Here is a 115,343-nt window from a genome sequence, read left to right as displayed (position 1 = left end):
CGAAATGGCCATCACCTGGTTCCAAGTCTGACTTGCACTGTTCCTCGCAGACCAAGAGGTTCGTGGGTCGCGGCCAGTGTCAATCCTCCGCCTTCGAGATGGCTGGCGACGATAGTCTTCAGCAAGGCGCGCGCGTGCCGGTCGAGCGCTGTTAGCGGTTCGTCGAGTAACCATAGAGGGCGATCGACGATTAAGAGCCGGGCCAATGCGACACGGCGACGCTGCCCCGCGGAAAGATAGCCGACAGGCAGATCGAGAACGTGGGCCAACTCCATGCGGTCCAGCGCCTCTAACGGGGTTCGGCGGTCTCGCCCCAAAAATCCCAGGCCGATGTCGAGGTTCTCGCGGGCGGTCAACGACGATTTCAGCCCGTCGAGATGGCCCACGTAGTGGAGGCGTTCTGCCAGGGGCGCCGGATCCGTGGCTTCGGACTCCACCCATGACATGCGGCCGGATCCTAGTGGAAAAAAGCCGGCGATCGCCCGCAAGAGTGTAGATTTGCCCACTCCGTTGGGACCGGTCACTTCGGCGATTTGGCCCGCGCTTAGTCGCAAAGACATCCCGTCGAGCAGGATGCGCTCGCCGCGCGCCACGGACAGATCTTCGATCAGCAGATGGGATCGCTGCCTAATATCCATGTTCAGTCCTCGTTGTCCTGTTTCGTTGTGATCGTTTTCAACGAACCCTCATTTGGAGGGCTTATCGAAATGAACGACGGTTCGGGACAAACGTGTTCGAGCGGCGACGGAGAACAGCCCAGGAGGCCGAGGAGGTTCGCTCTTCGGGGCTGCCCATTAAACGGATGCGAGCCAGATTGTGAACGCTGACGGCAGGATGTGCCACGCGATCGCCCCTACAAAGGTGAAAGCGATGTTGCATTGCCCAGCTTGCTGCCTCGGCTGCACCACCGGGAACGCCCGACGTCCTTCCCTTGTAGGTTAGCCGACGCCCTGCCGACGAAGCCGCAGGCGGTCGCGGGAGCGTTCCCAATCACGGCTCTCAGTAAAGAGAAAGGGCCTCCCAGGTCTCAGTGAGCGCAGCTGCGAGTTCAGCTATATGGGTATCCGCGTGGTATGGCGACGGCGTGATGCGCAGCCGCTCTGTCCCACGCGGGACCGTCGGATAGTTGATCGGCTGGATATAGATGGCGTGGCGCTGTAGAAGGCGATCGGCTGCCGCCTTGCACAATTCCGCATCGCCGACGATCACAGGCACGATGTGGGTTCCGGTCCGGAGAACGGGAAGCCCGGCGGCTTGGAGCGCCTCTTTCGTGGCAGCGGCCTGTCGTTGGTGTGCTTCGCGCTCGGCAGACGAGTGTTTCAGGTAGCGAACAGATGCACGCGCTGCGGCGGCAATCGGTGGAGGGAGGGCGGTCGTGAAGATGAATCCAGGCGCGAAGCTGCGCACCGCATCGCAAATAGATCGCGACGCCGAGATATAACCGCCAATGCAGCCAAATCCCTTGGCGAGAGTACCCTCGATCACCGTCAAGCGGTGCATCACGCCTTCGCGCTCGCTAATTCCGCCGCCGCGAGCGCCATAGAGGCCGACGGCGTGAACCTCATCAAGGTAGGTCATCGCCCCATACTGCTCGGCCAGGTTGCAGATTGCGCCGATCGGCGCCACATCCCCGTCCATTGAGTAGACGGATTCGAATACGACGAGCTTGGGGCGGCTTCCCGCCTCGCGCAGCAAGGCCTCAAGGTGGCCAAGATCGTTGTGGCGGAAAATCCGCTTTTCGCAACCTGATTGACGGATGCCTTCGATAATCGAATTGTGGTTGAATGCATCAGAAAAGATTACGCACTCTGGGATCAGCTTACCGATTGTGGAGATGCTGGCCTGGTTCGATACGTAGCCGGAGGTGAAGACGAGACTGGCCTCCTTGCCGTGCAGATCAGCAAGTTCGCCCTCTAAATCAACCAAGGGCGAACTATTTCCCGCGATGTTGCGAGTTCCACCTGCTCCTGCACCGCAGCGGTGTGCCGTCGCGGTAAGCGCGCCCACGACCTCCGGATGTTGTCCCATGCCCAGATAATCATTCGAGCACCAAACCGTGATTTCAGCAACGGATCCGTCAGTGCGGCGCCATTTGGCGGTTGGGAAGCGACCGGAGACGCGTTCGATGTTAGCGAAGACGCGATAACGTTGTTCCCCGCGCAGGCGCTCAAGAGAGTCGTGGAAATGCTGTTCGTATGTTTCGGCCGCACAATTGACGGCGCCCCTAGCGAACGTCGCTGCGGGCCTCGTCAACGCTCGTTTCCTGCACAATATGTCCGCACACGAGTGTGTGTCCGTACAGGAATGTCCATTACCAGAGCTTCCGCGCGCTGGATGCTTCGCTTGACGCTCAGCCGATATGTCCAGATCTTCCATGTCAACCTTCCCTATCCGTCGCTCGAGCATGGGTCGACCATAGCCCATCACGCAGAGCGCTTCGCACTCGTCTCAGTTATGATTTTAAAATCCTCCGGTTATGATCGAGCGCCGCCGCCTGAGGCAGCTCAGACCGAGCTTAAGCCCCTGTCTTTTTTTCATGATGCGTACGCCGCCCGGACGCAAAATCCCTAAGGTCGCGACTTGGCCCCGGAAGCTAAGTCAGCTGTACGACCAGATCAGCAAGATCAGCGAGATCGTTCGTCGCTCACCGCACTCGAAGATGCCGCCCAGATCATAGTCCAATACGCTCGATGGCTGTTCACCAGTGAAGAGCTGGGCGATCCGGATCGGCAGCCGGGCCGAAGTAAACAAAGCCGAGGCGAAGCTCTCCTGCCGACTGGTAGTGTCACACTCCCAATGTTTGACGTAGAAGGCCTCTTCCAACGCTAGCGCGGTGCGGTGTCGACAGTCGAGACACTATGCCTTCTCGAAGAGAAGTGCCTTCACCAAACACGATGGACAAGAGCTCGTAAGCTGCGCTGACACGGCGATCGCTCGGAATAGGCGAGGCAAGCCGCGAGCGAGTTGACGACGCTAAGAGAGATTGAATGATCAGGGCTCGGTGTCGGTCGGGAGATTGCATCGGCCCTTTCGTGGGATCGCGTACGACATTTGGAACAGCAAGCCCAATCTTCAGATGAGCAAAGAGTGTCGCTCATCAGCAAGGACTGGAACATGTCCATTGGCCGCAATTCAGGGCGTTGCGTTGCGAGCAAACAGAAAGAGCCGATGATCAAACATTGATAGTCCGAGAGCGTCATTTCCATCGGGCATTGATTTCATGCCCCTTTGTTGCTTTCGCACTTTTGCATCGACGCCTACTCTGATCTGCGCGCAGTTAATGAGACCACCCGCGCAAGAATGCAGTCATTGCCTCATCGGCAATATCGAGCTGTCAAAGGAGAGAGATTATGAGACGCACCGTACTGGCACTTTCCGCGGTCCTTGGCGTTGGCGCTCTAGCAACCGCAGCCTTCGCGCAGCAACCACAGCTTCCACCACCGGACGATTGGCACGCCACCGGCCGCTATCTTCCTGAATACACGAAAGATGGTGACCTTGTTCTGCCAAAGAACTTTCACGAATGGGTTTACGTTGGCTCGCCGACAACGCCCAATTTTTTAAACCCGCCTCAAGCAAATTTCCCTGAATTTCATAACGTATATATCGAACCAGGTTCTTACGAGATCTACAAGAAGACGGGCGTCTTCCCTGAAGGCACAATCTTTGTGAAGGAACTGCAGCTCCTGCAGCCCGCCACTAATCCGGACGGTTCGAGAACGGAGCCTTCGGGTAAGGGGTTCTTTCCGGGTGCCTTCAACGGAGCGGATGTGACCGTCAAGGACACCGAGAGATATAAGGCAAGCCACGGCTGGGGCTATTACAACTTCAACCACCATGAACCCAAGGCGGCTACCGCTAAAGTCCGACCGGTTGAGGAATGCGGCTACTGCCACATCGCAAACGCGAAACGGGACGACGTATGGACGCAGTTCTATGCGTTGCTTGACCAGGTGCCGCTACCGCCAGGCCCGAAACCCTCCAAGTAAAGCCGCCCAGCGAGAACCCGTCTATCAAAAAGTAGGGAGAACTGTGATGAAAATTCCCGGAAGCGCGGCCTTGGCGTCCGCATCGTTGATCGCTGTGACCGTTGGGTGCTTTGTCTCACACCCTGTAGCTAGCCAGGCCGCACCTGCGCAGGAACAACTCGTCGATGGGGCAGGCAACATGCATGTCCCGAAGAACTACCAAACGGCCTACGAATTCTTTGGGAGCTGGTCTGTTGCAGGTGACAAAGGTGCCAAGGAGATGCACGTGGTCTACGCTTCGCCCGGAACTGCGGCGGCCTATCGCGCGACTGGCAAATTTCCCGAAGGTTCGGTCCTTGTGAAAGAAGTTTACGGCACGGCCACGTCGGATATGACGACTGGGACCGTCAGCCATCAAGACATTCTCAAAGGATGGTTCATGATGGTGAAGGACAGCAAGAACAGCCACCCCGATAATAAGCTCTGGGGCAATGGTTGGGGCTGGTCCTGGTTTGATGCGGGTGATCCGATGAAAACGACCTCAACGAACTTTCGCTCAGATTGTCTAGGTTGTCACATCCCTGCCAAAGCGACCGACTGGATCTATGTTCAGGGCTATCCCGGGCTCAAAAAGTAACAGGCCGTCGGCGAACTATCAGTATCACCTGTGCAAAACCAGACTGGATGCAAAGAAGGTAACCTCATGAAGCCCAGCGGAAAGCTCGTCAGATGCGTTTGCGGATCGATGGTGATGTTTGTGGTGTCGTTTTCGATACCTCATGTAAGTCTCGCGGCCGATCCAACCGCTGGCAAAAAGATCACGAAGCAATTTCTTACGTCGGGCCAGGTGGACCTAGTACGAGAGGTGGTGACGCTACCGCTCCATCGGGGCCGTCTTGCGTCGGGAGAGACCGTTTGGTTCGTGCTCACCGACGTAAGCGATTACGCTACTTCAAAAGAGATGGGGCTTACGTGGGCGCCGAGTCTCGCTGATGCCAAGGACCTGAAGAGCACACGGGTTGCGGAAATGGACGACACGGGTAACTTCACGTTTGAATCGGGGCGGGTCGATTTCTCGCCTTCGCAGAAGTTGGTCGGAGGGGACGCGCCCAAGTTTTTTCCTCCTAAGACAGCCCGGGCCGGTTCTATTGGGGATGCGCACTACAGCCCGCTGGTGCGGGTAGCCAATCGTATGAATATTGTTTTCAATGCACCGATCATCGCGTTCGATGTCGGGCCGGATAAAATCTCATTCTGCAAGGGTAGCCCTGATTACTCCCTCGTGACGGACTCCGTAGCAAGTATTTGTCCTGATAAGGGCATTGTCGACTTGAAACTTCGGTTTGGGTTCGCGAACGGAAAACACCTGCGTTATCTTAGTTTTGACGCAAATTCCGAGGAATCGGCGACCCTTGAGTCGTCCACCTTTGCGCCTGCGGAAAGCGACATTCTACAGAGCGGCGCGATTGAGGTGATCTACACGATTGTGAATGGCACCATGGGTGCGAACGATCCGAATCGCCAGGGACTCAACAGTGCGATCAAGGGAGAGGGGCCCTCGCTCGACATCCTCGCGCACTTCACGGAGATCAGCGCCGGATACTCTCCGATGTGGGACGTGCGGCTAGCCGAGTGGACCAAGGAAGCTATCGTAAAGGATCAAAGGAAACTGATCACTGACGGCGACGATCTTGAAGCCAAAAGCGCGGCGGGCTTACTGGTGAGTCCTGCGGGAGGGCCGGTGAAGACGACGGGCAATCTAGTGAATTGTCCGGTTGTGGGCTTTACCAATGAATAATCTCCTTGCCACATAGCCGCGCTTCCCTCGTTCATGCGGGAAGCGCAATCGGTCTCTCAACCACCGACGCTTCCCTCTCACGTCGATGCGAATTTGATGAGCACGCGCTAGGACCCGACGCTTGTGATTGTAGGCCTTGATAATCTGCCGGGCGTTTCCCTGCTCCGCTTCTGCGCGCGGCGGTGTATCAGGAACCTCAATTCTGCATCAGGACCATCCGTACCCCAGTCTGCGACCAAGCCCTTCATCGATGTGCTCTCTGGCCAGCGGCAAACCATCCCGCCTTTGTGGATGATGCGGCAGGCCGGCCGCTATCTGCCTGAATATCGCGAGGTGCGCGCCAAGGCCGGCGGCTTCCTCGATCTCTGCTTCAATCCGGAGCTTGCCGCCGAAGTCACGCTGCAGCCGATCCGCCGGTTCGGCTTCGATGCGGCGATCATCTTCTCCGACATCCTGGTGATCCCCCATGCGCTTGGCCGCGCGGTGCGGTTCGAGGTCGGCGAAGGGCCGCGGCTCGAGCCGCTCGATGATCCTGCCAAGGTCGGAGCGCTCGCCGCGCAGGCCGACTTCGGCACTCTCCAGCCGGTGTTCGAGGCGCTCAGGATGGTGCGCGGCGCGCTCGACCCAAAGGTGGCGCTGATCGGCTTCTGCGGCGCGCCGTGGACGGTTGCGACCTACATGGTCGCGGGCCACGGCACGCCCGACCAGGCGCCGGCGCGGATGATGGCCTACCGTCATCCCGAGGCGTTTGCGAAGATCATCGACGTCCTCGTCGAGAACTCGATCCACTATTTGCTGGCGCAACTCGAGGCCGGCGCCAACGCCTTGCAGATCTTCGACACCTGGGCCGGCGTGCTGCCGCCGGCCGAGTTCGCGCGCTGGTCGACCGAGCCGACGCGGCGCATCGTCGAAGGCGTGCGCGCCAAGGTGCCTGATGCCAAGATCATCGGCTTCCCCCGCGGCTCGGGCGCGCAACTGCCTGGCTATGTCGAGGCGACCGGCGTCAATGCGGTCAGCATGGACTGGACCGCCGAGCCCGCCTTTATCCGCGAGCGCGTGCAGAGCCGCGTCGCTGTGCAGGGCAATCTCGATCCGCTGGTGCTGATCACGGGCGGCGCGGCACTCGACCGCGCCGTCGACAACGTGCTGGCAAATTTTTCGCAAGGGCGCTTCATCTTCAATCTCGGCCACGGCATCCAGCCGGAGACGCCGATCGCCCATGTCGAGCAGATGATCAAACGCGTACGTGGCTAGCGAGCGATCCTTCCCGACAGGCCCAACATCGGTGAAGCGGTCGGCGTGCTTCCTCTCCGCGATCGACTCCCTGCGCCAAGCCTTGACCGTTTCAGCAGGCCCCAGATGTCCAAGAACCGGTAGTGCAGCCAGTATGGTTTATGGCGGTGAGCTCGTGACGCAGTCCCCTGTTAAGATACTCGATGACTCTGGGGTCGCCTGTATGATGAACTCCAAGACTTGAGATCGGGCCTTCGCCTTTCTTAGTTTGGAACGCTTCTGAGGAAAAACAAGCAAGCATCCCAGAGACGAAACTGAGAGGCACCTACCGAGAAAAACCAAGAAAGTTGGTCGGTGCGGGTCCAACTCTGGGCTCATCCTGCGCGTCATCCTTGATCCGGCGATGCGGACAGTCGGCCTGACAGGCTAGCGCACATTCCCTATACGCCTCGTCGATGATCGTCTTGATGGTGCGCGCGCAGCGGCCGCACTCGGCGCTGCAGCCGAGACAGTCATAGATATGTTTGGCATTGCGCAGCGCATCCTCGGCCGTGTTCACGGCGTGGCGAACATCGCGGTCGGTGAGGACATTGCAGGAGCAAACGATCATGAAACCCTGAAGGGACGTTTCAGCAAGGCAGTTGAGATCGGTATGGGACGGCGGTCGGGCGCGTAGAATGTTCCAAAGAACATGGGAGATGATTGAGCGGGGACCCCCCCTTGGAAGTGTTCCTTGACCCTTGTTCCTTGCAGATCAGCAGAACTTTGTATGTTCACTCGCTGCGACCCCTAGCCGCAAATCCGACCGAGGACACGGGAACGCCGCTCCGTTCCGCCCAAACATCCACACTGTCGGTTAGCGTGGATGACACAACTGGAGTCTGCTGGCCCTGAGTTGCAGTCACCACTGCATTTTGGGTATTGTTGAAGACGTCCTCTATCCCCCTCGAAGAATCCATCTGCGTAAGAAGAGCGGTCATCAGCCGGCTATGTAGTTCATCAGGGTCTTCGACGATTACACCAGGCGCGGCTGAGCTCAGGATCAGCGCATTCTCACCTCCTTGAATGGGTGCAAGCCCATGTGAATAAGTCCTGAAGCGTCGCTCGTAAGGGTTGCGGCGCGAAGCCTCAATAACTAGGAGCCTGACGCGTGCTCCGGAGGTCTGGAGTTGCGAGAGGAGATGGTCAATGCTTAACCCTTGTAGACGGATATCTTCTTCACTCCAAATCTTCGCATCGACTGGGATTAGATAATTGTGTCCGTCACACTGGATTCCGTAACCTCCGAAATAGACTAACACAGTGGAGTTCGAATGTACTCTTGCCGTTAGATCATCGATTGCGTGTGTCATGTCCGAGCCCGTGGCATTTTCAATGGCATCGACCAGAAAGCCGTGCTCGCGAAGAGCATTTGTCAGGCCTTCAGCGTCGCGTGTCATTATGGGAAGAGGAGAGTCAGCATCGGGATAGGCCGAATTGCCAATCACCAGCGCCAGTCGACTAGTGTCGAGAGGCGCGGATTTGCCGGACCAGATGGGATCGCTGATGGGCCGAGGCGTCTCCCGCTGCCTTGTCCCGTCGAGACTGGTTGAGAGCAAGCTGAGTGAGACTGCAATGCCGACTAGTCTTGGAGATCTCATTCCATTACGGTCTCCGACGAAACACGCCTTTCCGCTTGCTCGTCAATTCCGTCGCGCCGTCCAGTAGCCTGAACAGCGCGCTGATCCTGAGTGGCCGCTCCAGGTCCCTCGACCGGCCGTCGCAAACAGTTTGCCCGCGCCCGCGGCATATTTGTCTTGGACGGTCACGGAAGCGCGAACCGCGCCCGTTTTTGCAACGTATCCTCGAAACTTCACGAGATTGGGATGCGTGACAATTCCGTTGGTCACATCGACAGTGAAGCTGTAAGTGGAATCGCAGGTTCCTCTTTGCGTCGCGAAGACGAGGTCCCAGGAGCCGTCGTAGGGCGATGAATCGTATGCTGTCGGCGCAGAGTGGTGACTCCGCCGCGCCAATAAGTGCACGTCTGTCGTCAAATCTGGTATCGTCGCCCTGATCGACGTACCATTGATCGGCGAGGCTGACGATTTGGCCGTGGCGGCGATCGCGATAGGAACAGCAATTGCGAGCGCACTCGCCAGCTTGCAGACCTGAATCTTCATGGAAGCTCCTGTTCGCTTTAAACCACGCAACGAGAATGACCTTGCAACTCGGTCGAGGGAAATCACCTCTCGCCATGGAGTCGATAGACGACCATTATTGCCGCTTTGCTGGGCGAGACTACAGTGAGGAGGCCCATCATCGGGTAGTTCAAGGGCGACGGCGAGTTAGGAGCCTCTGCGGACGTGGCGAGCAGACAATCATGTAACCACCCACGGCGCGGCGAACTCATGGGCTAGAGCGTGATGGCACCAACTTCGAGCGATATGCATTCGAAGAACCAAAATTTTCCGTCGTGGTAAATGACGCCGGTGGACGACGGGCTGTTGTGGCCGAAGGGACCCCGGCGCCATAGCGACGCTGGTTTTGCGCGGATTGACGGTGGATAGCCTCGAACCCGGTCGGGACGGCCGCGCCCCCGACGTCCTCCGTGCGCGGAGCTTGCTTAAATCGACGCCTCGAGTGTTGGAAATCCGTGCGAGTGGCGGACACCGCACCAGGGTAGAAAGCGCAAAGCCATGTCGGGCCGTGTGCCTTCAGAGCGGCAGGCGATTCTTCTCTCCTCAGATGCGGTGGGCGACTACTTTTGAGCTGTTCCGATAACGGTTGGCTATCGACTTCATGGCGAGAGGTGATTTTCTTTTTCACCGTCGCTGACCCAATCTTAATCAGTCATCGCCCGCTCGCGGCTGTGGCCGAAGTCGGCCTTCCGTTGGACGATCATAAGAGGTCCGACATGCGCGTCGAAGAGACGGCCCGCATTTGCTTGCCCCGCTCTGTCGAACACCGGCCGTTGGAGAATGCCGTGGTGCTCGTGGTGGCGGCGAGTGTTGCGAACGGATTGGAGCGTACGTTCAGCACAAGTGTGAGTTGCGTGTGCGATGACGATACCGGCTGCATTGCGTCGAGATGTATGGAGATCCCAGTCGTCGGGTCCAACGGCGAGGTGTCGGGCGACTTGTGCCATACCAATCTGTTCGATGCGCGAACCGCGGTCGCTGCTGGCGAGCGGCCGCCTGTGAGAATGGCGCGCGAACACTTGGGCTCCGTTCAGCGATGAAGCTTATGATCCCGCCCGGCCGCCTCGATCGTGCAGTCGATCACAAGACAGAGCACGTGCTCGGCCCCGCCGATGCCGAGATCTCGCTGGTTGAGTACGGCAGCTACGCCTGTCCGCACTGCAGGGCTGCCAACGAGCGCATCGCGCAGGCGCGCGATCAACTTGGCGACCGCGTTTGCTATGCCTTCCGCCATAGGCCGCTCACTGACAACAGTCTTTCCTTCCGTGCTGCGGAGCTCGCTGAGCTTGCTCAGACGCCAGAGGCGTTTTGGTCGGCGCATATCAAGCTGATGACAAGGTCGATGCAGCTCACAGAGGACGATCTTTCAGCGGTGGCTGCTGACCTAGGTGTGCATGCCAACCCCACGCTTCGCGATAACGACGCGGTTCGCCGCGCGAAGGCGAGGGTGGAGTCTGACATCGCGAGTGCACGCGCGAGCGGCGTGAGATTCACGCCGACATTTTACATCAACCGCCGGCGCTACGACGGACCCTGGGACGAAAGTTCTCTCGTTGATGCAATGCTTGGCACGCTTGGACACCGCGTCCGTACGGCTGCTCTAGACTTCGCGAGCTGGGGCCCGTCCGCCGGCACTTTGCTCGTCGTCGCGACCGTGGCGGCGATTGTCTTGACGAACTCGCCGATCGGATCGGCGTTCGAGGCGCTCTGGCGCTGGGAGTTCGGCGTGAGCTTGGGCAGCACAGCCTTTCGGATGTCCATCCTCCATTGGGTTAACGACGGGCTGTTGACGCTGTTCTTCCTCGTTGTAGGATTGGAAGTGAAGCGCGAAATGACAGTCGGACACCTCGCAAGCCGTCGCTCCGCAGCGCTTCCGATCGCGGCCGCGCTCGGCGGCATGGTTGTGCCGGCCTGTCTGTATTCGCTGGTTCTCCCCGCGGGGCCGTGGTCGTACGGGTGGGGCGTGCCGATGGCGACGGACACTGCGTTCCCGATTGCCTTGATTGCAGTGATGGGCTCCCGCGTCCCCGTTGAGCTGCGCATCTTCCTCACCGCGGCGGCCATCGTTGACGACATCGGTGCGATCGTCGTCGTCGCTGCGTTTTACTCCGGCGAAATCCATCTGGCCTACCTTGCTGCGGCGGCGATGGTTGTAGTTGCGCTAGTGCTGCTGAGCCGGTCTGGGGTGTATCATCTCTCGCCCTACATCCTGATGGGCGCTGCGCTGTGGGCCCTCGTATACGCGGGCGGTCTCCACGCCACATTGGCCGGCGTGTTACTTGCCTTGTTCATTCCGACGCGACCGCCAGCCAATCTGGCAGCCCTGATGACGCAGGCGAGCGCCATTATCGCGTCCGAGGCTCGGCATGAGGGCGAAGTTCTCAGGCGCGGCCCCTCCACGCCAGCCCTGCAGGCGCTCGACGTAATCTACGATAGAATTGAATCGCCCGCCGATCGACTGCTACGACACGCCGGTGCGCGATCGAGCTACGCTGTCCTCCCAATCTTCGCATTGGCGAATGCCGGAGTGACGATCAACCCAGGCGTCCTCGCTGGCCATGGCCGTCTCACGGCTGCGATCGTCGCTAGTCTCGCTATAGGAAAACCGCTCGGCGTCTTCCTCGCGGCCGCAGCGGCAGTGCGCACAGGCATAGCCGTCAAGCCGGCCGAATACACGTGGCGGCAGCTGGGCGGGGCAGGAGCCCTCGCTGGCATTGGCTTCACGATGTCGCTTTTCATCGCCGGACAGGCTTTTCCAAGTGCCACCGACTTCTCGGCCGCAAAAATCGCTGTGTTCGCCGCCTCTAGTCTTTCCGCCGTCGTCGGGACCGGCCTGCTCTGGGGAGCTTCGCGTCAGGAGCTTATCCGAGATGCGCCGCAGAGCGCCGGCATGAAATCATCATAGCTTGCCGCCACTTATGCCTGACCGTGAAAAGGAGATGATTCCACCTGAGAGGCAGTCCGCCTGTTCCACATCGCAGGCGTGAAACTTAGGGGCACCTCGTCGAGATCTCCTGGTATCCCGCCGCCGAGGACACCAGCAACGCAGAGTTATCGTGACAAACCGTCGCATTTGAAGGAGTCGAAATGACGCACGTATATTTCCACTGCGCGAACACCAAGAAGGTTTTCGTCGATCGCCGCGGCGCCGTCGTGGATGACCTTGCTGAAGCGCGGGATCATGCGAACCGCATCGTGGAGTCCCTGACAAAAGAGCGCAGCTTCGAGGATTGGCGTGACTGGGTTCTGCATGTCAGCGATGATCAGGGCGATGAGCTCTTCGTCGTGCCCTTCACTTTCGTGCTCGGGGAGCCGAATTGAGGTCGGCGTGTTCCAAGCGATCCTTTGGGCCGACGCGCATATGTCCCACTTGAAAAGCAGACTGGCTGGTGCCCTAACGAAGGCTATCTTCACCGTCAGCGCCGCAAGGTGAAGATCGACTCGATGCGCCGACACGAATTGCGGAGCGCGCGCTGGGCAGCAGCAAACGCGGCCGCGAGCCTTTCGTTTCGGTGGTGGACCAGGTTTCAGGCTTTGCAGCTGGTCGCGCCGAAATCGCATGCGGTGTCCAAAGACCCGAAGTCCTTCCTCACGCCAGGTATCGAATTCAGATTGTCCTTTGCTCTTCCATGATGCGAGGCACAGCCTTCAATATCTCCTCCGCACCTCGCTGAAGAAGTTTGTCCCCTAGACGTGTGCCTATTGCGTCGGCTTGATCGGCGGTGCCAGCGCATTCATCAGTAATCTTCGTGTGGCCGTCTGGATGAGTCACTTGTCCTCGAAGCGTTAATGTCCCGGCGACCCATTCGACAGAAACCCCGAGCGGTAAGCTGCAACCCGCATCGAGACTTCTCATCAATGCGCGCTCTGCGTCTACTTCGGTGCGCGATTTCCGATCTTCAATCTTTTGAAGCAGTGCTATGAGTGCCGTATCTTCTTCGCGAGCTTCGACCGCGAGGGCGCCTTGGCCGACCGCATAAGGGAAAACATTCGAGTCTAGAATCTGTGAGGCCTCATGAAGCAATCCTAGCCGTGACAACCCCGCCGCTGCCAATAGAGTAGCGTCTATTCCCTCTCGGTTCTTGGCCTTGCAAAGCCTTGGAAAAACGTTTCCACGGATAGGTCGAACGTCCAGGCCACTGCAAAGAGCGAGAAGTTGCGCTTTGCGCCGAATTGATCCAGTGCCGACGCGCAACCTCGGTCGTAGCTGATCTAGTGTAACGCCACAAATTGTGTCGCGAGGATCCGCTCTTTTGGGAACGGCCGCCAATACCAAACCCGGCTGCAATCTGGTCGGAAGATCCTTGAGAGAGTGAACGACCAGGTCAACTTCTTTTTGCATAAGCGCGTCTTCGCTCTCCTTCGTGAATGCTCCGATGCCGCCAAACTGTTGAAAGGACGACCGTCGATCTCTATCGCCAACCGAACTCGTGAAGACGAGTCGTACCTCGGCGGTTGGCTCGACGCCATGAATAAGAGCGGCGACGTGACTGGCTTGCCAGCGGGCCAAATCACTTCGTCTGGTGCCGAGGCGAATTTCCATGATCAAGGCTCTGATTGTTCAGCGCGTCGACTTCTAGCGCTGCGCAAGTAGCAATAAGTGCGGAACCTGCTCGTTTTAGCCGCACGACAGAACTCTGGTGCGTGAGCATCTTTCCGCGGTCCATATTTCATCAATTCACGCCGCCCGAAACGCATAACAGCCTAGGTCGCAACTTCGAAAGTTGCTGGACCAAGTCGAAAATGAAGATGCCGGTTCGACGAGAATGGAATTTGAGCTTTTAGATACGAGTGCATCGATTGAGTCCCTGCATCTTTTCAAGTCGAAGGGATCGACCTGTAAGGCTTCATGAGGGCTGCCGTCACTTGTGTTCATAACGATGCGATTAAGGTAGGACGGTGATCGAAACATCCTGGCCATTATGCTGAGCCAGTGGGGAACCTCCATGATCAAGCGCCGAAGCCGCTCGATTGGATCGCGTCGCGTTTTGATCGCCTCCACGCACTGTGTCGTGAACGCGCATATTCGCTCGGAGTCGCGGATGGGTCGGCGGCGCCGGGGTGGTCCCTTCGGGCAGGATGCTCACCGGTAATCCTTCGACGATAGGGGCGATGACTTTTCAGCCCTCATTCGCTGATACTCCGCAGCGGCTTCCTCGGCCGTCGCGAAGTCTTTGCTATAGATGAAGTTTTCGCAACCATTGCTGATGCGGGCGTAGTAGGGTTTTCGCCGGCTAGCACAGTCCGACCGCTTCCTGACGCCCGGAAAGCCGTGCTTGTTGATTATGGTGCGTGGCATGTGAGCTTGATACCTGATGCTGGGGCGAGGCCCCTCATTGTTAAGCTCGCCTGTCTGGCGGAGCGCTATTTGAATGGGTTCATTGACGTGGAATAGGTCGGTGTTTTGGCGTAGTTTGCGGGAACGTTCCAAAGTGTCGCGACATACCAGGCGGTCCAAGCAACGATCAGCAGGCTTAGCACCCAAACCCAAACAGGGATTGGCGAGGGCGATTCTGCCCGGTGCGGCTCGAATGGTTCTTCGGCTCCAAACGCGTTGACCATGAAGCGCAGCGTACCGTGAACGACGGCCCCATCACCGAGCCCGCTCAGTGTGATCCCGGGCCCATTGCGGACCTGGAACCGAAGGCGTCGGACGCCGACTTGGCCGGTGGCGTCCTGGGCTTCGATGCGCAGGCCGTGTTCGCCGTCGGAAAGGCTCTTGGTGTCGAGCGCTATCTGCGCCGGTGGCCGCTGGTCGGTGACGGGATCGGCTGCTTCGTCGAGATAGATGCGGATGCGCGGATCGGACACGTGGTGCATTCCTCTAACGGTCGGCATTCAGGATGCGATATTTCGGATGATTGGGATCCCGTTCGCCGGGGGCGACCAGCATCCGCACCGCCGCCACGATGCAGCTAAGCGTCACGAGCCCGGCCCCGCCCGCTACCAGCGCGTTGCCGAGTAGTGGTCCGGTAAGACTAGGGCCGCCACCAGCGATCGAGGGCGCAGTGCAGAGGTAGCCAAGCGCCGAGAGAATCCAAGCGGTAATCGTATCGGTCATGGTCGGCCTCCTATTTTTCAGCGCGGAGCTTCGTGATCTCGGCGGGCGTCACCAACGGCCCGTGGTTACCCCATGACGTGCGCTCGTGATTGATGATATCGGCGATCTGCTGATCAGACAGTCGGTCAGCGAAAGGTGGCATCTCTACTTCGTACTTCCGGCCGTCGATTGCCTTACCGCTAAGGCCGCGCAGCATGGTGGTGATGTGTTCGGCAGGGTCAGTGGCATTAACGACCGGATCGCCTGCAAGCGGCGGAAATGTGCCAGGAACACCTTTGCCCTCGGCGCCGTGACAGACGCCGCAGTTGTCGGCGAAGAGCTTCGATCCTTCCGCAGCATCGAACATCGGCGCCGGGGGCGATACCGGCGAGACCTGCTTCGGCGTCGTTGCCTGCTTCTGCAATGGTTCGTTGGCGCGAGCCGCGACGACATCAGCCGCACTGATTAAGGCACCACGATTGCCCCATGAGGATCGCTCGTAATCGATGATGTTAGCAATCTGCTGATCAGACAATTGATCGGCAAATGCCGGCATTTGCGCTTCATAGCTCTGGCCATTGATTACCCGCCCGCCAAGTCCGTGCAGCACAGCGCCAATATGTGCCGTGGGATCGGCGTCGTTTACCACCGGATCTCCGGCGAGCGGCGGAAACGTTCCCGGCACACCCTTGCCTTCCGCGCCATGGCAGGATGCGCAGTTTTCGGCGAACAATGCGGCACCCTTGGTGGCGTCAAACCTCAGGGACCCGCTCGAAGGACTCTCAGTCGCGGCGCGGGACTGCGTCGGAACGAGCGGGGGCTGCTTCAGCGACAACAAATAGGCTACGAGCGCCTTGCCGTCGTCGTTGGCGATGACGGTACCGCCTGGCGCGAACTGGGGCGGCAATGGCACCGCTTTCTCTCCTGGCGGTAACTTGTCCACAATCCTGAACAGCCAAGGGAACGCCGGCATGATCGATTGCGGCACAACTGCACGCGGTTGATAGAGATGGATGTACTGCCATATGCTACTCGACTGCCGCGCGCCGATATTGCTCAAGTCTGGACCAGTGCGCTCCGAACCTAGTAATTCCGTAGTCTGGTAGGCATAATCGCCTGGCGCAGACGGGCGGCCAAACGGCTTATCTCCGGAGAGCGGGCGTACTTGCTGGGTATGGCAATAGAAGCAGCCTTCGGAGACATAGACATCTCGACCCCGCGCCTCAATCGAGGTTAGTGGCTTAAGGCCCGGCGTCGGTGGCACCTTCGACAGCCAGATCCCCGGCAGCACGCCCATAAGAATCGCTAGTCCAGTGTAGATCAGCGTTGAGCCGCCAGAAATGGACAATGTCCTGTTCATGCCGCCACCGTCTTGGCTGCCGCAAGTTCGGTGCATGACCTACCGTAGGTCATTGTCCAGACGTTGAAAGCGAAGACAAGATGGCCGGCGAACATCAGCGAGCCGCCTACGGAGCGCCACAGCCAGTATGGCGCGGCATCTTCGACCGACTGGATGAAGGTGAGTCCTCGAAGCCAATCGAGCCCCTGAATGGTGCCGGCGGCCGAAAGCGCCGCAACGTATATGACAACGCCGACGGCGGACAGCCAGAAATGTATACCCATGGTCAGGTTGTAGGGATACTTGCCGGTGGCGCGCGGCAACAGCGCATAGACGCCGCCCCAGATCGCGAAAGTCACGAAGCCATACATCGTCAGGTGCGAGTGTCCCACCGTGTAATTGGTCAGATGCCAAAGCTGCTGCAGCGAGCGAAACGCCTCGAATGTGCCTTGTATCGAGCCCAGCAGATAGCCGTAGACACCGACGAGGATGAAAACCGCGGGCGAGCGATATATCCATTCGTGGGTCCCCCGGAAGGTGAGAAGAAAGTTTGCGGTGCCGCTCAGCACTGGAACCAGCATGGCCACACTGAAGACGATGGCCGTAGTCTGCAGCCACCATGGTAGTGGACTGAATTCAAAATGATGAGCGCCGATGATTGGATAAAAGATGAGATTGGTCCAGAATGCAAAGACGCCGAGAGAATATGAATAGATCGGCCGGTTCAGGAGCTTCGGCAGCGCATAGTAGGACACACCAAGCGATAGAGGCGTGAACCATAGTCCGACCGCGTTATGCATGAAGAAGGCCTGTACCGCGACCTGGCCCAGTCCGTGCTGATACCAGGGCAACATCGACACTACGACCATAACGATCGTCCACAGCGTGCCCCCGATAGTATACCAATTAGAAATATAGATATGCTCGCCATCCCGGCGCTCGACAGTGGCGATCATATTCCAGACCGCGGTGATCAGGCCGAGACCAAGGATTACGCGAATCCACCACAGCCATTCGCGATACTCCTGGCCGTAGGTGAAGCCGAGATCGAGTGTGACGGTGCCCAGCACGGCGGCGAGATTGAGGAGCGCAAGACTGATCCATGCGAGGCGCTCGCTGTAGAGCCTTGCGCCAGAACTGCGCGCGGCGACAAACAGCGCAAGCCCAATCAGCGCCTGGCTCGCCCAGGCATAAAATGTTCCGCTGGTGTGTATCGCGCGCAGCCGACCGAACGAGAGCGCCGGCGTGGTCGCGAAATCTGGGTAAGCGAATTTGAAGCTGACGAAGAGCCCCACGGCCGTGGCGAATACAAGCCAGATTGTTGCCGACGCCACGTACGCCGCGAGCACTCGCGCCAAAACACGGTCATCCGGAGGGAGCGCGCGAAGTGGAATGGCTGCAGCGCTATCGGACATCATCCGTCTCCTCGACGACGTTGTTCAGCGTTGCCCTGAGGCGCGCCAAAAGCGTGACGTCAGCGGCATTGCAACCGGGCCGGCTTTATCGGGAGAATCCGGCGCGATCACGTTGTGCTTATTTTTCCAGCTGAGCTGGTCGGAAACATGGATCGTTTCGCCAATCCTGTACGCCGTTACGTACCGGTAGCCATCTTCCCATGGTTCGCCGAAATCGGCGGCTTTACCACTTACTGAAGCCGGGTTTACGCCGTTGCTTTGCATATCGAGCCTCCTGGCTTCTCGATCTGATCGCCTGTTGGTGACGTCATTTGAAAGCTGCGGTATGACGACGCGTTGGAGAATGAGCTTGCAAGGCCGCCAAGGGAAATCACCTTTCGATATAGAGTCGATATACGATCGTTATCGCCGACCAACAGCGTCGTAGTGAGGAATGCCACCCGTCGCATCTCGAGAGAGCTGATCGCCTAGGTTGAGACAAGGGTAAGCGGGCGTCGCTATGGAACGAGCAAAACTCGATTTGTCCAAAGGCGCGAGCGCCAGTCGCTTGGATATGCGCCTGCAGGCATTCCACGCTATGGCGTCGTCACACCGCGGAGGCGGCAATAACGATCGTCTATCGACTCTATGGCGAAAGGTGATTTCACTCGGCGCAGTTGCAGGGTCATTCTTCAACCGTCGTCATTCAAATACTAAATGCCGCCACGAGACGCGACCAGCGTGAAAGGCAACGAGGGTCGATATGAAAGACAACAGTTTGAGGTCGGTGATGCGATCCATGTCTCTGGCCAACTCAGCCGGCAAGAAAATGGCAACCTGATAGCGCCTGCTTCTCGATGAATTCGGCCGGCTCGCGGAGGTTTCGATGATGGAACGACAGATGCGAGCGACCGACGCCAATGCCGTCAAGAGTTCAGCGCGCTTCGGAGCAACGCTGAACACCGCCGTCCAGGAGAGGCTTTGTGTCCTCGTCGTCGCCGCATTCGCCGCGGCGGGCAACGTGCGCAGGGAGGCCGGCGGCACGCCTCGGTGCGCCAGCAACCTGATCGGTGTGGCGAGACTGGCCTTTCCTGAACAGCTCGTCGAAATCACCTTCAGGGTGACGCTGCCCGGAGTCAGAGGCGAAGCCGCGGTGGTTAATTTCCAAGTTAGGTAATCGCTTTGCGCAGCACTTCTTCTCGCTACGGCGCCGGCGCCCGATTGTTCCATTGGCTGACGGTCATGCTGGTTCTTGTCGCTTATGTGCTGAGCAGTGGCGATGGCTACTCGCTCTATTCCGCCTCCGCGGACGGGCTCCGGAGGATTCACGAGACGCTCGGGGTTCTTGTTTTCAGTGTCGCCGTACTGCGGTTGGTATGGAGGCTGATCGACAGCGCGCCAGCGAAGCAGCCGAAGCCGCGATGGATGACCCTGGTCGCGCGGCTCGTCCACTTCGTGCTTTATGTGTTCCTCATAGCGATTCCAACAACGGCCGTGCTTGGTACCTGGCTTGAGGGGATTCCCGTCACTCTTCCCGGATTCGACATTGCTCCGCAGATCACGAAAGCGCATGGTCTGGGTCATCTGATGATGGAAATACATGCCACGCTAGGTAACACCATCCTCTGGGTTGCCGGCGTGCATACAGCCGCGGCCCTCTTCCACTACTTTTATCTGCGTGATGAAGTGTTTCAGTCGATGATTCCCGGCGCATGAATGATCAGTCCGAGCACCGCGGAGAGCCGTATTCCCTCTGAAATTGGCGGTGTTTGCTTGCAAAATTCACTGAATCTCATGCGCTGCGCTCCAACTGACGGGAGTTCGTCGCGACAGCGCACTGACACAAATACGGTAGATGATGCCAAAGTCCGTGCCTCCTGCAGGAAGCCGAGGTCACCCTCGACCGCCGTTGTTAGCTGGTGCAATTTGAGTCGCCGAATTGCCGATTACCCAATCAAGCCTAGCGACATTGAGGCTCGTTTGTTCGACGTTGCGCAAGTAGTTTGCGCATTCGTAGCGCGTGAAGATCTGCGTTGGGGTTGCCGATCCTGCCGCAAACAGCCTCGACGGCGCGGGCAGTTGGCTTGTCCTAGAATGTGCTAGCGAGCGTGGCTAAGACCCGTTCGATGCGGTGCAGGCCCGGCGAACCGAGTGAACGCATTGTACTCGTCTATCGTTAGCTCCTTGAGGACGTTCGTTGCTCACTGCGTCTGAAGCGTCAGTTGGTAGGAGTGGTGAGCGGGCTGTCATTGGTGTCAAGGACGAACAGGGCGAGCAGCTTCGCCGGCTCGGTCTTGCTCGCGTTGCGACTGATCGAGTGGAGCGAACCCGGAGATTCAGACCAGCTCTCGCCGGCCCGATAGATGCGCGTCTCGCTATCATTTACCTTCGACTCGATCGCGCCAGAGATCACATATGCATAGATAAAAGCAGAGTTCGCGTGGGTGTGGGGCGGAGAGGCCGCGCCCGGTGCGTAATCGACTTCCACAGCAATCAGCGACTTGCCAGGAATATTGGGAATAGCCGCCTCGAAGTTCTTCGTGACGGTTTCCGCCCCGCTATCATGGGCGCAAATAGGGCCGGTCATCGAGAAGGCGAGAGCGGCGCTGAGGACGATAATGGTTTGGATCTTCATGGGCTTTGTCCTTTTGAGCAACAAGTCGGAAAGATGATGATCCTCGATAAGAAAATCACGATCGTATCCGTTATAACGGGCGGGAAGAGGTCGTCACGAGACTGGCTATTTCAAATGTTATCTGAAACTCGTGGTGGAACGTTGGGCTCGCTTGAGCGATGCTAAGCTGACGTCACCTCACGGGAAAATGTCTGACTGTTATAGTTTCCATTCCAACGCGTCCATTGTGCTGATGAGGTCCGACGCGAGAGGAGCCCGCGTGCCGCATGCACCTGGAGAATTAAGTGTGCCACGTCAACGCTACACATGACGTCATTGGCGCCATGCAATGTCAGTCCAGGAGGGGATAGGCGGCCGTTTGCCGCAAGCTGGGACGTTGATCGATTGCCGAGGCGGCGGTTTTCTGCAGACGCGGCCACTGGCATCTGGCTCGGGGGCGCACTGCGCGAGTGACTATAACTATCGTTTATTGATTTTATGGCGACAATCAATTTTGCGTTGCCGACGTCCTTTGGTCAATCTCCGAGCTAACGTCGTATAATTCGATCCTGCGACCGACATACAATGTCGGCTTGAGAAGCTAGGCAGCTCGATAATGCGAAGCAACGACCTCATCGAATCGGCGCGCCTTCCGGAGATGGGATCAGCGAAGAGACATGGTCACCGGATGCGGGGCCGTTCTTGAGGAAGCCGCGGGCGATTTGAGCGCCTTGCGGTTCAAACAGTGAGGCCGATTATGATGCTGCAAAACGGCGACACCTTTCCATCTCTTACCTTCGCTCGCGTCGGGGGCGGAAAAATCAGCCTGCCTGCCGATCTTGCAGGTTGGTTCGGCGTGGTTTTATTCCATCGTGGCTCCTGGTGCCCGTACTGCAACGCTCAGCTCGCTGCTTTCGCGCGAGCGGCAGACAAATTCGTCGGTGAAGGCATCAAGGTCGTCTCGGTATCGGTAGACGACCGGGAAAAGTCGGAAATGCTCGTCGAAAAGCACAAAATCGGTTTCCCTGTCGCTTACGGTGCTGACGCGCGAGCGGTTTCCGCGGTGACCGGCGCCTTCGTTAATGACGATCCCGTCTGTCTCCAGGCAACCGGCTTCGTCCTGAACCCGGAAGGCCAAGTGGTGACGGCCGTCTATTCGACCCGCGCGATCGGCCGTCTGATGCCTGACGATGTGCTCGGTTTTGTCCGCCACCTCAAATCATTGGCAAAAATTGAACGCAGCAAAGCAGCGGGGGATTAGCTGGGAGATCGATGGATGGCGCACGTGTCTGGATGGCGCGTGGTTGGTTAGGGTTCCGCCACGACGTCTGCAGCGGCTCACCTAGTCAGATAACGGCAACACTTTCGACGAAGTGCTGGCATTCCGGTTTTGGAAGCTATCTAAGTTGGCGAACGTTGCTCTAGCAGGTACCATCAGAGCGAAGGTCATTCCTGCAACCAAACAAAAAGATCGTGCTATGATCTCGGCCTAGCTAGTCCGAAGAGCAAGAATAGCTTTTGCGATCGATCAACTCTCGGTCGGGCGTTCAATCTCGCGCGTCGCGCCAGATGTCGGTGTCAGCAGCGTTGCCGCGTTCTCGTTTGCCTTCCGACAGTTAATGAAAATGCCACCGACCGCTGTTCTTCACCATCCTCCGAAGCGGGTAGTCGCGGCAGTAGGAGAATGCGATAGCACGCCTTAGATTGGTTATAGGGTAGCTGCAGCACCGCAAGCGCCGATGACCTGGGCGATGGAGCGTAAACGGAGGCGGGTCGGGACTTCTCCGTCAGGTCCCATCGGCGATCGCCGGATCGTAGTCATAGCTTGGCAGCGCCACAAGATGAGACGTATGGTTTCCACGGGCCTCGCTGAAAAAGGTGTATGCCAGGCGATTTTGTGGTCGAAACTCACGAAGCGAATGCACCGATTCTGATTCCAGACATTCCGGCGATTATCGCTGATGCTACGACGGCGCTTATAGCGATGCAGACACCCCAAAGTCGACCGGCAGTACGTTGATCGACACCGTGTGCGATCAGCACCACCCTTAATCCTGAAGCGAGGTGGCTCAAGACAAAGAAGACGCCGAGCGCGTAGTGAGGGAGCAGACGGATGTTCCAAGCGTCATGAATGAGCCCAGTCGGAGCTCCGATCGCGAAGTTCCAATCCGTGGGTATGCCGAGAAAACTTCGTGCGTAGACGAAGACCGAATTCATGTGGCCGAGAATGAAGACTGAGAGATAGGCGCCCGAAGCGACCTGATAGGTCCTCTGGAAGTCATGCGCCGAGGCGCTCCACCGCCACGTCAGAAGGAGGCCGGTCCCTATCTGGAAAAGCATGGTTGCAACCAACAAGGGTTCACCTACGGCAGAGCGATAAACCACGCGTCCGATCTTCATCACTGCGGCGTGCGCATCAGGACCTATCAAGCCGAACAGATGGTTCGCTAGATGAAACACCACATATAGGCTCAGGACCACGGCCGTTGCTCCATGGATAACCCGCCAACCTCCGACAACAGGGTCAGCTGATTCGACCGGACCTCGTGCAGACCGCGACCATTTCGCGATTGCGATCCATATCGCGCACCAGATGACCTCATCGGGAATAGGGCTCTTGATTAGGGCTTGCACAACGCCGAGAAAAACATAGAGCGTCGGCGACACAACGCTCGCATAGGCGAGGCGCCTTGAACCGGGATCGGACGTTGGTCGACAAGCTAGAGCGATCCCGAGGAACGGCACCACGAATGCAACGACCAAAACACAGGTCGCGCAGGCGATTGCGACGGGTGGCAGGCTTGCGGCTTGCGTGCCGACGATAGCATGGAAAGCATTGAGCAGAAATGGATAACAAATTGCCGCCGCCGCCGGCGCAAGAGCGACGTAGCCATCGCGCTTCTCGAGACGCTTACTGCGATTTTGCCCGTGAACAATTGCGTCCATCATCAAACCTACAAAGTCACGGTTAAGAAACCGGGTACGAGACGACTTCCGAGATAGGCGGGCCTTCGAGTATTGTCTGCGTGCGCATCGGTGTTCCGGTCAATCGTTCATTGCTGGGCGGAGTGTCTATTTCGATCAATCACCGTCTTCATTGTGCTTTTGGATGTTCGACCGGCGTCCATAGCAGGAGCGGAATTTAGCGTCAGTCGAAGCTTCCGCCGAAGGCAAGTAGTGTCCTGATCGAACGGCGGATCTTAGCACACAAGATGCCAAGTTTGCTGATGAGCCGATAGCCGGCTAATATGTATTTGAGTTATCCATGCGCATCATGAATGGCTCACCTTTACTGTTCGTAGTGCGTGTCGCTCGCGGAGGTTACTGATGAGCGTCTCTTCTAGCTCGGGACCTAAGTCGCGGCAACGGTCTGCGTGTCATGACGCCGTTCATACCCTCAACCCGGCTCAAGAGTCTCTGCTGAAACAAAGTGCCGGGCTCAGTGTGCGATGTGGTCGTGCATTCCGACTACATAATCCTGCTAATCGGAGAGCACCAATAACCGTCGTTTATCAAGTCCATGTCGAATTGTAATTTCCCTTCGTCGTGCTGCAGGGGCACTCTCTAAAGCATCTTCGTGTCGTAACTTTCAACGCTGAACCGACACGCGGAACACGATGCTATCGGAGAGTCGACATGCAATGCAGCGGCGCAATTCAGGCTGTCGCGTCTCTTGGCGGTGCCGTCAGCCAAGTTATCTACTTCCAAGACATTGCTGCCGTTCGTGCGGTAATTGCCTTTGTGTCGATCGAACATGACCGCAAACTTCGCAAGGCCGCAAGATACCTGTCTCAGTCAATGCAGCGTTCTAGCTCGTTTGGGAGAGCCGGAAGTGAGCGCAGCTGACAGAATGGCTTTGGCGAGCCAGTTCATCCGACGTCCGTTTCGTCGCTTTCGCCGATGCGTGGGCGCATCGATCTGCATGCTATTTGCGCTTGCGCTCGCGGGCTGCAACGAGAAGGCGCAATCGCAGGTGACTGCGCCTCCGCCGTCCGTTACGGTGGCGCAACCGGTCAAACGCACCGTCACCGACTGGGACGAGTTCACCGGCCGGTTCGAAGCGATCCAGGAGGTGCAAGTCCGTGCCCGCGTCGGCGGCTTTGTCACCAGTGTCGAGTTCAAAGACGGCGACATGGTGCACGCCGGCGATCTGCTCTACATTATTGACCCGCGCCCGTTCGAGGCCGTGGCGACTCAAGCGGACGGTCAGCTTGCCGATGCGCGCGCCAAGACAGAGCTGGCCAAGCGCGAGCTTGAGCGCGGGCTCACACTCGTAAAGACCAGTGCTGTCTCCGAGCAAGTCGTCGACCAGCGTCGCGAGGCCTTGGAGGCCGCTCACGCCGCTGAGACTATCGCCGAAGGCGCGCTAAAGGCCGCCCAGCTTAATGTCGAATTCACGCATGTGGTGGCACCGATAAACGGCCGCGTCAGCCGCCATCTCGTGAGCGTCGGCAACCTCGTGCAGGGGAGCGATAATGGCGGCTCGACGCTACTTACCACGATCGTGTCAATGGACCCGGTGTACATATATTTCGACGCCGACGAGACGACTTATCTTAAGAACAACAAACTGTGGTTCGAGGGTAAGCGGCCGAGTTCACGCGATACGCCTAATCCAGTGCAGGTGGCGCTGACCGGCGAAGCCAAACCATCGCATGAAGGCCATATGGATTTTATCGACAACCGGCTCGATGTCTCCACCGGCACGCTGCGCAGCCGCGCGATCATCCCAAACCACGATCTATCCATCCTACCCGGCCAGTTCGGCCGAGTCCGGCTGATTGGCTCTTCGCCCTATGAGGCGCTTCTTTTGCCAGATAGTGCGATCGCGATCGATCAGTCACGCAAGATCGTGTTCGTGGTCAAGGATGACAACACTGTGGAAGCGCGTGCGGTCGAACTCGGTCCGTTGGATCAGGGGCTGCGCGTTGTTCGTACAGGCCTGAAGCCGGAGGATCGTGTCATCATCGACGGCCTACAGCGAGCACGCGTTGGCGCTAAGGTGAGCCCGCGCAGCGTCGAGATCAGCGGCAGTAAGTCATGAATCTCGGTCGTCTTTCCGTAAATCAGCCCATTCTGGCGATGGTGCTGTCGATCGTGCTATTGATTGTGGGCGCGATCGCGTACCAGACGCTGCCCGTCTCTGAATATCCGCAGGTAGTGCCGCCTACGGTTACGGTCACCACGCAATACCCTGGCGCCTCGGCACAGACTGTGTCCGACACGGTCGCAGCTCCCATCGAGCAGGAGATCAATGGGGTCGAGGACATGCTGTACTTGTACAGCCAGGCGACCTCCAACGGCCAGCTCACGATAACTGTGACTTTCAAGCTTGGCACAGATCTCGATAAGGCCCAAGTCCTGGTGCAGAACCGCGTCGCAATCGCGCAGCCGCGGTTGCCGGAGGAGGTGCAGCGCAACGGAGTAGTCACTCGCAAGAACTCACCCGACATCCTGATGGTCGTGTTCATGCTGTCGCCCGACGATAGCTTCGACCAGCTCTACATCTCAAATTACACGCTGTTGCAAGTGCGCGATCAGCTGCTGCGACTCGACGGCATCGGCGACATCCAGATGTTTGGTGCGCGCGACTACTCGATGCGACTATGGCTCGACCCCGACAAGATTGCCAGTCTTGGCATGACATCGAGCGACGTCATTGCCGCGGCCCGCGCTCAGAACCTGCAGATCGCCGGCGGGCAGATCGCGGAGCCGCCGATCGCCGATCGCGCATTCCAGCCGAACCTAGTCTTCACTGGGCGTCTCAAGGATATCAGGCAATTCGACGACATAGTGGTGAAGGCTGGTTCCGACGGCCGTACCGTACGGCTGCGCGACGTTGCGCGGATCGAGCTTGGCGCGCTCGCCTACACTACCAACAGCTTCATACTACGAAAGTCAGCCGTTGCAATGGTGGTGACGCAGCGGCCCGGATCGAATGCGCTGGCCACCGCGAAGCATATTTCCGAGACGATGGTGAAGCTCAAGGCGAGCTTCCCAAAAGGGCTCGATTACAACATCGGCTACAATCCGACCGAATTCATCGCCCAGTCGGTTCATGAGCTGATCAAGACGATTTACGAGGCGATGGCGCTCGTCGTCATCGTGGTACTGGCGTTCCTTCAAGGTTGGCGGCCTGCGATCATCCCAATTGTCGCGATCCCGGTGTCGCTGGTCGGCACATTTGCAGCGATGGCTGTGCTCGGCTTCGGCATCAATAACCTTACGCTGTTCGGCCTCGTACTTGCGGTCGGCATCGTGGTAGACGACGCCATCGTGGTTGTGGAGAATGTCGAGCGACATCTCCAGGCAGATATGAGCCGGCGCGAGGCGGCTCTCAAGACGATGGAGGAGGTTGGCGGCGCGCTGGTCTCGATCGCCCTAGTGCTCTGCGCGGTGTTTGTGCCGACCGCGTTCCTGGGCGGCATTTCCGGGCGATTCTTCCAGCAATTCGCCGTCACGATCGCGGTTGCGACCGCGATTTCTTGCTTCTGTTCGCTAACGCTGTCGCCAGCACTGGCCTCCCGGATTCTTACTCCGCATGAGCAGAAACGTCCAACCGCGCGCTGGAACATCGTTGCACGTGGTTGGGATGGCTTCACCGCGCTTTTCAATTGCATCTTCGATCGCCTAGCGGATGGCTACGCGGCCGCCGCCACGTTTGTGATCCGACACACGGCGGTGATGCTGGCAATTTACCTCGCGCTGATCGGCGGTGCTGGCTGGCTGCTCTCCACCACGTCTCAAGGCTTCATCCCGGCGCAGGATCGTGGTTACCTGATCATATCGGTGCAATTGCCGGGCGCCGCGTCGCTGGTGCGGACCACCGCGGTAGTGCGGGAAATCGAGCGAATTGCGCTGGATACACCAGGGATCATCCGTGTCGCGGCGTTTGCTGGCTTCTCCGGCGCGACCCGCACGCAGGCGAGCAACGCCGCGGCACTCTTCCCCGTCTTCGACGACCCCGAGGCGCGAGTTAGGAAGGGCTTGACTGCCAGCGTGATCACTGCGGATCTGCGAAAGCGGCTGTCGGCGATCGAGGGCGCCTTCATCATCGTCATTCCACCGCCTGCCGTGCCAGGCATCGGCACCGGCGGCGGCTTCGCCATCCGCATCCAGGATCGCCAGGGGCGCGGTCCCGAGCTGCTCGGAGCTGCCACGGACGAGCTCGTGGCCGCCGCGCGGAAGTCGCCAAACCTAACGTCGGTGTTCTCGCCGTTCACGGCGAATACGCCGCAGCTATTCGTCGACATCGATCGTGTGAGGGCGCAGAAGCTTGGTGTTCCCATCGCCAGCATTAACGATACGATCCAAACCTACTTCGGTTCGACCTATGTCAACGATTTCAACCTGTTTGGGCGCACCTATCATGTCACCGCGCAGGCCGATCTGCCATTCCGAAGAGAGGCGTCTGATTTGGCGCGGCTGCGTACCCGCAACGCGGCCGGTGACATGGTCATGCTGGGGAGCGTAGTGGACTTCAAGGATATCTCTGGGCCCGATCGTGTCGCGCGCTACAATCTCTACTCGGCATCCGAGCTGCAGGGCGAGCCGGGCGCCGGCGTGAGCTCGAAGACAGCGCTCAACACCATCAAGCAATTGGCCGACAAGACATTGCCGAGCGGGTTTTCTTTCGAATGGACCGATCTGTCCTATCAACAGGTGACGGGTGGCAATGCTGGACTGTATGTGTTCCCGATCTGCGTGCTGTTCGTCTATCTGGTCCTCGCGGCACAGTATGGTAGCTGGACCCTGCCGCTCGCGGTGATCCTGATCGTGCCGATGTGCCTTTTCGCGGCCACCATCGGCGTGCGCATCATGGGCGAGGACATTAACATCCTGACCCAGATCGGCTTCGTGGTGCTGGTGGGACTTGCAGCCAAAAACGCGATCCTGATCGTCGAGTTCGCGCGGGACATCGAGCTTGAGGGCAAACCGCGCGTGGAGGCGGTGATCGAGGCCTGCCGGTTGCGACTGCGGCCGATCCTAATGACCTCGTTTGCCTTCATCCTCGGCGTGCTGCCGCTCGTCGTCTCCACCGGTCCCGGATCGGAGATGCGCCAGGCCGTCGGCGTCGCCGTATTCTTCGGCATGCTCGGAGTTACGCTGTTCGGCCTGATCTTCACGCCGATCTTCTACATGGTCGTGCGAAATCTCGCGGAAGGAAAGGATGAGGGCAAGCCGACTCAAGCGATGGCGGCCGCGGCGGAGTGAGTTGCGGTCACGCCGATCGAGATGAAGCCAGAACGGCCACCGCCGAAGAGGCAAATGACCGAGGAGATAATTCCCATGAAGGCGATCATTGTGACGGACCGGGCTGCGGGCACGGCCGGGATGAAGCTCGTGGAGCAGCCCGAGCCGCAGGCAGCGATAAACGACGTCGTCGTTCAGGTTCATGCGTCGGGGTTCACGTGGGATGAGCTGACGTGGCCTCCGACCTGGACCGATCGCCTCGATCGTGACCGAACACCGTCGATCCCTGGGCACGAGTTGGCCGGAGTGGTCACAGCGCTCGGCTATGGCACGACGGGGCTGTCGGTGGGACAGCGCGTGTTCGGCCTCACGGACTGGTATCGCGACGGCACACTGGCTGAGTATGTGGCAGTGGAGGCACGCAATCTCGCACCGCTGCCGGGCGATGTCGATTTCACAGTGGGCGCGAGCCTGCCGATGCCGGGCCTGACTGCTTGGCAGGGACTGTTCGAGCACGGCCGCCTTCAGGCGGGGCAGAGCGTCCTGGCGCACGGCGCGGCTGGCGTGGTCGGTTCGATGGTGACCCAGCTCGCGCGAGAGGCCGGCGCCTACGTCATCGGCACCGGACGCGCTGCCGACCGTCAGAAGGTGCTCGACTTCGGCGCTCAGGAGTTCGTCGACCTCGAGAACGATGTTTTGGAAGACGTCGGCCAAATCGATCTGGTTTTCGATGTCTTCGGCGGCAACATCGGAAAGCGGTCGGCGCGGCTGGTTCGAGCCGGAGGAACCCTTGTTTCAATCGTCGGGCCAAGCGAGGAACGGCCCGCCAACGGCTTGGCAGTCGATTTCGTCGTCGAGTCCGATCGTGCCCAACTGCGTGAGATCGTCCAGCGAGTACGGGACGGCCGACTGCGGACGAACATTGGCAACATCGCGACCCTCGACGATGCCGTCGCTTCTTTCAACCGGACCGAGCGACGCAAGGGGAAGACTATCATCCGCGTTCGTCCGTAGGGACCCGTGCCCCTTGATGCATGCAGTCGGTCGGCGCGGTCCGGGTCGCCCGCCTCCGTCTAATCAGCCCTAGCCACCACGAGGCATCCATGGTTTTCACGTTAAAGATCAACGGCAAACCCCATGAGGTCGATGTCGACGGCGACACCCCACTGCTGTGGGTGCTCCGCGATTGCTCGGTATGACCGGGACCAAGTTCGGCTGCGGCCAGGCGCTGTGCGGCGCCTGCACCGTGCATGTCGACGGCAAGCCGGTCCGCTCCTGCCAAACACTGGTCGACAGCATTGGCGATAGCGCGGTCACCACGATCGAGGCGATCGGCCAGGCGCCGCAGGGTGCAGCCTTACAGAAGGCATGGCTGGAGCTGGAGGTGGCACAGTGCGGCTACTGTCAGTCGTCCCAGATCATGTCGGCGGCTGCGCGGCTCCCTTCCCACGTTCGCTCATCAGACACGCGATCAGGCAATTCGGATGCCTGCGCAGACGAGGCGGCAGTAAAAGATGCTTAGACGTTAACTGGGCCGTGCCCTGCCAAAGTCTCGCCCAATGATCCGCTACTTCAACGTCGCAAGATAGGCATCGAGGTCAGCCCGGTCCGTCGGGTTCTTCAGCCCTGCGTAGGGCATCTTGTTTCCGGGAACTACCTTCTGGGGCGATTCCAAATACGCATCGAGGATCTTCGTATCCCAGACAATATCGGACTTCTTCATCGCGTCACTGTAGGGGAACCCGGGAGCCGTACCCGCCTTTCGGCCGACGATTCCTCCCAGGCCAGGCCCCACACGATTGGCCTGATCCGTAGCGTGGCACGTTGCGCAAGTTTGGAAGATGGTCTTTCCGTGCGCGGCGTCCTGCGCGTGGCCTGGATTGGCGGCGGCTCCCGCAAACAAGAGCGCCGCGAGAATCGCACGAAGTGTTCCTGCGCTGTTCATTACGAACATCCTTTTTTTTATCGGGATCAGAGGTGGCGCGGCTGCGTGAAATCGTTGAGATCGTCTCCGAGTCGAGGCGAGTGGCGCCGAGCAGACCAGATCCGCACGGCTACAGCCGGGCCCTACATTGGTACTTTCATCGCGCATCCTTCGCTGGCCGCGCGCGTCACGGCGAATCGCGCGTTAGTTTCAGTCCTTAACGGGACGGCCGCGTGCGCTCGACCGCCGCCACACCGAAAGATCGGATACAGGGGACAAAATGAGAAATTCCTTTTGGACATGCATTCGATAGTCGTGAGATATCGTCCAAGAGGCCTGGGCGTGGCGTAGGACGACACAAAAAGGGCAACTCGCGACCACTCTTTCCCGTTGGGTTGCTTCGAAACGTCATGCGCGAGCACTCCTTCCAGCTCGAGTCTGGATCCCGCTCCTGCGCTTCGCGGGGAAACAAGTAGGGAAGCACCAAATCGGCCCGATTGACTTCGGCGTGACGATCGCGACCGAAACGACGAGATCGCGACAAGTGCGCGGCTTGAATCGAGGTAATACTCACCTGCGCGCGGCTTTTGATCTGGAACGTGCCCATCCTGCCCGCCTCACGATTCGTCGCATACGAGTTGCTAGGGAGGCGAGCAGTCCGCGGTCACATCACGACCTGCGGGTCCGACATCCGTGCGTACGATCGGTCCGTGACGAAGCCAGCTGTTGCGATGGCGGCTCGGGGCTTCCTGACGCGCGTCGGCGTGCGTTCCCGCGAATTCATAAAGTTCCCAAGTCGTTGAGACGCTCAGGGCTCATTCATGTTACAGCTGAATATATCTAATTCGGCTGTCACCCCTACTGGGTCAGCCGCAAGTGGCTATTTGTCCTGCGTGTTTAGTCGGAGGCAACCGAAGACCGAACCAATCAAAATCCCAGATCAAGTTAAGGCGCGGAAGGACCCTTCGCTCGGTTGCGAGATTGGCTGCTTGCGAGATGCGTCCTCTCGCCGCCCGCGCTGAGCTCATGAACCTGAGTAACATAGAGGCGTTTTGGACGTGGCAGGTGAGCCATTCTGGCGTATATCGCGACAAGACCTCGACAAGTTGATGACCACGTTGGACGTCACCTTCGTCAGACTATCGCAATGCGTGCTTGCGACGGGGGCTCACCTGGCCGTCGCCTGCGCAGATGCCACCACCATCCACTACTGTCTTCGAGGCGTCGGGTTCATTCTCCTGGAGGGTGAAACGCCCATCCGCCTGACGCCGCATACACTGGTGATAGTCCCGCCTGGACGAGCAATGACAATTGTCGCCACGGAGCGCCCGACCGCTCTACGGAAGGTCGGCAAGGGCGGCGACTGCCTCTTCGTGCCCGGCTCGAAGTACTGGCACACCATCGGCGATGGCGAGCCGACACTGGTGCTTGCGTGCGGCATCTTTCGAGCCACCTACGGCCCAGCACTGGACTTGTTCGCGTCCCTTGCAACGCCCATTGTCGAGACGTTTGACGTACATGACCAACTTGACCAAGTGATAGCCTGCGCAATAGCCGAGCTCGCGGCCCAGGACGTTGGTGTGGGGCCAATGTCGGCGGCGCTGCTGAAGCTCGTGTTGCTCGCGCTGCTTCGACGTTGCCTAGTCTCGACGAAAGCGTGGGTCGAGCGCTTCGCGATCTTAAGCGACCCGCCGATCGCACGAGCTTTCGCCGAGATGGCCTCGCGCCCATCCTTTCCGCACACCGTACAAAGTCTATCCCAGGCCGTCGGTCTCAGCCGCTCAGCTTTCATGGCGCGCTTCTCAACTGCCTTCGGTGAGGCGCCCATGTCTCTCCTGCGCCGCCTTAGGATGCGCCTCGCTGCTGACCTGCTCTCAGCCAACGCGCTATCGATCGACCAAGTCGCCCTAAACGTCGGCTACCAGAGCCGGAGCAGCTTTACGCGCAGTTTTCGTCGGTACTACGGCAGCGACCCTTCAGAATACCGCTCCAAAGCGCAGAGCGCACGGTCCGCAAGGGCTGTTCCAACTGAGGATGCGATCGAGCAATCCGATGCCGCGTGAGAATTTCGTCCGCGCGAGCGTTGGCGCCGCCGCCGGCGAGCTCATTGCGGCCTTGTGATGACACCCGAGCTCGATCAACTCAGTGCCCTCTCGGGTCGGGGCGCGGGCTAAGCGTCGACATCTCAGGCGGCGCGCTGCTCGTGGAGCTGGCTCCGGCATCTCGTAGAACGAATTCTGCGGAATCCCGCCCTTCAACGAGTTGACGCCACGGCTGCATCGCGCATCCAGTCGAGGCTCGGTGCGGATTCAGGCGAGCGTCTTAGCTCGTTTGCACCGCGTAAGCCCTCGGGCGGTGAGATCGATGCGCTGGAGGCCGCTCGCCCTCTGCGTGCTCTCCGGCGCGGGCGCGCTCGCCATCTCCGGGAGCCTTTCGTGCGGCATTTGCTTCTGGGGGGCTTCGATCGACCAGTCTCGAAACCGCGCGACTTTGATAAAAGCGTCCAGCGCCGGCGAGTAGCGGCGCCCCTGCACGGCCAGCAGCCGCACCTCCCGCGAAATCGGGTCACCTTCGAGCGGAATAGTCTTGAGCGTCGGAAGGCATGGCATGTGCTCGGGCGCGAGTACCACGCCGAAGCCAGCGGCGGCCAGGTACTGGAGGTGCAAGTCGTGACCGCTGCCGTGGCCCAGATGCGGCGGTTCCTTGGGGAAATACGACCGTTGAATCTTTGGAGCGACGTCGCATCCGACGCGCTCCAGCAAGACGGTCTCGCGGAGGTCGTCAATTCCGATCGAGGGGCGATTTGCGAGCTGGTGTGTCGGCGCTAGAACCGCGACGTAGCGCTCTTCAAAGAGCAACCAGTCGTCGATGCGGGCGGGTATGTCCTGCACGTCCCCGACGATTGCGGCGCTGATCTCCCCCTCAAGCAGCAGGTCGATGAGCTTCTCCGCCGTGTCCTCGCGCAGCTCGACATTAAGTCCTGCGACGAACTTTGCAATCTCAGTGATCAGATCGACAATGAGCGAAGCCGAGATAGAAGGGGCGAGGCCGATCTTGAGTGGCGCGATCTCCTTGCGTTGAAATTCTTTAGCTCTGCGACGTGCTGTTTCTGCCGAGGCCAGCGTGCGCGCCAGTATCGGAAGAACCTCCTTCCCGAGGTCGGTGAGTTGGGTCAGCTGGCGCTCACGATAAATTAACGGGCCCCCAAGTGCCTGCTCCAGCTTCTGGATCCCCTTGGTCAAAGCGGGCTGTGTTACATTGCACTGCTCGGCCGCGCGGGTGAAGTTAAGCGTGGACGCGACCGCAAGGAAATAGCGAACTTGATGAAGCTCCATGGGTCTCCGATAACTTGCTCCTGTCTATGCACTTGACGCCGTGACGGGGGGCCGCCGAAATGACGGCATATGGATGCCACTTGCATGCACACGTTGGAACGGCTCAGTCTATCGGTTTGGACGCACGGACACGCTTTCTGGAGGCTCTGAGAGCCGGGCTAGTGCGCAGCGAGGTGGGCGGAGCTCCTTGACGAGGAAATCGGCAAACCCCTCACGAAAAGCGCATTCAGTTCTATCGAGCCGAAATCCCATTTAGGCAGCACCCGCACGAGCTGCCCAGTCTCCAGTTCTGCCCGCACGCTGATTTCGCCCGACGCGGCAATCCGTAGCCCGGCGACGGCGCTTGCTGTGGCTCCTTCGCTGGTGGTGATCGCGAGCTGACCCTCAACGCGCTCGGAGCAGATACGGCCGTCTTTGCGTAAGGAGAAGGTCGGCGATGAGTGCGCCGGACTGGCGATTACCGAGTGGTGCGCGAGGTCCGAGAGCGTGTCGGCGCGCCGTGCTCACGTAGGTAGTCCGGAGGGGCCACAGTACCCTCGAAAGCTGTATGATTGGCCCTTCTTCATTTTAGCAAGAATGAGGGATTGCCTGCCATACCCACCACGGCGACCGCAGCTCAAGGCGAAAATCCGCGTCACGAATCTGATCCGAAAGTTCCGTCGAGCCGATCCTCATCGACGAGTGCGCTCTCTCGCCGCGGCAAGGCGAGCCTCAGCGCTCCCAGCGACGGTCTGGGCAACTTCAAGACGAAATATAGTTTTCGGTCAACCGGCCTCATCGAAAATATGGAACCTAGGATCGCCCGCTCATCGTGTACGGGCCGAAATCGGTTTCGCGCGAAGGTGCGAGCCTGATTGCGAAGCAAATCCCGCATGGATTGTTGGGCGTCGGCCGGTTCGAAGCGGACGAACTCTACGATTTGTTCGAGTGCATTAAACCTTCGGATCGTCGTCCCGCGCCCTTTTGGGTGCCCGAGCCCAACCGGCGCTCAATTGAGGTGCTCGTGACAATCGCCTTAGCCTCGGCGCAACGGAGATCAAAGAAAGACCTGGATGCGTTATCGCCCGGCCGAAATGTAAGTCCCTCGCAACACCTGCCATTCTGGAGCCTGATCATGGGAAGAATCACTGTTCTCGTCGCCTCGGCTCTGATCATTGCATCTACTAATGCCGGGCCTGCCGCAGAGTCCAACTTAAACAAGGATGTCAACGCCGCTCGCGCGGCCTTGGCGACGGTGCGCAGCAAACCCGCCAATGCGGCCGACAAAGACGAGGCTTGCCGCATCTACCTCGCCTCATTCTATCAGTCCGCGATGCTGCGGCAAGCCGCTGCTGGCGGCGTCGACGGCGCGAGGGTGTTAACTGCGCTCGATTCCGTGATCGATATTTTCAACGATCTGTTGGCGCCGAAATGCGTCGGTTGACCCTCACTGTTCTCAGCCAAAGGCAATGGGCGCGGGGCCGCAGATGATCGTATTCCCGTTTACAACCACCTGGATATGGTTTGAGACCGCCATGGCAGTTCACTCAATCTCCAACACTACACTCCACAATTTGGTCGCAGGTCCCACGATATTTATCTGCGACGAGTGCGTCGAGCTCTACAGGGACGTTATCCGCGAGGAGAACAAGTCCTCGCTGGTCAAGTCGCGCGACGGCATTCCGACGCCGAAGGAAATCTGCAAGGTGCTTGATGACTACGTCATCGGGCAGAGCCATGCGAAGAAGGTCCTGTCGGTTGCGGTGCACAACCACTACAAGCGCCTCAACCACCAGACCAAGCACAACGACGTCGAGCTCGCGAAGTCGAACATCCTGCTGATCGGTCCGACCGGTTCGGGCAAGACGCTGCTTGCGCAGACGCTCGCCCGCATCCTGGACGTGCCGTTCACCATGGCGGATGCGACGACGCTGACCGAGGCCGGCTATGTCGGTGAGGACGTCGAGAACATCATCCTCAAGCTGCTCCAGGCCGCCGACTACAATGTCGAGCGGGCCCAGCGCGGCATCGTCTACATCGACGAAATCGACAAGATCAGCCGCAAGTCCGACAATCCCTCGATCACGCGCGATGTGTCGGGCGAGGGCGTGCAGCAGGCGCTGCTCAAGATCATGGAGGGCACGGTGGCTTCGGTCCCGCCGCAGGGCGGCCGCAAGCATCCCCAGCAGGAGTTCCTGCAGGTGGATACCACCAACATCCTGTTCATCTGCGGCGGCGCGTTCGCCGGCCTGGAGAAGATCATCTCCGCGCGCGGGCGGTCGACCTCGATCGGTTTCGCCGCCCAGGTGATGGCGCCGGAAGACCGCCGGACCGGCGAGATCTTCCGCCACGTCGAGCCTGAGGACCTCCTGAAGTACGGTCTCATCCCCGAGTTCGTCGGCCGTCTGCCGGTCGTGGCGACGCTCGAGGACCTCGACGAGACCTCGCTGAAGAAGATCCTCACCGAGCCGAAGAACGCGCTGGTGAAACAGTACCAGCGGCTGTTCGAAATGGAGAACATCGAGCTGACGTTCGCCGACGAGGCGCTTGGCGCGGTCGCCCGCAAGGCGATCGAGCGCAAGACCGGCGCGCGCGGCCTGCGTTCGATCCTCGAAGCGATCCTGCTCGAGACCATGTTCGACCTGCCGGGCCTGGAAGGTGTGGAAGAAGTCGTGATTTCCCGCGAAGTCGTGGAAGGCACGGCGCGTCCGCTCTACATCTATGCCGATCGGTCCGATCGTGCCGTCGAGAATGCCAGCGCCTGACCGACGGCGCTGGAACGCTCCGATTGTACCTTCAAGTTGGGCTGCGGAAGTGTATCTCCGCAGCCGGTGTTGCGTCGCTTGCCGCTATGCGTAAGCGCCTGATGGCGCGCGTTTTTCAATGACTTGACACCCCCCGGGTCGATAGCCACCTAATGTCGGCGGCGAGCAAAAATTCTCTTCCAGATTCGCCTCAGTTCCGATCCGGCGAGCCGGTCCAACTCGTAGAGGACCGACCGGCCTTGCGGATCACCTCGGCACCTTGTGGCGGTTGCGCATAAGCATGGCGGGCTGCGTGCAAGGGGGCAAAGCAAAAGGAAAAGGCCATGACTAATACAAAACCCCGGCCAACCATCGTCCATGGCGAAACGCACGCCTATCCTGTGCTGCCGCTGCGCGACATCGTCGTCTTCCCGCACATGATCGTTCCGCTCTTTGTCGGCCGCGAGAAGTCGATCCGCGCGCTCGAAGAGGTGATGAAGAACGATGCGCTGATCATGCTCGCGACGCAGAAGAACGCGTCCGACGATGATCCGGCGGCCGATGCCATTTACGAGACCGGTACGCTCGCCAGCGTGCTGCAGCTCTTGAAGCTTCCCGACGGCACGGTGAAGGTGCTGGTCGAAGGGCTCGAGCGTGCGCGCGTGTCGAAATACACCGATCGCGCCGACTATTACGAGGCCACCGCCGTCGCGCTCGCCGACACCGATGCGAAGTCGGTCGAGGCGGAAGCGCTGGCGCGCTCGGTCGTGTCCGACTTCGAGAGCTATGTGAAGCTCAACAAGAAGATCTCGGCCGAGGTCGTCGGCGTCGTGCAGGCGATCACCGATTTCGCCAAACTCGCCGACACCGTCGCCTCGCATCTCGCGGTCAAGATCGCCGATCGCCAGGGCATCCTGGAGACGCTGTCGGTCACCACGCGCCTTGAGAAGGTGCTGGGCCTGATGGAGAGCGAGATCTCGGTGCTGCAGGTCGAGAAGCGGATTCGTTCTCGCGTCAAACGGCAGATGGAGAAGACCCAGCGCGAGTATTATCTCAACGAGCAGATGAAGGCGATCCAGAAGGAACTCGGCGACGACGACGGTCGCGACGAGCTCGCCGATCTCGAAGAGAAGATCTCCAAGACCAAGCTCTCCAAGGAAGCGCGCGAGAAGGCGCAGCATGAATTGAAGAAGCTGCGCCAGATGTCGCCGATGTCCGCGGAAGCGACCGTCGTGCGCAACTATCTGGATTGGCTGCTGTCGATTCCGTGGAACAAGAAGTCCAAGGTGAAGAAGGACCTGGAGCAGGCGCAAGCCATCCTGGATTCCGATCACTACGGGCTCGAGAAGGTCAAGGAACGCATCGTCGAGTATCTCGCGGTGCAGTCGCGCGCCAACAAGCTGACGGGCCCGATCCTGTGCCTCGTCGGTCCCCCCGGCGTCGGCAAGACCTCGCTCGGCAAGTCGATCGCGAAGGCGACGGGGCGCGAATTCGTGCGCGTCTCGCTCGGCGGCGTACGCGACGAGGCCGAGATCCGCGGTCACCGCCGCACCTATATCGGCTCGATGCCGGGCAAGATCATCCAGTCGATGCGGAAGGCGAAGTCGTCCAACCCGCTGTTCCTCTTGGACGAGATCGACAAGATGGGCGCCGATTTCCGCGGCGATCCGTCCTCCGCCTTGCTCGAGGTTCTCGACCCCGAGCAGAACGGGACGTTCAACGACCACTATCTCGAGGTCGACTACGATCTGTCCAACGTGATGTTCATCACGACCGCGAATACGCTCAATATTCCCGGCCCGCTGATGGATCGCATGGAGATCATCCGGATCGCGGGCTACACCGAGAACGAGAAGGTCGAGATCGCGCGCAAGCACCTGATCCCGAACGCGGTGTCCAAGCATGGCCTGGACTCCAAGGAGTTCTCGATCGACGACGACGCGCTGCTGCTGTTGATCCGCCGCTACACCCGCGAAGCGGGCGTGCGTAACTTGGAGCGTGAGCTCTCCACACTCGCCCGCAAGGCGGTGAAGGAGCTGATGATCTCAAAGAAGAAGTCGGTCAAGGTCACCGAGAAGACTCTGGGAGAGTTGCTCGGCGTGCCGAAGTACCGTTTCGGCGAGATCGAGAGCGAGCCGCAGGTCGGTATCGTCACCGGCCTTGCCTGGACCGATGTCGGCGGCGAGTTGCTGACGATCGAAGGCGTCATGATGCCCGGCAAGGGCAAGATGACGGTCACGGGCAATCTGCGCGACGTGATGAAGGAGTCGATCTCGGCAGCGGCGTCCTACGTCCGCTCGCGCGCGATCAACTACGGCATCGAGCCGCCGATGTTCGACCGCCGCGACATCCACGTGCACGTGCCGGAAGGCGCGACGCCGAAGGACGGCCCGTCGGCGGGCGTCGCCATGGCCACCGCGATCATCTCGGTGATGACCGGCATCCCGGTCCGCCACGATGTCGCGATGACCGGCGAGATCACGCTGCGCGGGCGCGTGCTGCCGATCGGCGGCCTGAAGGAGAAGCTGCTGGCTGCGGCCCGCGGCGGTATCAAGATGGTGCTGATCCCCGAGGACAACGCCAAGGATCTCACGGAGATTTCCGATGCGATCAAGGGGGGCATGGAGATCATCCCGGTCTCCCGCCTCGACGACGTTGTCGCCAAGGCATTGGTGAAGAAGCCGACGCCGATCGTCTGGGAAGAGGACACCAAGGTGACGGTGAAGCCTGACGGCGACGAGGCCGCCGGCGGCCTGACCGCTCACTAGGCCATCGCGAAAGATGATAAAACGGCGCCTTCGGGCGCCGTTTTTGTTGGGGAGAGCGATGCGGATCGACGGGCAATGCCATTGCGGGCGGATCACCTATGAGGCCGAGATCGATCCTGAGGCGGTGTCGGTCTGCCACTGCACCGATTGCCAGACCCTGACCGGCTCGCCATTCCGGGTGACCGCGATCTGCACCAAGGCCGACGTCCGCTTGACCGCCGGCACGCCAAAAATCTACGGTAAGCGCGGCGATAACGGCCGGATGCGCTTCCAGCACTTCTGTGCCGATTGTGGTTCCCCGCTATTCACCAGCGGCGAGGGCGATCAGGCCGACGATTGGGGCATCCGCTGGGGTTCGATCCGCCAGCGTGACAAGCTGCGGCCCATCAGGCAGATCTGGTGCCAGTCGGCCGCGGTGTGGATCGACGCGGTGCCGCTGCTGCCGGGGCGGCCGAAGGATTGAGGGCTGAGATTGCGAGGCGTACTTCGCCGCGAAAAGCCCGCCTTCGCCCGATGGGCTTCGGCGCGGCAGCCTTCGCTCGCTTCGCGCTGATGACCTGCTGTGCTGGCCTGCCGAGCCGTAGCTCGCGAAGGCTGGTGGGCGGTCACGGATTCGAACCGCGGACCCTCTCGGTGTAAACGAGATGCTCTAACCAGCTGAGCTAACCGCCCAAGTGCGCCTCTTTAGCGCCCCGGTGGGTGCCGAAGCAAGAGCCCAGCGCGCCGCGCCTTGGCTCCAATTCGCGGCCAGGCCGGGGGCTTTTACGCCGAACGCGAGCGGCCCTGCAGCAGGCGCGCTGCAGGGCAACCGTGTTTCGCCTCGAAACGGCCCGCCTGGTGTTAGGCTGTCTTGGTGAACATCGTCAGGACACCGTCGGCGATGTTGATCGCGACGACTTGCGACGAGCTCAAGCCCTTGGCCTTGAGCACGGAGGCTGCCTGCGGTGTGGCGTCGATCGACTGCCGAAGCGATTGGATGTCCTTGTCGCTTGTGTGCGCCACGAGTTCATCGACTTTCGCGCGCACCGCCGGCTGCAATTCCTTGACGTCGACGACCTGGATGCTCCGGATCTCCGTGCTGGACTGCGTGGACGGCTGTTCCTCGCCGGGTTGTGACGATGCGCCCTGTGCCTGCACGAGAGCCGGTGTTCCGAGGGAGAGAGCCGCAACGATGACGGACGCGGTGAATCTGCGCATGGGCATGCCTTTTCCAGTTTGAGGAACGGCGAAACCTATCGCCGAAATCTGGTTGGCATCTGATTCCGATGTGGCCGTTCGGTGAAACCAATGCGGCCGCAATGCGCACACGCGCGACACGCTGCGCCAGGCGCGCGAGAGGTTGGCTCAGCTGGTTGGCACATCTCGTTTACACCGAGAGGGTCCGCGGTTCGAAGCCGTGACCGCCCACCAGCCTGCCGGTCAGTGCGCTTGCGATTCAGCGCGGATCGGATCTACCCGACCGGCTCCTGGCGCGCGACGTCTCCGCTGGGCGCGGCGGCTTGATACCGGCTTCCCGCCGCTGACGGCTGCGATCGACGAACCCAGGCGAGCGGGTTGGCCAGCAATGCTGTCAACGGTTTGATCGCGGGTCTCTCGACAAGTGCAAAGACCAGCCAGGCCATGGCGGCGAGGAAACCCGGCAGCACGACGGCTCGAACGAACAGGGCCGAATTATAGTCGCGGCCAATGTGAGCCCAGTGCAGGATCATATTCCCGATGTCCTGATGAAGCAGGTAGAGCGGATAGCTGATGACGCCAATGAAGGCCAAGGGGACGGCCACGGCGCGAAGCGATCGAAGCAGGACGTGGTCGTACCGCGCGGCAAGATAGACGGCCGCCGTGCCGGACCATAGTAGCAGCGAGCGGTACATCTCGATCGCGACCGACGGCTGCTTGACGTTGAAATTCAGATGATAGAGTTCGACCGAGAACGCCACGGCGATCCCAATGATCGCCTCCCTGCTGCGCCCCCTGACGAGAGCTGCAACGCTCATGCCGGTAATGAAGAACGGAAAGAAATCGTTTGAGGTGTAGAAGTCCGTGCTGGTGGTCAGGGTCCGGAAGATGGTCACCACGCAGAGCAGCGCCAAGAGACGTTGCTTGAGGCCCAGCGCCATCATCAGGAAGCAGAAGAGGTAGAACTGAAATTCAATCTGCAATGACCAATAGGCGCCGTCGGGCAAATGATGATCGACGCGGAGGACGTTGAGAGTCGGAAGAGATATCAACGTGTAGACGTAGTCGAACCAAGTCACTCCACGGCCGGGCTCGACCAGATCGGGCATCACATTCTTGAACAGCGTGGTCAGCAGTCCGCAGACGATCAGCGCCGGCAGCAGGCGGCCGAGCCTCTTGGCGTAGAAGTGCCAGGCCGATTGCGAGGTCTCAACGCTGAACGCGATGCAATAGCCGCTGATGATGAAGAACAGCAGCACGCCGAACGTGCCCCGATTGAAGATCTGAAGCGGGACAAAGTGGTAGAGCAGCACCCAGATGATCGAGATGGCGCGCAGGCAATCGATGCCGACTGATCGTTCGGATTTCAAAGGGTTTCCCCATGTTTCCCGAGTTAGAACAGTGGGTCCCGATTGTGTCAACTCTGGACCCCGTCGCTCACGTCGCTCCCGTACCTTTCCGCTCGCCACTGTGGCTGCCGTCAGATACCTCGCCGGAATCGGTCTTGCGTCCGGGAACTGCATGCGGATAAGCGTCTGTCGGCGGGGCGGACAGCCGGCGCGATCCGAAGGAGAATGCGATGCAACAGCCTAGCCACGAGCAGAACGCCGACCAGATCGCCTATTGGAACGGCCCGAGCGGCCAGCGCTGGGCCGATCGCCACGCGGCCCAGGAGAGCCTTCTCGGACCCATTGCGGACGTGCTGATCGACCGCGCCCGCCCGATGCCCGGTGAGCGTGTCCTCGACGTCGGCTGCGGCTCCGGTGCGACGACGTTCGCGTTCGCCAAGGCGGTAGCGCCTGACGGATTTGCGCTCGGCCTCGACGTGTCCGAGCCGATGCTGGCGCAGGCGCGCGCGTTTGCGCCAAAGGGCCTGCCGCTCGATTTCGTGCTGGCGGATGCAACGGTCCATCCGTTCGAGCCGGCCAGCTTCGATCTGCTCGTCTCGCGCTTCGGCGTGATGTTCTTCGCCGACCCCGTCGCCTCCTTCACCAATCTGCGGCGCGCGCTGAAGCCGACCGGCCGGCTCGCCTTCGCCTGCTGGCGCGAGCCGAAGGAGAATCCGTGGATGATGGCGCCCCTGATGGCGGTCTACAAACATGTGCCGAAGATGCCGCCGGTCGGGCCGGAGGAGCCGGGTCCATTCGCCTTCGCCTCGGAAGAGCGCGTGATGCGCATCCTGAAGGGGGCGGGCTTCGTCGACCCGGCGATGGAGCCGCACAATCTGCCGATGGACGTCGCCATCGGCGGCGGCCTCGATGCGGCCGTCGAAGGCGCGCTCCAGATCGGCCCGGCCAGCCGCGCCCTGCAGGGCCATCCGCCGGAGACCTATGAGGCCGCCAAGGCGTCGATCCGCGAGATGCTCGCGCCATTCCAGAAGGGCCAGCGCGTTGAGTTGCAGGGCGCGATCTGGATCGTGACGGCGAAGGCGGAGTGAGCGCGAGCTGTCGTTGCGGCTTGCGTCTCTGTCAGACCCGTCATCCTGAGGTGCGAGTGGCGCGATGCTTAGCATCGCGCCGGGAGCCTCGAAGGATGAACGGCCTCGATGCAGCCGGGCCGTCGCCCTTCGAGGGCCGCTGAAGAAGCGGCCACCTCGGGGTGACGGTGAGAGACGCGCATCGCCCCAATCGGTGCGCACCACCGCAGCAACCCCTCACACCACATCATCCGGCGCCAGCGCGCAGCCGTTGTCGGGATGGGTCTCGACCTGAAGCGTGGTGTGGCCGATGCGGAATGATGTCTTCAGGAGCTGGGTCGTCTCCATCAGGAATGCATCGCCCGTGCCCGCGGGCATGACGAGGTGGCAGGTCAACGCCGTCTCGGTCGTCGAGATCGGCCAGACATGGAGGTCGTGAATCCCGGAGACGCCCGGCCGCGCCAGCAGGAACGCCCGGATCGCAGCGAGGTCGGTGCCCTTGGGCGCTGCGGCCATCGACATGTCGATCGAGCCGCGCAAGAGGCTGGTGGTGCTCCAGAGGATCGTCGCGCAGATGACGAGGCTGGTGACGGGATCGAGCCAGAGCCAGCCGGTCCAGATGATCAGCGCCGCCGAGATCATGACGCCGAGCGAGACCGCGGCGTCCGCTGCCATGTGCAGGTACGCGCCCTCGATGTTGATGTCGTCCTTACGTCCGCTGGCGAACAGCATCGCGGTAAATCCGTTGATGAGGATGCCGATGCCGGCGACCACCATCACGGTGAGGCCCGCGACCGGCTCCGGCTCGCGCAGGCGCAGGATTGCCTCCCAGCCGATCGCGCCTGTCGCAACCAGCAGGAACATTGCATTGGCCAGCGCAGCCAGGATGGTGGAGGCGCGCAGGCCATAGGTGAAGCGGCCGCTCGGCGCACGCCGCGCCGCGACCGAAGCGCCCCAGGCCACGACCAGGCCGAGCACGTCGGACAGGTTATGGCCGGCATCGGCGAGCAGGGCGGTGGAGTTGCCGACATAGCCGTAAGTTGCCTCGGCCACGACCAGCGCGGTGTTGAGCGTAATGCCGACTGCGAACGCCTTGCCGAAATTGGCGGGCGCATGGACATGGCCGTGTCCAGGGCCATGATCGTGGCCATGATCATGCGAATGACCTGCATCATCATGGTGGTGATGACCGTGGTGGTCGTGGCTGCCCAATTCTAGCGCTCCCCGGACGTCGCCAAATCAGGCGCCATTGTAGGCGTTTCGACTGCCACGTCACGGCGGAACAGCACGTAGAGCGCCGGCAGCACCAGCAGCGTCAGGATGGTCGAGGAGATAATGCCACCGATGACCACGGTTGCCAGCGGCCGCTGCACCTCCGCGCCGGCGCCGGTGGCGAGCGCCATCGGCACGAAGCCGAGCGAGGCGACGAGGGCCGTCATCAGCACAGGGCGCAGCCGCGTCAGCGCGCCCTCGCGCACGGCCTCGGCGATGGGGCGCTCCTCGCCGCGAAGCCGTTCGATGAAGGCGATGATGACGAGGCCGTTGAGCACGGCGACGCCCGACAGCGCGATGAAGCCGACACCGGCGCTGATGGAGAGTGGAATGCCGCGTAGCAACAGCGCCGCAACGCCGCCGGTCAGCGCCAGCGGCACGCCGGAGAACACCAGCGCCGCATCCGCCGCCGATCCCATGCCCATGAACAGCAGCAGGAACACCAGCAGCAGCGCCACTGGCACCACGATCGTCAGCCGCTTGGCGGCGGAGACGAGCTGCTCGAACTGGCCGCCCCAGCCGATCCAGTAGCCCGGCGGCAGCTTGACCTTCTCGGCGATCACCGCCTGCGCCTCGGCCACGAAGGAGCGCAGGTCGCGCCCCCTGACATTGGCCGTCACCACCACGCGCCGCTTGCCGTTCTCGCGGCTGATCTGGTTGGGGCCGGGCGCGATCTCGATGGCCGCAACGGAGGACAAAGGTACGTAGCGCGGCGGAGGGCTCGATGCGCTTGCGAAGGCCGATCTGGTCGCGGCGGCATCCTGGACCTGCGGCAGTGGAATCGGCAGCGACTTGATGGTCGCGGGATTGGCCCGCAGGCTTTCCGGCAGCCGCACTACGATGTCGAAGCGGCGATCCCCCTCGAACAGTTTTCCGACCGGCTTGCCGCCGATCGCGATCTCAACCAGATTCTGCACCTCGCTGAGACTGAGGCCGTAGCGCGACAGTGCCTGGCGGTCGAGCTTGACAGTGAGGATGGGCAGGCCCGCGATCTGCTCGGTCTTGACGTCGGCGGCGCCGTCGATGCCGCGGATCGCGGCATTGACCTGAGCGGCAACGCCGGCGAGCAGGTCGAGATCGTCGCCGAAGATCTTGACGCCGACATCGCTGCGGATCCCGGCGATCAGTTCGTTGAACCGCATCTGGATCGGTTGGGTCATGCCGTAGGCCGAACCGGGCAGGGTGTCCGCGGCGCGCTCGATGTCTTCGACCACCTCCTGTTTGGACTTGTCGGGATCGGGCCATTGCTCGCGCGGTTTCAGGGTCACGAAGGTGTCGGCGGCGTTCGGCGGCATCGGATCGTTGGCGATCTCGGCGGTACCCATCTTGGAGAAGACCAACGCCACTTCCGGGACCTGCTTGATCGTCGTCTCGAGCCGGACCTGCATGTCGGCACTTTGCGTCAGGCTGGTGCCGGGAATTCGGATCGTCTCGATGGTGAGATCGCCTTCATCGAGGCTCGGGATGAACTCGCCACCCATGCGCGTTGCAGCGAACAGGCTAGCCGCGACGATCACGACGGCGGCCGAGGCGACGCTGCCGCGGTAGCGAATGGCACGGTCGAGCAGCGGCACATAGAACCGCGTCGCCGCGCGCATGAAGATGTTCTCCTTCTCCGAGATCTTGCCGGAGACGAAGATCGCCACCGCAGCCGGAACGAAAGTGACCGACAGCAGCGCCGCGCCGGTGAGCGCCATCAGCACGGTGAGCGCCATGGGGGTGAACATCTTGCCCTCCGTCCCCGTCAGGGTCAGGATCGGCAGGTAGACGACGGCGATGATCAGCATGCCGAACAGGCTCGGCTTGATCACCTCGCTGCTTGCCGTAAGGATGGTTCGGAGCCGTTCCTCCCGAGTCAGCAGCCGGCTGCGGCGGTGCTGCTCGGCGGCGAGCAGCCGCAGGCAGTTCTCGACGATGATGACTGCACCATCGATGATGATGCCGAAGTCGATCGCGCCGAGGCTCATCAAGTTGGCGCTGACCTTGCTCTCGACCATGGCCGTGATGGTGAACAGCATCGAGAGGGGTATGATACAGGCGGTGATCAGCGCGGCGCGAATGTTGCCGAGGATCAGGAACAGCACCGCGATCACGAGCGCCGCGCCCTCGATGAGGTTGTTCTCGACGGTCTGAATGGTGGCTTCGACCAGATTGGTGCGATCGTAGACCGCGCGCGCGATCACGCCCTCGGGGAGCGACTTCGCGATCTCGCCGAGGCGCGCCGCCACGCGCTGGGCCACGGCGCGGCTGTTCTCGCCGATCAGCAGCATGGTGGTGCCGAGCACGGTTTCCTTGCCGTTGACCGATGCGGCGCCCGTGCGCAGCTCGTGGCCTTCCTGCACATCGGCCACGTCGTGAATGCGCACCGGCACGCCGCCGCGCGAGCCGATCACGATGTCCTTGATGTCGTCGACGTTGCCGACCTGACCGGGTGCGCGAACGAGGTATTGCTCGCCGTTACGTTCGATGTAGCCCGCGCCGACATTGGCGTTGTTGGCGGCCAGCGCCGTCATGATGTCGCGAAAGCCCAGCCCGTAGGCCATCAACCGTCCGGGGATCGGCAGCACGTGGAACTGGCGCTCATATCCGCCGATCGAGTTGACCTCGACCACGCCGGGAACAGTGCGCAGTTGAGGCTTGATGATCCAGTCCTGGATGGTACGCAGCTCCGTGGGGCTGAACTCGACGCCGGCCGGCGATTTTGCGCCGGGCTTTGCTTCCACGGAGTAGACGTAGATCTCGCCGAGCCCGGTCGAGATCGGTCCCATCAGGGCCTCGACGCCGGCCGGCAACTGATCACGCACCTGCTGAATGCGCTCGTTGACGAGCTGACGGGCGAAGTAAATATCCGTGCCATCCTGGAAAACGACCGTGACCTGACTTAGGCCGTAGCGGGAGATCGAGCGCGTGTGGTCGAGCCTGGGCAGGCCGCCCATCGCGGTCTCGATCGGAAAAGTGATGCGTTGCTCAGCTTCGAGCGGCGACAGTCCGGGCGCGCGGGTGTTGATCTGGACCTGAACGTTGGTCACATCAGGGAGCGCATCGATCGGCAAGCGCGTGAAGTTCCAGGCTCCGAAGGCGCCGGCCGCGAGCGCAACGAGGATGACCAGCCAGCGCTGGCGGATGGAGAAGGCAAGGAGCGTCTCAATCATGATCGGCGTCTCCCTTGCCCATTTCGGCCTTCACCACGAAACTGTTTTCGGCGACGTAGTGCTCGCCAGCCGACAGGCCCGCGCGGATCTCCACGTATTTCGAATCGGATTCACCGAGCTCGACCGGACGGGCCTCGATCTTGTCGCCGTCCTCGCGGACGAACACGACCGTCTTGCTCTCCAACCGCTGGATCGCTCCTGCGCGTACGGCAACTGCAACGTTGCGATGAGCCAGCACAAGCCGCGCCGTGACGAACAGGCCGGGACGTAGGCGCCCATCCGGGTTTTGCAGCACCACGCGGGCCAATGCGGTCTGGGTCTCGCTCGAGCCGATCGGCGCCATGTAGGAGATCGTGCCCTTGATCTCGCCGCGGCCGTCGTCGGGATCGATCAGCACCTCGTCGTTGAGGTGGATGTGGCGAAGGTCCTGCCGATAGATCGACAGATCGACCCAGATGGTGGAGAGGTCGGCGACCACGAAGGCCGGCTTCTGCTCGGAGGCGTATTCGCCGAGCGAGATCTGCCGCTCGATGACGGTGCCGGCAAGGGGCGCCTTCAGCTCATAGACGGTGAGGCTCTGGTTGCTCTCGATCGCGGCGAGCAGGTCGTCCTTGGCGACCTTGTCGCCGATGCGCCTGACGATCGATTTGGCGAGGCCCGGAAAGCGCGGCGTCACCTGCACCACGGCTTCCTGGTTGGCGCGCAGAATGCCGTTGAAGGCGAGCGTGTCGGTCAGTGTCGCGCTCGCAGCCTCGGCCAGCGTGACGCCTGCGGCGGCCAGCTTGACGTCGGAGATGCGGATGCGGTCGGCGCCGTGCTCGTCCTGCTCGACATGGTCGTTCGGCTTCTTCGGTTCGGAATGCTCGGCGTGCTCGGCGGGTGCGACCTTGGCCGGGGCGAGCAGGGAGTAGAAGTAAGCGCCAAGCGCGGCGGCAACGATGGCCACGAGAATGGTAGAGGAGGTCTTCATCGTGCGCTCTCCCGCGCCAGCGTGAAGGGATTGCCGACGAGGCCTTCGATGGTCGCAACGCCGGCATGGAAGTTCTGCAGCGCCTCCTGCTCGCGCAGCCGCGCCTGGGTGACGCTGGCCTGGGCGTCGAGCACCTCGAGCAGGGTGAAGCGGCCCTGGCCGTAGCCTTGCGAGATCGCCTCGGACGCCTCAGCGGCTTTGGGAATGGCGATCTCGCGCAGCACCGCGAGCTCGCGCAGCGAACCCTGGAGCGAGTCGTAGGCGCGCCCGGCAATCACGATCAGCGTGTTGCGGTTGGCCTCGCGCTCGGCTTTGGTCTTGGCGAGGCTTTCCTGCGCCGAGAGGATATTGCCCTGGTTCTGGTCGAACACGGGGATAGGGACCGACAGCGAGAGCCGCACCGCGTCGTCATTGGTCTCGTTGAAGTGGCGCCAGCCGGCGGCGATCCGCACGTCCGGATAGGGCTTGAGCCGCGCCAGCAGCAGCTCGGCATTGCGCTGGGCAAAGACCGCGGTCCAGCGCACCAGCTGCGGATTGGCGTCGATGGCGGCGACGACGGACTGAAACGTCGGCGGCTTGCCCATGGTGTCGAGCCGGCCGGAGACCTCGCCGAATTTCGCGGCAGGATCGCCCATCAGCACCGCAAGCTCCCGCCGGGCGCTTGCCAGCGTGGCCTTGAAGCGTTCGCGGTCGGCCTTCACCAGGGCGGAAGCGACCTCGGCGCGGCCGGTCTCGGCCGGCGAGGAGGCACCGGCCTCGACGCGGCGGCGCAGGAGCGGCGTCAGGCGGTCGATGGCGGCGATCTGCTCGTCGAGGATCTGGATCCGGTGCTGCGCGCCCAGCACGCTGAGGAAGGCGATCGCGGTCTCCGACAGTACCTCGAGCCTGACGGCCTTGCGCTGGATCGAGGCGACTTCGACACCGGCCGCTCCGGCCGCGATCCGCGCGTCGCGCTTGCCGAACAGCTCGAAGGCCTGGCTGATCTGGAGGGTGGTCTCGGCCGATCGGGTCCCACGATATTTGCCGGAGCCGAATGAATCGTCCTGTTCGTAGGACAATTCCGGATTGAGCAGCGCGCCGGCCTGGATGCGCTGGCCCGTGGCAATGCCGACATCGCGCTCGGCTGCCGTCAGGCGCGGGCTCGCGGCCAACGCGCGCGACAGTGCACTGCGCATGGTCAAGGTCTGGGCCTGCGACGGTGCAAGCGCCATTCCGGCAATCAGACAAGCTGCCGCACACGCCAGGCGCGCGGCCATTCCCCTGCGAAACATGAAGCCGACCTGTGAAGGATGAACCTAATGGGCGCGGAATGCCCGACCAATCCATTCAGGCAATATGTTTGGGAGGGGGAGAGTCGGTATCGGGGATGATTCCGGCCAGCCGCGGGGCCTGTTGCGGGCATGTTGCCGGCACCGGCGCAACCGACACGGCCGATGGCGCCGGCTGGGTGACCGTCAGCGAGAAGCAGCCATGGCAATGATGTCCGCCGATGGCCTTGTGATCGCCATGGCCCGCGGGTCCGTCCAGGACCGCGGCAATCTCCGAGCCACCGCCCGGCGTGGTGACGTCGATATCGTGCGAGCCGTGCAGCGCGCCCGCGAGCAGATAGACAACCGCGATCAGCACGGACAGCAGCCCGCGCCAATTGCGCGGACGGCAAGTTCGTGAGGGCTGGCGGTTCGCGAGCACGACGTCACTCTGGTTACGGTCGGTGCCCGGCCTAGCATGGCGGCGGGAACAGTGTCGACCCGCAACATTGTTACGTCCCTGGAACAATTGGCGCAGCGGTGCGTCCGCGCCGGCCACTCACTGGCGGACGATGACGCGTCGATGCGGGGCAGTGGTTTCAATGATGGCCGTTTGGGCCGACTCCGGAACGTGGCTGTCATCGTCGGCCTCGACGGCAATGGCACGACAACTCGCCTCCATCGCCCGCTCCAGCCATTTGATGGCTTCGTCGATCCACTGGTCGTGATGCTCGGGATCGGCGAGGGCCTTTTCCCGGAAAGCATCCGCCTGACGCAGGCACGCCGTTCTGCGATCCACGCGCCTCTCCCGATCTGGAGGTTCCGCCCCGATCGCATCTTTGATGATCCCGCGGTCGGCGTCGTTAACATAAGACAGGCGAGGGGAGAGATTGGCCCATCGCAAACGCGGAAAGGCCCCAGCCGGCGGCTGACCGGCTGAGGCCCTTGTGCTCACAATCTCATCCTTGGGACTCGACCAACTAACGCGCATCCGGCCGGTTCGTTCCGCAATGGATGCCGAATTTAGGAACGTTCCTCCTCCCTTCTGATTAGCGAGCAGAAACATCTTGAGGAGGATGGGACCATGGACGGACTGATTTACCTGATCGGCTTGATCGTCGTGATCATGGCGATCCTGTCGTTCTTCGGCCTGCGCTGAGAGGACGACAATGGAAACGCTCGTACGGGAAGAAGTGATGGAGGGCGGCGTGACGGCGGCCGACGACCGCCGGACCATCCAGTGGAGCTCGGTGTTCGCCGGCGCTCTCGCCGCTGGCGCAATGTCGTTCATCCTGATCGGCTTTGGGGTCGCCGTCGGTCTGGGTGTCAGTTCGGCCTCGCCGACCTGGCGCGATGCCTCGGCGGCACTGGCGCTGCTCTCCGGGCTATACTTGATCATCCAGGCGATCGTCAGCTTCGGCTTCGGCGGCTACGTCGCCGGCCGGACGACCCGACCGGCGCCTGCGCTTGCAACGATCGAGGATGATGGCGAGCGGCGGGACGGCCTGCACGGGCTGACCTCCTGGGCTCTGGCCGTGCTGGCCGGCGCGGCTCTGCTGGCGCTGCTCGGCGCTGCCGCGATCGACCGTTCGCCGATGCGCAGCTCGGCAAGCAATATGTCCGCAGCCGAGCCTCTGTTGAGCTACGAGCTCGACAAGCTGTTCCGCGCACCGCGGCGCGCGCCCAACATCGACCTGAGGGAAGCGCGTGCCGAAGCGGGACGCATTCTGATGACCTCGTCCAGTCATAGCGGCGTCAGCACCGATGACCGGGCCTACTTGGTACAACAGGTTGCTGGTCTCACGGGACTGCAGGCCCCCGACGCCGAACGACGCGTCGATGCGCTGATCGCAGACTCCAAGACCTCGATCAACCGTGCGCGGCGCAACTCCATCATTGTGGCGTTCTCGGTCGCAGCCGCGACCCTGATCGGCGCCGCGGTGGCCTGGGCTGCGGCCGTGGCCGGCGGGCGGCATCGCGATGGTGAGCCATTGCCGAACTGGATGGCGAGCTCGAACCGCTTCCATCGCAATCCGCGCGCGATGCCGGTGCCGTAGTCTCTCGGTCTCTCGGCGATGGCCGGGCGCAAGCCCGGCCGATGCGTTTGCGAGAAGCGTCAGGCCTTCTCCTCCCAGATCATCGCGAGATGCACGATGGTCTGCACGGCTTTCTCCATGTCCTGCCGGCTCACCCATTCGAGCCGCGAATGAAACGCGTGCTCGCCGGCAAAGATGTTGGGGCAGGGCAGGCCCATGAAGGACAGGCGCGAGCCGTCGGTGCCGCCACGGATCGCCGTGCGCATCGGCCGCAGGCCGGCCCGGCGGATCGCCTCGATGGCGTATTCGAGCACGTGCGGGTGACGGTCGATCACCTGCTTCATGTTGCGGTACTGCTCCCGCACCTCGAATTTGTAGGTCGAGCGCGGATAGTCCTTCATCACGTCCTTGACGATGGTCTCGAGCAGGACCTCCTTCTCCTTCAGGCCTTCCTCGGTGAAGTCGCGCACGATGAAGGAGAGTGTCGCCTGCTCCAGCGCGCCCTCGATGCCGATCGGATGCAGAAAGCCCTGCTTGCCCGAGGTCGTCTCCGGCGAGCAGCCTTCCCTCGGCAGCCGCTCGACGATGGCGGCCGCGATCTTGATGGCGTGCTCCATTTTGCCCTTGGCATAGCCGGGATGAGCGCTGACGCCGTTGATGGTGATGGTGGCGCCGTCGGCCGAGAAGGTCTCGTCCTCGACGCAGCCGGCGCTTTCGCCGTCTATGGTGTAGCCGAAATCGGCGCCCAGCTTCTTCAGGTCGACATTGTCGACGCCGCGGCCGATCTCTTCGTCCGGCGTGAACAGGATCTTGATGGTGCCGTGCTTCACGTCGGGATTGTTGATGAAGAAGTGCGCGGCGTCCATGATCTCGGCAACGCCGGCCTTGTTGTCGGCACCCAATAGCGTCGTGCCGTCGGTGGTGATGATGTCGTTTCCGATCTGGTTCTTCAGCGCCGGATGCTCGTTGAAACGGATCACCTGGCTGGTGTCGCCCGGCAGGGTGATGTCGCCGCCGCGATAGTTCTTCCAGATCTGCGGCTTGACGTCCTTGCCGGTCACGTCGGGCGAGGTGTCCATGTGCGAGCAGAAGCAGATCACCGGCACCTTCTTGTCGGTGTTCGCCGGGATCGTGCCGTAGACATAGCCGTGATCGTCGAGATGCGCGTCCGCGACGCCCATGGCCTTCAGCTCGGCGGCGAGGACGCGGCCGAGATCCTTCTGTTTCTCGGTCGAGGGCGAGCGAGGGGAGTCCGGATCGGACTGGGTGTCGATGGTGACGTAGCGCAGGAAGCGCTCGGTCACGGTGTGCGAAAAGGTGAGGGAGGACATGTCTGGTCAAACCGCCGGGTCAGGGGAAGAGAGGCGGTATACCAGAAAGCGGGCCGCGTTGCGGCCGCAACGCGATGAGATCAGGCCTAACGAAACGTTGCCTCAGATCGCCTCTTTCAGTTCCTTGACCGGACGGAAGGTGACCTTCTTGCTGGCCTTGATATGGATCGGCTCGCCGGTGGCGGGATTGCGGCCGGTGCGGGCGGCGCGCTTGCGGACCTGGAGGATGCCGAGCCCGACGATGCGGACGCGGTCGCCCTTCTTCAGGTGCTTGGCGATCAAATCGACCATGTCGGTCAGGACCGCCTCGGCGTGCTTTTTCGACAGGTCCTGGCTCTCGGCGATATCGGCGGCGAGGTGCTTGAGCGTGACGGTGGCGGGCGCGACTGCCTTCTTCGCCGAATCCTTCTTAGCCATGACGGGGTCTCCTCAATGACAGGGAAGCCCCGGAAAAGCCGGAAACGCGTGGGGATCCCTCTAAGCCTTGGAAGGCGTAGACGATTCGGGCGCGGGCTGACTATGCCCAGAGTTCCCGCCGTCCGCAGGCAAAGCCTGGCGCAGATGCGCTGGGCGTTGAAAATGTCGGGCTAAGGCTATGAAGGGATTGCCAAAAATGGCGCGAGAGACGGGGCTCGAACCCGCGACCTCCGGCGTGACAGGCCGGCGCTCTAACCAACTGAGCTACTCCCGCGTGGTTCGCTGATAGCGCGCGGAACGAGGGGGGACTTAAAGGTGGGGCTGGGTGAAGTCAAGGACGTTGCGCTTGCGCGGTGCATCTCGGCTAAGCATTGCTCTGGAAAACGAAAAAGGCCGCTCCGAGGCGGCCTCTGGTCAGCCCGGACAAGGACGTGTCAGCGGATCTCCGAGGTCCCGGCGCTCGTCACCACCACCGGCTTGCCGGCCTTGATCACGTGGGTGGATTGGGCGGTCTGGCTGTAATCGGCATTGGTGCGGGCTGCAATGCCGAAGCCGGCCACCATGATGCCAGCCACCAGCGCCACCACCACGATCTTCAGGTGGGTCGCACGATCAGCAGAGTGAATGGAGTGGTTCATCTGAGCCTCCCGACGGGCTTTGCCGCCGTCTATGGCTCCTGTCTTAAGGACCATCTGTTTCCGGATGGTTTCGCGGGTTCCGCAAAATGGTTTCATCTCGCCGCCGGTTTTCGTCCCTCGGCGGCCGGAAGGCGAGGGACGGTTGGTCGCGTCCGGTGCCTTCGGTGCCAGGCCATGCGCCCGGGCTTTGCGCAAGCTGATCTACTAGTCGGTTAATCCGAAGAAGAGTTGCGCGCCGATCTCGCAGCAATCTTTGGAAATGTTGGATCGCTTCTAAGACCCCTTCTAAGAAGCTTTCAATTAGGGAATTTTCGCGCGCTCCCCTAAGCGTCGGCTTCAGGCGCATGCCGTCCGGGGACAGGCGGCATGACGCATCGAACATGCAGCTTTGGGGTGGCGCGTTGAACAGTCTTGGAATGCTGCGGTCGGCAATATTGGCGACTGCGTCCGCTTTGGTTTTGATGCCGCAGGCATCGCTTGCTCAATCTTCCGCGCACAGCGGCGCACAGAATCTACCGTCGGTGACCGTCACCGCGCCGGACGCCCGCCGCCGCGCGGCCACGATTCCTCAACGTCGTGCGCCGCGTGCATCGGTGCAGGCTGCCAACAGAACCAAGCCCCAACCGCAGCGCAATGCCGGTTTCGTCGAGACGCCGCGCGGTCCGGTGAACGGATACGTCGCTGGCCGCAGCTCGTCCGGCACCAAGACCGACACGCCGATCATGCAGACGCCGCAGGCGGTGTCGGTCATCGGCGCCGAGCAGATCCGCGACCAGAAGCCGAACAAGCTCGATGAGGTGCTGCGCTACACGGCCGGCGTGCGGGCAGGCACTTTCGGCACGGACACCCGCAATGATTGGTGGCTGATCCGCGGCTTCAAGTCCGAGGATATCGGCCTGTTCCTCGACGGCATGCAGCTGTTCTACACGTCCTATGCCAGCTGGAAGCTGCAGACTCCCAACATGGAGCGGGTCGAGGTGTTGCGCGGTCCGTCGGCGGTGCTTTACGGCGGATCAAGCCCGAGCGGCATCGTCAACGTGATCAGCAAGATCCCGCCGGCCGAGCCGATCCGCTACATCGAGGCCGGCGTCAACAATTTCGGCAATGCCTATGTCAGCTTCGACATGGGCGGCCCGGTCGCGACCGGCCCCGACAACGGCAAGCTGTTCGCGCGCGTGGTCGGCCAGGTCCAGAACGGCGGCACGCAGGTCAACTTCACGCCGGACAACAACTACTTCATCGCGCCGTCGTTTACGTGGAAGCCGGATGCCGACACGAGCTTCACGGTGCTGGCCTCGGCCTCGAAGCAGGATACCCGCGGCATCAACTTCCTGCCGTACCAGGGAACGGTGACCGCCGCGCCATTCGGCAAGATCCCCACCAGCTTCTTCGTCGGCGATCCCAGCGTCGACAAATTCACGCGCGAGCAGGAGATGCTGGGCTATCAGTTCGAGCGCAATCTTACTGACGACCTGACGTTCCGCCAGAACGCCCGCTTTGCGCATGTCGACATCAGCTATCGCGGCTATGTTGGAAGCGGCTACACGAACGCGACGACCGGCGACATCTTCCGCTACAATTGGTATGCGAAGGATACGGCCAATCAGGCCAATCTCGACAACCAGCTGGAATACCGCTTCAACACCGGGCCGGTGAAGCACACGATGCTGTTCGGCATCGACCTGAAGGGCTACCAGATCGATGACTATCAGGCCTTCAATTTCCTCGGCGTGCCGTCGATCAACGCCCTGAATCCGGTCTACGGCCTGGGCGATATTCCGATCACGGGCGCTCCGTTCAGGAATTTCCTCATCACGCAGAAGCAGGCCGGCACCTATCTGCAGGACCAGATGAAGCTCGGCAATTTCACGCTGGTGCTGAGCGGCCGCAACGACTGGGTCGAGACGACGCAGGAGGCGCGTGACACCGGCGCGACCGTCGGCAGCCGCGACGACAGCAGGTTCAGCGGCCGCGCCGGACTGATCTACAATTTCGACAACGGCATCGCGCCCTACGTGTCCTATTCGACCAGCTACAATCCGATCATCGGCCTCAATGCCCAAAACCAGCTGTTCTTGCCTGAGACCGGCAAGCAGGCCGAAATCGGCGTGAAGGTCGCGCCGGCGGGGTTCGATGGCTATTTCACCGTTTCGGCTTTCGACCTGGTCCGCCAGAACGTGACGACGACCACAGGAGCGGGTATCGTTCCGGTATTGCAGAACCAGACCGGCGAGGTGACGTCGCGCGGCATCGAGCTGGAAGCGGTGGCCAATGTCACGCGTGAGCTGAAGCTGATCGGCGCCTTCACGTCCTATCATCTCTTCACCAGCAAGGACCTCGATCCGACCCTCGTCGGCAAGACGCCGACCAACACGCCCCAGCTTCTGGCGTCGGGGTGGGCCGACTATACGTTCAAGGAGGGACCGCTTGAGGGCTTCGGCTTCGGCGGCGGCGTGCGCTACATCGGCTCGTCCTGGGCGGATGCGGCAAACACCCTTGAGGTTCCCTCAGTCGTGCTCGGCGATCTCGCGCTCCACTATGAATGGCAGAACTGGCGTACCGCGCTGAACGTGATCAACCTGACCGACAAGGTCTACGTCGCGAGCTGCGCCTCGGCCACGTCATGCTTCTACGGCGACCGCCGGCGCGTCACCGCCAGCGTCTCCTACAAATGGTGAGGGATGGGCGAGGGGTAACATCGGTCGGGCCGGCCTGATCTCGGCCATCGTCCTGTCGCTGTCTGGACCGTCGCCGATCTTCGATCACGAGATAGATGAGCTCCCGGGCTATGCCCCCAAGCCTGAAGCTCATCCGGGCGCGGTGCGCGCGACGGCCCTCCACGTCGCCGCCGCCGCGCTCGCGACCGATCGAACTGCACTATATCGTAAGACGAGGCCGTTCTCGCCGGAGGCAGGCCCGGTTCCGACGCGATGCATGGCTCGTCTCATGGCTCGTCTGACGACTTGCGCCTGTGGATAGGTGTCTTTGCTGCAACTTGTCTTGGCTCGTGGCCGCGACAGCCACTGGCCCTGGGCGTCGCTGCTCCCGGACACGGCCAGCCAATATGTCGCCGGGGTGACAGTCGGGGTTCCTGAGGTCGGCCTTATCCGGGTTTGCGTGCGCTGCCGCCCCCGAAAACCCGGCGTTTTTCTCGGGCGATGCATGGCAAAACGCTGCCCTGGCCCGCTGCCGTAATCTCCGAACTGTTGCCCCTGCAAAACCGGCCGCCGCCCTTGCTGGCCTTGCCGATCTGCTCCATACCAGCGCGGGGTGATTCCGGGGTTTTCACCGTTCTGGGAGCGGCAAAAGGGCCTGAAACGAGCGTGTCTTGCGCCCATTGGTGCACTGCGCTAAGGCTCAGAACAATTCCAAATCGGACGAATCCGTGGCTGTCCCGAGGCTGCGGGAAAAAGGGCTCGCCATGAGCGGCATTCTGCAGAACTATCTTCCACTCGTCGTCTTTATAGGAGTAGCGGGCCTGATCGGCCTGGTGCTGCTGATCGCGCCCTTCATCGTGGCGTTCCAGCAGCCGGATCCGGAAAAGCTGTCGGCGTATGAGTGCGGTTTCAACGCCTTCGACGACGCGCGCATGAAGTTCGACGTCCGCTTCTATCTGGTCGCCATCCTCTTCATCATCTTCGACCTCGAGGTGGCGTTCCTGTTTCCCTGGGCGGTGGCGTTCGGCAAGCTTGGCGCGACCGGCTTCTGGTCCATGGTGGTGTTCCTCGCCGTGCTGACGGTCGGGTTCGCCTATGAATGGAAGAAGGGAGCACTCGAATGGGATTGAACCCTGCAGCGTCCACGGGTCCGGCCCTCGCGCCGGCCCCCAAGGGCATCCTGGACCCGTCGACCGGCAAGCCGGTCGGGGCTAATGATCCGTTCTTCCTCGAGGTCAATTCCGAGCTGTCCGACAAGGGCTTCTTCGTGGCCGCGACCGACGACCTCATCACCTGGGCGCGCACCGGCTCCCTGATGTGGATGACCTTCGGTCTCGCCTGCTGCGCGGTCGAGATGATGCAGGTGTCGATGCCGCGCTACGACGTCGAGCGCTTCGGCTTCGCGCCGCGTGCCTCGCCGCGCCAGTCCGACGTGATGATCGTCGCAGGGACCTTGACCAACAAGATGGCGCCCGCGCTGCGCAAGGTCTACGACCAGATGCCCGAGCCGCGCTACGTCATTTCGATGGGCTCCTGCGCCAATGGCGGCGGCTATTATCACTATTCCTATTCGGTCGTGCGCGGCTGCGACCGCATCGTGCCGATCGACATCTACGTGCCGGGCTGCCCGCCCACGGCGGAAGCGCTGCTCTACGGCGTGCTGCTGCTGCAGAAGAAGATCCGGCGCACCGGCACCATCGAACGCTAAGGTTTTACGTCATGGACGACGCCAAGCTCGACGCCCTGGGGCAGACGATCGTTAGCGCGCTTCCGGGCGCCGCCACCGGTCATTCGGTCGCCTTCAACCAGCTGACGGTTGATGTCGAGGCCAGCAAGATCGTCGAGGTGGTCAAGTACCTCCGCGACGACCCGAACTGCCGCTTCGTCAACTTCACCGACATCACGGCGGCCGACTATCCGTCGCGCGAGAAGCGCTTCGACGTGATCTATCACTTCCTGTCACCGACGCTGAACGCGCGGATCCGGCTCAAGGCCCAGGCCGATGAGACGACGCAGGTGCCCTCGCTGATTGAATTGTTCCCCGGCGCCGACTGGTTCGAGCGCGAGGCCTACGATCTCTACGGCGTGTTCTTCGTCGGCCATCCCGACATGCGCCGCATCCTCACCGATTACGGGTTCGAGGGGCATCCGCTGCGCAAGGATTTCCCGACCACCGGTTTCGTCGAGGTCCGCTACGACGACCAGGAGAAGCGGGTGGTGTACGAGCCGGTCCGGCTCAACCAGGAATTCCGCAAGTTCGACTTTTTGTCGCCGTGGGAAGGGGCGGACTATCCGGTCCTCCCGGGGGATGAAAAAGCGGGGCCGAAGGTCTGACCATGAACGAGCAACCCGAGCAGCTTCGCAATTTTACCATCAACTTCGGGCCGCAACATCCGGCGGCGCATGGCGTTCTACGTCTTGTGCTCGAATTGGATGGTGAGGTCGTCGCGCGCGTCGATCCGCATATCGGCCTGCTTCATCGCGGCACCGAAAAACTGATCGAGCAGAAGACCTACCTGCAGGCGATCCCGTATTTCGACCGGCTCGACTACGTCGCGCCGATGAACCAGGAGCACGCCTTCTGCCTAGCCGCCGAGAAGCTGCTCGGCATCGAGGTGCCGCGCCGCGGCCAGCTGATCCGCGTGCTCTATTGCGAGATCGGCCGCATCCTGTCGCACCTGCTCAACGTCACCACGCAGGCGATGGACGTCGGTGCGCTGACCCCGCCGCTGTGGGGCTTCGAAGAGCGCGAAAAGCTGATGGTGTTCTACGAGCGCGCCTCGGGCAGCCGTATGCACGCGGCCTATTTCCGCGTCGGCGGCGTGCATCAGGATCTGCCGCAGAAGCTGGTCGACGACATCGAGGCCTGGTGCGATCCGTTCCTGAAAGTCGTGGACGATCTCGACCGCCTGCTCACCGCCAACCGCATCTTCAAGCAGCGCAACGTCGACATCGGCGTGGTGCCGCTGAAGGAAGCCTGGGAGTGGGGCTTCTCGGGCGTGATGGTGCGCGGCTCGGGCGCGGCCTGGGACCTGCGCAAGGCGCAGCCCTATGAGTGCTACGCCGAGATGGACTTCGACATTCCGATCGGCAAGAACGGCGACTGCTACGACCGCTACCTGATCCGCATGGAAGAGATGCGCCAGTCTGTGCGCATCATGAAGCAGTGCATCCAGAAGCTGAACGCGCCTGAGGGCAAGGGCCCCGTCGTCGTCGCCGACAACAAGGTGGCGCCGCCGCGCCGTGGCGAGATGAAGCGCTCGATGGAAGCGCTGATCCACCACTTCAAGCTCTACACCGAGGGCGTCCACGTGCCGGCCGGCGAAATCTACGCCGCGGTCGAGGCGCCCAAGGGCGAGTTCGGCGTCTATCTGATCTCCGACGGCACCAACAAGCCCTACAAGTGCAAGATCCGCGCGCCGGGCTTTGCCCATCTGCAGGCCATGGACCACATCTGCCGCGGCCATCTGCTCGCGGACGTCTCGGCGATCCTGGGCTCACTCGACATCGTGTTCGGAGAGGTCGATCGGTGATGGCGCAGGCGCCAATCCAGTTTGACCGTGCCTCGGGCGCCCTGGAAGGGGCCAACCTGTGGGAGCGGACGGCTGCCTTGGCGCTGGTGACGGGGTCAAAGATCTCCTCGCACTTCTCGCATATGGGCTACATCGCCTGCGCGAATTTGCTGCGGAAGACGCTGCCCGAGCGCAACATCGCGATCAGGCTCAATCCCGACGCCGTGTTCGAATTCCCATATGGCGACGGCTATTGGAGCAAGCTGCTCAACCGTTCCTACAATTACGAGGACGAGCTCGAGCTGTTGTTCGCCGACTCCATCGACGTCGACTACACGCTGCTCGATTGCGGCGCCAATTACGGCTACTGGTCGGTGCTGGTGTCGAGCAAGCCGTTCGGCTCGCACAAGGCGATCGCGATCGAGCCGTCGGGGCAGAACTATCCGAAGCTCGCCAACAACGCCCGCGTCAACGGCGATCGTTTCGAGACCATGAAATGCGCGATCGGCGCCGCCCGCGGCACCGCGCGGCTGTCCGGCACCAAGCACGAAGCCTTCAGCATCGCCGGCGATCCTTCGGCGGGCGGTGAGGAAGTGCCGGTCATCTCGCTCGACAATCTGATCGAGGGCGGCACGATCGCGGCCACCGGCAAGTATCTGATCAAGCTCGACGTCGAGGGCGTCGAGATCGAGGCGATCAAGGGCGGCGTGCGGCTGCTCCAGGCCGACAGCGTCATCATGTGCGAGGAGCACGGCAGCGACCGCTCCCATGCGGTGTCGCGCTTCATCCTCGAACAGACCCCGCTGAAGCTGATCGTGTTCGATCCGCGCAGCAAACGGATGGAGACCGTGACCGAGCTGTCGATCCTCGACCGCATCAAGGTCTCGACCCACGTCGGCTACAACGTTTTCGGCACCGCAAGCGCATTCTGGCAGGACAGGATCGAAGCCCTGAATGCCAAAACCGCGCGCCGCATGCAGTGAGAGATTGAAGAGATGTCCGTTCGTCGATTAGCACCGAAGGAAGTCCAGCCCGCGAGCTTCGCGTTCACGGAGGAGAACCTCGCGTTCGCCAAGCAGCAGATCGCGAAATATCCGGCCGGCCGGCAAGCTTCCGCCGTCATCGCCATTCTCTGGCGCGCGCAGGAGCAGCACGACGGCTGGGTCTCGGAAGCCGCGATCCGCGTCATCGCCGACATGCTCGACATGCCCTATATCCGCGTGCTCGAGGTTGCGACCTTCTACACGATGTTCCAGCTCGCCCCCGTCGGCAAGAAGGCCCACGTCCAGGTCTGCGGCACCACGCCGTGCCGGTTGCGCGGCGCCGAGGATCTGATCCACGTCTGCGAGCACCGCATCCATCACGAGCCCTTCCAGCTGTCCAAGGACGGCAATTTCAGCTGGGAAGAGGTGGAGTGCCTGGGCGCCTGCGTGAACGCGCCGATGGTGCTGATCGGCAAGGACACCTATGAGGACCTGACCAAGGAGAGCTTCGGCAAGGTGCTCGACGGCTTCGCCTCGGGCAATCCGCCCAAGCCCGGTCCGCAGAACGGCCGCCAGTTCTCGGCGCCGATCACCGGGCCGACCACGCTCAAGGAGATCACCTGATGCGTGATCTCTCGTCGCCGGCAGTGCAGGGGAGCGGTGCCATGAAGAACTGGGGCTTCATCGCGATGCACGCCAGCGTCGCGGCTGCTTTCATCTTCCTGCTGCAGCGTTTCGGCCTGAACGCGTCGCTGGAATCCAGTCTGCTCTGGGCGCTGACCTTCGCCGTCTGCGCCGCCGGACTTGCCTACAAGCAGTCCAATCGTTGATCGGAAAGCACTGATATGCTCGAGGACAAGGACCGCATCTTCAAGAACCTCTACGGCCTCCATGATTGGGGGCTCGAGGGTGCGCGCCGTCGCGGCGCCTGGGATGGCACCAAGAACATCATCGACAAGGGCCGCGACTGGATCATCAACGAGATGAAGGCGTCGGGCCTGCGCGGCCGCGGCGGCGCCGGCTTCCCGACCGGCCTGAAATGGTCCTTCATGCCGAAGGAATCGACCGACGGCCGGCCGAGCTATCTCGTCGTCAACGCCGACGAATCCGAGCCCGGCACCTGCAAGGATCGCGAGATCATGCGGCACGATCCGCATCTCCTGATCGAGGGCTGCCTGATCGCGAGCTGCGCGATGAACGCGCACGCCTGCTACATCTACGTCCGTGGCGAGTTCATCCGCGAGCGCGAGCATCTCCAGGCCGCGATCGACCAGGCCTATGAGGCCAAGCTGGTCGGCAAGGACAACGTCAACGGCTGGCCGTTCGACATCTACGTCGCGCACGGCGCCGGCGCCTATATCTGCGGCGAGGAAACCGCGCTGCTCGAAAGTCTCGAAGGCAAGAAGGGCCAGCCGCGGCTGAAGCCGCCGTTCCCGGCCAATGTCGGCCTGTTCGGCTGCCCGACCACCGTCAACAACGTCGAGTCCATTGCGGTGGCGCCCGACATCCTGCGCCGCGGCGCGGCCTGGTTCGCCGGCATCGGCCGGCCGAACAATGTCGGCACCAAGTTGTTCTGCATCTCCGGCCATGTCGAGCGGCCCTGCAACGTCGAAGAAGCCATGGGCATTCCGTTCCGTGAGCTGATCGACAAGCATTGCGGCGGTATCCGCGGCGGCTGGAACAACCTCAAGGCCGTGATCCCCGGCGGCTCGTCGGTGCGCATGGTGCCGGCCGAGCAGATTATCGACACGCCGATGGACTTCGACTCCTTGAGCAAGCTGCGCTCGGGCCTCGGCACCGCGGCCGTGATCGTGATGGACAAGTCCACCGACCTGATCCGTGCGATTGCCCGCATCTCCTATTTCTACAAGCACGAGAGCTGCGGCCAGTGCACGCCGTGCCGCGAGGGCACCGGGTGGATGTGGCGCGTCTTGACCCGCATGGCCGAGGGCCGCGCCCACAAGCGCGAGATCGACATGCTGCTCGAGGTGACCAAGCAGGTCGAAGGCCACACCATCTGCGCGCTCGGCGACGCGGCGGCATGGCCGATCCAGGGTCTGATCGCGCATTTCCGTCACGAGATCGAAGCGCGCATCGACCAATATTCGCATAGGGCTGACATTGACGATATCGGCGTCCGCGATCCCGTGAACATGGTCGCGGCGGAGTAAGAGACATGACCAAGCTCATCATCGACGGCAAAGAGATCGATGTGCCCGCCGAGTACACGCTGCTTCAGGCGTGCGAGGCGGCCGGCGCCGAGATTCCGCGCTTCTGTTATCACGAGCGGCTGTCGATCGCCGGCAATTGCCGGATGTGCCTCGTCGAAGTGAAGGGCGGTCCGAAGCCGGTCGCAAGCTGCGCCTGGGGCGTGCGCGACTGCCGTCCGGGCCCCAAGGGCGAGCCGCCGGAAATCTCGACGCGTTCGCCGATGGTGAAGAAGGCGCGCGAAGGCGTGATGGAATTCCTTCTGATCAACCATCCGCTGGACTGCCCGATCTGCGACCAGGGCGGCGAGTGCGATCTGCAGGACCAGGCGATGGGCTATGGTGTCGATACCAGCCGCTTCGCCGAGAACAAGCGCGCCGTCGAGGACAAATATCTCGGTGCGCTGGTCAAGACCTCGATGAACCGCTGCATCCAGTGCACGCGCTGCGTCCGCTTCTCGGCAGAAGTCGCCGGCGCCCCTGAAATGGGCGCGACGGGGCGCGGCGAGGACATGGAGATCACGACCTATCTCGAGCACGCGCTGACCTCGGAATTGCAGGGCAATCTCGTCGACATCTGCCCGGTCGGCGCCCTGACCTCGAAGCCCTATGCCTTCGCGGCGCGTCCGTGGGAGCTCGGCAAGACCCAGTCGATCGACGTGATGGATGGCGTGGGCTCGGCGATCCGCGTCGACACCCGCGGCCGCGAGGTGATGCGCATCCTGCCGCGCATCAACGAAGCCGTGAACGAGGAGTGGATCTCCGACAAGACCCGCCACGTCGTCGACGGCCTGCGTACCCAGCGGCTCGACCGGCCCTATATCCGCGAAGCCGGCAAGCTGCGCGCTGCGAGCTGGCAGGAGGCCTTTGCCGCGATCGCCTCGAAGGCGGCCCGCACCGACGGCAAGCGCATCGGCGCGATCGCCGGCGATCTCGCCGGTGTCGAGGAAATGTTCGCGCTGAAGGATCTGCTCGCCAAGTTCGGCTCCGGCAATCTGGCGGTGCAGGGCGGCGACGCCTTCGACCCCGCGCTTGGCCGCGGCTCCTACATCTTCAACCCGACGCTGGCGGGCGTCGAGCAGGCCGATGCGCTGCTCATCATCGGCGCCAATCCGCGCAAGGAGGCGGCCGTGTTCAACGCCCGCATCCGTAAGCGCTGGCGCGCCGGTGGCTTCAAGATCGGCGTGATCGGGGCCAAGGCCGATCTGACCTACGATTACGATCACCTCGGCGCGGGCACCGAGACGCTCAGTGAGCTCGCGGCCGGCAAGCACTCCTTCATGGACGTGCTGAAGAACGCCAAGAATCCGATCATCCTGGTCGGCGCGGGCGCAGCCTCGCGCCACGACGGCGCGGCCATCCTCGCAGCGAGCGCCAAGCTCGCGCTCGACGTCGGCGCAGTCAAGGACGGCTGGACCGGCTTCGGCGTGCTGCACGAGACGGCCTCGCGGGTCGGTGCGCTCGATATCGGCTTCTCCGCAACGGGCGGGGGACTGAACGGCGCGCAGATGACGACGTTCGGTACGCTCGACCTGCTGTTCCTGCTGGGGGCCGACGAGATCAACGCGCCGGATGGCACCTTCGTCGTCTATATCGGCACCCATGGAGACCGTGGCGCGCATCGCGCCGACGTGATCCTGCCGGCGGCGGCCTATACCGAGAAGTCCGCGATCTACGTCAACACCGAAGGCCGCGTGCAGATGACGGGCCGCGCCGCGTTCCCGCCGGGCGAAGCCCGCGAGGACTGGGCGATCGTCCGCGCGCTGTCGGAGGCGCTCGGCAAGAAGCTCGGCTACGACTCGCTGGCGCAGCTGCGCCAGGCGATCTTCAAGGCCGTGCCGCATCTGATCCGTCTCGACCAGATCGAGGCCGGCTCTGCCGACCAGATCAAGAAGCTGGCGGGGAAGGGCGGCTCGCCGGAAAAGGCGCCGTTCCAGCCGCTGGTCGAGGACTTCTACCTGACCAACCCAATCGCGCGTGCGTCCGCCGTGATGGCGGAATGCTCGCGCCTCGCCTCCGGGCACATGCTGACCGCAGCGGAGTGAGCGTGATCTGATGGAATTCTTCGAAAGCGCATTCTGGACCGGTTTCCTCTGGCCGCTGATCATCATGATCGCGGAGAGCGTCTTGGTGCTCGTCGTCCTCCTGGTGGCGATCGCCTACATCCTGCTTGCCGACCGCAAGATCTGGGCGGCAGTGCAAATCCGGCGCGGCCCGAACGTGGTCGGCCCCTGGGGCCTGTTCCAGTCCTTCGCCGACCTTCTGAAGTTCGTGCTGAAGGAGCCGATCATTCCGGCCGGCGCCAACAAGGGCGTCTTCCTGCTGGCGCCGCTGGTGTCCTGTGTGCTCGCGCTCGCGGCCTGGGCGGTGATCCCGACCAATCTCGGTTGGGTGATCTCCGACATCAATGTCGGCATCCTCTTCATCTTCGCGATCTCGTCGCTGTCGATCTACGGCATCATCATGGCCGGCTGGTCGTCGAACTCGAAATACCCGTTCCTCGCCGCGCTGCGCTCGGCGGCGCAGATGGTGTCTTATGAAGTCTCGATCGGCTTCGTCATCATCACGGTCCTGCTCTGCGCCGGCACGCTGAACCTCTCGGCCGTGGTCGAGGCCCAGCATGCGCGCGGTCTCGCCAGCCTGATCGGGCTGCCGCAGCTCACCATTCTGAACTGGTACGTCTGGCCGCTGTTCCCGATGTTCGTGGTGTTCTACGTCTCGGCGCTGGCAGAGACCAACCGCCCGCCGTTCGACCTCGTCGAAGCGGAATCCGAGCTCGTCGCGGGCTTCATGGTCGAATATGGCTCGACCCCGTACCTGCTGTTCATGCTCGGCGAGTATGTCGCGATCGTCACGATGTGCGCGATGGCCACGATCCTGTTCCTCGGGGGCTGGCTGCCGCCGGTCGACCTGCCGCCCTTCAACTGGGTGCCTGGCATCATCTGGTTCTCGCTGAAACTGTTCTTCATGTTCTTCCTGTTCGCGATGGCAAAGGCGATCGTGCCGCGCTACCGCTACGACCAACTGATGCGCCTGGGCTGGAAGGTGTTCCTGCCGCTGTCGCTGGCGATGGTGGTCGTGGTGGCTGGTGTGCTGCATTTCGCCGGCATCGCGCCGAAGTGAGGGCCGTCATGGGTATCAACGTCAACGCCACTGCACGCTCGCTTCTGCTGTCGGAATTCGTCTCGGCGTTCTTCCTCGCCATGCGCTATTTCTTCCAGCCGAAACCGACGCTGAACTATCCGTTCGAGAAGGGCCCGATCTCGCCGCGCTTCCGCGGCGAGCACGCGCTGCGCCGCTATCCGAACGGCGAAGAGCGCTGCATCGCCTGCAAGCTGTGCGAGGCGATCTGCCCGGCGCAGGCCATCACCATCGAGGCCGGCCCGCGCCGCAACGACGGTACCCGCCGCACCGTGCGCTACGACATCGACATGGTGAAGTGCATCTATTGCGGCCTCTGCCAGGAGGCCTGTCCGGTCGACGCCATCGTCGAAGGTCCGAACTTCGAGTTCGCGACCGAGACCCGCGAGGAACTGTTCTATGACAAGGCCAAGCTGCTCGCCAATGGCGACCGCTGGGAACGCGAGATCGCGAAAGCGATCGAGCTCGACGCGCCGTACCGGTGAGGTGAGGGCATGATCCTTCCCGCGCTGTTCTTCTATTTGTTCGCCGGCATCTGCGTTGCCTCGGCCGTGATGGTGATTGTCTCGCGCAATCCCGTGCACTCCGTGCTGTACCTGATCCTGGCCTTCGTCAACGCCTCCGGCCTGTTCGTGCTGATGGGCGCCGAGTTCCTCGGCATGATGCTGATCGTCGTCTATGTCGGCGCGGTCGCGGTGCTGTTCCTGTTCGTGATCATGATGCTCGACGTCGACTTCCTCGAGCTGCGCGAGGGCTTCATCGAATATCTGCCGGTCGGCCTCGTGATCGGCGGCATTTTCCTGTTCGAGCTGCTGCTCACCGTCGGCTTCTGGGTCATCAATCCCGGCGTCTCCAAGACGATCACGGCGGCGATCCCGACCAACGTCTCGAACACCGAGGCGCTCGGCCTCGTGCTCTATACGAAGTACATCCACTACTTCCAGCTCGCGGGCATGGTGCTGCTGGTCGCCATGATCGGCGCCATCGTGCTGACGCTGCGCCACAAGGCGAGCGTGAAGCGGCAGGACATCAACGTTCAGAACGCGCGCACGCCCGACATGGCGATGGCGATGCGCAAGGTGGCGCCGGGGCAGGGGCTCTCGGATGCCGACGCGGCGGAGTGGGTGAAATGACGATCGGGCTCGGACATTATCTGGCGGTCGGCGCGATCCTGTTCACGCTCGGGATCCTCGGCATCTTCCTGAACCGCAAGAACATCATCGTCATCCTGATGTCGATCGAGCTGATCCTGCTCTCGGTCAACATCAACCTCGTGGCATTCTCGACCTTCCTCGGCGATATCGTCGGCCAGGTCTTCGCGCTGCTGGTGCTCACCGTCGCGGCGGCCGAAGCCGCGATCGGTCTTGCCATCCTGGTGGTCTATTTCCGCAACCGCGGCTCGATCGCGGTTGAGGACGTCAATCTGATGAAGGGCTGAGCTCTCAAATGGTTCAGGCAATCGTTTTCCTGCCTCTGCTGGGCGCCATTCTGGCCGGCCTGATCGCGCTGTTCGGCGCGCATGCCCGCAACCCCTCGGGCGATACGGTCGAGCACCACGGCGACCACGGCCATGGCGCGCATGCCCATGCGTCCGATACGATCAACGAGGACGCCTCGGTCATCCACGAGGGCCACCACGAGCCCGGCGACGGGCATGATGGCCATGGTCCGGCCGAGCCGCCGGCGGCGGGCTCGCGCGGTGCCGAACTGATCACGACGGGGCTGCTGTTCGTCTCGGCCGCGCTGTCCTGGATGACGCTGGTCGATGTCGGCTTCATGCACCATGACGCCCGCATTCAGCTCTTGCCCTGGATCTTCTCCGGCGACCTCCAGGTCTGGTGGACGCTCCGGGTCGACACGCTCACCGCCGTGATGCTGGTGGTGGTGACGACCGTGTCCTCGCTTGTGCACCTCTATTCCATCGGCTACATGGACGAGGATCCGAACCGGCCGCGTTTCTTCGGTTATCTCTCGCTGTTCACCTTCGCCATGCTGATGCTGGTGACGGCGGACAACCTGGTGCAGCTGTTCTTCGGCTGGGAAGGCGTGGGTCTGGCGAGCTATCTCTTGATCGGCTTTTGGTACCAGAAGCCCTCGGCGAATGCGGCGGCGATCAAGGCTTTCGTGGTCAACCGCGTCGGCGACTTTGGTTTTGCGCTCGGCATCTTCGCGATCTTCATGCTGGTCGGCTCGACCGATTTCGAGACGATCTTCCATGCCGCGCCCGGCCTCACCGGCAAGACCATCAACTTCCTCGGCTGGCACGTTGACGCGCTGACCCTGACCTGCCTCCTGCTGTTCATGGGCGCCATGGGCAAGTCGGCGCAGTTCCTGCTGCACACCTGGTTGCCGGACGCGATGGAAGGCCCGACGCCGGTGTCGGCGCTGATCCACGCCGCGACCATGGTCACCGCCGGCGTCTTCATGGTGGCGCGCCTGTCGCCGCTGTTCGAGCTTGCCCCGACCGCTCAGGCCGTCGTGATGTTCTTCGGCGCGACCACGGCGTTCTTCGCGGCGACCATCGGCCTCGTCCAGAACGACATAAAGCGCATCGTCGCGTATTCGACCTGTTCGCAGCTCGGCTACATGTTCGTGGCGATGGGAGCAGGGGCCTATTCCGTCGGCATGTTCCATCTGTTCACGCACGCCTTCTTCAAGGCGCTGCTGTTCCTGGGCTCCGGCTCGGTGATCTACGCGATGCACCACGAGCAGGACGTCCGCAACATGGGCGGCCTCTGGAGGAAGATCCCCTACACCTATGCGGTGATGGTGGTCGGCACGCTGGCGCTGACCGGCTTCCCGCTCACCGCCGGCTACTTCTCCAAGGACGCGATCATCGAGTCCGCCTATGCCTCGCATATTCCATTTGCGATGTACGGCTTCCTGATGACGGTCATCGCCGCCGGCCTGACCTCGTTCTACTCCTGGCGCCTGATCTTCAAGACCTTCCATGGCGAGCCGCATGACGAGCATCATTACGAGGCCGCGCACGAGGCTCCGCTCTGGATCCTGATCCCGATCGGCGTGCTCGCGGTCGGGTCCATCGTTGCCGGCTTCCCGTTCAAGGAGCTGTTCGCCGGCCACGGCGTCGAAGAGTTCTTCCGCGAGTCCGTGAAGATGAACCCGCACATCATCGAGGAGATGCACCACATCCCCGGGACCATCGCCTTCCTGCCGACGGTGATGATGGTGCTGGGCTTCCTCGTCTCGTACCTGTTCTATATCCGCCGGCCTTACATCCCCGTGCAGCTCGCAAAAGAGCAGCCGATGCTGTACCAGTTCCTGCTGAACAAATGGTACTTCGACGAGCTCTACGACCTCATCTTCGTCCGTCCGGCGAAGTGGATCGGCTACCAGCTCTGGAAGAAGGGCGACGGCTTCATCATCGACGGCTTCGGCCCCGACGGCGTCTCGGCTCGCGTGCTGGACGTCACCCGCAACGTCGTGAAGATCCAAACCGGCTATCTCTACCACTACGCGTTTGCCATGCTGATCGGTGCCGCCGGCCTGATCACCTGGTTCATGTTCGGCTTTGGAGGCCAGTAAATGACAACCTGGCCCATCCTTTCGGTTACGACGTTCCTGCCGGTCGTCGGCGCGCTGATCGTCTATCTCAGCCGCGGCGATGACGAGGCGGCCAAGCGCAACTCGCGCTGGATCGCGCTCTGGACCACGCTGATCACCTTCGCGGTGTCGGTGATCCTGGTCATGCGTTTCGACCCTGCCAATCCCGACTTCCAGTTCGTCGAGAAGGCGAACTGGCTCGCGACCGGCATCACCTACCACATGGGCGTCGACGGCATCTCGCTGCCGCTCGTGATCCTGACCACCGCCGTAATGCCGTTCTGCATTATCGCAAGCTGGAAGGCGATCACCAGCCGCGTCCGCGAATACATGATGGCGTTCCTGATCCTGGAAACGCTGATGATCGGCACCTTCTCGGCGCTCGATCTCGTGCTGTTCTATCTGTTCTTCGAAGGCGGCCTGATCCCGATGTTCCTGATCATCGGCGTCTGGGGCGGACCGCGCAGGGTCTATGCGTCGTTCAAGTTCTTCCTCTACACGCTGCTCGGCTCGGTGCTGATGCTGCTCGCCATCATGGCGTTGTACTGGAACGGCGGCACCACGGACATTCCGACCCTGATGCACACTGCCGTGCCGCGGTCGTTGCAGACCTGGGCCTGGCTCGCCTTCTTCGCCTCCTTCGCGGTGAAGATGCCGATGTGGCCAGTGCACACCTGGCTCCCCGACGCCCACGTCGAGGCGCCGACGGCGGGCTCGGTGGTCCTGGCCGCGATCCTTCTGAAGATGGGCGGCTACGGCTTCCTGCGTTTCTCGCTGCCGATGTTCCCATTGGCCTCGCATGACTTCGCGCCGCTGATCTTCACGCTTTCCGCCATTGCCATCATCTACACCTCGCTGGTGGCGCTGATGCAAGATGACATGAAGAAGCTGATCGCGTACTCCTCGGTCGCTCACATGGGCTTCGTTACCATGGGCATCTTCGCCGGCACCATGCAGGGCGTCGCCGGCGGCGTGTTCCAGATGATCTCGCACGGCATCGTCTCCGGCGCGCTGTTCCTCTGCGTCGGCATCGTCTACGACCGCCTGCACACCCGCGAGATCGCGGCCTATGGCGGCCTCGTCAACCGGATGCCGCTCTACGCGATGACCTTCATGGTCTTCACCATGGCCAATGTCGGTCTGCCCGGCACCAGCGGCTTCGTCGGCGAGTTCATGACGCTGATCGGCACCTTCAAGGTCTCGATCCCGACGGCGTTCTTCGCCAGCTTCGGCGTGATCCTGTCGGCGGCCTATGCGCTGTGGCTCTACCGCAAGGTCGTGTTCGGCGCGCTGGTCAAGCCGTCGCTGGCGAGCATGAAGGATCTCACCTTGCGGGAGTGTGTGATTCTGTTCCCAATGATCGCGCTGACGATCCTGTTCGGCGTCTATCCGAAGCCGGTGCTCGACATGTCGGCCGCCTCGGTCCAGCAACTCGTCAACAATTACAACACCGCTGTGACGGCCGTGAAGGCCGCCGCACTGCTCCATTGATCGGGCAGGTCAGGATATCGCCATGAGCTTTGAGACTGCAGGTTATCAACTGGCGCCGGTGCTGCCCGAGATCGTGCTCGCGATCGGCGCCATGGCTCTGCTGATGTTGGGAGCCTATCGCGGGCAGGGGACGACCGGTGCGGTTACCTCGCTGGCGGTGGTGCTCCTGGTCGTGGTCGGCGTGCTCGAATATATGCTGCCCGCGGGCAAGCAGGTGACCTTCGGCGGCAGCTTCATCGTCGACGATTTTGCCCGCTTCATGAAGATCCTGGCCCTGATCGGCTCGGCGGTGACGCTGATCCTGTCGACCGAGTTCCTGTCCGACCCGTCGCGCCGCATCTTCGAATATGCCATCCTGGTGCTGCTCTCGACGCTCGGCATGATGGTGTTGATCTCGGCCGGCGACTTGATCTCGCTCTATCTCGGCCTCGAACTGATGTCGCTCGCGCTCTATGTCGTCGCGGCCTCGAACCGTGACAACGCCAAGTCGACCGAAGCCGGACTGAAGTACTTCGTGCTCGGCGCGCTGTCCTCGGGCATGCTGCTCTACGGCGCCTCGCTGATCTACGGCTTCACCGGCACGGTCAGCTTCACCGGCATCGCCTCGGCCGTAACGGTCTCGAATATCGGCCTCGTGTTCGGCTTGGTCTTCCTGCTCGCCGGCCTCTGCTTCAAGATCTCGGTGGTGCCGTTCCACATGTGGACGCCGGACGTGTATGAAGGTGCCCCGACCCCGGTCACCGCCTTCTTCGCCTCGGCGCCGAAGGTGGCCGCGCTCGCCGTCTTCACCCGCGTCACGCTGACGGCATTCCCGGGCATCGTCTCGCAGTGGCAGCAGATCCTGGTGTTCGTGGCGATCGCCTCGATGGCGCTCGGCGCATTCGCGGCGATCGGCCAGAGCAACATCAAGCGCCTGATGGCGTACTCCTCGATCGGCCATATGGGCTTCGCGCTGGTCGGTCTTGCCTCCGGCACCGTCGAGGGCGCGCAGGGCGTCTTGATGTACATCGTGATCTATGTCGCGATGACGCTGGGCTCGTTCTCGATCATCCTCGCCATGCGCCGCAACGGCCAGGCCGTCGAGCAGATTAGCGATTTCGCCGGCCTGTCGCGGACCAATCCGCTGCTCGCCTTCATGTTCGCGATGCTGCTGTTCTCGCTCGCCGGCGTCCCGCCGCTCGCCGGCTTCTTCGCCAAATGGTATGTCTTCGTCGCCGCGATCAAGGCGAACCTGTTCACGCTCGCCGTCATCGGTGTGCTGACCAGCGTCGTCGGCGCCTACTACTACCTCGCCATCGTCAAGACGATGTATTTCGACGAGCCGGCCGGTCAGGTCGATCCAGTGCGCGTCGAGGTGAAGACGGTGCTGGCGGTCGCGGGCCTGTTCAACATCCTGTTCGCGCTGTTCGCAGGTCCCGTGGTGAGCGTCGCCTCCGCCGCCGCAAAGTCGCTGTTTTAGGATGGCTTTCGCGCTCGGTCCTCGCGCATCGTCGGCGGGCTACAAGCTCGCAGCTTTCGAGCGGACCGGCTCGACCAATACCGAGGCGATCGAGCGCGCCAGGGCCGGGGAACGCGGCCCGATGTGGTTCGTCACATCCGAGCAGACCGCCGGCCGCGGCCGCCGCCAGCGCGCCTGGATCGCGCCGCGCGGCAATCTCGCCGCCAGCGTCCTCGAAGTCCTGGACGTGGCGCCTGCGGTTGCCGCCACCATCGGATTTGCCGCCGGGCTAGCCGAGGAGGCCGCCCTGGAGAAGGTCAGCCTGGAGGCCGCCATGCGGCTCGGCGAGGGCCGTCCTCGCTACGCGTTGAAATGGCCGAATGACGTGCTGGCGAACGGCAAGAAGCTGGTCGGCATCGGCCTGGAGGCGGAAGCCGTCGGCGACCGTCTCGCCATCGTCGTCGGCATCGGTACCAATGTCGTCGCGGCGCCCGAGGGCACTCCGACGCCAGCGGTGTCGCTGGCCGCGCTTGGCGTCCAGATCAGTGCCGAGGAGCTGTTTGCGGCCCTATCCGACGCCTGGGTGGAGTTCCGCGGGATCTGGGACAACGGCCGCGGCTTTGCCGAGATCCGAAAGCTCTGGCTGGAGCGCGCCGCCGGCCTCGGCGAGAAGGTCGCAATCCATACGGGGACGATGACGCTGGAAGGCATTTTTGACACCATCGACGACACCGGCTGCCTGATCGTCCGCAACCCGGAGGGCCGCCGCGTGCCGGTGGCCGCAGGCGAGGTGTTCTTCGGACCGGTCCGCTCGGTGGGAGCTGCATGATGGCGAAGCCCGAGGAACTGGTATTTGCGCCGCTCGGCGGCGTCGGCGAGATCGGCATGAACCTGTCGATCTACGGCCTCGGCAACCGCCAGCAGCGCGCCTGGCTCGCGGTTGATCTCGGCGTCTCCTTCGGCGACGAGGAGCATCTGCCGGGCATCGACCTGATCATGCCGGACATCTCCTTCCTGGAGAAGGAACGCAAGAACCTGATGGGCCTGGTGCTGACCCACGCCCACGAGGATCATTTCGGCGCCATCATCGATCTCTGGCCGAAGCTGAAATGCCCGATCTATGCGACGCAGTTCAGCGCCGCTTTGTTCGAGGCCAAATGTGCCGCCGAGCGCAACGCGCCGAAGATCCCGGTGACAGTGGTGCCGTCTGGCGGCCGCATCGACGTCGGCCCGTTCAATGTCGAGTTCATCCCCGTCGCGCATTCGATTCCCGAGGCGCACGCGCTGGCGATCCACACCTCGGCCGGCACGGTGCTGCACACCGGCGACTGGAAGATCGACCCGACCCCGACCCTGGGGCGCCCGACCGACGAGAAGCGGCTGCGCGAGCTCGGCGAGGAGGGCCTGCTGGCCTTGATCGGCGATTCCACCAACGCGGTACGCGACGGCCGCTCGCCCTCGGAAGCCGAGGTCGCCCGCACCATCATCGACCTCGTGAAATCAGCCAAGGGCCGCGTCGCGGTGACGACCTTCGCCTCCAATGTCGCGCGCATCAAGGCGGTGGCCGCCGCCGCGAAAGCCGCCGACCGCGAGGTCGTCGTGGTCGGCCGCGCCATGGAGCGCGTGGTGCAGGTCGCGCGCGAGACCGGCTATCTCGACGGCGTGCAGAGTTTCCGCTCGCCCGAGGTCTACGGCCATCTGCCGCAGGACAAGGTGCTGGCGCTGTGCACCGGCAGCCAGGGCGAGCCGCGCGCCGCACTGGCGCGCGTCGCCAATGACGACCACCCTGAGATCACGCTCAACCGCGGCGACAGCGTGATCTTCTCCTCGCGCACCATTCCCGGCAACGAGAAGGCCGTCGGCTCGATCATCAACAACCTGGTGCTCCAGGGCGTGGAGATCATCACCGACCGCGACGCGCTGGTTCACGTCTCCGGCCATCCGCGCCGCGACGAATTGCGCGACCTGATCGCCTGGACCAGGCCGCAGCTCCTGATCCCCGTCCATGGCGAGGCGCTGCATCTGCACGAGCATGCCAAGCTGGCGCGCGCTGCCGGCGTGCCGCGCGTGCTGGTCTGCCGCAACGGCGATCTCGTCAAGCTGGGCCCCGGCGATCCCGGCATCGTCGGCGAGGTGCCCTCGGGCCGTCTCTACAAGGACGGCACGATCCTGGAGGATTCCAAGTCCCGCGCCGTGGTCGAGCGGCGGCGCATGGCCTTCTCCGGCTGCGCCTTTGTCGCCATTGCCATGACCGCGCAGGGGGAACTCGCCGACGATCCCGAGGTCGACCTGGTCGGCATCCCCGACAAGAACAGGGCAGGCGAGCCCTTCGACGACATCGTCTTCGATGCCGTGATGTCGACGATCGAGGGACTGCCGAAGGCGCGCCGCCGCGATCCGGACGCTCTCGCCGAGTCGGTGCGACGCGCCGTCCGGGCCGTCATCAACGAACATTGGGGCAAGAAGCCCCCCTGTCTGGTACACGTGCTGACAGTCTAACGGGAGAGAACCATGCTGGGCCGGCTCAACCATGTCGCGATCGCGACCAAGGATGCCGTCAAGGCTGCCAAGATCTATGGAGCGGCATTCGGCGCGCAGATTTCGGACGCCGTCCCGCTGCCCGAGCACGGCGTCACCACCGTGTTCGCGACACTGCCCAACACCAAGATCGAATTCATCGAGCCGCTCGGCGAGGCCTCACCGATCACGAAATTCCTCGAGCGCAATGCCGACGGCGGCATCCACCACGTCTGCTACGAGGTCGTCGACATCATCGCCTCGCGCGACACGCTGGTGAAGGAGGGCGCCCGCGTGCTCGGCGACGGCACGCCGAAGATCGGCGCCCATGGCAAGCCGGTGCTGTTCCTGCACCCGAAGGATTTTTCCGGCGCACTGGTCGAAATCGAGCAGGCATAAGGCCGGACCATGGCCATCCAGATCTCGACCGCGATCGCGATCTACTTCGTCATCTGGTGGATCGCGCTGTTCGTGACGCTGCCGTTCGGCGTGCGCAGCCAGCACGAGGACGGCGTGGGTGCACCCGGCACCGACCCGGGCGCGCCGATCCTGACGCGGATGGGGCGCAAGCTGATCTGGACCACGATCATCTCGGCCATCATCTACGGGCTCGGGATGGCCGCCTATCACGCCGGCTATCTCTCGATCGAGCGCCTGTCGAAATTGATGGGAATGCCGTTTTAGGTCTATCTGCGTGCGGCCTATCCTTCGAGACGCCCGCCTTTGGGCGGGCTCCTCAGGATGAGGACAGAGTGCGCGGCAGCAGTTTCAACGGGCGGCGATGTCCGTTAGCCTCATCCAGAGGAGACCGCGAAGCGGTCGTCTCGAAGGACGAGGCGTGCGCGCTTCGTCTCGCCTGGATTTTTTGCGCTTGTTTTGTTCGGGGGGAAACAAATGACTTTTCAGAGGATCGTCATCGCGCTTCTGGTGCTGATCGTCGCAGGGCTCGGTGCCATCGGCTATTTCGAGTGGAAGACGGCGGTGCAGGTGCGAACCCTGAAAGCGTTCGTCGAGGGCTACGTCTTCAACGAAGCCGTCGCGGCCTGCGAGCAAGCCAAGAGCTCCACTCCATTCAAATGGAACGGCGGCAAGAGCACCTCGGTGATCGGCCTGAACTCCGTCAAGCTGGACAAATACAATGTCAGCGCCAGCTACACGCTGGTGGCGGATCTCGTTTATTGTGATTACGATCCCATCAAAAGAAAGGCCGAGATCGGCTCGAGCTTCCTGGAGCGGGAGTAACGATCCGGCCCTGCAAATGGGATGGGATCGTCATGGCGCAGGGGCAGGGGGATTATCGGATTCTGCATGAGGCCGACTTGCGGGACTATCTCGCAGGCCTGCCGGACCTGAAAGCGCTCCTCGGTGATCCCGCCGGCTGGACGATCACCGAAGTCGGCGACGGCAATCTCAACCTCGTCTTCATCGTCAAGGGCGCGCGCGGCGGCGTCGCCGTCAAGCAGGCGCTTCCTTATGTCCGCCTGGTCGGCGAGAGCTGGCCGTTGCCGCTGTCGCGGGCCCATTACGAATTCTTGGCCTTGTCTCGGCAGGCCCAACTCGCGCCCGGCCTCGTGCCGGCCTTGCTGCATCACGATGAGAATCTGGCGCTGACGGTGATGGAGCTGCTTGAGCCCCATATCATCATGCGCAGGGGGCTGGTTGCGGGAACGCGCTATCCGCGCTTCGTTGACGACATCACCACCTTCATGGCGCGGACGTTGATCTTCACCTCCGACCTCGCACTGTCCGCGGCCGAGAAGAAGGAGGGCATCGCGGCTTTCGCCGGCAATCATGCGCTCTGCAAGATCACCGAGGATCTGATCTTCACCGATCCCTACCGCATCGCCGAACAAAACCGCTGGACCGCCCCGTATCTCGATGGCCTCGCCACCGAGCTGCGTGACGACATGGACCTGCACGTCACGATCTCCCGGCTGAAGCTGAAGTTCATGGCGAGCCCCGAGGCGCTGCTCCACGGCGACCTCCACACCGGATCGATCATGGTGACGGACAGCCAGACACGGGTGATCGACCCCGAATTCGCATTCTATGGCCCGATGGGGTTCGACGTCGGCGCCGTGCTGGCCAATCTCCTGATGGCCTATTTTGCCTCCCCCGGCCACGAGCGCGCGCCCAGCGAGCGGGCCGCATTCGAGGCCTGGGTCCTGGAGACGGTCGAGCAGGTCTGGAGCGAATTTGCCCGAAAGTTCCTCGACCTCTGGCGAGCCGGCGCGGCAGGCGACGCCTATCCGGCCTCGCTCTTTGCCGGCGCTAAGGGCGCGGCGCGCCTGGAGGCCGAGCGCCAAGCCTATATGCAGCGCCTGTTCACGGACACCGTCGGCTTTGCCGCCGCAAAAACCATCCGCCGCATCTTTGGTCTCGCCCACAACATCGACTTCGAGCTGATTGAGCCCCCGAAGACACGCGCGATCTGCGAAGCCCGCGCGGTGCGGCTCGCACGAGCGATGATGGTGGAGACGCCGGTGTTTCGGACGATCGCTGACGTCACCGGCGCCGCGCGAAAATTGCGGGATTGGCAGCCGGAATTGTCAGGTTGAAGACGTCGCGAAAAGTAGACCTGCATACTCCCTCATTGCGAGCGTAGCGAAGCAATCCAGACTGCCACCGCGGAAAGAGTCTGGATTGCTTCGTCGCATCAGCGACAAAATTGCTTCGCAATTTTGTCGCGAGCTCCTCGCAATGACGTGGTGAGAGCTTCGCTCGCAATGACGGGGAGGGATCGTCGCGGAACGCTAGTATAGCCTTATCGGCAGCGGGGCACCCGCGGGACCGACCAGCAGGCCCCAGGTCTCATTGGCCGCGACCTCGAACTCGCGCTGCTGCGCCGCGCTGCCTTCGAGCTGGAGGGTGACCCTGTACTTGCCAGGCAGCAGATCAATTTTCTGGCTATCAGGCAATTTGTCCGCGGCGGCGTCGGAGTCGATCAGTTTCTCTCCGGCGTGAGCCGCCAGTCTGATGGTTCGCTCGTTGACGGTGATGTCGGCCGCTTCATCCGTCTTGTTGCCGAGCAACAACCTCACTTGTCCCGGCGCCGGCCGGATGAGGGCTGTGGCGGCCAAGGGCTTGCGCAGCGCAAGGTCGGCGATTGTCGTGTGGTCCTGACGGACGAGCCGGAGCAGCGCTGGCCCATCTGACGTCGTGAAGGCGACAACGGCCCTATCAGCCTCGACGACCGCACCGTCGTTTTCAGTCCAGCCGCGCTTTTCGAGTGCAGCGCGATAGAAGCCGAGCACGGCCTCGAGACCGAGCGGCGTCTCGACGTGAGCCGACCTGATGAAGGGTGAATTCTTCGCGGTCATCAGGCCCCAACGGTCGGCGAGCGGCAAACCCATGTCTTGGGACATTTTGACCTCGAACGTCCGGCTGGTGGTCCGTGCCAGAAGCCCGACGGCGTCGCAGAGCAGGCGCTCGCCGAGATAATCCGGTGCGCAACGGTCCCTGGTCGCCCACCATGTATCGTCGACATACCCGTTTGACCGCGTGGTGTGGGACCAGCTGATCTGGATGGTGTTCGTCGGACTGTCCCGGGCAGGGTCCGGTGTGACAGGGATCGCCATCGCTGCCGTTGCGGCGAACAGACCGCCGGCGAGCAAGGCACCTAACGTTCGGCGTTTCATTTTGGGCGATCCTTGGGGCTCAGACGACGATCCTGAGCTTGGTCGCGTTGACCACGAAAAATGTTCACCGTTCCTGGTTTGCTCGACGACGCACCGCGTCAATCGGCCGCTTGCATCGCTGGCGGATGCAACCTGACGCCCGGGGGACTCATCGAAGAGCTGCCTTCCGGAACTGACATTGGCCTCCCTCAAAAACGAAGCTTGCATTCAACAGCCTGCGGATGATCAAATCTCTGATCGGAATACACCTGCGTTGTTTGGGGGACTCATGATGTTCAGGATGATTGCGATCGTCGCGGGGGTGGGGCTGGCGCTCGCCGGCACGGCGGAGGCCCAGACGCCGCGCAAGGGCGGAACCATCCGCATGACGGCGCCCTATGGCTCGAGCTTCACGAGCCTTGACATTCACACCACGCAGCGCGCTCAGGACGAGATCTACGCCAAGGCGCTGCATCGCTCGCTCTACATCTGGAATTCCGCCGAAGGCAAACCGGTTCTGGAACTCGCCAAGGAGGACGTGGTCTCGGGCGGCGGCCTAGTTCACACCTTCAAGCTGCGCGACGACGCCTATTTTCACAATGGCCGCAAGATGACGGCCGACGATATCATCTGGTCCTATAACCGCATCATGGACGGCGCCAAGGCCTATCCCGGCGCGCGGTATGTTCGAGTCATCGAGGGCGCGGCCGCGGTCGAGAAGGGCCAGGCCAAGGAAATCTCCGGCCTGAGGAAGATCGACGATCTCACCATTGAGATGAAGCTGACCGAGAAGGTCGATCCGGGCTTCTACTTCTTCACCGCGCTGACCTCGATCTACCCGGCCGACGAAGGCGCCAAGGAGAGCTACATCCAGCATCCGATCGGTCTCGGGCCGTTCAAATTCGTCGAGCACGTGCCGGGATCGCGCATCGTGCTGGAGCGGTGGGACCGGTTCTACAAGCCCGGCAAGCCCTACGCCGACAAGGTCATCGTGTCGATCATGGCCGAAGCCGCGGCGCGCGATGTCGCCTTCCGGAACAAGGAAATCGACACCTCGGTGCTGGGACCCGCGCAATACGTCGCCTACCAGTCCGACGCCGCCCTCAAGGGCACCATCGTCGAAGTCGCCGAGGTCTTCACGCGCTACATGGGCATGAATCCGTCGTTCAAGCCGTTCTCCGACAAGCGCGTGAGGCAGGCGATCAACTACGCGATCGACACCGATCTGATCATCAACAAGCTGGTCAAGGGCAAGGCCTATCGCGCCACCAGCTGGCTGCCGCTGACCTCGCCGGCCTACGACAAGGCCATGAAGCCCTACCCCTACGATCCCGCCAAGGCCAAGCAGCTGCTGACCGAAGCCGGCTATCCCTCCGGCTTCGAATTCGAATGGACCACCAGCCCGAATGAAAGCTGGGGCCTGCCGATCGTCTCGGCCGTCATCCCGATGCTGGACAAGGTCGGCATCAAGGCCAAGGTCAAGCAGGTCGAGACCGCGGTGCTGGCGGAGGTGGTTCGCACTGGCGACTATCAGGCCTTCATCTATTCCCAGGCGAGCGGCCCGGATCCGCTGTCTGCCCTCAAATGCTTCCACTCGTCGACGCCGCAACCGGCCTGCAATTACATGAACTTCAGGAATGCCGATTTCGACAAGATCGTCGATCAGGCAGGGCAGGTCGACGACGGCGCAAAGCGCGCCGAATTGCTGCAAAAGGCCAATGCGCTGCTCTATGAGGAGGCGCCGGTCTGGTTCTTCAACTACAACAAGGCGGTCATGGCCGTGCAGCCGTGGCTCAAGGGGATTCAGCTGAACGCGACGGAGCTGACCCACCAGAACGTCGAAGACCTCTGGGTCGACGAGACCTCGCCCGCGAAGTGACCTGCGCTCTCGCGCTCCCTGCATCGCCACAAACGATGCAGGGAGAGAGGAACGGTGCCGATGCTCTCCTTCCTGATCCGTCGATTGCTGCAAACCGTCCCGACCGTGCTCGCCGTCGTGCTGCTGGTCTTCGTGCTGTTCAGCGTCGTTCCCGGCAGCATCGTCTCCTCCATGAGCGACGACAGCGATCCGCAGGTCGAGCTGCGCATGAAGAAGCAGCTCGGTCTCGATGAGCCCCTCTATGTGCGTTTCGGCGCCTACATTGCCAAGCTGGCGACCGGTGATTTCGGCACCTCGTTCCGGACGCGCGAGCCTGTCACGACCATGATCGCCAAGCGGGCATGGCCGACGCTGCAATTGATCTTCGCGGCCATGGCGTTTGCGATTCTGATCGGCGTGCCGCTCGGCTTCATCGCGGCCCTGCGACCCGGCGGCATCGTCGACACGATTGCAATGGTCGTGGCGGTGTCGGGCCTGTCCATCGCTAAGTTCTGGCTCGGACTCGTTCTAATGTATCTGTTTGCCTTGAAACTGGGCTGGCTGCCGAGTTTCGGCTATGGCGACGGCGGATTGAAACACCTGCTGCTGCCGGCCGTCACGCTCGGCGTCTCGCCGATGGCGCTGTTTGCCCGGACGACGCGCGCCGCGGTCCTGGAGATCATGACGGCTGATTTCGTCCGTACTGCGCGCTCCAAGGGCATGAGCGAGACCCGTGTCGTGAAGTGGCATGTGATGCGTAACGCGCTCGTCATCATCCTCACGACCATCGGCCTGCAATTCGGTGGGCTGATGGGGCAGGCGGTCGTGGTCGAGAAACTGTTCTCATGGCCGGGCATCGGCTCGCTGCTGGTCGACAGCGTCCTGCAGCGCGACATTCCAGCCGTCCAGGGCTCCATTCTCGTGGTTGTACTCGCCTTTCTCGCGATCAATCTACTGGTCGACGTGCTCTACGGCGTGATCGATCCCAGGATCAGATACGCATGAAACTCCGCCCCAATCTCGTCATCGGTGGAGTGTTGTTCGCGCTGGCGATCCTGGTCGGCCTGCTCGCGCCCTGGCTGGCGCACTCCGATCCCGTCATGGACGCCAACCTCATGAACGCGGAAGAGCCTCCGAGCTGGACCTGGTGGTTCGGCACCGACGACCAGGGCCGCGACATCTATTCCCGCGTCGTGTACGGCGCGCGGGTCTCGCTGACGGTCGGTATCATCTCGCAGCTCATCAACAGCGTCATCGGCGTGGCCTTAGGGCTCAGCGCCGGCTATTTTGGCGGCTGGTGGGACGATTTCGTCAACGCCCTGACCAATCTCATGCTCGCTATCCCTTCGCTGATCTTCGCGCTGGCCATCATGGCGGTCCTCGGCCCCGGCCTGACCAGCCTGTTGATCGCACTCGGGCTGACCAACTGGTCCTTCACGTGCCGGATCGCGCGGGCCTCGGCGCTGTCGCTGAGGAGCCAGGGCTATGTGCAGGCGGCGACCGTGCTCGGCTACGGCGATCTGCGCATCATGATCACGCAGCTGCTGCCGAACATGCTGGGGCCACTCATCGTCATCGGCACGCTCGGCATGGGCAGCGCGGTCTTGTCTGAAGCCGCATTGTCGTTCCTCGGCCTCGGCGTCCGTCCGCCCTTTCCAAGCTGGGGCAGCATGCTGTCGGACGCCCGCGAGCAGATCACGACGGCGCCGTGGCTCTCGGTTTTTCCGGGCCTTGCCATCTTCCTGACGGTGCTCGGCCTCAATCTGCTCGGCGACGGCCTGCGCGACATTCTCGATCCCCACTCGCGGAGCCGGCGCACATGACGGGCACGCCGCTGATCGAAGTCAGGGATTTGCGCATCGATCTCGATGACGGATCGAGCCGCATCGCAGCCGCCGAGGGCATTTCATTCCGCATCGACCGCGGCGAGACATTCGGCCTCGTCGGCGAATCCGGCTGCGGCAAGAGCATCACGGCGCTAGCCTTGATCGGCCTGTTGCGGCCGCCCTTGTCGATCGGCGGCGGCGTCATCCGGTTCGAGGGGCGGGAAATCCAGCGTCTTTCGGCAGCCAGACAGCGGGAGCTGCGCGGCAATCGGATCGCCATGATCTTCCAGGAGCCGATGACGGCGCTGAACCCGGTCTCGCCGGTGGGCCGGCAGATCGCCGAGATGTTCGTGCTGCACAAGGGCAAGAGCTGGCGGGACGCCAACCGGCTGGCGGTCGAGGCGCTGGCAAGCGTCCGCGTTCCCGCGCCGGAGCGACGCGTGAAGGATTACCCGCACCAGCTGTCCGGCGGCATGCGTCAACGCGTGATGATCGCCATCGCGCTCGCGTGTGGTCCGGATCTGCTGATCGCCGACGAGCCGACCACTGCGCTCGACGTGACCGTGCAAGCTGAGATCATCGAGCTGATGCGGAATTTGTGCGCCGAGCGCGGCACGGCCATCCTCATGATCAGCCACGATCTCGGCCTCGTCGCCAATGTGTGCCGCCGCGTTGCCGTGATGTATGCCGGTCGGATTGTCGAGGAACGCGGTTCGGCCGATATCTTCCGCGCGCCCTCGCACCCCTACACGCAAGGCCTGGTCGACTCGCTGCCGCGACTCGGCAGCCGCGCCGCGCTCGGCCGCGCCAGGCTCAAGGAGATCGCAGGCGTCGTCCCGGCCATCACCAGCTTTCCTGATGGCTGCCGGTTCAATCCGCGCTGCGCGCAAGCGACCGAGATTTGCCGGACGGTCGTACCGAAGACGGACTTGCTGGAGGGGGGCGGTCTGGTGAGGTGTCATCACCATGCATGAGCCGCGAAACAGGCTGGGTGAGCGGAGGCCGGACGACGATCTCATTCTCAGCGTTAGGGATCTCGCGGTGCATTTTCCCCTTGGAGGCGGCCTGCTGGGCCGCGGCCGGCGGCTGCTCCGAGCGGTGGACGGGGTCGACCTCGAACTGAAACGCGGCGAATGCCTCGGCCTCGTTGGCGAATCCGGCTCGGGCAAGTCGACGGTCGCATTGTCGATCCTTGGCCTGCTGACGCCGACGCGCGGCCGCATCGTGCTGGACGGGCAGGTCGTCACGAGCAGGCAATCCGGCGATCGTAAATCATTGGCCCGCACCGTGCAGATGGTGTTTCAGGACCCTTACGCCTCGCTCAATCCACGCCAGACCGTGCGCCGCACGCTGGAGGATCCTCTGCGCGTGCACGGCGTGACCGCGAAAAGCGAGATCGAGGACCGCGTCGCCACCATGCTGCGGCATGTCGGCCTGCGGCCCGAACAGGCCGGCCGCTACCCGCACGAGTTCTCGGGCGGCCAGCGCCAGCGTATCGGCATCGCCCGCGCCCTGATCCTCAATCCCAAGATCGTCATCTGTGACGAGCCGGTCTCGGCGCTCGACGTCTCGATCCGCGCCCAGATCATCAATCTGCTGCTGGAACTGAAGGAGACGCTCGGTCTGTCCTACATCATGATCAGCCACGATCTCGGCGTCGTCGAGCACATGAGCGACCGCGTCGCCGTGATGTATCTCGGCCGCATCGTCGAGAACGGCGACTGGCGGGAGATCTTCGAGCGCCCCGCACACCCCTATACGCAGGCCCTGATCGCCGCCATCCCGGATCCCCTGCATCACGCGCCGCTGGCGACCACAGGCGGCGACCTTCCCAACCCGCTCAATCCGCCCAACGGCTGCGCCTTCAGCCCGCGCTGCCGCCATGCGGAAGCGGCGTGTCGGCACGAGCCGGGGCCGTCGCTGGAGACGCGGCCCGATGGACATGCGGTGCGGTGCTGGCGGGCGGATGAGATCGGTGCAGCGAGCGCCACTCTATCCCCGTCACCCTGAGGTGGCCGCACCTTCAGCGGCCCTCGAAGGGCGACGGCCCGGCTGGCAGCTCGGCCGTTCATCCTTCGAGGCTGCGCATGCGATGCTTGTCGCATCGCAGGCTCTGCACCTCAGGATGACGGGTCATTGCCCTCCTGCTCACTGTACATGGGCTGTTTTCGCAGTTTTGTTCGGAAGGTCATCTACTCTGCCGCCTTTTCCCTTAAGCGCTGCGCATAGACGTTGATGACGAGCGCCGCCAGCAGGATCAGCCCGCGGATCAGGATCTTCAGGAAGCTGTCGATGTTGACGTGGTCGAGGCCGTTATTGAGGACGCCGAGAACGAAAAGCCCGACGATGGTATTGCCGATGCCGCCGCGGCCGCCGAACAGGCTGGTGCCGCCGACCACGACGGCGGCGATGGAGTCGAGCAGGTAAGTGTCGAACTCGTTCTGCTGCGCGCTGCCGAAATGGGCGACGCCGAGCATGCCGCCGATGCCGGAGCAGACGGCGGAGATCACCATCACCGCACCTAAGATGAGCTTGACGTTGAGGCCGGAATATTCGGCCGCCTCGCGGTTGCCCCCGACCATGTAGACATAGCGGCCGAAGCGCGTGTAGGTCAGCACGAGGTGCCCGCCGAGCAGCATGATGGCGGCGACGATGACGATCCAGGGAATGCCGCCAATCGATCCCGAGCCGAGTGTCGTGATGAGGCTCGGCACCTTGTAGGCGATCTGGCCGCGCACCAGCAGCGCGGAGATGCCGGCGGCGATCTGCATCATCGCCAAGGTCATGATGAAGGAGGGGATGCCGATCAATGTCAGCCCCAGCGCATTGACGAGGCCGAGCAGGGCGCAGAGCAGGATCGACAGCAGAATCGCGACCGCGCCGGGCAGGGGGATGTTGGCGATGTTGACGTAGGATTCCTGCAGCGTGAAATAGGCGACCGCAATGCCGGTGACGTTGGCGATGCTGGCGATGGAGAGATCGATCTCGGCGCAGAGGATCACGAAAGTGAGCCCGACCGCGATGATGCCCGTGACCGACACCTGCGTCAGGATGTTGCCGAGATTGTCGAGCGTCGCGAAGGAGGGGCTGGCAAAGGCGAAGAAGGCGGACAGGAAGATCAGGGTGAGGAACGGCGCGATGTTGCGCATCTGCGAGCGCAGGAAGGGCGTGAGCCCGCGTGCCCGCTGCTCCGCCGCCAAGGCCGTCTCGCTGCTCATGTGCTTCTCCGTCACGCCGCTTCCAGCAGGCGGTCCTTGCTGATCGGCTCGTTCTTGAATTCCCGCACCAATGCGCCGCGCTTGAGGACGAGGATGCGGTCGGCCAGCGACAGCACCGTTTCCGGCTCGGTCGACAGCACGATGATCGCGAGCCCTCTTGTGCGGAGATTGCGGACGATGTTGATGACGTCGTTCTTGGCGCCGACATCCATGCCGCGGGTCGGCTCGCACAGCACCAGCAGTTTTGGCGGATAGGTCAGCCACTTTGCCAGCGCAACCTTCTGCTGGTTGCCGCCCGAGAGCATGCCGAGGTCGAGACCGACCACCGGCGGCCGGATCTGGAGCTGCTCGACCTGACGCTTGGCGATGTCGCGCTCCTGCGCCGACTTGAGCAGCAGGGACGAGATGCGATCGAGAATGCTGATCGAGATGTTCTTGTAGACCGGCTCCTGGTGAAACAGCATGTCGCGCCGGCTCTCCGGCACCAGCGCCACGCCGGCGCGCCGCGCTGCCGCCGTGCTGGCGAAGGTCTTTGGCGTGCCCTCGACGACAAGCGCGCCGGTGTCCGGCTTCAGCTTGCCGAACAGGATGCGCGACAGTTCCTGCTGGCCGCAGCCCATGAAGCCATAGATGCCGAGCACCTCGCCGGCGCGCGCCTCGAAGGAGATGTCCTTCAGACTGCGGGACAGCGAGAGCTGATCGACCTTGAGAACGATTTGGCTGTCGCTTGGCCGCGGCAGCATCAAATCGTCGGTATAGCTGTGCTCGAGCGCCTCGCCGCCGCGGCCGATCATGGCCTCGATCAGTGCGCCCTTGCTGGTTGCCGCGCTCGCGGTCTCCGCGACTTTCCGTCCGTTGCGGAACACGGTCACCGTGTCCGACACGCGCAGGATGTCCTCGATGAAATGCGAGATGAAGACGATGCTGGTGCCTTGCTCGCGCAGGCGACGGAGTGTCGCGAACAGCCGCTCGACTTCGGGCGGGGAGAGGGCGGAGGTCGGCTCGTCCAGGATGACGATGCGGGCGCCGGAGAACAGCACGCGCGCGATCTCGATCAGCTGCTGCAGCCCGATGGGGAGGTCGCCCAGCCGGGTCATCGGATCGACGTCGATGCCGAAGCGGGAGAGCTGCTCGCCGGCCTCGCGAGCCATGCGCCGCCATTGTACGAGGCCGAGGCGGTTGGTCGGCTGGTTGCCGAGGAAGACATTCTCGGCGACCGTGAGGTCGGGCGCGACGGAGAGCTCCTGGTGCACCATGGCGATGCCGGCTGCATGCGCATCGCGGGTGGAGCGGAAACGCGTCTCCGCCCCGTCGATCAGGAAGTGGCCGGAGAATTCGGTGTGCACGCCGGCGATGATCTTCATCAGCGTGCTTTTTCCGGCGCCGTTCTCGCCGACGAGACCGTGGATCTCGCCGGGATGAAGCGCGAAGTCGACACCACGAAGTGCTTCGACGCCGCCGAAGCTCTTCGTGATGCCCTGCAGTTCAAGGATGGGCGAACGACCCTCTGACATGAACGTTCAGATCTTGGAGGCTCAGATCAGAAAGTGATCCTGCATCCACTGCATCCCGGCGGCGTTGGCCTTGGTCACGACCGGGCCGTCGGTGACGACGTTCTTGGGAATGCCCTGTCCGCTCTTCTCGCCGCCGACCACGGCGGAAACGCCCGCGATGATCGCGCCGCCGTGGATGCGGCAGGAGGGATTACGCACGGTCGCGAACATGCGGCCTTCGCTTACCGCCTGGATCGCCGGCGGCATGGCATCGACGCCGCCGATCAGGATGTTGGTGCGGCCGCGCGCCTTCATGATGTTGGCGGCGGCAAGCGCCATGTCGTCATTGTGGAAGAATGCAGCATCGATCTGGGGATACTTCGTGAGGTACGTTTCCCAGAGTCGGGCGGTTTTCGACACGTCCCAGTCGGCGGGCTGGGTATCGAGCACCTCGATGCCGGGAAATTGCTTCACTACGTTGTTGAAGCCCTTGGCGCGCCCTTGCGCCCCGGTATGGCCGAGCGCGCCCTGCGTCATGATGATCTTGCCCTTGCCGCCCATCGCGTTGCAGAGCGCCTGGGTTACGGAGGCCCCCATGAACTCGTTGTCGGGGGCGAGGAAGGAATGGACGTTGATTTGATCGAGCGGCGCGATCAGCGTGTCCATGTCGATCACGGGCGTGCCGGCATCGATCATCTTCTGCACGGGCTGGGTGAGGGTGCCGATGCCGAAAGCCTGGATCGCGACGAAATCCCATTTCTGCGAGGCCATGTTGTCGATCGCCGCGCGCTGCTTCACCGCATCGAGCTGGCCGTCGAACCAGGTGACCTCGACATTGAACAGCTTGCCCCAGAATTCAGCCGCCTGCTTACCCTGCGCGCACCAGGTGGCCTGGAGGCCCGCATTGGAGAACGCTGCCTTCAGCGGCTTCTCGCTGCGCCCGACCTCGGCGGCCAATGCGGGGTTTATGCCCATGCTGCCGAGAAGGGCAGCTCCGGCGCCGGCGGTCGCTGCCGCCTGAAGAAGATCGCGCCTCGTCGTCGAGAAATCTTTCGTCCCGGACATCGCTCGCTCCCATATATCTTATCGTCGGCGCGTCATTGATTGCGCGACCGATGTCCGAAAGTGTCTCACAAGAGTAGGCGCCACTCAATCTGCAATCACTCGCTGCGATTGCGGCAACCCGAGTTGGTGCAGCGCAAAGCGTCAGGCCGTCGCGCCGGTGAATGCGTCGATGTCGGCGAGCAATCTGTCCCAGGCTTGCGCGATCTCGATGGACCATTCATCGCCGAGCAGATCGCGCAAGGCATCCCTGATGATGGCGAAGAACGCGACGAACAGCTCGCGCGGCGTGCCATAGCCATCGTGCGAGGCGACTTCGCAAGCGATCAGCCGGAAATGTCCGCGACGCTGACAGGCGAAATCGAGAATGGCCTCGATCGTCAGCGCGAGCATCGACCCCTTCACGAGATCGCGGCCGTCCGAGCGGAACATCGCCTCCGTTTCGGGATGTTCGTCAAACAGGCGCCGGTAGACGAGGGGCGTCAGATCCGGGCAGCGCGAGGCCGCCAGCTCGAAGCTGATTTCGATCGGATTGGGCAAGGCATTCATCGGCGCTTCAGCCTTGCGGACAAAAAAAGAGCGGGGCCCTGGCCCCGCTCAAAAATTGTGTCGACCCTATTATCCCCGATTCTAAGATTTGCTCTTGATTGACGGGGCGACGCTGCATTTTGCGCGTCAGGGGCTCCTCCCGAGACTTGGACCACCAGACTTCGACCTCGCGGCCAGCCTGAGCAAGGGGATGCTAGATCAACTTTTCTCACTTGTCATCATTTTCGGCAACGAATGTTCAAAATTCGATCAGCAGACGAAATGATCGAGCGTCGATGCTCGCAAGTATATGACAAATAAAAGAAATCTTTGGGTGGACCGGGCGTTTGACCCTGCCTCAAATGCCCAAAGCCGATGCCGTGCTGGGCTACCGTGGCCCCGGTTCTGCCAAATTTGCGCTGGGTCAAGAAGGCGGCGGAACTGATCTCGACTTGGGCTTGGTGCGGTGTTTAGTTAGTAGACGAACGAACGGTTCGGCGGATGCGCTCACGGCTACAAAAATTCCTGCCTCTGGTCCTGCTCGCCCTGGCGATGCAGGTGCTGGCGCCGATTGCCGCCTGCTGGGCGACCGGCCTCGCCATTGCCGATCCCCTGTCTGCCGGTGTCATCTGCCACAGTGCGAGCGAGCAGGGCGGCCTGAACGATCAGAGCGGCGCGCCAACCGGGCATGCGGGCGCCTGCGCCCTGTGCTGCCTGGCCCAGGCCAATGCGTCGCTCGATTCGCCGACGCCCGCGGCATTCTCGATTCCCATCCGCCATGCCGAGCGGGTGGTGTGGCATCCGGCGGATGGATTCGCCATCGCCGCTCCCAAGGGCTCGAGCGCCCAGGCGCGCGCCCCGCCTCAATTTTCCTGACGTAGCGACAAACCGAACCATTGGCGCGCGCCGTTGCTGTGCCGATGGCGTGCTCAATGGACCGGCCGACGTGCCGGCTGTCAGGAATCTAGGAAATGTTACGCATTCGTGCAATCGGAAGCGCGGGCTTGCCCGTGCTTGCCGGACTGCTGTCCCCGATCGGTTCAGACGCGCTGGCCCAGGCTGCCTCGGAAGCGCTTCCCGCAGTGACGGTCGAGGCGCCGCAGACGTCCCGTCCCAAACCAATCATCCGGCCATCGCGACTGCGCTCCGCTTCGACTGCTCGCATGGCGAAGCCCGTCGCGCAGAACGCGATCGATGGCGCCGGGGGGCAAAACAACACGAGAAGCGCCGGCGAAGTGAGGGCCGGCCTCATTCAGTCGCCGGCCGGACAGACCGCGACCACCATCGATCGCAGCCAGTTCGACAACCGTCCGGCGTTCTCGGTCAGCGACGTCCTGCGGGACAGTCCGGGCATTTCGATCAAGCAGGGCAACGGTCCCCGCGACTTCGGCATCTCGATTCGGGGCTCCAACGCCCGCAACGGTTTCGCCATCCGCAATCTCGTGATCTTCGAGGACGGCTTCCCGGTGACGCAGCCGGACGGCCTGTCGCGCAGCGACCTGATCGATCCCCATGCCTATGGCGCGATCGATGTGATCCGGGGGCCTTCCTCGGCGCTCTACGGCAATTATGCGACTGGCGGCGCGCTCAATTTCCGGACGCGGCCGGGCGGCACGATCGACGGCGTCGAATATGGCGTGGATGGCGGCAGCTACGGCTACCTCAACAACTACCTGGCGGCCGGCAAGAAGGTCGGGAATTTCGAGGGCTCGCTGTTCGCCAGCGACACAAGGGGCGACGGCTATATCGGCAATAGCTGGTTCAACACCCAGACCGTCAACTTCCTCGGCACGCTCAAGGCGACGCCGGACGATCGCTTCACGGTCAAGATCATCAACAACGACCTCAGCGCGCGGCTGCCGCTGCGCCAGTCGCTGAACCAATACTATCAGAACCCGTTCCAGCAGGGCTGCGCGACCGGTGCGACGGCGGTCGCCGGCTGTCCCACCGTGTCTCTTTTCAACAACGGCTTCAACGGTGGCAAGGATACCGAGACGGCGACGCAAGCAGGTCTCGGGCGCAACGACCGGCGAACCATCGTCGGCGGACGCTGGGAGCATGATTTCGACAACACGATGACTTGGCGAAACCAGTTCGTGTTCGACGACAGGAACATCAGCCAGCCCACCGGCACGACCAGCGCGATCGGCGATTTCCCTTCGTACAATTATATGAGTGATCTCACTAAGCGCGGAGAGATTCTTGGCCTGGAGTCCACCGCGTTCTTTGGTGCCTTCTACAATACCCTGACGGCGTCGAGCGATACGCGAAACGTGATGCCGGGAGGTCGCGCGACGCTCGGCAGGCTGTCGAGCAACCTCTACAGCGAAACGACTAATTTTGGTGTTCGTGCCAGGGAAGAGCTCAAGCTTACGTCGGCACTAACGGCCGTTGCAGGCATCGGTTGGGAGACAACCTTACTCAGGGGCATCAATACGGCCTATTCGTACGCCGGCCCCGCCGGCATCACGACGACGACGCCGACGACCGCGGACCGGCAATTTCAAAATACTGCACCAGAGTTGGCGCTGCTCTACAATCTCAACAACGAATGGCTGTTCCGCGGACGCGTTGCCACGGGCTATGGCACGCCGCAGGTCTCGAACCTCTTTGTCGCTCAGACGGGATTGTCGGGCAATAATACCCAGCTCCAAGCCCAGAAGAATCTGGGTTACGATCTTGGTTTTGATTGGACACCGAACAGCGCGCTCAAACTCAGCGCGACTGGCTTTTACGAATTTTTCCGCGACGAACTCGTATCGCAGGCAACACCTGCGGGGTCACCCAACGCGACCTATATGTTCAACGCGCCGCGGTCGGAACATCGCGGCATCGAGCTTGCCGCCGATTGGAAGTTCTATCCGGGCTGGCGGTTCATGGCGGCGTACACCTATCTTGACGAGGTCTACACCGAGTACGTCGAGAACATCACCAATGGCGCCGTGTTCAGCTTCAACCGTGCCGGCAACAAGATCCCCGGCATCTCGCCCAACGAGTTGACGGCCCGAATTGGCTACGACGAGTTCACCGGGCCGCTGACAGGCCTCGGAGGTTTCGTCGAGGTCCAATGGAAGGACTCCTTCTACATGGACAATGCAAATCTGCTGAAGGCGCCGGGCTATGAACTGGTCAACGTGAATGTTCACTACAAGACCGACCTGGTCTCCGACACCTTCAGATCCCTGAACTTGTTTCTCGAAGTCAGGAACGTGTTCGACCGGACCTATGTCGCCTCGGCCAACAACATCGCCAATACGGTCACCGGGGCCGGCCTTCAAAATCCTGCGAGCCTGCTCGCAAACACAACGGGATCGATCTATGCGGGCTCGCCGCGCACATTTGTTGCGGGTATGAAGGTGGCATTCAAATGATCCGGGCTCTCGAAGGGAGGCGGGCCGTGATCCGAACTGGCCTGCTCGCGATCGTCGCTCTCGCAGCCGCGCAAGGCGCGGCGCTCACGCAGATGCGTGCCCCGCCTGCCTCTGAAGCCGCGTGCGAGGAGCCGACGCTGCGCTGTGCGACCAAGGCGACGCCCGCCTTCGGTCCGGACGGGACGCTGTGGCTGGTCTGGATGGCGGGAGGGCAGGTCTCGGTCGCAAGTTCGCAGGACGCGGGCCGCAGTTTTTCGGCGCCCACCCAGGTCACGACGAAGCGACTGAACCTCGATTGGGGGCCGGATGCGCGGCCGAAGATCGTGGTCGACCGCAAGGGCGGCATCGCGCTGGCATTCTCGACGTTCAGGGACGAGGCTTTCAACGGAGAGGTGCTCTACACGCGCTCGTCCGACGGCGGGAAGAGCTTTGCCGAGCTGAAGCCCATCACCGCCAACAACGAGAGCCAGCGGTTCGAGGCGCTGGCGCTCGATCAGGATGGAACGGTCTTTGCGGCCTGGCTCGACAAGCGCAATCGCGTCCCTGCGAAAGAGGCGGGGCGGAAATACGAGGGCGCAGCGCTGTTCTTTGCCGCCTCGCGCGATGGCGGCGCCACCTACGCGGAGGCCGCAATCGCGCGTGATGGCACCTGCGAGTGCTGCCGATTGGGATTGACGTTCGCGGCGCCCGGGCGGCCGGCCGTGATCTTCAGGAACATTTTTGACGGCGGCGTGCGCGATCATGCAGTGATAACCTTCACTGATATTGCAACGCCGGGTGAAATCCACCGGGTCGGCACCGACGATTGGCAGATCAACGCCTGCCCGCATCACGGGCCGAGCCTCACAATTGCGCCGAACGGGACCTATCATGTGGTCTGGTACACGAACGGAAAGGCGCGAAAGGGATTGTTCTACGCGCACTCCCGCGACGAAGGCCGCACCTTCTCTGCACCTCTGCCGCTGGGGCAACCGGGCCGCAGCCCGACGCGGCCCTTCGTGCTTGCAGGTCCTGCGGGAACGGTCATGGTCTGGAAGGAGTTCGACGGCGAGAAGACCTCGGTCCAGATGACGATCTCCCGCGATGATGGCGAAACGTGGTCACCGCCGAAGACGATATCGAGCACGAGCGACACCTCCGATCACCCCTTGCTGGTCTCCAACGGCAAGCGGACCTACCTGTCGTGGATGACGAAGGCGGACGGCTATCGGTTGACAGCCATCGAGGACCAGCCATGAGATTTCGATTTGCATCCATTGCCGGTCTTGTCGCTCTGATCGCATCGGCGGACGCGCTCGGCGCATCTCCCGCGCTGAAGCCGTTCGAACGCGGCACCTGGCAAGCCGTCATCAAGGGGCATGCCGGCCGCCCCGTGCTCGTGCATTTCTGGGGCGTGACCTGCGGCCCCTGCAAGGTTGAGCTGCCGCTGCTCGGGCAGTTTGCCAAAGATCATCCTGACGTCGACGTCGTCACGGTCAGCGCCGATCTCGTGCCGAACCTGCCGGGGGCAACGCAAGCGATGCTCGACAAGGCGGGTCTGTCGTCGACCGAGAACTTCATCTTCAACGACGGCTTCGTCGAGCGCTTGCGGTTCGAGATCGATCCGGCCTGGCAGGGCGACATTCCCAGGACCATGCTCATCTCCCGGGAAGGGACCATCACGACGATCGAAGGCTCGGCCGAAATTACCGATCTCGAAAAGTGGTCGGCGCAACAACTCTCCAAACGCTGAACTTCAGTCTGCAAAGGGAATACCGATATGAAGACAATCTCGAAAAACGTGTTGTTCGCTGCGTTCGCTCTCGCGATCTCGGCGGCACCGGCGGTCGCCGACGACGTCAAGGCCGGCGATCTCGTCATCTCGCAGGCGTGGAGCCGTGCGACCCCGGGCGGCGCAAAGGTCGCCGGCGGCTATCTCGTCATCGAGAACAAGGGGACGGCGCCGGACAGGCTCGTCGGCGTGTCCGCCGATATCGCCGGCAAGGCCGAGATCCACGAAATGGCAATGGATAACGGCGTGATGAAGATGCGCCCGCTCGACAAGGGGCTGGTGGTCGATCCCGGCAAGACGGTGAAGCTCGCGCCAGGCGGCAATCATTTGATGCTCCAGGAGCTGAAAGGCCCGTTCAAGCAGGGCGACAAGGTGCCGGTGACGCTGCAATTCGAGAAGGCCGGCAAGGTCGCCGTCTCCCTCGACGTTCAGGGCGTCGGCGCCCAGGCCCCCGGCGATGCCGGGCATTCCGGTCACATGGACATGAAGAAGATGCCGGATCATTCGGGAATGAAAATGCAATGAGGCTGATCTGGACTCTCGAAAGGCCTGATATGTCGAAGCGATCCCGCCTGTTCCTAATTGCCGCGCTCGCCGCCTCGCCAGCGGCGGCGCACGTGTCCCTCGAGACCAAGCAAGCCACGGTCGGCACGTCCTACAAGGCCGTGTTCACCGTTCCGCACGGTTGCGCGGGCTCGCCAACGGTGAAGATCCGCGTGCAGATCCCGGAAGGGGTGATTGCGGTGAAGCCGATGCCGAAGGCGGGCTGGAATGTCGATGTCGTCGAGGGCAAATATGCCGGAGAATACGACTATCATGGCAACAAGCTCTCCTCCGGCGTCAAGGAGGTGGCCTGGTCGGGCGGCAAGCTGCCGGACAAAAACTATGACGAGTTCGTCATGCACACGGTCCTGACCGATACGCTCAAGCCGAACACGATCTTGTACTTCCCGGTCGTCCAGGAATGCGAGACCGGCATCAGCCGCTGGATCGAAATCCCGGCCGAAGGGGCAGGGCATTCGCATGAGGGCAAGTCCGAGGGCAAGTCGACGGCGCCGGGTGTGAAGCTGTTGCCAAAACCCTGATGCGCCTCCTCGCCGCGCTCGCGACGCTCCTCCTCGCTGCCGGCTTTGCGGGCGCGGCGTGGGCGCATGCGGCCCTTGTCTCGGTCGAGCCGGGGAGCGGGAGCATGCTGGCGACCGCACCCAAGGCGGTGGAGCTGCGCTTCAACGAGCCGGTGACGCCGGGCGCGATCCTGCTGATCGACGGTGCGGGCAGGGCGCGGGACGATGCGCGTGTCAGTGCATCGGGCGAGACGATTTCGGTCGCGATGCCGGCGGATCTGCCTGAGGGGACCGCGGTTGTCAGCTATCGCGTGATCTCGCAGGACGGCCATCCCGTCACCGGATCGGTGATCTTCTCGATCGGCATGCCGACGGCAACGAAGGCTCCGGCCGCCGCGGACGGCGGGTTGAGCGCGTTGATCTGGCTGGCGCGAGTCGGCCTCTATATCGGGCTGTTCGTTGGCGTTGGCGGCGTGCTCTTCGCGCGCTGGATTGCGTGGTCGACGACCGGCATGGCCGTCCCGCGTACGGCGCTCGCCCTCGGTCTTCTGAGCGCGACGGTGTCCGTCGGCGCCTTGGGCCTCGATCTGCTCGGGCTGCCCCTGGCCGCTCTCGCGACGGCTGGTCCCTGGAAGGTCGCATTTGCGACCAGTGCAGGCCCTGCCTTGCTGGTTGCCTTCGCGGCGATGCTGTTCGCGTTGATGGCGCTGGGTAGCGCATGGTACGCGCGCGCTCTTGCGATGATCGCATTCATCGGTGTCGGTTTGTCGCTCGCCATGACCGGGCACGCCGCGACGGCACCGCCCGAGGTGTTGATGCGGCCGGCGATCTTTCTCCATGGCCTCGGTGTTGCCTTCTGGATCGGCGCGCTGGCCCCGCTCGTCGCCCTGGTGTCGAAGCCGACGGCTGCAACGATACCCATCGTGAGCCGCTTTTCCCGCATCGCCATGCCGGCGGTCGGAGTTCTGGCATTGACTGGCCTTGGACTCGCGATCGTTCAACTCGAAAAGCCGGCCGCGCTGATCGAGACCCGCTACGGCCTCATTCTCCTGGTCAAGCTCGTGCTGGTCCTTGTGCTGCTGGCGCTTGCGGCGCTCAATCGCTTTCGACTGACCCCGGCGCTTGCCGAAACGCGCAAGGCTGCGCCCGCCTTCACGCGCTCGATCCTGCTCGAAAGTATTGTTGCGCTCGCCGTTCTGGCCGTGGTCGCCGGCTGGCGCTTCACGCCGCCGCCGCGGACATTGGTTCCCGAGACGCCTTTGGCGATCCACATCCACAGCGACAAGGCGATGTTCCAGGTCCTGGTGTCGCCCGGCAAGCCCGGGGCCAATGATTTCGTGCTCCAGCTCATGACCGGTGAGGGGACGTTCCTGGCAGCCAAGGAGGCGACGTTGACGCTGAGCCTGCCCGAGCGCGGGATCGAGCCGATGGAGTGGAAGGCCTCGCTCGGGCCGGACGGCTATTGGCATGTGCGCAAGGTCGAACTTCCCTTTGCCGGCCGCTGGCACGTGCGGATCGATGCGCTGGTGACCGACTTCGAGCAAATCACACTCGAGGATGAACTCGACGTCGCGGTGCCGTAAGGTGCAGCTCGCGCTGAACCTGAAGTCCGACGGAAAAATGACAGGAATTCCGCTGCTTAGCGGCTTTTCCTCATTCCCGGTCTTGTATTTTCGCTCTCAATCCGGTTTCACTGCAGGCGATCACTGATTCCCAGAGTGTTGCCATGCGGTTGTCGCGGTTCTTTCTGCCCATCCTGAAGGAAAATCCGAAAGAGGCGGAGATCGTCTCGCATCGGCTGATGCTGCGAGCCGGCATGATCCGGCAGGAGGCGGCCGGCATCTATGCCTGGCTGCCGCTCGGCTTCCGCGTGCTGAAGAAGATCGAGCAGATCGTGCGCGAGGAGCAGGATCGCTCCGGCGCGATCGAGGTCTTGATGCCGACGCTGCAGCTGGCTGACCTCTGGCGCGAGAGCGGCCGTTACGACGCCTATGGCCCGGAGATGCTGCGCATCGCCGACCGCCACAAGCGTGAGCTGTTGTACGGGCCGACCAACGAGGAAATGATCACCGAGATCTTCCGCGCCTATGTGAAGTCCTACAAGAACCTCCCGCTGAATCTCTATCATATCCAATGGAAATTCCGCGATGAGCAGCGTCCGCGTTTCGGCGTGATGCGCGGCCGCGAGTTCCTGATGAAGGACGCCTATTCGTTCGACCTCAACGAGGCCGCTGCGCGCGTCGCCTACAACAAGATGTTCGTGGCTTACCTGCGCACGTTTGCGCGGATGGGGCTGAAGGCGATCCCGATGCGCGCCGAGACCGGCCCGATCGGCGGTGACCTCAGCCACGAATTCATCGTGCTGGCTGAGACCGGGGAATCCGGCGTCTTCATCAATCGCGACGTGCTGGACCTGCCGGTGCCCGGCGAGGACGTGGATTATCGGAGCGACCTGACGTCGATCATCAAGCAGTGGACCTCGCTGTACGCTGCGACCGAGGACGTCCACGATTCCGCGCGCTTCGAGCAGGAAGTGCCCGCGGACAAGCGGGTGAACACCCGCGGCATCGAGGTCGGGCAGATCTTCTATTTCGGCACCAAATATTCCGAGCCGATGAAGGCGCTGGTGGCTGGCCCCGATGGCGTCGACGTGCCGATCCATGGCGGCTCCTATGGCGTCGGCGTCTCGCGCCTGCTGGGTGCCATCATCGAGGCCTGCCATGACGATGCCGGCATCAAATGGCCGGAAGCAGTGGCGCCGTTCCGCGTGTCGATTCTCAACCTCAAGCAGGGCGATGCGGCCGTCGATGCGGCCTGCGAGAAGCTCTATGCCGAGCTCACGGCCAAGGGCGTCGACGTGCTCTATGACGACACCGACCAGCGCGCCGGCGCCAAATTCGCCGCCGCCGACCTGATCGGTATCCCCTGGCAGATCATGATCGGACCGAAGGGGCTCGCCGACGGCAAGGTCGAGATCAAGCGGCGAAGTGACGGCTCCCGCGAGACCATGTCGCCTGCGGACGCGGTCGCAAGACTTGTGGGCTGATAAGGCTGGTCGGCTGAATATTGTTCATCGCGCGATATCGCGGCCGCCAATCCGGCCACAATTGACCCCGAATCATGGGATTATCGAGCGATGGATGAGACCATGACCGAAACCGTGCAAACCGCGCCTTTTGCGCCATTCGAATGGATGCTGTCGGCGCGCTATTTGCGGGCGCGCCGCAAGGAGGGATTCATCTCGGTCATCGCCGGGTTCTCCTTTCTCGGCATCATGCTGGGCGTGGCGACGCTGATCATCGTCATGGCCGTGATGAACGGCTTCCGCAAAGAGCTGCTCGACAAGATCCTCGGGCTCAACGGCCACATCCTGGTGCAGCCGCTGGAATCGCCACTGACCGACTGGAAGGATGTCGCTGACCGCCTCAGCCAGGTCGACGGCATCCGGCTGGCCGCGCCGGTGGTGGACGGCCAGGCGCTGGCGTCCTCGCCCTGGAATGCCTCCGGCGTCCTGGTGCGCGGCATCCGCTCCGACGACCTCAACAACCTCACCTCGATCGCCAAGAACATCAAGCAGGGCTCGCTCGAAGGCTTCGACGAAGGGCAGGGCGTGGCGATCGGCCGGCGCCTCGCCGACCAGCTCTCGCTGCATGCCGGCGACAGCATCACGCTGGTGGCGCCGAAGGGCGCGGTCACCCCGATGGGCACGACGCCGCGCATCAAGCCGTACAAGATCGTCGCGGTGTTCGAGATCGGCATGTCCGAATACGATCTCGGCTTCGTGTTCATGCCGCTTGCGGAAGCGCAGGCCTATTTCAACCGCAGCAACGACGTCACCTCGATCGAGGTGTTCACCACCAATCCCGACAGGATCGACGCCTTCCGCAAGGCGGTGACGGAGGCCGCGGGACGTCCGGTCTTCCTGGTCGATTGGCGGCAGCGCAACTCGACCTTCTTCAACGCGCTCCAGGTCGAGCGCAACGTGATGTTCCTGATCCTGACCATGATCGTGCTGGTCGCGGCGCTGAACATCGTGTCCGGCCTGATCATGCTGGTGAAGGACAAGGGCAGCGATATCGCGATCCTGCGCACGATGGGCGCCTCGCAGGGATCGATCATGCGGGTCTTCCTGATCACGGGCGCCTCGATCGGCGTGGTCGGGACGCTGGTCGGCTTCTTCGTCGGCCTCGTGATCTGCCTCAACATCGAATCGATCAGGCAATTCCTGTCCTGGCTGACCTCTACCGAGCTGTTCTCGCCGGAGCTCTACTTCCTGTCGAAGCTGCCCGCCGAGATCGACATCGGCGAGACCACTGCCGTCGTCGTCATGGCGCTGACGCTGTCGTTCCTGGCGACGCTGTATCCGTCGTGGCGCGCCGCGCGCCTCGATCCCGTCGAAGCGCTCCGGTACGAGTGAGGGGCTGATGGAGCAGCAGGGGGCTGACGATGTACCGGTCATTTATCTCCACGAGATAAAGCGGCAGTATTTGCAGGGCGAGGTGCCGCTGACGATCTTGGACGGCGCCAAGCTGGCGCTATGGGCCGGCCAATCGGTCGCGCTGGTTGCGCCGTCCGGCTCGGGCAAGTCGACGCTGCTGCACATTGCGGGGCTGCTCGAGGCGCCGGATTCCGGTGAGGTCTATGTCAACGGCGCGCCGACCTCGCAGCTGCCCGACATCGAGCGCACCCAGCTGCGCCGCACCGATATCGGCTTCGTCTACCAGTCGCACCGGCTATTGCCGGAGTTCTCCGCGCTCGAGAACGTCATGCTGCCGCAGATGATCCGCGGCCTGAAGAAGTCCGAGAGCGTTACGCGCGCCAAGGAGATCCTCGGCTATCTCGGCCTCGGCGATCGCATCACGCATCGCCCCGCCGAGCTGTCAGGCGGCGAGCAGCAGCGCGTGGCGATCGCCCGCGCGGTGGCCAATGCGCCGCGGGTGCTGTTCGCGGACGAGCCGACCGGCAACCTCGATCCGCACACGGCCGATCACGTGTTCCAGGCCCTGATGCAGCTGGTCAAGGCGACCAAGGTGTCGATGCTGATCGCGACCCACAACATGGAGCTCGCCGGCCGCATGGACCGGCGGGTGTCGCTGTCGAACGGCCAGGTGGTCGAGCTCGACTAAGATTCGCGAAAACAACCCCATGCACAGTAGCCAAGTGCTTGGCGGGATTTGCGAAAAAAATCGCGCGGTGGCGCTCCGCCGCGCCCTTCGGCCTCAAGGCCGAATCACCGTCAATTTGAACGGCCCGCCATTAGCGGCGGCGTGCTCGACGGCCTCGTTGGCGTGGTCGAGGTCGAAGGCCGTCGCCTCGTACTCCTCGAGCCTCAGCAGCCCCGCGCGCACCAGCGCGATCAGACGGCTCGCGGCATCCGGCGGGTACATCCAGACCCCGTGGATGCTGATGCAATTGCGCATGATCCAGGGGTAGGGCAGCTCGAGGCCCGCGCCGCCGGCCATGCCGACGCCGCCCATCAGCGCGACGCGGCCATAGGGACGCACCGTCATGACCGCCGCGCGCACGACGGTGGGGCTCACCGAGGGCGGCATGATGTCGAGCACGCAATCGATCGGCGAGGGCGCCGCGTGCTTCATCGCCTCGCGGTCGTCGTCCTCATGGCCGGTGAGCTTGACCGGTTTGACCCGCGGGCCGAAGCGGCAGACGAGGTCAGCCAGGATCGTCTCGTTGCGGCCGGGCGTGACCACGCAGGCCGCGCCCATCGCCAGCGCGACCGAGACGGCTGCGCTGCCGAAATTGCCGGTGGCCCCGCTCACCAGCACGGTCTCGCCTGGTCGCAGGTTCGCGGCCAGGAAGCCACCGTAGGGCACCAGCAGCGTGCCCAGCGCGCACCATTGCGTCGCGTCTTCCGACGTGATCGCGCCGAGAGGTTTCACATTCTCGGTCGGCAGTCGCATCTGCTCGGCAAACGAGCCGTGGCGGAAATGCCGTTGCAGGCGCATGCCGCCGGGGCCGGCAGCGGTCAGCCCTTGCAGTGCGATGTCGGGCGCGACGGCGTCGTCACGCGAACGCACAGTCGGATCGCAAAACACCCAGTCCCCAACGCCGAGCTTGGTCGCATCCGGGCCGATCGCGCGCACCCGGCCGATGCCGCCGGGACCCGGGATGATCGGCAGGTCGAGCGCGTAATTGCGCGTCCCATCGAAGACCTCGTTCATGTAGGACAAGACGCGTGTGGCGACGACATCGACGATGACCTCGCCGGTGCCGAGCACCGGTTCGGGAGCATTTTCGATTACCAGCGGCGAACCGAAGGATTTGAGCACGGCAGCTTTCATGATGTTTCACCTCAAAATCGGGTGAGGCCCATATGCGCCGCCTTGGAGGAGACAAGAAGGCCTGGTATTATCCTAGTATTATGGAGACCCTCCATCGCGGGAGCGACAGCATTGGCCGACCCACGCCGCATCGAGTTCGGCGATTTTCTCAGGTCCCGCCGCGAAAAGCTGTCGCCGAAGGCTGTCGGGCTTCCGATCGGCCGGCGCCGGCGCACCGCGGGGCTGCGGCGTGAGGAAGTCGCGCAGCTCGCCGGCATCGGCGTCGACTGGTACATCCGCCTCGAGCAGGGCCGCACCGTCAGCCCGTCCGTCACCACCATTGACGCGCTGGCCCGTGCGCTGCGTCTCAGCAAGACCGAGCACGCCCACCTGAAGGCCTTAGCGCGCGACGGCACCAGAAGCGCGTTCACGCGCGAGGTCGTGCCACCACCCATTCGGCGGATGATCGCGAGCCTGCACCAGCCGGCCTACATCACCGGGCGGCGCTGGGACGTGCTGACCTGGAACGAGGCGGCCGAGGACATCTTCGCCTTTGGGCAATTGCCGGAGCAGGATCGCAACACGCTGCTGCTGGTGCTGACGAACAAGCAGACGCGAAAGGTCTATGGCGCGGGCTGGACGGAGGTTGCCAAGAGCATGGTCGCGATGTTTCGCGCCACCCACGACGTCTGGGCCGGCGATCCCGCCTTCGCGGAGCTGCTGACGCGGCTGCGCCAGGGTAGTCCGGAATTCGTCAAATGGTGGGAAGCCCACGACATCCGCAGCACGATGTCCGGCCTCAAGACCATGAACCATCCGACCAGGGGCGTGCTCCGGTTCGAGCACACCAGTTTCCAGGCCAACGACGATCCCGCGTTGAAGCTGGTGATTTACACGCCGGTGTGAGGTGTGGAGCGGTGAAGGCCAGCGCGTCTGCCGTCGGGAGGCAGGCGGGAGCTGTTGCGGTCAGTCCGTCCTGCACCGCTTGAGCTGCATTGGACATTTCGGGCGCACCGAGCAGCGGATCAAGGACTTGATCGTAACCACTCCGAGAAGGCGCGGATGGTCCGCGCGCGAGGATGGTTCGGCTTGCTGACCACATGGAAGCTGTAGCCAGGCAAACTCAACTTGAACACTTTCACGAGCGTTCCAGCTGCGAGGTCGTTAGCGACGAGCACATCACTGAAAACCCCCACGCCCTGTCCGGCGATCACCGCTTCGATGGCGTGCAGTTCCTCCCGGAAACTCAAGTGTTGCATGTCCTTGAATTGGGGCACTTCGCGCCACCTGCGCTGAGCCGTGGCGAGCCATCTCTGCCATGTCGGTGGTTCGCGATCGGCAGGAGACCAATAGGAGTGGATCAGAACGTGGCTCGCAAGGTCGAGCGGTCGTTTCAGCCGCCCCGTTGCAAGTAGACGCGGACTGCAGACCGGCCAGAATGTATCGCTGAAGAGATCATCGACGATTCCGTCCGTCGGCCGGACTCGGCTGGTCGCATAGCGAATGGCGACGTCGCCATCTCCGGCCTGCAGATCGAGCACACTGTCCGTGCCGATGACGTCGAGCCGGACGTCGGGATGCAGCTTCCGCCAGAGCGGCAGGCGAGGCACGAGCCAGCGGCTCGCGAAAGCGTTGGTCGTCGTCACCCGAAGAGGCTGTTGGTCGCCTTCCTGCCTGACGGCCATAATTGCAGCCGCAAACACCTCAAGGCCGTCGCGGATGGCGGGAAAAAGCCGCGCGCCGGCATCGGTCAGAGAAAGAGGCCGCGGCCTGCGGCGGAATAGAGCGCGACCGCAATACTGCTCAAGCAGCCCGATCTGGTGGCTGATCGCCGTTGGCGTTACGCCGAGTTCGGCCGCGGCCTTCTTGAAGCTCAGGTGGCGAGCGGCAGCTTCAAAGGCGCGAAGCTCGATCAGGGGCGGCAACTTGTGCATGAGGTCAGTGTAGGTGAAATCAATTCACCGTCACCTGAATTCTTCGGATTTGCTCCGAGACAGCTCGCGATCGAGGATATCGCCAGTCAGGCTGAGGAGACCATGTCATGTCGTCGATCGCATCTGTCGCCAGCGCTGCCGCCGATCTTGGCGCTTCCTTCGGAGGACAACTCCTCAAGCCAGCCGACGAGGGTTATGAGGAGGCGCGAAGGGTCCACAATGGGCTGGTCGACAAACGGCCGGCATTGATTGCCAGGTGCCGCAGCGTGGCCGATGTCGTTGATGCCGTCGCGCTTGCGACCAAGCTCGGCCTCGAGGTCGCGGTTCGCGGCGGCGGCCATAACGTGGCAGGGCGCGCAACCATCGACGGCGGAATCATGATCGACCTCTCGCCCATGAAGGGCGTTCGGGTCGACCCCGTCGGCAAGACCGTATGGGCGCAGGGCGGCGTCACCTGGGGCGAGGTTAATCGCGAAACTCAACTTCACGGGCTTGCGGTCACCGGCGGCGTGGTCTCGACCACCGGGATCGCCGGCCTGACCCTCGGCGGAGGCCTGGGCTGGCTGATGGGCAAGTACGGCCTTGCACTGGATAACTTGCGGGCGGTCGAACTCGTCACCGCCGAGGGCAGGGTTCTACGGGCCAGCAAGCAAGAGGAGCCCGATCTGTTCTGGGCCATCCGCGGAGGCGGCGGAAACTTCGGGATCGCCACCGGCCTCGAATACGATCTTCATACGGTCGGGCCGATCATCACCGGCGGTCCGATCATCCACCCGATCGAGCGCTCCCGTGATGTGCTCGAATTCTTCAGGGCCAGCACGCGATCGCTGCCGGACGAGCACATGCTGTTTGCATCCCTGACCCACGCGCCCGACGGGTCCGGCACGGAAGTCGCCGCCCTGGTCACCAGCCATTGCGGTCCGGTCGCGGATGCAGAAGACGCGATGCGGCCGCTCAAACAGTTCGGGGCTCCGATCCTGGATGCGGTCGGACCGATGCCCTATTGCGAACTCAACCGCATGCTCGACGCCAACTATCCGAAAGGCGCCTTCAATTATTGGAAATCGAACTTCCTCTCGGAGCTGAGCGATGCTGCGATTGCGACCATGATCGATTGTTTCGCGCGTTGCCCGACGTCCATGGGGCAGTTCCTCCTCGAGCACATCCATGGTGCGGCGGCCCGCGTCGATACAGCGTATACGGCATTTCCGCACCGGCAGGAGGGCTATAATTTTCTGATCCTTGCGCAATGGATGCAGCCCAGCGATACGAGCCGCTGCATCTCCTGGGCACGAGACACCTACGAAAGGATGCGCCCCTTCTTTGCCTCAGGCCGCTATGTCAATTATCTCGATGATGACGAGACCGGCGATCCTGTCGCTGCCGCCTGTGGACCGAATTACCGGCGTCTGCAGCGGATCAAAGCGAAATACGACCCGACTAACTTCTTCCGCATGAACCAGAACATCCGGCCGCTGGCCTGATTTCCAGACAAGGATTTCGTCGCTCTCATCCTGTTAAGACGTCGGTCAAAAATGACGATGCTGCGGCCCGTTTCGTTAGTCGGCGGGGCGTGGCGATTCCGGGGGAGGACTCGAAATGGCTATCGTGTGCCGGCCCGCTCGCATGGAGGACTTGAAGCAAGCCGACGAAATGGTGGTCGCCAGCATCAATGAACTCACCGAACGGCGGGGCTTCGGAAGGATGGCGTCCTCCCGTCCGCAGGATTTCCAAGCTTTCTCGCTAGCGGACGATCCCGAAGGTCTTTGGGTAGCCGATGACGACGGAGAAATTGTCGGTTTCGCGTGGAGCTGGGTTTGTGGCGAGCTTTGGTTTCTGGCGCAGCTGTTCGTGGCCCCTGATCGCCAGAGCGATGGCATCGGCAATCAACTCATCAGTAAAACGTTCGCCCAGGCAGATATGCGCGGAGCATCGATCAAGGCGCTCATCACCTTCACATTCAACAACGTTTCTCAAGGATTATACATCCGTCACGGACTGTTCCCGCGCTTTCCGATCTACATGGTCAGCGTACCTCGTGACCGTTTGGCGTCGCGCTTGGCTGAGCCGCGGCTCCGTCTTGAATCTCTCGCGGACAGGACCGCCGGGCTCGATGAGCTGGGACTCATTGATGTCGTTGCTCTCGGTGTCTCCAGAGCAAAGCATCATCGCTATCTCCTGAGCGATGGCACGACGGGCGGGTACACCATTCACTCGGACAGCGAGTGCGTAGGGTACGTCTATATTTCGGACGGACACATTGGCCCGCTTGCAGTCCGCCGACCGGATCTCGTGGGCTCTGCGCTTGCTGCTGCGTTGTCGCGCGCGGCAAAGAGTGATTTTCCGACCATTTCGGCCTTCATACCGGGCGCGAGCGAGCCAGCGCTCAAGGCAGCGATCGACCACGGGATGCATTTGACATTCCCGATGTTGCTGATGTCGAATCGACCGTTCGGAGATTGGGCCAGCTACCTCCCGCGCAACCCGGGTTTCATGTAGTTCAATCCAGGCTCGTACTTGGGCCATTCGCCGACGTCCGGGCCGCGAGCATGCGCCCCGCGGAATTAGCGGCGCGGCCGCGGCAAGATTCTCCGGTGCGCGCTCCGATTTGCAAGCCGCCCACACAAGCGCTATGCCCCGGCTTTCGTAGAGAGCCCCAACATGACGATCTCTGACGACGACGACCTGACGCGCCTGAAAGAGATCGGGCGCATCGTCGCCAATACGCTGGAAGCGATGGGGAAGGCGATCGAGCCGGGCATGACCACCTCCGAACTCGACCAGATCGGGCGAAAGCTGCTGGAGGCCGCCGGGGCCCGTTCGGCGCCGGAGCTGGCTTACGATTTTCCCGGCGCGACCTGCATCAGCGTGAACGAGGAGATCGCTCACGGCATCCCGGGCGAGCGGCGGATCGCGCGCGGCGATCTCGTGAACATCGACGTGTCAGCCGAGAAGAACGGCTTCTTTGCCGATACCGGTGCCTCCTTCGCCGTTCCGCCCGTCGCCCGTGCGATTGAGCGTCTTTGCCGGAACGGCCGGCGGGCGATGTGGACAGGCCTGCAGCAGGTTGGCGCCGGCAGGCCGATTGCCGGGATCGGGCAGGCGATCGGGAGCTTTGCGCGGAAAAACGGCTACAGCCTGGTCAGGAATCTTGCCAGTCACGGTGTCGGTTTGTCGCTCCATGAGGAGCCGACGGAGATCGCAACGTGGCCCGATCGTTCGGAACGCCGCATCATGACCGATGGCTTGGTGTTCACCGTCGAGCCGTTCCTCTCCATGGGGGCCGAGTGGGCGGAGAATGGCGATGACCCATGGACACTCTACAGCAGCCCCGAGGCGCCGACCGTGCAGTACGAACACACCGTGATCGCCACAAGGCACGGTCCTTTGATCGTGACAATGGCTGGATAAGGTTGCCGAGCCCGGGGACGGATCACGTCAGACGGTCGATGATCTGAAGGGCCGGTCTCGATCAGGGCGATCGCGGCGTCGGCGTCTGGGTGGCCGGCCTCGCGCGGCGAGCAGGTTTCTTCGGTGGAAAATACGGGTTCACCACGCAACTCGCCGAACGTCCGACGGCGAGATATTTGCACTGCTCGAGCGAGCCGTAGCGGCAGTCAAAATAGCCGACGGGGCCGTAGATCTGCATGCAGACGGGATAGCTCGGGTCATAGGTCTGCGCGTGAGCAGCCGCGGTCGCGAGCAGCACGCCCGCCGAGAGGAGCGCGACAGGGACGCGGCGCATCTCAGCGTGGCAGGTAGTACCCGGGCGCCAGATTGCGCGGACGATTTTGATAGGCGTACGGATCATCGCTCTGTCCCGCAAAATATGGATTTGCGATGCAGGTCAGCGCGCGGCCTGATGCGCTTGCCTGACACTGCGCGTAGGTGTCGAACCTGCAATTGCTGAGCCCCGGCCATTCATCGCCGGTGAGGCAGAACGGATGATGCGTGCCAAACGCGCGCGCCGGTGTGCTTGCGCTCGACGCCAGTGCAAATGTGGCGAGAGCGAGCGAAAATGTGGCGACAATGGGGGAGGCAATTCCTCTACGCATCTTCAATTCTCCATCACGCGAATGTGCGCGCGACGTTGTTACGCGCGCATGCAATTTATCTCGTCTCGTCGACAATGGAACTACAGAAAACACTTGTTTCAAAGGGTTTCGGATACGCGCTGATAAATCTTCATTAATGAAACGCGGGCCTTTGGCGCGAACTGTGGCGTCGAGGTTACAGCAATTCCGTTGATCGCTGTTATGACCAACGCACGGCCGGGGGGCCCATCGACGAAACTGGAACGGGAATCAAATGAAGAAGAATTTGTTGCTTGCTGCTGTGAGCCTTGTCGCGCTGAGCGCGGCCGCGCCGGCGCTGGCTGCTGACCTCGCAGCACGGCCCTACACCAAGGCGCCCGCGATGGTCGCCGCGATCTACGACTGGAGCGGCTTCTACATCGGTATCAACGGCGGCGGCGGTTCGTCGCACTCCACCTGGGATCTCGTCGGCGGCGGCCGTGAGGGTTCGCACGATGCGACCGGCGGCACGGTCGGTGGCCAGATCGGCTATCGCTGGCAGTCCGGCCAGTGGGTGTTCGGCGTGGAAGGTCAGGGCAACTGGGCCGACTTCGCGGGTGACAACGTCAGCGCGCTGTTCGCCACTCGCAATCGCTCGAAGATCGATTCGTTCGGTCTGATCACCGGTCAGGTCGGCTACGCCTGGAACAACGTCCTGCTCTACGTCAAGGGCGGTGCGGCTGTGGTCGGCGTCAAGTACGACGTGTTCAGCACGGCCTCGGGCGCGCTGCTGTCCTCGAACGACCAGACCCGTTGGGGCGGTACGGTCGGCGCCGGCCTCGAGTACGGTTTTGCGCCGAACTGGTCGGTTGGCGTCGAGTACAACCACATCTTCCTGTCGGACAAGGATGTCACGTTCGCAGGCTTGGCGGGTACCGACCGCATCAAGCAGGACGTCGACATGGGGCTCGTCCGCCTGAACTACAAGTTCGGCGGGCCGGTGCTCGGCCGTTACTGATCCTGATCGCTCGCCTTCGAGCGTTCGTCGAAAAGCCCCGGCCTTCGCCGGGGCTTTTTTATTGCGTGAATTCAGCGAGTTAACCATTGCCCCTGGAGGTCGTCCGCCACGCTTGACTCCTCAGAACAAAATGAGAACAATGTTCTTCATGCGTTCTAGCAAGGGAGCGAGACATGTTCAGGGTTTTCGTCGAAGAGGCCGCCGCACTGGCGTCGATCACGCTGTTCGTCGGGATGATCGCGATCTGGGCTCAAGTCATACCGCAGCTCTAGGGCAGTGGTTTTGTAGTCCGGCGTTCCTTCTCGGCCAGTGCCCTTGGGGAAAAGCAGGACGACGCGGCCAATTGGCCGCTCCGACGTGGACTCTGAAGCTGCGACACCTCACCATTGCGCGGCGAGTCGGCGGAGGAGGGCAGATGCGGGTGCATGATGCCTTGAAGAGCCGGCGACCGCTCCATTCCATCTGCAAGAGGCCGTCACGCGACCATGCCGAGCGCCGGATTTGTCCACCTTCACGTTCACTCGGCCTATTCGCTGCTCAAGGGCTCGATCAAGATCGCCAAGCTCGCCGAGCTTGCCAAGAAGGACCACCAGCCGGCCCTGGCGCTGACTGACACCGACAACATGTTCGGCGCGCTGGAATTCTCCGACAAGATGGCGGGTTCCGGCATCCAGCCGATCGTCGGCTGCGAGCTGGCGATCGATTTCGGCGATCAGGATCCGAATGCGCGCAGCGCGATGGCGCCGTCGCGCGTGGTGCTGCTGACAGCGCAGGAGCGCGGCTATCGCAGCCTGATGCGGCTGAACTCGCGCGCGTTCCTGGAGACGCCTGACACCCATGCGCCGTTCATCAAGTTCGACTGGCTCGAGGGCGAGACCGAGGGCCTGATCGCGCTGACGGGTGGACCGGACGGGCCGATCTCGCTGGCACTGGCCGGCGGTCATGCCGAGCTTGCGGCCTTACGCTGCGAGCGTCTGGCCGGCCTGTTCGGCGATCGCCTCTATATCGAATTGCAGCGCCACAACACCGAGAAGGAGCGGCGCGTCGAAAGCAGCTTGATCGACATCGCCTACGCCCAGGGTCTGCCGCTGGTCGCGACCAACGAGCCTTATTTCGCGACGACCGATGATTACGAGGCGCATGACGCGCTGCTCTGCATCGCCGGCGGGCGGCTGATCGCCGAGACCGAGCGCGAGCAGCTCACGCCCGATCATCGTTTCAAGACGCGTGCCGAGATGGCGGTGCTGTTCGCCGACATTCCCGAGGCGCTGGCCTCGACGGTGGAGATCGCCGAGCGTTGCTCGTTCCGCCCGATGACGCGCAAGCCGATCCTGCCGTTCTTCACCGTCGGCGCCGCGCAGAGCTCGGACGCCGCCGCAGTCGAGGCGGCCGAATTGAAGCGCCAGGCGGAGGAGGGGCTCGCCAAGCGCCTCAGCGTCCACGGCCTGTCGCAAGGCACCACCGAAGAGGATTACGACAAGCGCCTGGCGTTCGAGCTCGACGTCATCATGCGCATGAAATACGCGGGCTACTTCCTGATCGTGTCCGACTTCATCAAATGGGCGAAGAGCCAAGGCATTCCGGTCGGGCCGGGCCGCGGCTCCGGCGCGGGCTCGCTGGTGGCATGGGCGCTGACCATCACCGACCTCGATCCCATCAAGTTCGGCCTGCTGTTCGAGCGCTTCCTCAATCCCGAACGCGTCTCGATGCCGGACTTCGACATCGACTTCTGCCAGGACCGCCGCGGCGAGGTGATCAAGTACGTCCAGCAGCGCTACGGCCGCGACCAGGTCGCGCAGATCATCACCTTCGGAACGCTGCAGGCGCGCGGCGTGCTGCGCGACGTCGGTCGCGTGCTGCAAATGCCCTATGGCCAGGTCGACAAGCTGACCAAGCTGGTGCCGCAGAATCCGGCCGCGCCCGTCACGCTCGCGGCGGCGATCGAGAGCGAGCCGAAGCTCCAGGCATTCCGCGACGAAGATCCGATCGTGGCGCGCGCCTTCGACATCGCCCAGCGCCTCGAAGGCCTGACGCGGCACGCCTCGACCCATGCCGCCGGCATCGTGATTGGCGATCGCCCCTTGAGCGAACTCGTGCCGATGTACCGCGATCCGAAGTCGGACATGCCGGTGACCCAGTTCAACATGAAATGGGTCGAGCCGGCCGGCCTCGTCAAATTCGACTTCCTCGGGTTGAAGACGCTGACCGTGCTCGACGTCGCGGTGAAGCTGCTGAAGCCGCGCAACATCCACATCGATCTCGCCACGCTGCCGATCGACGATGCCGAGAGCTACCAGATGCTGGCCCGCGGCGAGGTGGTCGGCGTGTTCCAGGTTGAAAGCCAGGGCATGCGGCGCGCGCTCGTCGATATGCGCCCGGACCGTTTCGAGGACATCATCGCGCTGGTCGCGCTGTATCGGCCGGGCCCGATGGCGAACATCCCGACCTATTGCGCGCGCAAGCATGGCGACGAGGAGCCGGAATATCTGCATCCCGTGCTGGAGCCGATCCTGAAGGAGACCTTCGGCGTCATCATCTACCAGGAACAGGTGATGCAGATCGCGCAGGTTATGTCGGGCTATTCGCTCGGCGACGCCGACCTCTTGCGCCGCGCCATGGGCAAGAAGATCCGCGCCGAGATGGACAAGCAGCGCGACATCTTCGTCGCGGGCGCGGTGAAGAACGGCGTGCCGAAGGGGCAGGCCGAGACCATCTTCGAGCTGCTGGCCAAGTTCGCCGACTACGGCTTCAACAAGAGCCATGCGGCAGCCTATGCGCTGGTGTCCTACCACACCGCCTACATGAAGGCGCATTATCCGGTGGAGTTCATCGCCGCGTCGATGACGCTCGATCTCAACAACACCGACAAGCTCTCCGAATTCCGCTCGGAGGCGCAGCGCCTCGGCATCAAGGTCGAGCCGCCGAACATCAACCGGTCGGGCGCGACCTTCGAGGTCGGCGAGAAGACGATCTACTACGCGCTCGCGGCGCTGAAGGGCGTCGGCATCCAGGCGATCGAGCAGATCATCGAAGAACGCACCAAGCGGGGATTGTTCACCTCGCTCGCCGACTTCGCCGCGCGGGTCAATCCGCGCGCGATCAACAAGCGCATCATCGAAAGTCTCGCCGCCGCCGGCGCCTTCGACACGCTGGAGCCGAACCGTGCCCGCGTCTTCGCCGGCGCGGACTCGATCCTGGCCGCCTGCCAGCGCGCGCATCAGGCCGAGACCATCGGCCAGAACGACATGTTCGGGATGTCGGCGGATGCACCCACCATCATGCTGCCGCAGATCGAGCCGTGGCTGCCGGCCGAAAAACTCCGCCGCGAATACGACGCCGTCGGCTTCTTCCTTTCGGGCCATCCGCTCGACGATTACGCCACCGTGCTGAAGCGGCTGCGGGTGCAGAGCTGGGCGGAATTCTCGCGCGCGGTGAAGACCGGCGCCACCGCCGGCAAGGTCGCGGCCACCGTGGTCTCGCGCATGGAGCGGCGCACCAAGACCGGCAACAAGATGGGCATCATGGGGCTCTCCGATCCCACGGGCCACTTCGAGGCGGTGCTGTTCTCCGAAGGCCTCGCGCAATATCGCGACGTGCTGGAGCCGGGCGCCGCCGTGCTGCTGCAACTGGGCGCCGAGCTGCAGGGCGAGGACGTCCGCGCCCGCGTGCTGCACGCCGAGCCGCTCGACGATGCCGCCGCCAAGACGCAGAAGGGCCTGCGCATCTTCGTGCGCGACACCAAGCCGCTGGATTCGATCGCCAAGCGTTTGGCCGGCCCCGACATGGCCGCATCGAACGGCGCCGCGCCGAAGGTCGGCAGTCCGGGCATCGCGCCGCGCGGAAATGGCGACGGCGAGGTCTCGCTGGTGATGATGCTCGACCTCGAGACCGAGGTCGAGATGAAGCTGCCCGGCCGCTTCAAGGTCTCGCCGCAGATCGCCGGCGCGATCAAGGCGGTCGCGGGAGTGGTGGACGTGCAACAGATCTGACACTGTCAGCGCCGCAAACCAAAGCTTAACTATCAAGCTCACGCATGGTTTCGAAGTCTGCCGGGCACAGCTATCAGTTGTCGCCCGGCGCGCAACCAAGGAAGAACAACCATGTGTGACAAATGCTCTGAAAATCTGCATCAATCGCTCGCTCCCTCCCGCCGCTCGATGATGCTTTTCGCCGCCTCCGCGCTCGGGATGGCGGCCTTTGGCGGGCCTGCGTCGGCCAAGAACGCGAAGGCGCCGCCGAAACCTCAGAACGTGCTGTCGCCCGATGCGGCGCTGAAGCGGCTGATGGAGGGCAATTCGCGCTACGTGTCAGGCGTTTCGCGCCGCCACGACTTCACGCATGAGCGCGAGGCACTGGTCGGCGGTCAAAATCCCTACGCGGCCGTTCTGAGCTGCGCCGATTCACGGATCGCGCCCGAATATGCCTTCGACAGTGGACGCGGCGACCTGTTCGTGTGTCGCGTCGCCGGAAATTTTGCCGGCGATGAGACGGTTGCGAGCATGGAATACACCGTCGCCGTGCTCGGCACGCCCCTGATCCTGGTGCTCGGCCACGACAATTGCGGTGCCGTCGACGCGACGATCAAGTCGCTGAAGGACGACAAGCCGCTGCCCGGGCACATCCCCGCGCTGGTCTCCGCGATCGCGCCGGCGGTGAAGACGGCGGCGCAGCAGAGCGGGAATGCGCTCGACAACGCCATCCGCCAGAACGTCATCGACAACGTTGCCAAGCTCAAATCGGCCGCCCCGATCCTCAATGCCGCGGTCGAGCAGGGCAAGCTCAAGGTGGTCGGCGGTATCTATCGGTTGAGCACGGGGACCGTCGAGTTGCTTGCCCAGGGCTAAAGCCCACCTTCCGGAGTACCGGGGCCAGGCGGTCGTGCCTCTGCCCAACAGAGGCCGGCCGCCGTACATTCGGCCGGCGCGATGCTCGACGCCCGATCTGATCGCACCGTTGGGGACTTGAACGAGTCTCGCGCAGTTTCTAGGCTGCGCCGCGGCTGATTTGAGGCTGACTTCAAGCTGACTTGGAGCTGACGCCGGCCGTGACGAAGGCCACGCCATCGCCTCAATCCGAGCTTTTCGTTCAACGGCCGTTCAGCCGGCCGCGCGCTTGATGCGTGGTGGCACCTCAACAACAATCACGGGCAAGCAAGCCATGCGTGGGACGTTCAGAGTTTTCATTTGCCTTCTCCTGCCGATCGTGGCTCTTGCCGCCGGCGCGCCGGACGCAGCCCGGGCCCAGCAGCAGGAGAAGCGCATCGCGCTCGTGGTCGGCAATGGCGCCTATGCCAAGTCACCGCTGGCAACGACCGCCAACGACGCCGGCCTGATCGCACAGACGCTGCAGGCGGCCGGCTTCGACGTCGTCGGAGCGCGCGATCTCGACGGCGACACGCTGCGCAAGAGTTTCCGCGACTTCATCCAGAAGGCCCAGGCCTCGGGGCCGGGAACGGTCGCGATGATCTATCTCGCCGGCTATGGCGTGCAGCTTGCCGGCGAGAACTACTTCGTCCCGGTCGATTCCAACATCGCCCGCGACACCGACATTCCGACCGAGGCCCTGCGCGTCAGCGACTATGTGCGCCAGCTCGCGTCCATTCCGCTCAAGGCCAACATCGTCGTGCTCGACGCGGCCCGCGCGCAGCCTTTCATCGAGGGCGGTCAGCAGATCGCGAGCGGTCTGGCGCTGGTCGAGCCGGAAGCGAACATGCTGATCGCCTTCAACGCTGCGCCCGGCACTGTGGCCCCGCAGGAGCCGGGGCCATATGGCATCTATGCGCAGTCACTGGCCGAGATGATCCGCACCGGCGGCCTGCCGCTGCCCGAGGTGTTCGACCGCGTCCGCCTGCGCGTCAACGAGGCCTCCAAGGGTGCGCAGGTGCCCTGGAACGAGCAGAAGATCTCGGCGCCGTTCTCGTTCTTCGAGCGCGGGCCCGATGCGCCGCCGCCGGAGGCCGCGCCGGACCAGGTCGCCGCGATCCGGAGCAAGCCGATCCGCGATCTCGGCGTGCAGGACGCCTATGCCGCCGCGCTCGAACGCGACACGCTGCCGGCCTATGAGGAATTTCTCGCCGCCTATCCCGGTGATCCACTCGCAAAGCGCGTGATGGCGATCGTCGCGGCGCGCCGCGAGGCGATCACCTGGCGGCGGACCTACCGGACCGACACGCCGGAGGCCTATTGGTCGTATCTACGCCGCTATCCGCGCGGGCCGCATGCGGCGGATGCACGCCGGCGCCTCGCGATCCTCACCGCGCCGGCCGAGCCGCCGCCGAGCTTTGCGATGATCGACTACGACGTGCCGCCACCGCCGCCGGAGGAGGTGGTCTATGTCGACCGTCCGGTGCTGTATTTCAGCGACCCCGATTTCGGCTTCGCGCCGCCACCGCCGCCGCCGGTCTACTATCTACCGCCGCCGCCGCCGGATTTCGTCGTGCTGCCGCCGCCGCTGCCGGTGGTCGGCCTGTTCGTGCTGCCGCAGCCGGTGTTCGTGCCGATCCCGGCGTTCGTCAGTCCCCCGGTCTACGTCGCGCCGCCGCCGAACAACATCATCTACCAGAACATCCACAATACGACGGTCATCAACAACGTGATCAACCAGCCGCCGGCGCCGGCC

The 115,343-nt window shown here is 62.7% G+C and carries 102 protein-coding genes, 2 tRNA genes and 2 pseudogenes; 66 read left to right on the top strand and 40 right to left on the bottom strand.

Going from position 1 to position 115,343, the window contains the following annotated elements; all coding sequences use genetic code 11:
* Positions 1-11 precede the first annotated feature (11 nt).
* From ccmA to UNPA324_RS08990, 3 genes are all read right to left on the bottom strand, one after another.
* A complete protein-coding gene (gene ccmA, locus UNPA324_RS09000; RefSeq protein WP_141934459.1) occupies positions 12-638 on the bottom strand; it encodes a heme ABC exporter ATP-binding protein CcmA in 627 nt (208 codons plus the stop codon).
* Positions 639-999: 361 nt separating this feature from the next.
* Complete coding sequence (gene hemA / locus UNPA324_RS08995) at positions 1,000-2,253, bottom strand: 5-aminolevulinate synthase (protein ID WP_246667146.1); 1,254 nt, start codon at positions 2,251-2,253, stop codon at positions 1,000-1,002.
* Positions 2,254-2,598: 345 nt separating this feature from the next.
* The gene (locus UNPA324_RS08990; protein ID WP_141934457.1) at positions 2,599-2,823 is read right to left on the bottom strand and encodes a hypothetical protein; all 225 of its coding nucleotides are present in this window, start codon (positions 2,821-2,823) and stop codon (positions 2,599-2,601) included.
* Positions 2,824-3,350: 527 nt separating this feature from the next.
* Here UNPA324_RS08990 and UNPA324_RS08985 point away from each other — a divergent pair.
* From UNPA324_RS08985 to hemE, 4 genes are all read left to right on the top strand, one after another.
* Positions 3,351-3,989 (top strand): cytochrome P460 family protein, encoded by a 639-nt coding sequence (locus tag UNPA324_RS08985; RefSeq protein ID WP_141934456.1) that lies wholly within the window; start codon positions 3,351-3,353, stop codon positions 3,987-3,989.
* A 46-nt stretch (positions 3,990-4,035) separates the two neighbouring features.
* Positions 4,036-4,605 (top strand): cytochrome P460 family protein, encoded by a 570-nt coding sequence (locus UNPA324_RS08980; RefSeq protein WP_141934455.1) that lies wholly within the window; start codon positions 4,036-4,038, stop codon positions 4,603-4,605.
* 114 nt (positions 4,606-4,719) lie between these two features.
* Positions 4,720-5,766 (top strand): DUF7482 domain-containing protein, encoded by a 1,047-nt coding sequence (locus tag UNPA324_RS08975; RefSeq protein ID WP_246667145.1) that lies wholly within the window; start codon positions 4,720-4,722, stop codon positions 5,764-5,766.
* Positions 5,767-5,952: 186 nt separating this feature from the next.
* Positions 5,953-7,020, top strand: coding sequence for a uroporphyrinogen decarboxylase (gene hemE, locus UNPA324_RS08970; RefSeq protein ID WP_141938770.1), 1,068 nt, complete (start codon positions 5,953-5,955; stop codon positions 7,018-7,020).
* Positions 7,021-7,047: 27 nt separating this feature from the next.
* Here hemE and UNPA324_RS35645 read toward each other — a convergent pair.
* The 4 genes and pseudogenes from UNPA324_RS35645 to UNPA324_RS35640 form a co-directional block, all read right to left on the bottom strand.
* Positions 7,048-7,246, bottom strand: a pseudogene (locus UNPA324_RS35645) (ferritin-like domain-containing protein); the annotation flags it as partial.
* A 78-nt stretch (positions 7,247-7,324) separates the two neighbouring features.
* A complete protein-coding gene (locus UNPA324_RS08960; protein ID WP_141934453.1) occupies positions 7,325-7,609 on the bottom strand; it encodes a (2Fe-2S)-binding protein in 285 nt (94 codons plus the stop codon).
* A 163-nt stretch (positions 7,610-7,772) separates the two neighbouring features.
* The gene (locus tag UNPA324_RS08955) at positions 7,773-8,486 is read right to left on the bottom strand and encodes a caspase family protein (protein WP_181769339.1); all 714 of its coding nucleotides are present in this window, start codon (positions 8,484-8,486) and stop codon (positions 7,773-7,775) included.
* A gap of 195 nt (positions 8,487-8,681) precedes the next feature.
* Positions 8,682-9,161 carry a hypothetical protein gene (locus tag UNPA324_RS35640; RefSeq protein WP_246667144.1) on the bottom strand — a complete coding sequence of 160 codons (480 nt, stop codon included), beginning with the start codon at positions 9,159-9,161 and terminating at the stop codon, positions 8,682-8,684.
* A 1,054-nt stretch (positions 9,162-10,215) separates the two neighbouring features.
* On the opposite strand from UNPA324_RS35640, the gene nhaA reads away from it, so the two are divergent.
* The gene (gene nhaA / locus UNPA324_RS08945; protein ID WP_141934451.1) at positions 10,216-12,084 is read left to right on the top strand and encodes a Na+/H+ antiporter NhaA; all 1,869 of its coding nucleotides are present in this window, start codon (positions 10,216-10,218) and stop codon (positions 12,082-12,084) included.
* A gap of 182 nt (positions 12,085-12,266) precedes the next feature.
* A complete protein-coding gene (locus tag UNPA324_RS35635) occupies positions 12,267-12,500 on the top strand; it encodes a DUF6894 family protein (RefSeq protein WP_141934450.1) in 234 nt (77 codons plus the stop codon).
* A 286-nt stretch (positions 12,501-12,786) separates the two neighbouring features.
* Here the strand turns inward: UNPA324_RS35635 and hemC are convergent, their stop codons facing one another.
* From hemC to UNPA324_RS08910, 6 genes are all read right to left on the bottom strand, one after another.
* Positions 12,787-13,722: a hydroxymethylbilane synthase gene (gene hemC / locus UNPA324_RS08935; protein ID WP_141934449.1), complete on the bottom strand. Its 936-nt coding sequence runs from the start codon at positions 13,720-13,722 to the stop codon at positions 12,787-12,789.
* A gap of 821 nt (positions 13,723-14,543) precedes the next feature.
* Entirely contained in the window at positions 14,544-14,999 is a 456-nt protein-coding gene (locus UNPA324_RS08930; protein WP_246667143.1) for a cytochrome C, read from the bottom strand.
* A gap of 4 nt (positions 15,000-15,003) precedes the next feature.
* Positions 15,004-15,240, bottom strand: a complete 237-nt coding sequence (locus UNPA324_RS08925) for a hypothetical protein (protein ID WP_141934447.1) — start codon at positions 15,238-15,240, stop codon at positions 15,004-15,006.
* Between the two features lie 10 nt (positions 15,241-15,250).
* Complete coding sequence (locus UNPA324_RS08920) at positions 15,251-16,579, bottom strand: c-type cytochrome (protein ID WP_141934446.1); 1,329 nt, start codon at positions 16,577-16,579, stop codon at positions 15,251-15,253.
* The gene (locus UNPA324_RS08915; protein ID WP_141934445.1) at positions 16,576-17,976 is read right to left on the bottom strand and encodes a cbb3-type cytochrome c oxidase subunit I; all 1,401 of its coding nucleotides are present in this window, start codon (positions 17,974-17,976) and stop codon (positions 16,576-16,578) included. Before UNPA324_RS08915 ends, UNPA324_RS08920 begins: the two co-directional genes overlap by 4 nt.
* A 21-nt stretch (positions 17,977-17,997) precedes the next feature.
* Positions 17,998-18,237: a hypothetical protein gene (locus UNPA324_RS08910; RefSeq protein ID WP_141934444.1), complete on the bottom strand. Its 240-nt coding sequence runs from the start codon at positions 18,235-18,237 to the stop codon at positions 17,998-18,000.
* A gap of 601 nt (positions 18,238-18,838) precedes the next feature.
* Here UNPA324_RS08910 and UNPA324_RS08905 point away from each other — a divergent pair.
* A complete protein-coding gene (locus tag UNPA324_RS08905) occupies positions 18,839-19,129 on the top strand; it encodes a RidA family protein (protein ID WP_141934443.1) in 291 nt (96 codons plus the stop codon).
* Between the two features lie 65 nt (positions 19,130-19,194).
* Entirely contained in the window at positions 19,195-19,668 is a 474-nt protein-coding gene (locus tag UNPA324_RS08900; protein WP_246667142.1) for a cytochrome b/b6 domain-containing protein, read from the top strand.
* 502 nt (positions 19,669-20,170) lie between these two features.
* Here the strand turns inward: UNPA324_RS08900 and UNPA324_RS08895 are convergent.
* Positions 20,171-20,587: a cupin domain-containing protein gene (locus UNPA324_RS08895; RefSeq protein ID WP_141934441.1), complete on the bottom strand. Its 417-nt coding sequence runs from the start codon at positions 20,585-20,587 to the stop codon at positions 20,171-20,173.
* 736 nt (positions 20,588-21,323) lie between these two features.
* On the opposite strand from UNPA324_RS08895, the gene UNPA324_RS08890 reads away from it, so the two are divergent.
* The gene (locus tag UNPA324_RS08890; protein ID WP_246667141.1) at positions 21,324-21,827 is read left to right on the top strand and encodes a redoxin domain-containing protein; all 504 of its coding nucleotides are present in this window, start codon (positions 21,324-21,326) and stop codon (positions 21,825-21,827) included.
* 647 nt (positions 21,828-22,474) lie between these two features.
* On the opposite strand, the gene UNPA324_RS08885 is transcribed toward UNPA324_RS08890, so the two are convergent.
* Positions 22,475-23,515 carry a hypothetical protein gene (locus UNPA324_RS08885; RefSeq protein WP_246667140.1) on the bottom strand — a complete coding sequence of 347 codons (1,041 nt, stop codon included), beginning with the start codon at positions 23,513-23,515 and terminating at the stop codon, positions 22,475-22,477.
* A 901-nt stretch (positions 23,516-24,416) separates the two neighbouring features.
* Between UNPA324_RS08885 and UNPA324_RS08880 the strand changes: the two genes are divergently transcribed.
* The 4 genes and pseudogenes from UNPA324_RS08880 (at position 24,417) to UNPA324_RS08865 (ending at position 30,281) form a co-directional block, all read left to right on the top strand.
* Positions 24,417-25,610: an efflux RND transporter periplasmic adaptor subunit gene (locus UNPA324_RS08880; protein WP_141938764.1), complete on the top strand. Its 1,194-nt coding sequence runs from the start codon at positions 24,417-24,419 to the stop codon at positions 25,608-25,610.
* Entirely contained in the window at positions 25,607-28,780 is a 3,174-nt protein-coding gene (locus UNPA324_RS08875; protein WP_141934440.1) for an efflux RND transporter permease subunit, read from the top strand. The genes UNPA324_RS08880 and UNPA324_RS08875 overlap by 4 nt, the downstream gene beginning before the upstream one ends.
* Positions 28,781-28,855: 75 nt before the next feature.
* Positions 28,856-29,773: an NADP-dependent oxidoreductase gene (locus UNPA324_RS08870; RefSeq protein WP_141934439.1), complete on the top strand. Its 918-nt coding sequence runs from the start codon at positions 28,856-28,858 to the stop codon at positions 29,771-29,773.
* A gap of 89 nt (positions 29,774-29,862) precedes the next feature.
* Positions 29,863-30,281 (top strand): annotated as a pseudogene (locus UNPA324_RS08865) ((2Fe-2S)-binding protein).
* Between the two features lie 45 nt (positions 30,282-30,326).
* On the opposite strand, the gene UNPA324_RS08860 reads toward UNPA324_RS08865, so the two are convergent.
* Complete coding sequence (locus tag UNPA324_RS08860; RefSeq protein WP_141934438.1) at positions 30,327-30,704, bottom strand: c-type cytochrome; 378 nt, start codon at positions 30,702-30,704, stop codon at positions 30,327-30,329.
* A 1,088-nt stretch (positions 30,705-31,792) separates the two neighbouring features.
* Between UNPA324_RS08860 and UNPA324_RS08855 the strand changes: the two genes are divergently transcribed.
* Complete coding sequence (locus tag UNPA324_RS08855; RefSeq protein ID WP_210246756.1) at positions 31,793-32,746, top strand: AraC family transcriptional regulator; 954 nt, start codon at positions 31,793-31,795, stop codon at positions 32,744-32,746.
* A gap of 246 nt (positions 32,747-32,992) precedes the next feature.
* On the opposite strand, the gene UNPA324_RS08850 is transcribed toward UNPA324_RS08855, so the two are convergent.
* Positions 32,993-34,018, bottom strand: coding sequence for a LysR family transcriptional regulator (locus UNPA324_RS08850; RefSeq protein ID WP_141934436.1), 1,026 nt, complete (start codon positions 34,016-34,018; stop codon positions 32,993-32,995).
* A gap of 811 nt (positions 34,019-34,829) precedes the next feature.
* Here UNPA324_RS08850 and UNPA324_RS08840 point away from each other — a divergent pair.
* The 4 genes from UNPA324_RS08840 to UNPA324_RS08825 all read left to right on the top strand — a co-directional run bounded on the left by UNPA324_RS08840 (position 34,830) and on the right by UNPA324_RS08825 (position 39,972).
* On the top strand, positions 34,830-35,441 hold the full coding sequence (locus tag UNPA324_RS08840) for a hypothetical protein (RefSeq protein WP_141934435.1): 612 nt from the start codon (positions 34,830-34,832) through the stop codon (positions 35,439-35,441).
* Between the two features lie 91 nt (positions 35,442-35,532).
* Positions 35,533-36,762: an ATP-dependent Clp protease ATP-binding subunit ClpX gene (clpX, locus tag UNPA324_RS08835; protein WP_141934434.1), complete on the top strand. Its 1,230-nt coding sequence runs from the start codon at positions 35,533-35,535 to the stop codon at positions 36,760-36,762.
* 323 nt (positions 36,763-37,085) lie between these two features.
* Positions 37,086-39,509, top strand: a complete 2,424-nt coding sequence (lon, locus tag UNPA324_RS08830; RefSeq protein ID WP_141934433.1) for an endopeptidase La — start codon at positions 37,086-37,088, stop codon at positions 39,507-39,509.
* A 58-nt stretch (positions 39,510-39,567) separates the two neighbouring features.
* A complete protein-coding gene (locus UNPA324_RS08825; RefSeq protein ID WP_141934432.1) occupies positions 39,568-39,972 on the top strand; it encodes a GFA family protein in 405 nt (134 codons plus the stop codon).
* 132 nt (positions 39,973-40,104) lie between these two features.
* Here the strand turns inward: UNPA324_RS08825 and UNPA324_RS08820 are convergent.
* The 3 genes from UNPA324_RS08820 to UNPA324_RS08805 all read right to left on the bottom strand — a co-directional run bounded on the left by UNPA324_RS08820 (position 40,105) and on the right by UNPA324_RS08805 (position 42,055).
* Positions 40,105-40,181: transfer RNA gene (locus UNPA324_RS08820), tRNA-Val, on the bottom strand.
* Positions 40,182-40,349: 168 nt separating this feature from the next.
* Positions 40,350-40,712 carry a hypothetical protein gene (locus tag UNPA324_RS08815; protein WP_141934431.1) on the bottom strand — a complete coding sequence of 121 codons (363 nt, stop codon included), beginning with the start codon at positions 40,710-40,712 and terminating at the stop codon, positions 40,350-40,352.
* Positions 40,713-40,960: 248 nt separating this feature from the next.
* On the bottom strand, positions 40,961-42,055 hold the full coding sequence (locus UNPA324_RS08805) for an acyltransferase family protein (protein WP_181769337.1): 1,095 nt from the start codon (positions 42,053-42,055) through the stop codon (positions 40,961-40,963).
* Positions 42,056-42,264: 209 nt separating this feature from the next.
* On the opposite strand from UNPA324_RS08805, the gene UNPA324_RS08800 reads away from it, so the two are divergent.
* A complete protein-coding gene (locus tag UNPA324_RS08800) occupies positions 42,265-43,122 on the top strand; it encodes a class I SAM-dependent methyltransferase (RefSeq protein WP_141934429.1) in 858 nt (285 codons plus the stop codon).
* Between the two features lie 216 nt (positions 43,123-43,338).
* On the opposite strand, the gene UNPA324_RS08795 is transcribed toward UNPA324_RS08800, so the two are convergent.
* The 6 genes from UNPA324_RS08795 to UNPA324_RS08770 all read right to left on the bottom strand — a co-directional run bounded on the left by UNPA324_RS08795 (position 43,339) and on the right by UNPA324_RS08770 (position 50,541).
* Positions 43,339-44,313, bottom strand: coding sequence for a cation diffusion facilitator family transporter (locus UNPA324_RS08795; protein ID WP_128917428.1), 975 nt, complete (start codon positions 44,311-44,313; stop codon positions 43,339-43,341).
* A gap of 2 nt (positions 44,314-44,315) precedes the next feature.
* Positions 44,316-47,525, bottom strand: coding sequence for an efflux RND transporter permease subunit (locus UNPA324_RS08790; RefSeq protein WP_141934428.1), 3,210 nt, complete (start codon positions 47,523-47,525; stop codon positions 44,316-44,318).
* Positions 47,518-48,495, bottom strand: coding sequence for a divalent metal ion exporter adaptor subunit IhpB (gene ihpB / locus UNPA324_RS08785; RefSeq protein ID WP_128917426.1), 978 nt, complete (start codon positions 48,493-48,495; stop codon positions 47,518-47,520). The genes UNPA324_RS08790 and ihpB overlap by 8 nt, the downstream gene beginning before the upstream one ends.
* A complete protein-coding gene (gene ihpA, locus UNPA324_RS08780; RefSeq protein ID WP_141934427.1) occupies positions 48,492-49,766 on the bottom strand; it encodes a divalent metal ion exporter subunit IhpA in 1,275 nt (424 codons plus the stop codon). Before ihpA ends, ihpB begins: the two co-directional genes overlap by 4 nt.
* Positions 49,767-49,821: 55 nt before the next feature.
* A complete protein-coding gene (locus tag UNPA324_RS08775; RefSeq protein ID WP_141934426.1) occupies positions 49,822-50,184 on the bottom strand; it encodes a hypothetical protein in 363 nt (120 codons plus the stop codon).
* A 117-nt stretch (positions 50,185-50,301) separates the two neighbouring features.
* Complete coding sequence (locus tag UNPA324_RS08770; RefSeq protein WP_141934425.1) at positions 50,302-50,541, bottom strand: hypothetical protein; 240 nt, start codon at positions 50,539-50,541, stop codon at positions 50,302-50,304.
* A gap of 370 nt (positions 50,542-50,911) precedes the next feature.
* Between UNPA324_RS08770 and UNPA324_RS08765 the strand changes: the two genes are divergently transcribed.
* Complete coding sequence (locus tag UNPA324_RS08765) at positions 50,912-51,799, top strand: hypothetical protein (protein WP_141934424.1); 888 nt, start codon at positions 50,912-50,914, stop codon at positions 51,797-51,799.
* A gap of 59 nt (positions 51,800-51,858) precedes the next feature.
* Here UNPA324_RS08765 and pepT read toward each other — a convergent pair whose 3' ends face one another.
* The 4 genes from pepT to UNPA324_RS08745 all read right to left on the bottom strand — a co-directional run bounded on the left by pepT (position 51,859) and on the right by UNPA324_RS08745 (position 54,164).
* Positions 51,859-53,109, bottom strand: a complete 1,251-nt coding sequence (pepT, locus tag UNPA324_RS08760) for a peptidase T (RefSeq protein ID WP_128917421.1) — start codon at positions 53,107-53,109, stop codon at positions 51,859-51,861.
* Positions 53,110-53,211: 102 nt separating this feature from the next.
* Positions 53,212-53,526: an HU family DNA-binding protein gene (locus UNPA324_RS08755; RefSeq protein WP_141934423.1), complete on the bottom strand. Its 315-nt coding sequence runs from the start codon at positions 53,524-53,526 to the stop codon at positions 53,212-53,214.
* A 197-nt stretch (positions 53,527-53,723) separates the two neighbouring features.
* Positions 53,724-53,800 (bottom strand) — tRNA-Asp (locus UNPA324_RS08750).
* A 160-nt stretch (positions 53,801-53,960) separates the two neighbouring features.
* Positions 53,961-54,164 (bottom strand): hypothetical protein, encoded by a 204-nt coding sequence (locus UNPA324_RS08745; RefSeq protein WP_063194782.1) that lies wholly within the window; start codon positions 54,162-54,164, stop codon positions 53,961-53,963.
* A gap of 416 nt (positions 54,165-54,580) precedes the next feature.
* On the opposite strand from UNPA324_RS08745, the gene UNPA324_RS08740 reads away from it, so the two are divergent.
* From UNPA324_RS08740 to mtnK, 23 genes are all read left to right on the top strand, one after another.
* The gene (locus tag UNPA324_RS08740) at positions 54,581-56,842 is read left to right on the top strand and encodes a TonB-dependent siderophore receptor (protein WP_181769336.1); all 2,262 of its coding nucleotides are present in this window, start codon (positions 54,581-54,583) and stop codon (positions 56,840-56,842) included.
* Between the two features lie 743 nt (positions 56,843-57,585).
* Positions 57,586-57,951: an NADH-quinone oxidoreductase subunit A gene (locus UNPA324_RS08735; protein WP_008136158.1), complete on the top strand. Its 366-nt coding sequence runs from the start codon at positions 57,586-57,588 to the stop codon at positions 57,949-57,951.
* Positions 57,942-58,529, top strand: a complete 588-nt coding sequence (locus UNPA324_RS08730; protein WP_164935978.1) for a NuoB/complex I 20 kDa subunit family protein — start codon at positions 57,942-57,944, stop codon at positions 58,527-58,529. The genes UNPA324_RS08735 and UNPA324_RS08730 overlap by 10 nt, the downstream gene beginning before the upstream one ends.
* Before the next feature lie 11 nt (positions 58,530-58,540).
* Complete coding sequence (locus tag UNPA324_RS08725; RefSeq protein WP_128917417.1) at positions 58,541-59,155, top strand: NADH-quinone oxidoreductase subunit C; 615 nt, start codon at positions 58,541-58,543, stop codon at positions 59,153-59,155.
* 2 nt (positions 59,156-59,157) lie between these two features.
* A complete protein-coding gene (locus tag UNPA324_RS08720; RefSeq protein WP_128917416.1) occupies positions 59,158-60,354 on the top strand; it encodes an NADH-quinone oxidoreductase subunit D in 1,197 nt (398 codons plus the stop codon).
* Entirely contained in the window at positions 60,354-61,316 is a 963-nt protein-coding gene (locus tag UNPA324_RS08715) for an FkbM family methyltransferase (protein ID WP_164935977.1), read from the top strand. Before UNPA324_RS08720 ends, UNPA324_RS08715 begins: the two co-directional genes overlap by 1 nt.
* 12 nt (positions 61,317-61,328) lie before the next feature.
* Positions 61,329-61,940, top strand: coding sequence for an NADH-quinone oxidoreductase subunit NuoE (gene nuoE / locus UNPA324_RS08710; protein WP_128917414.1), 612 nt, complete (start codon positions 61,329-61,331; stop codon positions 61,938-61,940).
* Positions 61,940-62,146, top strand: coding sequence for a hypothetical protein (locus UNPA324_RS08705; RefSeq protein WP_141934421.1), 207 nt, complete (start codon positions 61,940-61,942; stop codon positions 62,144-62,146). Before nuoE ends, UNPA324_RS08705 begins: the two co-directional genes overlap by 1 nt.
* Before the next feature lie 15 nt (positions 62,147-62,161).
* A complete protein-coding gene (nuoF, locus tag UNPA324_RS08700; RefSeq protein ID WP_128917413.1) occupies positions 62,162-63,487 on the top strand; it encodes an NADH-quinone oxidoreductase subunit NuoF in 1,326 nt (441 codons plus the stop codon).
* Positions 63,488-63,492: 5 nt separating this feature from the next.
* The gene (gene nuoG / locus UNPA324_RS08695; RefSeq protein WP_141934420.1) at positions 63,493-65,568 is read left to right on the top strand and encodes an NADH-quinone oxidoreductase subunit NuoG; all 2,076 of its coding nucleotides are present in this window, start codon (positions 63,493-63,495) and stop codon (positions 65,566-65,568) included.
* A 10-nt stretch (positions 65,569-65,578) separates the two neighbouring features.
* The gene (nuoH, locus tag UNPA324_RS08690; RefSeq protein WP_128917411.1) at positions 65,579-66,646 is read left to right on the top strand and encodes an NADH-quinone oxidoreductase subunit NuoH; all 1,068 of its coding nucleotides are present in this window, start codon (positions 65,579-65,581) and stop codon (positions 66,644-66,646) included.
* A gap of 8 nt (positions 66,647-66,654) precedes the next feature.
* Positions 66,655-67,149: an NADH-quinone oxidoreductase subunit NuoI gene (gene nuoI, locus UNPA324_RS08685; RefSeq protein ID WP_014494864.1), complete on the top strand. Its 495-nt coding sequence runs from the start codon at positions 66,655-66,657 to the stop codon at positions 67,147-67,149.
* A 9-nt stretch (positions 67,150-67,158) separates the two neighbouring features.
* Complete coding sequence (locus tag UNPA324_RS08680) at positions 67,159-67,797, top strand: NADH-quinone oxidoreductase subunit J (RefSeq protein WP_128917410.1); 639 nt, start codon at positions 67,159-67,161, stop codon at positions 67,795-67,797.
* Entirely contained in the window at positions 67,794-68,102 is a 309-nt protein-coding gene (gene nuoK / locus UNPA324_RS08675) for an NADH-quinone oxidoreductase subunit NuoK (RefSeq protein ID WP_008547737.1), read from the top strand. The genes UNPA324_RS08680 and nuoK overlap by 4 nt, the downstream gene beginning before the upstream one ends.
* A gap of 8 nt (positions 68,103-68,110) precedes the next feature.
* On the top strand, positions 68,111-70,210 hold the full coding sequence (nuoL, locus tag UNPA324_RS08670; RefSeq protein WP_141934419.1) for an NADH-quinone oxidoreductase subunit L: 2,100 nt from the start codon (positions 68,111-68,113) through the stop codon (positions 70,208-70,210).
* Positions 70,211-71,719, top strand: a complete 1,509-nt coding sequence (locus tag UNPA324_RS08665) for an NADH-quinone oxidoreductase subunit M (RefSeq protein WP_128917408.1) — start codon at positions 70,211-70,213, stop codon at positions 71,717-71,719.
* Between the two features lie 22 nt (positions 71,720-71,741).
* Positions 71,742-73,178: an NADH-quinone oxidoreductase subunit NuoN gene (nuoN, locus tag UNPA324_RS08660; protein WP_128917407.1), complete on the top strand. Its 1,437-nt coding sequence runs from the start codon at positions 71,742-71,744 to the stop codon at positions 73,176-73,178.
* 1 nt (position 73,179) lies between these two features.
* Positions 73,180-73,986 (top strand): biotin--[acetyl-CoA-carboxylase] ligase, encoded by an 807-nt coding sequence (locus tag UNPA324_RS08655; protein ID WP_141934418.1) that lies wholly within the window; start codon positions 73,180-73,182, stop codon positions 73,984-73,986.
* Positions 73,986-75,656 (top strand): ribonuclease J, encoded by a 1,671-nt coding sequence (locus tag UNPA324_RS08650; protein ID WP_164936016.1) that lies wholly within the window; start codon positions 73,986-73,988, stop codon positions 75,654-75,656. The genes UNPA324_RS08655 and UNPA324_RS08650 overlap by 1 nt, the downstream gene beginning before the upstream one ends.
* A 12-nt stretch (positions 75,657-75,668) precedes the next feature.
* Positions 75,669-76,073, top strand: a complete 405-nt coding sequence (gene mce / locus UNPA324_RS08645; RefSeq protein ID WP_128917404.1) for a methylmalonyl-CoA epimerase — start codon at positions 75,669-75,671, stop codon at positions 76,071-76,073.
* A gap of 9 nt (positions 76,074-76,082) precedes the next feature.
* Positions 76,083-76,358, top strand: a complete 276-nt coding sequence (locus UNPA324_RS08640) for a DUF1467 family protein (protein ID WP_141934417.1) — start codon at positions 76,083-76,085, stop codon at positions 76,356-76,358.
* A 210-nt stretch (positions 76,359-76,568) separates the two neighbouring features.
* A complete protein-coding gene (locus tag UNPA324_RS08635; RefSeq protein WP_128917403.1) occupies positions 76,569-76,916 on the top strand; it encodes a hypothetical protein in 348 nt (115 codons plus the stop codon).
* 32 nt (positions 76,917-76,948) lie between these two features.
* The gene (mtnK, locus tag UNPA324_RS08630; RefSeq protein ID WP_128917402.1) at positions 76,949-78,232 is read left to right on the top strand and encodes an S-methyl-5-thioribose kinase; all 1,284 of its coding nucleotides are present in this window, start codon (positions 76,949-76,951) and stop codon (positions 78,230-78,232) included.
* Between the two features lie 195 nt (positions 78,233-78,427).
* On the opposite strand, the gene UNPA324_RS08625 is transcribed toward mtnK, so the two are convergent.
* Positions 78,428-79,312, bottom strand: a complete 885-nt coding sequence (locus UNPA324_RS08625) for a hypothetical protein (RefSeq protein WP_141934416.1) — start codon at positions 79,310-79,312, stop codon at positions 78,428-78,430.
* Between the two features lie 268 nt (positions 79,313-79,580).
* Between UNPA324_RS08625 and UNPA324_RS08620 the strand changes: the two genes are divergently transcribed.
* Genes UNPA324_RS08620 through UNPA324_RS08600 form a run of 5 tightly spaced genes read left to right on the top strand, consistent with a single transcriptional unit; the run spans position 79,581 to position 84,985 of the window.
* The gene (locus UNPA324_RS08620; protein ID WP_128917400.1) at positions 79,581-81,170 is read left to right on the top strand and encodes an ABC transporter substrate-binding protein; all 1,590 of its coding nucleotides are present in this window, start codon (positions 79,581-79,583) and stop codon (positions 81,168-81,170) included.
* A gap of 60 nt (positions 81,171-81,230) precedes the next feature.
* Positions 81,231-82,154: an ABC transporter permease gene (locus UNPA324_RS08615; RefSeq protein WP_141938761.1), complete on the top strand. Its 924-nt coding sequence runs from the start codon at positions 81,231-81,233 to the stop codon at positions 82,152-82,154.
* Positions 82,151-82,972: an ABC transporter permease gene (locus UNPA324_RS08610; protein ID WP_141934415.1), complete on the top strand. Its 822-nt coding sequence runs from the start codon at positions 82,151-82,153 to the stop codon at positions 82,970-82,972. Before UNPA324_RS08615 ends, UNPA324_RS08610 begins: the two co-directional genes overlap by 4 nt.
* Positions 82,969-83,949: an ABC transporter ATP-binding protein gene (locus UNPA324_RS08605; protein WP_128917398.1), complete on the top strand. Its 981-nt coding sequence runs from the start codon at positions 82,969-82,971 to the stop codon at positions 83,947-83,949. The genes UNPA324_RS08610 and UNPA324_RS08605 overlap by 4 nt, the downstream gene beginning before the upstream one ends.
* Positions 83,942-84,985, top strand: a complete 1,044-nt coding sequence (locus UNPA324_RS08600; protein WP_141934414.1) for an ABC transporter ATP-binding protein — start codon at positions 83,942-83,944, stop codon at positions 84,983-84,985. Before UNPA324_RS08605 ends, UNPA324_RS08600 begins: the two co-directional genes overlap by 8 nt.
* Before the next feature lie 182 nt (positions 84,986-85,167).
* Here UNPA324_RS08600 and UNPA324_RS08595 read toward each other — a convergent pair whose 3' ends face one another.
* The 4 genes from UNPA324_RS08595 to UNPA324_RS08580 all read right to left on the bottom strand — a co-directional run bounded on the left by UNPA324_RS08595 (position 85,168) and on the right by UNPA324_RS08580 (position 89,297).
* A complete protein-coding gene (locus tag UNPA324_RS08595) occupies positions 85,168-86,193 on the bottom strand; it encodes an ABC transporter permease (RefSeq protein ID WP_128917396.1) in 1,026 nt (341 codons plus the stop codon).
* Positions 86,194-86,204: 11 nt separating this feature from the next.
* Positions 86,205-87,707 carry a sugar ABC transporter ATP-binding protein gene (locus UNPA324_RS08590; RefSeq protein ID WP_141934413.1) on the bottom strand — a complete coding sequence of 501 codons (1,503 nt, stop codon included), beginning with the start codon at positions 87,705-87,707 and terminating at the stop codon, positions 86,205-86,207.
* 21 nt (positions 87,708-87,728) lie between these two features.
* A complete protein-coding gene (locus UNPA324_RS08585; protein ID WP_141934412.1) occupies positions 87,729-88,751 on the bottom strand; it encodes a sugar ABC transporter substrate-binding protein in 1,023 nt (340 codons plus the stop codon).
* A gap of 141 nt (positions 88,752-88,892) precedes the next feature.
* A complete protein-coding gene (locus UNPA324_RS08580; RefSeq protein WP_141934411.1) occupies positions 88,893-89,297 on the bottom strand; it encodes a globin in 405 nt (134 codons plus the stop codon).
* A 480-nt stretch (positions 89,298-89,777) separates the two neighbouring features.
* Here UNPA324_RS08580 and UNPA324_RS08575 point away from each other — a divergent pair, with 480 nt between their 5' ends.
* The 10 genes from UNPA324_RS08575 to UNPA324_RS08530 all read left to right on the top strand — a co-directional run bounded on the left by UNPA324_RS08575 (position 89,778) and on the right by UNPA324_RS08530 (position 100,608).
* The gene (locus tag UNPA324_RS08575) at positions 89,778-90,152 is read left to right on the top strand and encodes a DUF2946 domain-containing protein (protein WP_141934410.1); all 375 of its coding nucleotides are present in this window, start codon (positions 89,778-89,780) and stop codon (positions 90,150-90,152) included.
* Positions 90,153-90,247: 95 nt separating this feature from the next.
* Positions 90,248-92,647: a TonB-dependent receptor family protein gene (locus UNPA324_RS08570; RefSeq protein ID WP_141934409.1), complete on the top strand. Its 2,400-nt coding sequence runs from the start codon at positions 90,248-90,250 to the stop codon at positions 92,645-92,647.
* Between the two features lie 26 nt (positions 92,648-92,673).
* Positions 92,674-93,885: a sialidase family protein gene (locus UNPA324_RS08565; protein WP_141934408.1), complete on the top strand. Its 1,212-nt coding sequence runs from the start codon at positions 92,674-92,676 to the stop codon at positions 93,883-93,885.
* A complete protein-coding gene (locus UNPA324_RS08560; protein ID WP_128917390.1) occupies positions 93,882-94,379 on the top strand; it encodes a TlpA family protein disulfide reductase in 498 nt (165 codons plus the stop codon). Before UNPA324_RS08565 ends, UNPA324_RS08560 begins: the two co-directional genes overlap by 4 nt.
* A gap of 27 nt (positions 94,380-94,406) precedes the next feature.
* The gene (locus UNPA324_RS08555; RefSeq protein WP_128917389.1) at positions 94,407-94,943 is read left to right on the top strand and encodes a copper chaperone PCu(A)C; all 537 of its coding nucleotides are present in this window, start codon (positions 94,407-94,409) and stop codon (positions 94,941-94,943) included.
* Positions 94,944-94,972: 29 nt separating this feature from the next.
* Positions 94,973-95,503, top strand: coding sequence for a YcnI family copper-binding membrane protein (locus UNPA324_RS08550; RefSeq protein ID WP_141934407.1), 531 nt, complete (start codon positions 94,973-94,975; stop codon positions 95,501-95,503).
* Positions 95,503-97,065, top strand: coding sequence for a copper resistance CopC/CopD family protein (locus UNPA324_RS08545; protein ID WP_141934406.1), 1,563 nt, complete (start codon positions 95,503-95,505; stop codon positions 97,063-97,065). Before UNPA324_RS08550 ends, UNPA324_RS08545 begins: the two co-directional genes overlap by 1 nt.
* A gap of 143 nt (positions 97,066-97,208) precedes the next feature.
* Positions 97,209-98,528, top strand: a complete 1,320-nt coding sequence (gene proS, locus UNPA324_RS08540; protein ID WP_141934405.1) for a proline--tRNA ligase — start codon at positions 97,209-97,211, stop codon at positions 98,526-98,528.
* Positions 98,529-98,618: 90 nt separating this feature from the next.
* Positions 98,619-99,899, top strand: a complete 1,281-nt coding sequence (locus UNPA324_RS08535; protein ID WP_141934404.1) for a lipoprotein-releasing ABC transporter permease subunit — start codon at positions 98,619-98,621, stop codon at positions 99,897-99,899.
* Between the two features lie 7 nt (positions 99,900-99,906).
* Positions 99,907-100,608 (top strand): ABC transporter ATP-binding protein, encoded by a 702-nt coding sequence (locus tag UNPA324_RS08530; RefSeq protein WP_181769335.1) that lies wholly within the window; start codon positions 99,907-99,909, stop codon positions 100,606-100,608.
* 93 nt (positions 100,609-100,701) lie between these two features.
* Here the strand turns inward: UNPA324_RS08530 and UNPA324_RS08525 are convergent, their stop codons facing one another.
* Positions 100,702-101,781, bottom strand: a complete 1,080-nt coding sequence (locus UNPA324_RS08525; protein ID WP_141934402.1) for a quinone oxidoreductase family protein — start codon at positions 101,779-101,781, stop codon at positions 100,702-100,704.
* A 111-nt stretch (positions 101,782-101,892) separates the two neighbouring features.
* Between UNPA324_RS08525 and UNPA324_RS08520 the strand changes: the two genes are divergently transcribed.
* Positions 101,893-102,666, top strand: coding sequence for a helix-turn-helix transcriptional regulator (locus tag UNPA324_RS08520; protein WP_141934401.1), 774 nt, complete (start codon positions 101,893-101,895; stop codon positions 102,664-102,666).
* A 119-nt stretch (positions 102,667-102,785) separates the two neighbouring features.
* Here the strand turns inward: UNPA324_RS08520 and UNPA324_RS08515 are convergent, their stop codons facing one another.
* Both UNPA324_RS08515 and UNPA324_RS35630 read right to left on the bottom strand, forming a co-directional pair.
* Positions 102,786-103,694, bottom strand: coding sequence for a LysR substrate-binding domain-containing protein (locus UNPA324_RS08515; RefSeq protein ID WP_128917381.1), 909 nt, complete (start codon positions 103,692-103,694; stop codon positions 102,786-102,788).
* A gap of 86 nt (positions 103,695-103,780) precedes the next feature.
* The gene (locus UNPA324_RS35630) at positions 103,781-104,035 is read right to left on the bottom strand and encodes a hypothetical protein (protein ID WP_246667315.1); all 255 of its coding nucleotides are present in this window, start codon (positions 104,033-104,035) and stop codon (positions 103,781-103,783) included.
* Here UNPA324_RS35630 and UNPA324_RS08510 point away from each other — a divergent pair.
* The 3 genes from UNPA324_RS08510 to map all read left to right on the top strand — a co-directional run bounded on the left by UNPA324_RS08510 (position 103,961) and on the right by map (position 107,105).
* On the top strand, positions 103,961-105,178 hold the full coding sequence (locus tag UNPA324_RS08510) for an FAD-binding oxidoreductase (RefSeq protein ID WP_246667290.1): 1,218 nt from the start codon (positions 103,961-103,963) through the stop codon (positions 105,176-105,178). The two genes, UNPA324_RS35630 and UNPA324_RS08510, sit on opposite strands and share 75 nt — an antisense overlap.
* A 115-nt stretch (positions 105,179-105,293) precedes the next feature.
* A complete protein-coding gene (locus UNPA324_RS08505; RefSeq protein ID WP_181769334.1) occupies positions 105,294-106,193 on the top strand; it encodes a GNAT family N-acetyltransferase in 900 nt (299 codons plus the stop codon).
* Between the two features lie 162 nt (positions 106,194-106,355).
* Complete coding sequence (gene map, locus UNPA324_RS08500; protein ID WP_128917379.1) at positions 106,356-107,105, top strand: type I methionyl aminopeptidase; 750 nt, start codon at positions 106,356-106,358, stop codon at positions 107,103-107,105.
* A 61-nt stretch (positions 107,106-107,166) separates the two neighbouring features.
* Here the strand turns inward: map and UNPA324_RS08495 are convergent, their stop codons facing one another.
* Both UNPA324_RS08495 and UNPA324_RS08490 read right to left on the bottom strand, forming a co-directional pair.
* On the bottom strand, positions 107,167-107,439 hold the full coding sequence (locus UNPA324_RS08495) for a DUF3551 domain-containing protein (protein WP_128917378.1): 273 nt from the start codon (positions 107,437-107,439) through the stop codon (positions 107,167-107,169).
* A gap of 1 nt (position 107,440) precedes the next feature.
* Entirely contained in the window at positions 107,441-107,749 is a 309-nt protein-coding gene (locus UNPA324_RS08490) for a DUF3551 domain-containing protein (protein WP_128917729.1), read from the bottom strand.
* A gap of 253 nt (positions 107,750-108,002) precedes the next feature.
* On the opposite strand from UNPA324_RS08490, the gene UNPA324_RS08485 reads away from it, so the two are divergent.
* The 4 genes from UNPA324_RS08485 to UNPA324_RS08470 all read left to right on the top strand — a co-directional run.
* Positions 108,003-108,725 (top strand): outer membrane protein, encoded by a 723-nt coding sequence (locus tag UNPA324_RS08485; RefSeq protein ID WP_141934399.1) that lies wholly within the window; start codon positions 108,003-108,005, stop codon positions 108,723-108,725.
* Positions 108,726-109,210: 485 nt separating this feature from the next.
* Positions 109,211-112,714 carry a DNA polymerase III subunit alpha gene (gene dnaE / locus UNPA324_RS08480; RefSeq protein ID WP_141934398.1) on the top strand — a complete coding sequence of 1,168 codons (3,504 nt, stop codon included), beginning with the start codon at positions 109,211-109,213 and terminating at the stop codon, positions 112,712-112,714.
* Positions 112,715-112,825: 111 nt separating this feature from the next.
* Entirely contained in the window at positions 112,826-113,569 is a 744-nt protein-coding gene (locus tag UNPA324_RS08475; RefSeq protein ID WP_141934397.1) for a carbonic anhydrase, read from the top strand.
* A gap of 313 nt (positions 113,570-113,882) precedes the next feature.
* The coding region (locus tag UNPA324_RS08470; protein ID WP_181769651.1) for a caspase family protein at positions 113,883-115,343 on the top strand (1,461 nt) is incomplete at its 3' end.

This window comes from Bradyrhizobium sp. UNPA324, from assembly GCF_006658635.1.
GTDB lineage: Bacteria > Pseudomonadota > Alphaproteobacteria > Rhizobiales > Xanthobacteraceae > Bradyrhizobium > Bradyrhizobium nanningense.
Note: the sequence above shows the minus strand (reverse complement) of the source record. Positions and strands in the feature narration are given on the sequence as shown.

Coding starts and splice junctions, on each gene's coding strand:
- ccmA (WP_141934459.1), bottom strand. CDS start 638: ATGGATATTAGGCAGCGATCCCATCTGCTGATCGAAGATCTGTCCGTG.
- UNPA324_RS08985 (WP_141934456.1), top strand. CDS start 3,351: ATGAGACGCACCGTACTGGCACTTTCCGCGGTCCTTGGCGTTGGCGCT.
- UNPA324_RS08980 (WP_141934455.1), top strand. CDS start 4,036: ATGAAAATTCCCGGAAGCGCGGCCTTGGCGTCCGCATCGTTGATCGCT.
- UNPA324_RS08975 (WP_246667145.1), top strand. CDS start 4,720: ATGTTTGTGGTGTCGTTTTCGATACCTCATGTAAGTCTCGCGGCCGAT.
- UNPA324_RS08960 (WP_141934453.1), bottom strand. CDS start 7,609: ATGATCGTTTGCTCCTGCAATGTCCTCACCGACCGCGATGTTCGCCAC.
- UNPA324_RS35640 (WP_246667144.1), bottom strand. CDS start 9,161: ATGAAGATTCAGGTCTGCAAGCTGGCGAGTGCGCTCGCAATTGCTGTT.
- nhaA (WP_141934451.1), top strand. CDS start 10,216: ATGAAGCTTATGATCCCGCCCGGCCGCCTCGATCGTGCAGTCGATCAC.
- UNPA324_RS35635 (WP_141934450.1), top strand. CDS start 12,267: ATGACGCACGTATATTTCCACTGCGCGAACACCAAGAAGGTTTTCGTC.
- hemC (WP_141934449.1), bottom strand. CDS start 13,722: ATGGAAATTCGCCTCGGCACCAGACGAAGTGATTTGGCCCGCTGGCAA.
- UNPA324_RS08930 (WP_246667143.1), bottom strand. CDS start 14,999: ATGCACCACGTGTCCGATCCGCGCATCCGCATCTATCTCGACGAAGCA.
- UNPA324_RS08925 (WP_141934447.1), bottom strand. CDS start 15,240: ATGACCGATACGATTACCGCTTGGATTCTCTCGGCGCTTGGCTACCTC.
- UNPA324_RS08920 (WP_141934446.1), bottom strand. CDS start 16,579: ATGAACAGGACATTGTCCATTTCTGGCGGCTCAACGCTGATCTACACT.
- UNPA324_RS08915 (WP_141934445.1), bottom strand. CDS start 17,976: ATGATGTCCGATAGCGCTGCAGCCATTCCACTTCGCGCGCTCCCTCCG.
- UNPA324_RS08910 (WP_141934444.1), bottom strand. CDS start 18,237: ATGCAAAGCAACGGCGTAAACCCGGCTTCAGTAAGTGGTAAAGCCGCC.
- UNPA324_RS08905 (WP_141934443.1), top strand. CDS start 18,839: ATGATGGAACGACAGATGCGAGCGACCGACGCCAATGCCGTCAAGAGT.
- UNPA324_RS08900 (WP_246667142.1), top strand. CDS start 19,195: ATGCTGGTTCTTGTCGCTTATGTGCTGAGCAGTGGCGATGGCTACTCG.
- UNPA324_RS08895 (WP_141934441.1), bottom strand. CDS start 20,587: ATGAAGATCCAAACCATTATCGTCCTCAGCGCCGCTCTCGCCTTCTCG.
- UNPA324_RS08890 (WP_246667141.1), top strand. CDS start 21,324: ATGATGCTGCAAAACGGCGACACCTTTCCATCTCTTACCTTCGCTCGC.
- UNPA324_RS08885 (WP_246667140.1), bottom strand. CDS start 23,515: ATGATGGACGCAATTGTTCACGGGCAAAATCGCAGTAAGCGTCTCGAG.
- UNPA324_RS08880 (WP_141938764.1), top strand. CDS start 24,417: ATGGCTTTGGCGAGCCAGTTCATCCGACGTCCGTTTCGTCGCTTTCGC.
- UNPA324_RS08875 (WP_141934440.1), top strand. CDS start 25,607: ATGAATCTCGGTCGTCTTTCCGTAAATCAGCCCATTCTGGCGATGGTG.
- UNPA324_RS08870 (WP_141934439.1), top strand. CDS start 28,856: ATGAAGGCGATCATTGTGACGGACCGGGCTGCGGGCACGGCCGGGATG.
- UNPA324_RS08860 (WP_141934438.1), bottom strand. CDS start 30,704: ATGAACAGCGCAGGAACACTTCGTGCGATTCTCGCGGCGCTCTTGTTT.
- UNPA324_RS08855 (WP_210246756.1), top strand. CDS start 31,793: ATGACCACGTTGGACGTCACCTTCGTCAGACTATCGCAATGCGTGCTT.
- UNPA324_RS08850 (WP_141934436.1), bottom strand. CDS start 34,018: ATGGAGCTTCATCAAGTTCGCTATTTCCTTGCGGTCGCGTCCACGCTT.
- clpX (WP_141934434.1), top strand. CDS start 35,533: ATGGCAGTTCACTCAATCTCCAACACTACACTCCACAATTTGGTCGCA.
- lon (WP_141934433.1), top strand. CDS start 37,086: ATGACTAATACAAAACCCCGGCCAACCATCGTCCATGGCGAAACGCAC.
- UNPA324_RS08825 (WP_141934432.1), top strand. CDS start 39,568: ATGCGGATCGACGGGCAATGCCATTGCGGGCGGATCACCTATGAGGCC.
- UNPA324_RS08815 (WP_141934431.1), bottom strand. CDS start 40,712: ATGCCCATGCGCAGATTCACCGCGTCCGTCATCGTTGCGGCTCTCTCC.
- UNPA324_RS08800 (WP_141934429.1), top strand. CDS start 42,265: ATGCAACAGCCTAGCCACGAGCAGAACGCCGACCAGATCGCCTATTGG.
- UNPA324_RS08790 (WP_141934428.1), bottom strand. CDS start 47,525: ATGATTGAGACGCTCCTTGCCTTCTCCATCCGCCAGCGCTGGCTGGTC.
- ihpB (WP_128917426.1), bottom strand. CDS start 48,495: ATGAAGACCTCCTCTACCATTCTCGTGGCCATCGTTGCCGCCGCGCTT.
- ihpA (WP_141934427.1), bottom strand. CDS start 49,766: ATGTTTCGCAGGGGAATGGCCGCGCGCCTGGCGTGTGCGGCAGCTTGT.
- UNPA324_RS08765 (WP_141934424.1), top strand. CDS start 50,912: ATGGAAACGCTCGTACGGGAAGAAGTGATGGAGGGCGGCGTGACGGCG.
- pepT (WP_128917421.1), bottom strand. CDS start 53,109: ATGTCCTCCCTCACCTTTTCGCACACCGTGACCGAGCGCTTCCTGCGC.
- UNPA324_RS08755 (WP_141934423.1), bottom strand. CDS start 53,526: ATGGCTAAGAAGGATTCGGCGAAGAAGGCAGTCGCGCCCGCCACCGTC.
- UNPA324_RS08745 (WP_063194782.1), bottom strand. CDS start 54,164: ATGAACCACTCCATTCACTCTGCTGATCGTGCGACCCACCTGAAGATC.
- UNPA324_RS08740 (WP_181769336.1), top strand. CDS start 54,581: ATGCTGCGGTCGGCAATATTGGCGACTGCGTCCGCTTTGGTTTTGATG.
- UNPA324_RS08735 (WP_008136158.1), top strand. CDS start 57,586: ATGAGCGGCATTCTGCAGAACTATCTTCCACTCGTCGTCTTTATAGGA.
- UNPA324_RS08730 (WP_164935978.1), top strand. CDS start 57,942: ATGGGATTGAACCCTGCAGCGTCCACGGGTCCGGCCCTCGCGCCGGCC.
- UNPA324_RS08725 (WP_128917417.1), top strand. CDS start 58,541: ATGGACGACGCCAAGCTCGACGCCCTGGGGCAGACGATCGTTAGCGCG.
- UNPA324_RS08720 (WP_128917416.1), top strand. CDS start 59,158: ATGAACGAGCAACCCGAGCAGCTTCGCAATTTTACCATCAACTTCGGG.
- UNPA324_RS08715 (WP_164935977.1), top strand. CDS start 60,354: ATGGCGCAGGCGCCAATCCAGTTTGACCGTGCCTCGGGCGCCCTGGAA.
- nuoE (WP_128917414.1), top strand. CDS start 61,329: ATGTCCGTTCGTCGATTAGCACCGAAGGAAGTCCAGCCCGCGAGCTTC.
- UNPA324_RS08705 (WP_141934421.1), top strand. CDS start 61,940: ATGCGTGATCTCTCGTCGCCGGCAGTGCAGGGGAGCGGTGCCATGAAG.
- nuoF (WP_128917413.1), top strand. CDS start 62,162: ATGCTCGAGGACAAGGACCGCATCTTCAAGAACCTCTACGGCCTCCAT.
- nuoG (WP_141934420.1), top strand. CDS start 63,493: ATGACCAAGCTCATCATCGACGGCAAAGAGATCGATGTGCCCGCCGAG.
- nuoH (WP_128917411.1), top strand. CDS start 65,579: ATGGAATTCTTCGAAAGCGCATTCTGGACCGGTTTCCTCTGGCCGCTG.
- nuoI (WP_014494864.1), top strand. CDS start 66,655: ATGGGTATCAACGTCAACGCCACTGCACGCTCGCTTCTGCTGTCGGAA.
- UNPA324_RS08680 (WP_128917410.1), top strand. CDS start 67,159: ATGATCCTTCCCGCGCTGTTCTTCTATTTGTTCGCCGGCATCTGCGTT.
- nuoK (WP_008547737.1), top strand. CDS start 67,794: ATGACGATCGGGCTCGGACATTATCTGGCGGTCGGCGCGATCCTGTTC.
- nuoL (WP_141934419.1), top strand. CDS start 68,111: ATGGTTCAGGCAATCGTTTTCCTGCCTCTGCTGGGCGCCATTCTGGCC.
- UNPA324_RS08665 (WP_128917408.1), top strand. CDS start 70,211: ATGACAACCTGGCCCATCCTTTCGGTTACGACGTTCCTGCCGGTCGTC.
- nuoN (WP_128917407.1), top strand. CDS start 71,742: ATGAGCTTTGAGACTGCAGGTTATCAACTGGCGCCGGTGCTGCCCGAG.
- UNPA324_RS08655 (WP_141934418.1), top strand. CDS start 73,180: ATGGCTTTCGCGCTCGGTCCTCGCGCATCGTCGGCGGGCTACAAGCTC.
- UNPA324_RS08650 (WP_164936016.1), top strand. CDS start 73,986: ATGGCGAAGCCCGAGGAACTGGTATTTGCGCCGCTCGGCGGCGTCGGC.
- mce (WP_128917404.1), top strand. CDS start 75,669: ATGCTGGGCCGGCTCAACCATGTCGCGATCGCGACCAAGGATGCCGTC.
- UNPA324_RS08640 (WP_141934417.1), top strand. CDS start 76,083: ATGGCCATCCAGATCTCGACCGCGATCGCGATCTACTTCGTCATCTGG.
- UNPA324_RS08635 (WP_128917403.1), top strand. CDS start 76,569: ATGACTTTTCAGAGGATCGTCATCGCGCTTCTGGTGCTGATCGTCGCA.
- mtnK (WP_128917402.1), top strand. CDS start 76,949: ATGGCGCAGGGGCAGGGGGATTATCGGATTCTGCATGAGGCCGACTTG.
- UNPA324_RS08625 (WP_141934416.1), bottom strand. CDS start 79,312: ATGAAACGCCGAACGTTAGGTGCCTTGCTCGCCGGCGGTCTGTTCGCC.
- UNPA324_RS08620 (WP_128917400.1), top strand. CDS start 79,581: ATGATGTTCAGGATGATTGCGATCGTCGCGGGGGTGGGGCTGGCGCTC.
- UNPA324_RS08615 (WP_141938761.1), top strand. CDS start 81,231: ATGCTCTCCTTCCTGATCCGTCGATTGCTGCAAACCGTCCCGACCGTG.
- UNPA324_RS08610 (WP_141934415.1), top strand. CDS start 82,151: ATGAAACTCCGCCCCAATCTCGTCATCGGTGGAGTGTTGTTCGCGCTG.
- UNPA324_RS08605 (WP_128917398.1), top strand. CDS start 82,969: ATGACGGGCACGCCGCTGATCGAAGTCAGGGATTTGCGCATCGATCTC.
- UNPA324_RS08600 (WP_141934414.1), top strand. CDS start 83,942: ATGCATGAGCCGCGAAACAGGCTGGGTGAGCGGAGGCCGGACGACGAT.
- UNPA324_RS08595 (WP_128917396.1), bottom strand. CDS start 86,193: ATGAGCAGCGAGACGGCCTTGGCGGCGGAGCAGCGGGCACGCGGGCTC.
- UNPA324_RS08590 (WP_141934413.1), bottom strand. CDS start 87,707: ATGTCAGAGGGTCGTTCGCCCATCCTTGAACTGCAGGGCATCACGAAG.
- UNPA324_RS08585 (WP_141934412.1), bottom strand. CDS start 88,751: ATGTCCGGGACGAAAGATTTCTCGACGACGAGGCGCGATCTTCTTCAG.
- UNPA324_RS08580 (WP_141934411.1), bottom strand. CDS start 89,297: ATGAATGCCTTGCCCAATCCGATCGAAATCAGCTTCGAGCTGGCGGCC.
- UNPA324_RS08575 (WP_141934410.1), top strand. CDS start 89,778: ATGCGCTCACGGCTACAAAAATTCCTGCCTCTGGTCCTGCTCGCCCTG.
- UNPA324_RS08570 (WP_141934409.1), top strand. CDS start 90,248: ATGTTACGCATTCGTGCAATCGGAAGCGCGGGCTTGCCCGTGCTTGCC.
- UNPA324_RS08560 (WP_128917390.1), top strand. CDS start 93,882: ATGAGATTTCGATTTGCATCCATTGCCGGTCTTGTCGCTCTGATCGCA.
- UNPA324_RS08555 (WP_128917389.1), top strand. CDS start 94,407: ATGAAGACAATCTCGAAAAACGTGTTGTTCGCTGCGTTCGCTCTCGCG.
- UNPA324_RS08550 (WP_141934407.1), top strand. CDS start 94,973: ATGTCGAAGCGATCCCGCCTGTTCCTAATTGCCGCGCTCGCCGCCTCG.
- UNPA324_RS08545 (WP_141934406.1), top strand. CDS start 95,503: ATGCGCCTCCTCGCCGCGCTCGCGACGCTCCTCCTCGCTGCCGGCTTT.
- proS (WP_141934405.1), top strand. CDS start 97,209: ATGCGGTTGTCGCGGTTCTTTCTGCCCATCCTGAAGGAAAATCCGAAA.
- UNPA324_RS08535 (WP_141934404.1), top strand. CDS start 98,619: ATGGATGAGACCATGACCGAAACCGTGCAAACCGCGCCTTTTGCGCCA.
- UNPA324_RS08530 (WP_181769335.1), top strand. CDS start 99,907: ATGGAGCAGCAGGGGGCTGACGATGTACCGGTCATTTATCTCCACGAG.
- UNPA324_RS08525 (WP_141934402.1), bottom strand. CDS start 101,781: ATGAAAGCTGCCGTGCTCAAATCCTTCGGTTCGCCGCTGGTAATCGAA.
- UNPA324_RS08515 (WP_128917381.1), bottom strand. CDS start 103,694: ATGCACAAGTTGCCGCCCCTGATCGAGCTTCGCGCCTTTGAAGCTGCC.
- UNPA324_RS35630 (WP_246667315.1), bottom strand. CDS start 104,035: ATGGCCGCCGCCGCGAACCGCGACCTCGAGGCCGAGCTTGGTCGCAAG.
- UNPA324_RS08505 (WP_181769334.1), top strand. CDS start 105,294: ATGGCTATCGTGTGCCGGCCCGCTCGCATGGAGGACTTGAAGCAAGCC.
- map (WP_128917379.1), top strand. CDS start 106,356: ATGACGATCTCTGACGACGACGACCTGACGCGCCTGAAAGAGATCGGG.
- UNPA324_RS08495 (WP_128917378.1), bottom strand. CDS start 107,439: ATGCGCCGCGTCCCTGTCGCGCTCCTCTCGGCGGGCGTGCTGCTCGCG.
- UNPA324_RS08490 (WP_128917729.1), bottom strand. CDS start 107,749: ATGCGTAGAGGAATTGCCTCCCCCATTGTCGCCACATTTTCGCTCGCT.
- UNPA324_RS08485 (WP_141934399.1), top strand. CDS start 108,003: ATGAAGAAGAATTTGTTGCTTGCTGCTGTGAGCCTTGTCGCGCTGAGC.
- dnaE (WP_141934398.1), top strand. CDS start 109,211: ATGCCGAGCGCCGGATTTGTCCACCTTCACGTTCACTCGGCCTATTCG.
- UNPA324_RS08475 (WP_141934397.1), top strand. CDS start 112,826: ATGTGTGACAAATGCTCTGAAAATCTGCATCAATCGCTCGCTCCCTCC.